108 protein-coding genes and 1 tRNA gene (2 of these 109 cut by a window edge) are annotated in these 110,744 nt (G+C 68.4%); 51 read left to right on the top strand and 58 right to left on the bottom strand.

Annotated features, from left to right (window positions below; translation table 11 throughout):
• The 3 genes in view from I0K15_RS20515 to I0K15_RS20505 are tightly spaced (at most 28 nt apart) and all read left to right on the top strand, a layout consistent with a single transcriptional unit that may run on beyond the window.
• On the top strand, positions 1-380 hold the 3' end of the coding sequence (locus I0K15_RS20515) for an MBL fold metallo-hydrolase (protein WP_230374204.1). The gene continues 517 nt to the left of window position 1, outside the view; the window shows 380 of its 897 coding nt (coding positions 518-897); the start codon falls outside the window, past its left edge; its stop codon occupies positions 378-380.
• A gap of 28 nt (positions 381-408) precedes the next feature.
• The gene (locus tag I0K15_RS20510; RefSeq protein ID WP_196103331.1) at positions 409-1,635 is read left to right on the top strand and encodes a two-component system sensor histidine kinase NtrB; all 1,227 of its coding nucleotides are present in this window, start codon (positions 409-411) and stop codon (positions 1,633-1,635) included.
• Entirely contained in the window at positions 1,635-2,243 is a 609-nt protein-coding gene (locus I0K15_RS20505; RefSeq protein ID WP_196103330.1) for a response regulator transcription factor, read from the top strand. The genes I0K15_RS20510 and I0K15_RS20505 overlap by 1 nt, the downstream gene beginning before the upstream one ends.
• Before the next feature lie 14 nt (positions 2,244-2,257).
• Here the strand turns inward: I0K15_RS20505 and I0K15_RS20500 are convergent, their stop codons facing one another.
• The 9 genes from I0K15_RS20500 to I0K15_RS20460 form a co-directional block, all read right to left on the bottom strand.
• The gene (locus I0K15_RS20500; RefSeq protein WP_196103329.1) at positions 2,258-2,455 is read right to left on the bottom strand and encodes a hypothetical protein; all 198 of its coding nucleotides are present in this window, start codon (positions 2,453-2,455) and stop codon (positions 2,258-2,260) included.
• On the bottom strand, positions 2,452-2,670 hold the full coding sequence (locus I0K15_RS20495; protein WP_196103328.1) for a hypothetical protein: 219 nt from the start codon (positions 2,668-2,670) through the stop codon (positions 2,452-2,454). The genes I0K15_RS20500 and I0K15_RS20495 overlap by 4 nt, the downstream gene beginning before the upstream one ends.
• A gap of 91 nt (positions 2,671-2,761) precedes the next feature.
• A complete protein-coding gene (locus I0K15_RS20490; RefSeq protein ID WP_196103327.1) occupies positions 2,762-3,700 on the bottom strand; it encodes an alcohol dehydrogenase catalytic domain-containing protein in 939 nt (312 codons plus the stop codon).
• Positions 3,697-4,431 carry an SDR family NAD(P)-dependent oxidoreductase gene (locus I0K15_RS20485; RefSeq protein ID WP_196103326.1) on the bottom strand — a complete coding sequence of 245 codons (735 nt, stop codon included), beginning with the start codon at positions 4,429-4,431 and terminating at the stop codon, positions 3,697-3,699. Before I0K15_RS20485 ends, I0K15_RS20490 begins: the two co-directional genes overlap by 4 nt.
• Positions 4,428-5,729 carry a histidinol dehydrogenase gene (hisD, locus tag I0K15_RS20480; RefSeq protein WP_196103325.1) on the bottom strand — a complete coding sequence of 434 codons (1,302 nt, stop codon included), beginning with the start codon at positions 5,727-5,729 and terminating at the stop codon, positions 4,428-4,430. The genes I0K15_RS20485 and hisD overlap by 4 nt, the downstream gene beginning before the upstream one ends.
• Positions 5,730-5,756: 27 nt before the next feature.
• Positions 5,757-6,791 (bottom strand): ABC transporter substrate-binding protein, encoded by a 1,035-nt coding sequence (locus I0K15_RS20475; RefSeq protein WP_196103324.1) that lies wholly within the window; start codon positions 6,789-6,791, stop codon positions 5,757-5,759.
• Between the two features lie 23 nt (positions 6,792-6,814).
• Positions 6,815-7,606: an ABC transporter ATP-binding protein gene (locus tag I0K15_RS20470; protein ID WP_196103323.1), complete on the bottom strand. Its 792-nt coding sequence runs from the start codon at positions 7,604-7,606 to the stop codon at positions 6,815-6,817.
• Positions 7,603-8,379 carry an ABC transporter permease gene (locus tag I0K15_RS20465; RefSeq protein ID WP_196103322.1) on the bottom strand — a complete coding sequence of 259 codons (777 nt, stop codon included), beginning with the start codon at positions 8,377-8,379 and terminating at the stop codon, positions 7,603-7,605. Before I0K15_RS20465 ends, I0K15_RS20470 begins: the two co-directional genes overlap by 4 nt.
• Positions 8,379-9,188 (bottom strand): ABC transporter permease, encoded by an 810-nt coding sequence (locus I0K15_RS20460; RefSeq protein WP_196103321.1) that lies wholly within the window; start codon positions 9,186-9,188, stop codon positions 8,379-8,381. Before I0K15_RS20460 ends, I0K15_RS20465 begins: the two co-directional genes overlap by 1 nt.
• A gap of 168 nt (positions 9,189-9,356) precedes the next feature.
• Here I0K15_RS20460 and I0K15_RS20455 point away from each other — a divergent pair, with 168 nt between their 5' ends.
• The 5 genes from I0K15_RS20455 to I0K15_RS20435 all read left to right on the top strand — a co-directional run bounded on the left by I0K15_RS20455 (position 9,357) and on the right by I0K15_RS20435 (position 14,878).
• On the top strand, positions 9,357-10,295 hold the full coding sequence (locus I0K15_RS20455; protein ID WP_230374203.1) for a LacI family DNA-binding transcriptional regulator: 939 nt from the start codon (positions 9,357-9,359) through the stop codon (positions 10,293-10,295).
• On the top strand, positions 10,292-11,461 hold the full coding sequence (locus I0K15_RS20450; RefSeq protein ID WP_196103319.1) for a DegT/DnrJ/EryC1/StrS family aminotransferase: 1,170 nt from the start codon (positions 10,292-10,294) through the stop codon (positions 11,459-11,461). Before I0K15_RS20455 ends, I0K15_RS20450 begins: the two co-directional genes overlap by 4 nt.
• 90 nt (positions 11,462-11,551) lie before the next feature.
• Positions 11,552-12,748 carry a hypothetical protein gene (locus tag I0K15_RS20445; RefSeq protein WP_196103318.1) on the top strand — a complete coding sequence of 399 codons (1,197 nt, stop codon included), beginning with the start codon at positions 11,552-11,554 and terminating at the stop codon, positions 12,746-12,748.
• Positions 12,745-13,101, top strand: a complete 357-nt coding sequence (locus I0K15_RS20440) for a DUF3775 domain-containing protein (protein ID WP_196103317.1) — start codon at positions 12,745-12,747, stop codon at positions 13,099-13,101. The genes I0K15_RS20445 and I0K15_RS20440 overlap by 4 nt, the downstream gene beginning before the upstream one ends.
• 112 nt (positions 13,102-13,213) lie before the next feature.
• Complete coding sequence (locus I0K15_RS20435) at positions 13,214-14,878, top strand: FAD-dependent oxidoreductase (RefSeq protein ID WP_196103316.1); 1,665 nt, start codon at positions 13,214-13,216, stop codon at positions 14,876-14,878.
• Between the two features lie 10 nt (positions 14,879-14,888).
• On the opposite strand, the gene I0K15_RS20430 is transcribed toward I0K15_RS20435, so the two are convergent.
• Together I0K15_RS20430 and I0K15_RS20425 are read right to left on the bottom strand one after the other, a co-directional pair.
• Entirely contained in the window at positions 14,889-17,051 is a 2,163-nt protein-coding gene (locus I0K15_RS20430) for an Ig-like domain-containing protein (protein ID WP_196103315.1), read from the bottom strand.
• 161 nt (positions 17,052-17,212) lie between these two features.
• The gene (locus I0K15_RS20425; protein ID WP_196103314.1) at positions 17,213-18,859 is read right to left on the bottom strand and encodes a bifunctional helix-turn-helix transcriptional regulator/alpha/beta hydrolase; all 1,647 of its coding nucleotides are present in this window, start codon (positions 18,857-18,859) and stop codon (positions 17,213-17,215) included.
• A gap of 391 nt (positions 18,860-19,250) precedes the next feature.
• Between I0K15_RS20425 and I0K15_RS20420 the strand changes: the two genes are divergently transcribed.
• Positions 19,251-20,066 (top strand): M15 family metallopeptidase, encoded by an 816-nt coding sequence (locus tag I0K15_RS20420; protein ID WP_196103313.1) that lies wholly within the window; start codon positions 19,251-19,253, stop codon positions 20,064-20,066.
• 21 nt (positions 20,067-20,087) lie between these two features.
• Here I0K15_RS20420 and I0K15_RS20415 read toward each other — a convergent pair whose 3' ends face one another.
• The 30 genes from I0K15_RS20415 to I0K15_RS20270 form a co-directional block, all read right to left on the bottom strand.
• Entirely contained in the window at positions 20,088-21,134 is a 1,047-nt protein-coding gene (locus tag I0K15_RS20415) for a hypothetical protein (protein WP_196103312.1), read from the bottom strand.
• A gap of 1 nt (position 21,135) precedes the next feature.
• Positions 21,136-21,864 (bottom strand): PP2C family protein-serine/threonine phosphatase, encoded by a 729-nt coding sequence (locus I0K15_RS20410; protein ID WP_196103311.1) that lies wholly within the window; start codon positions 21,862-21,864, stop codon positions 21,136-21,138.
• 17 nt (positions 21,865-21,881) lie between these two features.
• On the bottom strand, positions 21,882-22,538 hold the full coding sequence (gene tagF, locus I0K15_RS20405; RefSeq protein ID WP_230374202.1) for a type VI secretion system-associated protein TagF: 657 nt from the start codon (positions 22,536-22,538) through the stop codon (positions 21,882-21,884).
• Positions 22,538-26,107 carry a type VI secretion system membrane subunit TssM gene (tssM, locus tag I0K15_RS20400; RefSeq protein ID WP_196103309.1) on the bottom strand — a complete coding sequence of 1,190 codons (3,570 nt, stop codon included), beginning with the start codon at positions 26,105-26,107 and terminating at the stop codon, positions 22,538-22,540. The genes tagF and tssM overlap by 1 nt, the downstream gene beginning before the upstream one ends.
• Before the next feature lie 3 nt (positions 26,108-26,110).
• Entirely contained in the window at positions 26,111-27,478 is a 1,368-nt protein-coding gene (tssL, locus tag I0K15_RS20395; RefSeq protein WP_196103308.1) for a type VI secretion system protein TssL, long form, read from the bottom strand.
• Between the two features lie 30 nt (positions 27,479-27,508).
• Complete coding sequence (gene tssK / locus I0K15_RS20390; protein ID WP_196103307.1) at positions 27,509-28,843, bottom strand: type VI secretion system baseplate subunit TssK; 1,335 nt, start codon at positions 28,841-28,843, stop codon at positions 27,509-27,511.
• A 27-nt stretch (positions 28,844-28,870) separates the two neighbouring features.
• A complete protein-coding gene (gene tssJ, locus I0K15_RS20385; protein ID WP_196103306.1) occupies positions 28,871-29,308 on the bottom strand; it encodes a type VI secretion system lipoprotein TssJ in 438 nt (145 codons plus the stop codon).
• A gap of 11 nt (positions 29,309-29,319) precedes the next feature.
• Positions 29,320-30,618, bottom strand: coding sequence for a type VI secretion system-associated FHA domain protein TagH (gene tagH, locus I0K15_RS20380; protein WP_196103305.1), 1,299 nt, complete (start codon positions 30,616-30,618; stop codon positions 29,320-29,322).
• Between the two features lie 2 nt (positions 30,619-30,620).
• Complete coding sequence (locus I0K15_RS20375; RefSeq protein ID WP_196103304.1) at positions 30,621-30,911, bottom strand: PAAR domain-containing protein; 291 nt, start codon at positions 30,909-30,911, stop codon at positions 30,621-30,623.
• On the bottom strand, positions 30,908-31,501 hold the full coding sequence (locus tag I0K15_RS20370; RefSeq protein ID WP_196103303.1) for a DUF6931 family protein: 594 nt from the start codon (positions 31,499-31,501) through the stop codon (positions 30,908-30,910). Before I0K15_RS20370 ends, I0K15_RS20375 begins: the two co-directional genes overlap by 4 nt.
• A 10-nt stretch (positions 31,502-31,511) precedes the next feature.
• Entirely contained in the window at positions 31,512-33,638 is a 2,127-nt protein-coding gene (locus tag I0K15_RS20365; RefSeq protein WP_196103302.1) for a type VI secretion system Vgr family protein, read from the bottom strand.
• A 23-nt stretch (positions 33,639-33,661) separates the two neighbouring features.
• A complete protein-coding gene (locus tag I0K15_RS20360; RefSeq protein ID WP_196103301.1) occupies positions 33,662-33,946 on the bottom strand; it encodes a hypothetical protein in 285 nt (94 codons plus the stop codon).
• Positions 33,946-35,730, bottom strand: coding sequence for a type VI secretion system contractile sheath domain-containing protein (locus I0K15_RS20355; protein ID WP_196103300.1), 1,785 nt, complete (start codon positions 35,728-35,730; stop codon positions 33,946-33,948). The genes I0K15_RS20360 and I0K15_RS20355 overlap by 1 nt, the downstream gene beginning before the upstream one ends.
• Positions 35,731-35,859: 129 nt before the next feature.
• Positions 35,860-38,526 carry a type VI secretion system ATPase TssH gene (tssH, locus tag I0K15_RS20350; protein ID WP_196103299.1) on the bottom strand — a complete coding sequence of 889 codons (2,667 nt, stop codon included), beginning with the start codon at positions 38,524-38,526 and terminating at the stop codon, positions 35,860-35,862.
• Between the two features lie 13 nt (positions 38,527-38,539).
• On the bottom strand, positions 38,540-39,562 hold the full coding sequence (gene tssG / locus I0K15_RS20345) for a type VI secretion system baseplate subunit TssG (RefSeq protein ID WP_196103298.1): 1,023 nt from the start codon (positions 39,560-39,562) through the stop codon (positions 38,540-38,542).
• Positions 39,526-41,400 (bottom strand): type VI secretion system baseplate subunit TssF, encoded by a 1,875-nt coding sequence (gene tssF / locus I0K15_RS20340; RefSeq protein ID WP_196103297.1) that lies wholly within the window; start codon positions 41,398-41,400, stop codon positions 39,526-39,528. The genes tssG and tssF overlap by 37 nt, the downstream gene beginning before the upstream one ends.
• Before the next feature lie 4 nt (positions 41,401-41,404).
• Positions 41,405-41,902, bottom strand: coding sequence for a type VI secretion system baseplate subunit TssE (gene tssE / locus I0K15_RS20335; protein ID WP_196103296.1), 498 nt, complete (start codon positions 41,900-41,902; stop codon positions 41,405-41,407).
• Positions 41,895-42,725 carry a type VI secretion system accessory protein TagJ gene (locus tag I0K15_RS20330; RefSeq protein ID WP_230374201.1) on the bottom strand — a complete coding sequence of 277 codons (831 nt, stop codon included), beginning with the start codon at positions 42,723-42,725 and terminating at the stop codon, positions 41,895-41,897. The genes tssE and I0K15_RS20330 overlap by 8 nt, the downstream gene beginning before the upstream one ends.
• The gene (locus tag I0K15_RS20325; RefSeq protein ID WP_422393995.1) at positions 42,718-43,545 is read right to left on the bottom strand and encodes an ion transporter; all 828 of its coding nucleotides are present in this window, start codon (positions 43,543-43,545) and stop codon (positions 42,718-42,720) included. Before I0K15_RS20325 ends, I0K15_RS20330 begins: the two co-directional genes overlap by 8 nt.
• A gap of 116 nt (positions 43,546-43,661) precedes the next feature.
• Positions 43,662-44,207: an Hcp family type VI secretion system effector gene (locus I0K15_RS20320; protein WP_196103294.1), complete on the bottom strand. Its 546-nt coding sequence runs from the start codon at positions 44,205-44,207 to the stop codon at positions 43,662-43,664.
• 63 nt (positions 44,208-44,270) lie between these two features.
• Positions 44,271-45,767, bottom strand: a complete 1,497-nt coding sequence (gene tssC, locus I0K15_RS20315; RefSeq protein WP_196103293.1) for a type VI secretion system contractile sheath large subunit — start codon at positions 45,765-45,767, stop codon at positions 44,271-44,273.
• 3 nt (positions 45,768-45,770) lie between these two features.
• Entirely contained in the window at positions 45,771-46,280 is a 510-nt protein-coding gene (gene tssB, locus I0K15_RS20310) for a type VI secretion system contractile sheath small subunit (protein WP_196103292.1), read from the bottom strand.
• 69 nt (positions 46,281-46,349) lie between these two features.
• Positions 46,350-47,384: a type VI secretion system protein TssA gene (gene tssA / locus I0K15_RS20305; RefSeq protein WP_196103291.1), complete on the bottom strand. Its 1,035-nt coding sequence runs from the start codon at positions 47,382-47,384 to the stop codon at positions 46,350-46,352.
• A gap of 25 nt (positions 47,385-47,409) precedes the next feature.
• Entirely contained in the window at positions 47,410-48,765 is a 1,356-nt protein-coding gene (locus tag I0K15_RS20300) for a serine/threonine-protein kinase (RefSeq protein WP_196103290.1), read from the bottom strand.
• On the bottom strand, positions 48,758-49,630 hold the full coding sequence (locus I0K15_RS20295; protein WP_196103289.1) for a c-type heme family protein: 873 nt from the start codon (positions 49,628-49,630) through the stop codon (positions 48,758-48,760). Before I0K15_RS20295 ends, I0K15_RS20300 begins: the two co-directional genes overlap by 8 nt.
• A 33-nt stretch (positions 49,631-49,663) precedes the next feature.
• Entirely contained in the window at positions 49,664-50,641 is a 978-nt protein-coding gene (locus I0K15_RS20290; RefSeq protein ID WP_196103288.1) for a peptidoglycan-binding domain-containing protein, read from the bottom strand.
• Between the two features lie 152 nt (positions 50,642-50,793).
• The gene (locus tag I0K15_RS20285) at positions 50,794-51,990 is read right to left on the bottom strand and encodes a S8 family peptidase (RefSeq protein ID WP_196103287.1); all 1,197 of its coding nucleotides are present in this window, start codon (positions 51,988-51,990) and stop codon (positions 50,794-50,796) included.
• A complete protein-coding gene (locus tag I0K15_RS20280) occupies positions 51,987-52,625 on the bottom strand; it encodes a hypothetical protein (RefSeq protein ID WP_196103286.1) in 639 nt (212 codons plus the stop codon). The genes I0K15_RS20285 and I0K15_RS20280 overlap by 4 nt, the downstream gene beginning before the upstream one ends.
• Positions 52,618-53,217 (bottom strand): RNA polymerase sigma factor, encoded by a 600-nt coding sequence (locus I0K15_RS20275; protein WP_196103285.1) that lies wholly within the window; start codon positions 53,215-53,217, stop codon positions 52,618-52,620. Before I0K15_RS20275 ends, I0K15_RS20280 begins: the two co-directional genes overlap by 8 nt.
• Before the next feature lie 470 nt (positions 53,218-53,687).
• Positions 53,688-54,050 carry a COG4315 family predicted lipoprotein gene (locus I0K15_RS20270; protein WP_196103284.1) on the bottom strand — a complete coding sequence of 121 codons (363 nt, stop codon included), beginning with the start codon at positions 54,048-54,050 and terminating at the stop codon, positions 53,688-53,690.
• 281 nt (positions 54,051-54,331) lie between these two features.
• On the opposite strand from I0K15_RS20270, the gene I0K15_RS20265 reads away from it, so the two are divergent.
• The 3 genes from I0K15_RS20265 (at position 54,332) to I0K15_RS20255 (ending at position 59,407) form a co-directional block, all read left to right on the top strand.
• Positions 54,332-55,831, top strand: a complete 1,500-nt coding sequence (locus I0K15_RS20265) for a bifunctional AfsR/SARP family transcriptional regulator/alpha/beta hydrolase (RefSeq protein WP_196103283.1) — start codon at positions 54,332-54,334, stop codon at positions 55,829-55,831.
• A 94-nt stretch (positions 55,832-55,925) separates the two neighbouring features.
• On the top strand, positions 55,926-56,144 hold the full coding sequence (locus tag I0K15_RS20260) for a hypothetical protein (protein WP_196103282.1): 219 nt from the start codon (positions 55,926-55,928) through the stop codon (positions 56,142-56,144).
• Between the two features lie 149 nt (positions 56,145-56,293).
• On the top strand, positions 56,294-59,407 hold the full coding sequence (locus I0K15_RS20255) for a hypothetical protein (protein WP_196103281.1): 3,114 nt from the start codon (positions 56,294-56,296) through the stop codon (positions 59,405-59,407).
• Positions 59,408-59,682: 275 nt separating this feature from the next.
• On the opposite strand, the gene I0K15_RS20250 is transcribed toward I0K15_RS20255, so the two are convergent.
• Positions 59,683-59,756 (bottom strand) — tRNA-Cys (locus tag I0K15_RS20250).
• Positions 59,757-59,886: 130 nt separating this feature from the next.
• Here I0K15_RS20250 and I0K15_RS20245 point away from each other — a divergent pair.
• The 8 genes from I0K15_RS20245 to I0K15_RS20210 all read left to right on the top strand — a co-directional run bounded on the left by I0K15_RS20245 (position 59,887) and on the right by I0K15_RS20210 (position 69,194).
• Positions 59,887-60,540, top strand: coding sequence for a protein-L-isoaspartate O-methyltransferase family protein (locus I0K15_RS20245; RefSeq protein ID WP_196103280.1), 654 nt, complete (start codon positions 59,887-59,889; stop codon positions 60,538-60,540).
• An 88-nt stretch (positions 60,541-60,628) separates the two neighbouring features.
• Positions 60,629-62,029, top strand: a complete 1,401-nt coding sequence (locus I0K15_RS20240) for a TolC family outer membrane protein (RefSeq protein ID WP_196103279.1) — start codon at positions 60,629-60,631, stop codon at positions 62,027-62,029.
• Positions 62,030-62,039: 10 nt separating this feature from the next.
• Positions 62,040-62,993 (top strand): hypothetical protein, encoded by a 954-nt coding sequence (locus I0K15_RS20235; protein WP_196103278.1) that lies wholly within the window; start codon positions 62,040-62,042, stop codon positions 62,991-62,993.
• Between the two features lie 66 nt (positions 62,994-63,059).
• Positions 63,060-66,158, top strand: a complete 3,099-nt coding sequence (locus I0K15_RS20230; protein ID WP_196103277.1) for a valine--tRNA ligase — start codon at positions 63,060-63,062, stop codon at positions 66,156-66,158.
• Positions 66,155-66,367 (top strand): hypothetical protein, encoded by a 213-nt coding sequence (locus tag I0K15_RS20225; protein ID WP_196103276.1) that lies wholly within the window; start codon positions 66,155-66,157, stop codon positions 66,365-66,367. Before I0K15_RS20230 ends, I0K15_RS20225 begins: the two co-directional genes overlap by 4 nt.
• Before the next feature lie 9 nt (positions 66,368-66,376).
• Positions 66,377-67,483: a pyridoxal phosphate-dependent aminotransferase gene (locus tag I0K15_RS20220; protein WP_196103275.1), complete on the top strand. Its 1,107-nt coding sequence runs from the start codon at positions 66,377-66,379 to the stop codon at positions 67,481-67,483.
• A 273-nt stretch (positions 67,484-67,756) separates the two neighbouring features.
• A complete protein-coding gene (locus tag I0K15_RS21305; RefSeq protein WP_196103274.1) occupies positions 67,757-67,927 on the top strand; it encodes a DUF2256 domain-containing protein in 171 nt (56 codons plus the stop codon).
• Positions 67,928-67,976: 49 nt separating this feature from the next.
• A complete protein-coding gene (locus I0K15_RS20210; protein ID WP_196103273.1) occupies positions 67,977-69,194 on the top strand; it encodes an argininosuccinate synthase in 1,218 nt (405 codons plus the stop codon).
• Between the two features lie 6 nt (positions 69,195-69,200).
• Here the strand turns inward: I0K15_RS20210 and I0K15_RS20205 are convergent, their stop codons facing one another.
• Positions 69,201-71,012 carry a methyl-accepting chemotaxis protein gene (locus I0K15_RS20205; protein ID WP_196103272.1) on the bottom strand — a complete coding sequence of 604 codons (1,812 nt, stop codon included), beginning with the start codon at positions 71,010-71,012 and terminating at the stop codon, positions 69,201-69,203.
• Complete coding sequence (locus I0K15_RS20200; RefSeq protein ID WP_196103271.1) at positions 71,009-71,305, bottom strand: hypothetical protein; 297 nt, start codon at positions 71,303-71,305, stop codon at positions 71,009-71,011. Before I0K15_RS20200 ends, I0K15_RS20205 begins: the two co-directional genes overlap by 4 nt.
• A 123-nt stretch (positions 71,306-71,428) precedes the next feature.
• Between I0K15_RS20200 and msrA the strand changes: the two genes are divergently transcribed.
• Positions 71,429-72,013, top strand: coding sequence for a peptide-methionine (S)-S-oxide reductase MsrA (gene msrA, locus I0K15_RS20195; protein ID WP_196103270.1), 585 nt, complete (start codon positions 71,429-71,431; stop codon positions 72,011-72,013).
• On the opposite strand, the gene I0K15_RS20190 is transcribed toward msrA, so the two are convergent.
• The 3 genes from I0K15_RS20190 to I0K15_RS20180 all read right to left on the bottom strand — a co-directional run bounded on the left by I0K15_RS20190 (position 72,006) and on the right by I0K15_RS20180 (position 74,291).
• Positions 72,006-72,575, bottom strand: coding sequence for a nucleoside deaminase (locus I0K15_RS20190; protein ID WP_196103269.1), 570 nt, complete (start codon positions 72,573-72,575; stop codon positions 72,006-72,008). The two genes, msrA and I0K15_RS20190, sit on opposite strands and share 8 nt — an antisense overlap.
• Positions 72,576-72,682: 107 nt before the next feature.
• The gene (chrA, locus tag I0K15_RS20185; protein ID WP_196103268.1) at positions 72,683-73,888 is read right to left on the bottom strand and encodes a chromate efflux transporter; all 1,206 of its coding nucleotides are present in this window, start codon (positions 73,886-73,888) and stop codon (positions 72,683-72,685) included.
• An 88-nt stretch (positions 73,889-73,976) separates the two neighbouring features.
• On the bottom strand, positions 73,977-74,291 hold the full coding sequence (locus tag I0K15_RS20180) for a rhodanese-like domain-containing protein (protein WP_196103267.1): 315 nt from the start codon (positions 74,289-74,291) through the stop codon (positions 73,977-73,979).
• A gap of 141 nt (positions 74,292-74,432) precedes the next feature.
• Here I0K15_RS20180 and I0K15_RS20175 point away from each other — a divergent pair, with 141 nt between their 5' ends.
• On the top strand, positions 74,433-75,053 hold the full coding sequence (locus I0K15_RS20175) for a VOC family protein (RefSeq protein ID WP_196103266.1): 621 nt from the start codon (positions 74,433-74,435) through the stop codon (positions 75,051-75,053).
• Here I0K15_RS20175 and I0K15_RS20170 read toward each other — a convergent pair.
• Positions 75,050-75,337, bottom strand: a complete 288-nt coding sequence (locus tag I0K15_RS20170) for a YggT family protein (RefSeq protein WP_196103265.1) — start codon at positions 75,335-75,337, stop codon at positions 75,050-75,052. The two genes, I0K15_RS20175 and I0K15_RS20170, sit on opposite strands and share 4 nt — an antisense overlap.
• Before the next feature lie 92 nt (positions 75,338-75,429).
• Here I0K15_RS20170 and I0K15_RS20165 point away from each other — a divergent pair, with 92 nt between their 5' ends.
• The 14 genes from I0K15_RS20165 (at position 75,430) to I0K15_RS20100 (ending at position 87,178) form a co-directional block, all read left to right on the top strand.
• Positions 75,430-75,960, top strand: coding sequence for an acyl-CoA thioesterase (locus I0K15_RS20165; RefSeq protein ID WP_196103264.1), 531 nt, complete (start codon positions 75,430-75,432; stop codon positions 75,958-75,960).
• Between the two features lie 143 nt (positions 75,961-76,103).
• The gene (locus I0K15_RS20160) at positions 76,104-77,459 is read left to right on the top strand and encodes an MFS transporter (protein ID WP_196103263.1); all 1,356 of its coding nucleotides are present in this window, start codon (positions 76,104-76,106) and stop codon (positions 77,457-77,459) included.
• Positions 77,460-77,496: 37 nt separating this feature from the next.
• Entirely contained in the window at positions 77,497-78,306 is an 810-nt protein-coding gene (mepA, locus tag I0K15_RS20155) for a penicillin-insensitive murein endopeptidase (RefSeq protein WP_196105541.1), read from the top strand.
• Positions 78,303-79,175, top strand: coding sequence for an esterase-like activity of phytase family protein (locus I0K15_RS20150; RefSeq protein ID WP_196103262.1), 873 nt, complete (start codon positions 78,303-78,305; stop codon positions 79,173-79,175). Before mepA ends, I0K15_RS20150 begins: the two co-directional genes overlap by 4 nt.
• A gap of 92 nt (positions 79,176-79,267) precedes the next feature.
• Entirely contained in the window at positions 79,268-80,089 is an 822-nt protein-coding gene (gene dapD / locus I0K15_RS20145; RefSeq protein ID WP_196103261.1) for a 2,3,4,5-tetrahydropyridine-2,6-dicarboxylate N-succinyltransferase, read from the top strand.
• A 23-nt stretch (positions 80,090-80,112) separates the two neighbouring features.
• Positions 80,113-80,436 carry a hypothetical protein gene (locus tag I0K15_RS20140; RefSeq protein WP_196103260.1) on the top strand — a complete coding sequence of 108 codons (324 nt, stop codon included), beginning with the start codon at positions 80,113-80,115 and terminating at the stop codon, positions 80,434-80,436.
• A 37-nt stretch (positions 80,437-80,473) separates the two neighbouring features.
• A complete protein-coding gene (locus tag I0K15_RS20135; protein ID WP_196103259.1) occupies positions 80,474-81,376 on the top strand; it encodes an NAD-dependent epimerase/dehydratase family protein in 903 nt (300 codons plus the stop codon).
• A 4-nt stretch (positions 81,377-81,380) separates the two neighbouring features.
• Positions 81,381-82,427: an aldo/keto reductase gene (locus I0K15_RS20130; protein WP_196103258.1), complete on the top strand. Its 1,047-nt coding sequence runs from the start codon at positions 81,381-81,383 to the stop codon at positions 82,425-82,427.
• The gene (locus I0K15_RS20125) at positions 82,424-82,900 is read left to right on the top strand and encodes a GNAT family N-acetyltransferase (RefSeq protein WP_196103257.1); all 477 of its coding nucleotides are present in this window, start codon (positions 82,424-82,426) and stop codon (positions 82,898-82,900) included. Before I0K15_RS20130 ends, I0K15_RS20125 begins: the two co-directional genes overlap by 4 nt.
• A gap of 27 nt (positions 82,901-82,927) precedes the next feature.
• Entirely contained in the window at positions 82,928-83,893 is a 966-nt protein-coding gene (locus I0K15_RS20120) for a 1-phosphofructokinase family hexose kinase (protein WP_196103256.1), read from the top strand.
• 66 nt (positions 83,894-83,959) lie between these two features.
• Positions 83,960-84,616, top strand: a complete 657-nt coding sequence (locus I0K15_RS20115; protein WP_196103255.1) for an HAD hydrolase-like protein — start codon at positions 83,960-83,962, stop codon at positions 84,614-84,616.
• Positions 84,613-85,422 carry a GNAT family N-acetyltransferase gene (locus tag I0K15_RS20110; protein WP_196103254.1) on the top strand — a complete coding sequence of 270 codons (810 nt, stop codon included), beginning with the start codon at positions 84,613-84,615 and terminating at the stop codon, positions 85,420-85,422. The genes I0K15_RS20115 and I0K15_RS20110 overlap by 4 nt, the downstream gene beginning before the upstream one ends.
• The gene (gene dapE, locus I0K15_RS20105) at positions 85,419-86,573 is read left to right on the top strand and encodes a succinyl-diaminopimelate desuccinylase (protein WP_196103253.1); all 1,155 of its coding nucleotides are present in this window, start codon (positions 85,419-85,421) and stop codon (positions 86,571-86,573) included. Before I0K15_RS20110 ends, dapE begins: the two co-directional genes overlap by 4 nt.
• Entirely contained in the window at positions 86,570-87,178 is a 609-nt protein-coding gene (locus I0K15_RS20100) for a hypothetical protein (RefSeq protein ID WP_196103252.1), read from the top strand. Before dapE ends, I0K15_RS20100 begins: the two co-directional genes overlap by 4 nt.
• Here the strand turns inward: I0K15_RS20100 and I0K15_RS20095 are convergent.
• Complete coding sequence (locus I0K15_RS20095) at positions 87,147-88,487, bottom strand: AAA family ATPase (protein ID WP_196103251.1); 1,341 nt, start codon at positions 88,485-88,487, stop codon at positions 87,147-87,149. The genes I0K15_RS20100 and I0K15_RS20095 overlap by 32 nt on opposite strands.
• Before the next feature lie 247 nt (positions 88,488-88,734).
• On the opposite strand from I0K15_RS20095, the gene I0K15_RS20090 reads away from it, so the two are divergent.
• Entirely contained in the window at positions 88,735-89,955 is a 1,221-nt protein-coding gene (locus I0K15_RS20090; RefSeq protein ID WP_196103250.1) for a pyridoxal-phosphate-dependent aminotransferase family protein, read from the top strand.
• A gap of 103 nt (positions 89,956-90,058) precedes the next feature.
• Here I0K15_RS20090 and I0K15_RS20085 read toward each other — a convergent pair whose 3' ends face one another.
• Positions 90,059-91,870, bottom strand: coding sequence for a 5'-nucleotidase C-terminal domain-containing protein (locus tag I0K15_RS20085; protein WP_196103249.1), 1,812 nt, complete (start codon positions 91,868-91,870; stop codon positions 90,059-90,061).
• A 150-nt stretch (positions 91,871-92,020) separates the two neighbouring features.
• Between I0K15_RS20085 and I0K15_RS20080 the strand changes: the two genes are divergently transcribed.
• From I0K15_RS20080 to I0K15_RS20070, 3 genes are all read left to right on the top strand, one after another.
• The gene (locus I0K15_RS20080) at positions 92,021-92,791 is read left to right on the top strand and encodes an alpha/beta fold hydrolase (RefSeq protein WP_196103248.1); all 771 of its coding nucleotides are present in this window, start codon (positions 92,021-92,023) and stop codon (positions 92,789-92,791) included.
• A gap of 39 nt (positions 92,792-92,830) precedes the next feature.
• Entirely contained in the window at positions 92,831-94,030 is a 1,200-nt protein-coding gene (locus I0K15_RS20075) for a serine hydrolase domain-containing protein (RefSeq protein ID WP_196103247.1), read from the top strand.
• 91 nt (positions 94,031-94,121) lie between these two features.
• The gene (locus I0K15_RS20070) at positions 94,122-94,607 is read left to right on the top strand and encodes a VOC family protein (protein ID WP_196103246.1); all 486 of its coding nucleotides are present in this window, start codon (positions 94,122-94,124) and stop codon (positions 94,605-94,607) included.
• Here the strand turns inward: I0K15_RS20070 and I0K15_RS20065 are convergent.
• Entirely contained in the window at positions 94,604-95,191 is a 588-nt protein-coding gene (locus I0K15_RS20065) for a hypothetical protein (RefSeq protein ID WP_196103245.1), read from the bottom strand. The genes I0K15_RS20070 and I0K15_RS20065 overlap by 4 nt on opposite strands.
• A gap of 129 nt (positions 95,192-95,320) precedes the next feature.
• Here I0K15_RS20065 and I0K15_RS20060 point away from each other — a divergent pair, with 129 nt between their 5' ends.
• Positions 95,321-96,223, top strand: a complete 903-nt coding sequence (locus I0K15_RS20060; RefSeq protein WP_196103244.1) for a DMT family transporter — start codon at positions 95,321-95,323, stop codon at positions 96,221-96,223.
• Here the strand turns inward: I0K15_RS20060 and I0K15_RS20055 are convergent.
• Genes I0K15_RS20055 through I0K15_RS20045 form a run of 3 tightly spaced genes read right to left on the bottom strand, consistent with a single transcriptional unit; the run spans position 96,187 to position 99,808 of the window.
• The gene (locus tag I0K15_RS20055) at positions 96,187-97,497 is read right to left on the bottom strand and encodes an MATE family efflux transporter (protein ID WP_196103243.1); all 1,311 of its coding nucleotides are present in this window, start codon (positions 97,495-97,497) and stop codon (positions 96,187-96,189) included. The two genes, I0K15_RS20060 and I0K15_RS20055, sit on opposite strands and share 37 nt — an antisense overlap.
• Positions 97,494-98,405 carry a DMT family transporter gene (locus I0K15_RS20050; RefSeq protein WP_230374199.1) on the bottom strand — a complete coding sequence of 304 codons (912 nt, stop codon included), beginning with the start codon at positions 98,403-98,405 and terminating at the stop codon, positions 97,494-97,496. The genes I0K15_RS20055 and I0K15_RS20050 overlap by 4 nt, the downstream gene beginning before the upstream one ends.
• A complete protein-coding gene (locus tag I0K15_RS20045; protein ID WP_196103241.1) occupies positions 98,402-99,808 on the bottom strand; it encodes an aminotransferase-like domain-containing protein in 1,407 nt (468 codons plus the stop codon). Before I0K15_RS20045 ends, I0K15_RS20050 begins: the two co-directional genes overlap by 4 nt.
• 102 nt (positions 99,809-99,910) lie before the next feature.
• On the opposite strand from I0K15_RS20045, the gene I0K15_RS20040 reads away from it, so the two are divergent.
• Positions 99,911-100,099, top strand: coding sequence for a YjiS-like domain-containing protein (locus tag I0K15_RS20040; RefSeq protein WP_196103240.1), 189 nt, complete (start codon positions 99,911-99,913; stop codon positions 100,097-100,099).
• A 66-nt stretch (positions 100,100-100,165) separates the two neighbouring features.
• On the opposite strand, the gene soxR is transcribed toward I0K15_RS20040, so the two are convergent.
• Positions 100,166-100,606, bottom strand: coding sequence for a redox-sensitive transcriptional activator SoxR (gene soxR, locus I0K15_RS20035; RefSeq protein ID WP_196103239.1), 441 nt, complete (start codon positions 100,604-100,606; stop codon positions 100,166-100,168).
• A 70-nt stretch (positions 100,607-100,676) separates the two neighbouring features.
• Between soxR and I0K15_RS20030 the strand changes: the two genes are divergently transcribed.
• The 4 genes from I0K15_RS20030 to serA all read left to right on the top strand — a co-directional run bounded on the left by I0K15_RS20030 (position 100,677) and on the right by serA (position 104,084).
• Positions 100,677-100,823 (top strand): YjiS-like domain-containing protein, encoded by a 147-nt coding sequence (locus tag I0K15_RS20030; protein WP_196103238.1) that lies wholly within the window; start codon positions 100,677-100,679, stop codon positions 100,821-100,823.
• A gap of 71 nt (positions 100,824-100,894) precedes the next feature.
• Complete coding sequence (locus I0K15_RS20025; protein WP_196103237.1) at positions 100,895-101,104, top strand: hypothetical protein; 210 nt, start codon at positions 100,895-100,897, stop codon at positions 101,102-101,104.
• Between the two features lie 120 nt (positions 101,105-101,224).
• Positions 101,225-102,391: a phosphoserine transaminase gene (locus I0K15_RS20020; RefSeq protein ID WP_196103236.1), complete on the top strand. Its 1,167-nt coding sequence runs from the start codon at positions 101,225-101,227 to the stop codon at positions 102,389-102,391.
• Positions 102,392-102,491: 100 nt separating this feature from the next.
• Entirely contained in the window at positions 102,492-104,084 is a 1,593-nt protein-coding gene (gene serA, locus I0K15_RS20015) for a phosphoglycerate dehydrogenase (protein WP_196103235.1), read from the top strand.
• Between the two features lie 350 nt (positions 104,085-104,434).
• On the opposite strand, the gene I0K15_RS20010 is transcribed toward serA, so the two are convergent.
• Positions 104,435-104,872, bottom strand: coding sequence for an FKBP-type peptidyl-prolyl cis-trans isomerase (locus I0K15_RS20010; protein ID WP_196103234.1), 438 nt, complete (start codon positions 104,870-104,872; stop codon positions 104,435-104,437).
• A gap of 119 nt (positions 104,873-104,991) precedes the next feature.
• Positions 104,992-106,371 (bottom strand): M20/M25/M40 family metallo-hydrolase, encoded by a 1,380-nt coding sequence (locus tag I0K15_RS20005; protein ID WP_196103233.1) that lies wholly within the window; start codon positions 106,369-106,371, stop codon positions 104,992-104,994.
• 166 nt (positions 106,372-106,537) lie between these two features.
• On the opposite strand from I0K15_RS20005, the gene I0K15_RS20000 reads away from it, so the two are divergent.
• Complete coding sequence (locus I0K15_RS20000) at positions 106,538-107,167, top strand: OmpA family protein (protein ID WP_196103232.1); 630 nt, start codon at positions 106,538-106,540, stop codon at positions 107,165-107,167.
• 11 nt (positions 107,168-107,178) lie between these two features.
• Complete coding sequence (locus tag I0K15_RS19995) at positions 107,179-107,499, top strand: hypothetical protein (RefSeq protein WP_196103231.1); 321 nt, start codon at positions 107,179-107,181, stop codon at positions 107,497-107,499.
• A 91-nt stretch (positions 107,500-107,590) separates the two neighbouring features.
• On the opposite strand, the gene mnmA is transcribed toward I0K15_RS19995, so the two are convergent.
• Positions 107,591-108,724 carry a tRNA 2-thiouridine(34) synthase MnmA gene (gene mnmA / locus I0K15_RS19990; protein WP_196103230.1) on the bottom strand — a complete coding sequence of 378 codons (1,134 nt, stop codon included), beginning with the start codon at positions 108,722-108,724 and terminating at the stop codon, positions 107,591-107,593.
• A 130-nt stretch (positions 108,725-108,854) separates the two neighbouring features.
• Here mnmA and sciP point away from each other — a divergent pair, with 130 nt between their 5' ends.
• The 3 genes from sciP to ligA form a co-directional block, all read left to right on the top strand.
• Positions 108,855-109,136: a CtrA inhibitor SciP gene (gene sciP / locus I0K15_RS19985; RefSeq protein ID WP_422393994.1), complete on the top strand. Its 282-nt coding sequence runs from the start codon at positions 108,855-108,857 to the stop codon at positions 109,134-109,136.
• Between the two features lie 143 nt (positions 109,137-109,279).
• The gene (ctrA, locus tag I0K15_RS19980) at positions 109,280-109,990 is read left to right on the top strand and encodes a response regulator transcription factor CtrA (RefSeq protein WP_196103228.1); all 711 of its coding nucleotides are present in this window, start codon (positions 109,280-109,282) and stop codon (positions 109,988-109,990) included.
• 63 nt (positions 109,991-110,053) lie between these two features.
• Positions 110,054-110,744: the 5' portion of an NAD-dependent DNA ligase LigA gene (ligA, locus tag I0K15_RS19975; protein WP_196103227.1), read on the top strand. It continues 1,415 nt past the right edge of the window; 691 of the gene's 2,106 nt are visible here — the first part of the coding sequence; the start codon lies at positions 110,054-110,056; its stop codon lies off the right edge, out of view.

Raw genomic sequence — 110,744 nt, 5'->3', positions numbered from 1 at the left:
GCGACACGCTCTTCATGCCCGATGGCGGCACGGCGCGGGCGGATTTTCCGGGCGGCGATGCGGGCGAGCTCTACGACTCCATCCAGCGGATCCTGTCGCTGCCCGACGCCATGCGGCTCTTCATGTGCCACGATTACGGCCCCGGAGGACGCGACATCGCGTGGGAGACGACGGTGGCAGAGGAGCGCGCGTCGAACATCCACGTGGGCGAGGGCCGCAGCCGAGAGGCCTTCATCGAGATGCGGGAGGCGCGCGACGCGACACTGCCGGTCCCGAAGCTCATCATCCCGTCGCTCCAGGTGAACATGAAGGGCGGTCAGTTGCCGGAGCCCGAGGCCGATGGCGTGCGCTACATGAAGGTGCCGCTCGACCGGCTGTGATCACGCGGCGTGGTCCTGATCCGCAACCATGCTAGACCTAGAGGCAGGCCCGCCATCCCGGCGCCGCCTGCCGGAGCGGGAGGACGCGCTGCCGAAATCCGATCACATCCGAAGGCGAACGCCGACCGATGGCTCGCTGCTGGATCTCATCATCCAGACGGCGCCCGACGCGGTGGTCACGGTCGACGATGACGGGCACATCCTCAGCTTCAGCCCCGCGGCCGAGCGCATCTTCGGCTATGACGAGGACGAGGTACTGGGCCGCAACGTGAACTGCCTGATGCCCGAGCCCTATCGCAGCGAACACGACGACTACATGCGCCACTACCGCGAGACGCAGGAGAAGCGGATCATCGGCATCGGGCGGGAGGTGCGGGCCCAGCGCAAGAGCGGGGAGATCTTCGCGGCCGAGCTCGCAGTGGGCGAGCTGCAATTCGGACGCGAGCGGATCTTCACCGGCTTCATCCGCGACATCAGCGACCGGGTGGAGGCCGAACGGCGCGCGCGGGAGCTGCAGCGCACGCTCGACAAGGTCTCCCGCCTGCAGATGCTGGGCGAGATGTCGTCCGCCATCGCGCACGAGATCAACCAGCCGCTGACCGCGATCTCCAACTACGCGCGGGCGGCCCAGCGGACCGTCAAGGCGGAGGAGCCGGACCTTGCGGCCCTCACCCGGCAGGTTGAGGCGATCGCGGAGCAGGCCCTCCGCGCGGGCGAGATCGTGAAGCGGATGCGCATGATGGTCGAGCGGGGCCGCGCCGACATCCGGCCCGACGACATCAACGACATCATCGTGGAGGCAGTGCGCGCCGTGCGCGCGACCGAGGATCGCGACGGGCCTCAGGTCGCACTCGACCTGCGCCAGGACCTGCCGCCGGTGCTCGCCGACCGCATCCAGATCCAGCAGGTGCTCGTGAACCTGCTCACCAATGCCTACGAGGCGATGGAGGAGGCGCGGGAGACGCCGGTGCAGGTGAGCTCCGCCCCGCATCTCGACCCCGGGCGGATCGAGCTTCGCGCCGGTGCCAACCAGTCGGAGATCGTGGTCAGCGTGCGCGACACCGGGCCGGGCCTGACGGTGGAGATGATGGAGCGGATGTTCGACCCGCTCGTGACCACCAAGGAACGCGGCCTCGGCATCGGCCTCGCCGTCTGCCGCAGCATCGTGGAGGCGCATGACGGTCGGATCTGGGCCGCGAACGCGCCCGGCGGCGGGGCGGAGATCCGCTTCACCCTTCCCACGGCGGGCACGTGATGCAGGGCGCACCGGTCGGCATTGTCGAGGATGACGGGGCGGTTGCAGCCTCGCTCGCGGCCCTTTTGGGCGCCTGGGGTTTCGAGGCGGAGCTCTTCGAGGACGGGGAGACGTTCCTCGCTGCCGCCGCACCGGGCCGCTGGGCCTGCGTGCTCCTCGACGTGCGGTTGCCGGGCGATGACGGGCTGAGCGTGATGAAGGCGTTTCGCGGCGTGGAGCGGCACATCCCGGTCATCATCATGACCGGCCATGGCGACATCTCGATGGCGGTCCATGCCCTGAAGGAGGGCGCGCAGGACTTCATCGAAAAGCCGTTTGACGACGAGGATCTCGTCCGCCGCCTGCGCACCGCCATCGCCCGTACGCCCGAGGGCGCGGATTGCGCCGCGCGCCTCGCCCGCCTCACCCCGCGGGAGACCGACGTGATGCGCGAGGTCGTGGCGGGCCATCCCAACAAGATCATCGCCCACCGCCTCGGCGTCAGTCCCAAAACGGTCGAGCTGCACCGCGCGCGGGTGATGAGCAAGACGGGGGCGAAGAGCCTCTCCCACCTCGTGCGCATGGCGCTGAAGGCGGGGATCGATCCGGACGGTGACGCGCAGATCTGAGGGGCGCCGCCTGGTCACTCCGGGCGGGGCCAGGCGGCGTGGGAGACACTGGTCCAGTCCGGCGCGCGGCGGAAGCGTTGGCCACAGATCGGGCACGCCATCGTGCGGCCGGGCGGCAGGCGCAGGGCGATCACCGCATGGGTCCGAGTGAGCCGCCCGCGACAGCGGACGGTGCCGCTGCGCACGATCTTCACCCGCTCCTGCTTCTTCATGGCTCGCCCCGCCGCGCGCGGTCGGAGGCGGATTGCCAGGGCGGCGCCTCGCCTCCGCGCGGCACGGGCAGGGCCGTCCGGCGGGCGCGGCTCAGGCGACGGCGGCGCAGGCGGATGAGGCTGAGGAGCACGCGCAACACGCCGCGGCGCCTTGCTGCGGGCCGCCTGTCGCCCGTCTCGCGGCGGGCGCCGGTGCTGTGCTCCGGGTCGATCACGGGCTCTCTCCTGCACCCGTGTCGGACGGGTGTAGGCCCATAGTGGCGGGGCGGCGCGACCGAGGTCTTGAGGCAGGTCAAAGGCCGGATATCAAGGCCGAAGCAAGACCTTCGGCGTCGCGACCCGACGCTCGGCAAGGTCGGTGAAGGCCTGTGCGCCGTCGTCGAGCGCACGCACTTCGTAGAGCCCCTCGACCGGCAACCGCCCGTCGAAGATCGCGGCGGCGGTCGCGGCGAAATCGGCGGCGGTGTAGGTGTAGGTGCCGAAGAAGGTGATCTCCTGCAACGTGGCGCGGCGCGGGTCGAAGCCGCCGGTGCCGCCGCCGAGCCCGATATGGGCGATCACGCCGCCGGGGCGCACATGGGCGAAGGCGGCCGCGCGTGTGGCATCGATGCCGACGCCGTCGATGACGAGATCGGCTTCCACCGCCGCGTCCGACAGCTTCGCGGGCAGGTCGGCAAGGCGCGCGCGGCGCTCGGCATGGGGCTCCACCAGCATGATCCGTCCGGCGCCGTGGGCGTGCAGCGCGAGGGCGGCCCCGGCACCGATCGCGCCACCGCCGAGGACGAGGCATTCGGCGCGTCCCAGATCGAGGAGCCGCCCGGCCAGCCGCACCGCATGCCAGCCACAGGCGAGCGGTTCGGCCAGCGCCGCTGCCTCCAGCGACACATCGTCTGGCACGTCGATCAGGTTGCGCTCGGGTACCGCGACGGCCTCGGCGAACCCACCGGGCCGCGGCGGCATGGAGAGGATCTGGCGGTCGGGGCAGAGGTTATCGCGTCCGCTCCGGCAATAGGTGCACACACCGCAGGTCACCAGCGGGTTCACCGTCACGCGCCTGCCCTGATAGGTGCCTGCGATCTCGTGGCCCAGCACCAGCGGGGCGGGGCGGCGGTCGTCGTGCCCGGCCCAGGCGTGCATGTCCGAGCCGCAGATGCCGCAGAACGCGACCTCCACCGACGGGGCCTGCGGGGGCGGCACCTCGCGCAGTTGCAGGGTGTTGGGGCCGGTATAGACGAGCGCCTTCATTTCGCGGTGAAGCCTCCGTCCACATGCAGCACCTGGCCCGTGACGTAGCGCGATGCCTCGGACGCGAGGAAGAGCGCGGGGCCGGTCAGATCCTCCATCTCGCCGTTCCGCCCGATTGCGGTTTGTGCGGCGTTGCGCGCCGCCCGCTCGGGGTCTGAGAAGACGGGGCCGGTGAGCTCGGTCGGAAAGAATCCGGGGGCGATGGCGTTGGCGGTGATGCTCTGCGGCGACCATGCCTCGGCCATGGCGCGGGTGAGCTGCGCGATCCCGCCTTTCGACGCGCCATAGGCCATGGAGTTGGGGAACGCGCGGGAGGATTGCAGCGAGGCGAAATTCACGATGCGCCCCCAGCCGCCCATCCCCGGCACCAGCGCGCGGGCGAGGAAGAACGGCACGTCGAGGTTGATGGCGAGCGTCGCGCGCCAGCTCTCTGCACTGATGTCGTCCCAAGGCTGGCGGAAATTGACGCCAGCGGCGTTGAACAGGATCTGCGGGGGACCGTGATGCGCTGCCAGCGCCTCGGCGAAACCATCCCAGTCCGCGACCCCGGACAGGTCGGCCGGGTGGGCGGTTATCCCCGCGCCCAGCCCGGCCAGCGCGTCAGGCCGCCGTGCGACGGCGACGACCTTGGCTCCGGCCCGCACCAGAGCCTGCGCAAGATGTGCTCCGATCCCGGACGATGCGCCGGTGACCACCGCCACCCGGCCCGTGAGATCGAAGAGATCGCTCATCCCGTGGCGGAGAGGTCGAAGTTCTCGCCCGGGAAGTACTTGGCGAGGCGGATGTCTGCGGTGCGTGCGTGACCCTCCATCCCCTCCAGCCGGCTGATCCGGGCGCAGGCCTGCGCGATGTCGCGATTGGCCTCGCGCGTGGATTTCTGCCAGGTCACGGTCTTGATGAACTTGCCGACCGAGAGACCCCCAGTGTAATGCGCGGCCCCCTTTGTGGGCAGCACGTGGTTGGGGCCGGAGACCTTGTCGCCATAGGCCACCGTCGTCTCCTCACCCAGGAACAGCGAGCCGTAGTTGGAGAGGTTGGCGAGCCACCAGTCGAGGTCGTCCGCCTGGATCTGGAGGTGTTCGGAGGCGTATTCGTCGCTGACGCGCACCGCCTCGTCTCGGCCATCGCACAGGATGATCTCGCCATACTCGTCCCAGGCCTTCTCCGCGTTCTCGCGGTTGAGACCGGGCAGGTCGGCGATCTGCTTGGGGACGAGCCGCGCCACCTCCTCGGCCAGCGCGCGGTCGGTGGAGATCAGCCAGACCGGCGAGTTGTAGCCGTGCTCGGCCTGACCCACGAGGTCGGCGGCGACCACCTCCGGATCGGCGCTCGCATCGGCGATCACCATGCTTTCGGTGGGCCCCGCGAACATGTCGATGCCGACGCGGCCGAAGAGGATGCGCTTCGCTTCGGCCACGAACTGGTTGCCGGGGCCGGCCAGCACCCGCGCGGGTGGCGTGCCGAAGAGGCCGAAGGTCATGGCGGCGATGCCCTGCACCCCGCCGAGATTGAGGATCGTGTCCGCCCCGCAGGCGTCGAGCGCGTAGAGCACCGCCGGGTGCATCCCGTCGGCATCGCGCGGCGGCGAACAGGCGGAGACGTGGCCGACCCCGGCCACCTTCGCCGTGGTTACGGTCATGATTGCGCTCGCGACGTGGGAATAGCGGCCCCCGGGAGCGTAGCAGCCCGCGGCACTGACCGGGATCTGCTTCTGCCCGGCGATCAGGCCCGGCAGCACCTCGTACTCGGTGTCGACCAGCGCGTCGCGCTGCGCCTCGGCGAAGCGGCGGACGTTGTCGCGGGCGAAGCGGATGTCGTCCTTGAGCTTGTCGCTCACCTTGTCGGCCGCCGCGGCGCGGGCCTCGGCCCCCACCACGATCTCGCCTTCATACTTGTCGAATTTCGCGGCATAGGCGCGGGCGGCATCCTCGCCGCCCGCTTCGATCTCGTCGAGGATGGCCTGCACCGTGTCGCGCACGTCGCGCTCCCCGGTCGCTGCGGTCTTCGCGGCCTTCTTCAGATATTCCATCCTCTTGGATCTCCTACACTTCTGGCGTCACTCGCCGTTGGCAAAGGCAGCCAGTTCCGGCGTGTCCGCCACCAGCTGCATGTATTGCGGGTCGATGAAGGTCGCGGCGTCCAGCTCGCTCTCCAGCGTCCCGGTCGAGGTCATGTAGCCGCCCAGTCCGTTAAACCACTGCACCGCTTCCGGGTTGTCGCCCGTCAACAGGCCCAGCTGTTCGTCGAGGGTGAACATCGGCCGCGTGTCGATCTCGCGCTGCAGGTACTGCTCCGGCAGCTCCACGCCCGTGAGCGCGTAGAAATCGGCCATCATCGAGACCGCTTCGTCGTTGTTGTCGCGGATCCATTGTACTCCGCGCAGGAAGACGGCGAGGAAGCGGGCGACCATCTCCGGGTTTTCCTCGGCATAGTCGCGTCGGGCGATCAGCGCGCCGGGCACGATGGCGCCCGCGTCCTGACCGGAGCAGAGGAGCTCGGCCCCCGCACGCTCCTCCAGCGTGTAGATGTTGGGCGCCCAGAGGCCCGCCATGGCGCCGGTGCCGGTCGCGAAGGCGGAGATGATCTCCTGCTGGTTCAGGTTCACCACCTCGACGTCATCGGGATAGGTCAGCCCGAAGCTCTCGATACACGCCGCGGAGGCATACTCGCCGGTGGAGTTGGTGGTGACGAGGAGCTGCTGCCCGCGCAGGGCCTCCGCCGGATCGGCGCGGACGGCCTCGGCATCGTCGCCGCGGACCATCATGGCGTTGCCCGCACTCTCGTTGTTCGTGATGCCGATCGTCACGATGTCGAAGCGGGCAGCGCCCAAAACGGCCGGGGCCGAGCCGGTACCGCCTACGTCCCAGTCACCCGCCGCGGCGGCCGCGACCTGTGGGGCGCCGGAGGGGAAGGTGGAGTAGTTCGGGCCAAGGCCCACCTCGTCCCACCAGCCCATCTGGTCCGCCACGTAGAACGGCAGCGCCCAGTAGAGCGCGGGCTGGTAGCTCACGTTGATGTCGTCCTGCGCCGTCGCAGGCACGGCAAGGGCGGTGGCCGAGGCCAGGGCCGCCAGAGTCATGCGTAGTTTCATCGCGTAGTCTCCCTTGTTGGTCGTTAGCGGTCGTCGCCCATCTCTTCCCGCAGCAGACGCCAGACCTGCCCGCGCAGATGCGTGAAGCTCGGCATCTCCATCACGTCGTCGATGGGTTCTTCGGACCATCCCTCGCTCTCACGCGTCGAGGTGACCTCGATCACCTCCTTGATGCGGCCAGGGTTGCGGCCCATCACCACCACGCGGTCGGCCAGATACACGGCCTCTTCCACCGAGTGGGTGATGAACAAAACGGTGCGCGGGTTCACATGGGAGAGGCGCACCAGCTCTTCCTGCATGATCGTTCGGGTCTGCGCGTCGAGCGCGCCGAAGGGTTCGTCCATCAGGAGCACGCCCGGCTCGGTCGCGTAGCTGCGCGCGATGGCGACCCGCTGCTGCATCCCGCCCGAAAGCTGGTGAGGGTAGGACTGCTCCGTCCCCTCCATCTTCATCAGCGTGAGGTAATGGTCGACGGCGTCGTCCCGCTCCTTCTTCGACGCGCCGCGGGAGCGCATGCCGAAGGTGATGTTCTCGTAGACCGTCTTCCACGGGAAGAGCGCGAATTGCTGGAAGACAACGGCGCGGTCGGGGCCGGGACCTGTGACCTTCTTCGACGCCACGCGGACCTCGCCCTCGGTCGGCGTTTCCAGCCCCGCCACCATGCGCATCAGTGTGGTCTTGCCGCAGCCCGAGGGCCCGACGACGGAGATGAATTCTTTGTCCTTCACCTCGAAATCGATGCCGCCGATGGCGACGAAGGGCTTGCCGCCGCGGCCGAAGACCTTGGTCACTCCGTCGAAGATGATGTCGCTCATGCGCCCTCCCACTTGGCCCGGACGCGCGCCTCCACGAAGCGCAGCGCGTAGTCGATAGCGAGGCCCGTCAGGCCGATCACCAGCATTGCCGTCATCACGGTGGACGGGCTCAGGTTGGACTGGCCCTGCACCATCACGTAGCCGATGCCGGACGAGACCACGATCAGCTCCGCGCCGATCAGCGATTGCCAGCCGAGGCCCGCGGCGATGCGCAGGCCTGCGGTGATCGAGGGCAGGGCGCCGGGCAGCAGCACCTCCCGCGCGATGCGGAACTCGCTCGCACCATGGGTCTGCGCCGCCTCGATCAGATGCATGTCGACGAGCCGCGCGCCGCGATAGGCGTTGATTACGCAAGGCGCGAAGGCCCCGGTGAAGATCACCATGATCGGCCCGCCGATGCCCGTCCCGAACCAGAGTGCCGCGAACGGCACCCAGGCGAGCGGGGCGACGTAGCGATAGCCCTCGAAGAGCGGGGTGATGATGTCCTCCAGGAGCCGGAACCGCCCCATCATCAGGCCGAGCGGCACGCCGATGATCGCGGCGAGCGCGAAGCCGCCCATGAAGCGGCCAAAGCTCGACAGGAGGTGCTCCTGAAGCGTGAAGCCCGCGAAGGGGCGGCCCATCAGGGTGATCGTGCGGTCGATGACCTCGATGGGCGAGGGCAGGACGAAGTTGGAGACGAGACCGGCGGACACCACGCCCTGCCAGACCCCGAAGAACAGGACCAGACCCGCGACGGACCAGGGCCAGAGGGGGCCATGCTCCTGCCGCATCAGACGGTCCTCCAGCGGATCACGCGCTTTTCCACCTGCGCGAGCAGCCGGGTCGTGAGAGCGCCCGCCACCGCGATGCAGACCATCGCCACCAGGATCATCGCCGTGTTCACGTCGCGATAGGCGGTCTGCAGCACGCGGCCGAGGCCGAGGAACGCGCCGACGAGCTCGGCCGCGACCAGCGTCGTCCAGCTCGCCTGAAGGGACAGCCGCAGCCCGGTGAAGATCATCGGGGCGGCGTCGGGCAGGTAGACTTCCCGGATCAGCCGACCGGTGCCCGCGCCATGGACGCGCGCGGCCTCCACCAGCGTCTTCTTCACGTTGCGCGTGCCGGTATAGGTGTTGATGACGGAGGGCACGAAGGCGGAGACGAAGATCACCATGATCTTCGACGCGTCGCTCAGCCCCAGCCAGACGATGGCGAGCGGGATCCAGGCGAGCGGCGGGATGGGCCGCAAGAGCAGGAAGACGGGGTTGAAGAACGCCTCCGCTCGCTTGTCGTAGCCCATGATGAAGCCGAGCGGCACGCCCACGGCGATCGCGGTCAGAAAGCCGGTGACGACCAGCCACAGGCTTTGCAGCGTCTGCTCGACGAGGGTGCCGCCCGCATAGCCGTCGAAGGCCAGTCGGCCGAAGGCGGCCACGAAGCCCTCGGGCGTCGGAAAGCGGAACTCGTTCACGAAGCCCGTGACGCTGGTCAGCAGGTACCAGATCAGCAGGACGGCCACGATGGTCAGCATCCCCGTCAGGGAGGACCGCGTGACGAACCGCCCCCAGGGTGTCCGCTTCTCCGTGGCGCCTGTGAGCATGAAATCTCCGTTGTATGCGCTTACATCGTCACTGTAAGCGTGTACAATCGAGTCGGGCAAGGGTTATCTTCGGCGTCCACGTTGCAGGGGATTTGGCATTTGTCACGGCAGGTTACACAGCTCGACGTTGCGCGAAGGGCGGGGGTCTCAACCGCCACGGTGAGTCGGGTGCTCAACGGATCGGACCTGGTGCGCGACGATGTGCGCACCCGGGTCGAGGCCGCGATGACCGAGCTCGGCTACATTCCGGACGTCGCGGCGCAGAGCCTCGCGACCCGCCGGTCCCGCACGCTCGGCGCGATCATCCCGACGCTGAAGAACGCGATCTTCGCCGAAGGGGTGAACGCGCTGGAGGAGGCGGCGCGCGGGCGCGGCTACACGCTGCTCATCGCGATCTCCAACTACGATCCGGAGCTGGAGACGGAGCTCATCCGCCGCATGATCGAGCGGGGTGTCGACGGCCTGATGCTGGTGGGCAACCACCGCGCGCCCGCGGCGCAGGACCTGCTGAAGAAGACCGGCCTGCTGCATGTCTGCGGATGGAGCTTCGATCCGCAGCCGGGCACGGCCAATGTCGGCTTCGACAACGGCGCGGCCATGCATCCGCTGGTCGATCACCTCGTCGAGCGTGGCCACCGCGAGATCGCCATGCTGGCCGCGAACACGCAGGCCAATGACCGCGCGCGGGACCGGGTCGCGGGCGTCCGTGCGCGGCTCGTCCACCATGGACTGGAACTGCGCTCCGACCGCCTGGCCGAGGTCGCCTACTCGATCCGCGATGCGCGCGCGGCACTGCCCCGGCTGCTCGCGACGAAGCCCACGGCGGTGATCTGCGGCAACGACACCATCGCGCTCGGCGCTATTCTCGCAGCGCAGTCGGCCGGGGTGCGGATCCCGCAGGATCTCGCCGTGACCGGCTTCGACAACCTCACGCTCTCGGCCGAGATGTCGCCGGCGCTCACCACCATGCATGTCCCCGCCGTCGAGATGGGCGAGCTGATCGCCGCGGCCCTGATCGACGCGGTGGAGGGCGAGACGCCGCCCCCCTCCCACAAGCTCACCCCCCGCCTGATCGTGCGGGAGACCACGATGGAGCCCGCCCTATGAAGCGTTTCGCCGGCAGCTTCACCCAGCAGGAGGCCCTGCCCGAGGAGGCGATCGCCGCCGCCGTCGAGGTCATGCGCAGCGGCCGCCTGCACCGCTACAACGTCGCCCCGGGGGAAAGTGGCGCGGCCGCGCGACTGGAGCGGGCCTATGCGGAGTGGCAGGGCGTGCCCTATTGCCTCGCCGTGACCTCGGGCGGGCAAGCGATGCAGATCGCCCTGCGCGCGGTCGGGGTGCGGCCAGGCGATGCGGTGCTGACCAACGGCTTCACCCTCGCCCCCGTGCCCGGTGCGATCGCGGCGGTCGGCGGGCGGCCCGTGCTCGTCGAGATCACCGAGGATCTGGTGATCGACCTCGACGACCTCGCGGCGAAGGCGGGGCAGGCGCGGGTGCTGCTGCTCTCGCACATGCGCGGGCATCTCGCGGACATGGACGCGCTGATGAAGGTGGCGGAGGCCCACGATCTGACGGTGATCGAGGACTGTGCACACACCATGGGCGCGCGCTGGAACAACACGCTCAGCGGCAATTTCGGGCGCATCGCGTGCTTCTCGACCCAGACATACAAGCACATGAACTCCGGCGAGGGCGGGTTCCTCACCAGCCGCGATCCGGAGGTGATGGCGCGGGCGGTGATGCTCTCGGGCTCCTACATGCTCTACGGGCGGCACGGGGCGGCGCCGGGGCCGGAGGCCTTCGCCGACGTGGCACTCGACACGCCAAACATGTCGGCACGCATGGACAACCTGCGCGCGGCGATCCTGCTGCCGCAGCTCGCCCAGCTGGACGCCAATGTGAGCCGCTGGGTGGAGCGGGAGGCCGCGGTGCGCGAGGAGCTCGCCCGCAGCCCCGCGATCCGCCTGCCGGAGGCCCCGGCGGCCGCCTTGCGGGTCGGCAGCTCGATCCAGTTTCAGGTCGAGGGCGTGGCGCCCGAAGATCTGCTCGCCCGTGCCGCCGAGCGGGGGGTGGAGCTCAAGTGGTTCGGTGCCCAGCACCCGGCGGGCTTCACCTCCGCCCATCGAAGCTGGCGCTACATCGCCCCGCAGGACCTGCCGCGGACCGATGCGATCCTTGCGACGCTGATGGACATGCGGCTGCCGCTCACCTTCTCCGTCCCCGAATGCCGGGAGATCGGGGCCCTGATCGTGGACGCGGTCGAGGCCCGCTGACCTCACGTCCGTGACCGCGAGTTGATACGGGTCAAAGTCCGGTCCCCGCGAAAGGCGCATCCCTTGGTCGAAGCGATCAGGAGAGTTGCGATGAAACGCCTTGCCCTGCGGGCCCTTATGACCCTCGCCATCCTCTGCACGCCACCTGCAGCGGTGGCCGACCAGACGGAAACCCAGCTTGGCCAGGACCGGTTCGTTGCCGGGGGCCGGGTCGAGCAGACCGATACGATCTCCGGCGACCTGCTGATCGCGGGCGCGCGGACCCGCGTCTCGGGCACGGTGGCCGAGGATCTCTACGCCAGCGCGTTTTCCGTCGATATCCCTGCGCGGGTCGCGGGCGACATTGTCGCTGCCGGTGGACAGGTGGTGCTGAGCGGCGCGGCTGGGCGCGATGCGCTGCTCGCCGGCATGTCGATCACCGTCGACACGGATGCGAGCGTGAACGGCAGCCTGCGCGTCTTCGCCGGGTCCGCCACGCTGCGCGGCACCATCGGAGGGACGCTCTTCGTCTCCGCCGGAGAGGTCCATCTCGACGGGCCGGTCTCGGGCGATGTGCTGATCAACGCCGCCGACGTCACCTTCGGCTCCGATGCCCGGATCGACGGCACGCTGATGCTGTCGACGCCCCAGCAGGTCGCCGTCCCGACCGAGGTCGTGCCCGCGGGCCGCATCACCTATGTGGATTTCGATGCGGAGAACTGGCCCGATCTTGACGAGATGGGGTGGGAGGGGCTGCCCGAAGGGCCGTCCACCTTCGCGATCATCGGCGGCTATCTCGTGACGCTCGGCTTCCTGCTGGCGCTGGGGGCCACGTTCCTCGCCCTCGTGCCGCAGCGGGTGGCGGTGATGCGGCGCATGGCGCTGAACCGGCCGTGGCTGACGGTGCTGCTGGGGGCCATCGGCTTCTCGACGCTGGTGGGCCTGATCCCGATCTCGGCCATGAGCGTGATCGGCATTCCGCTGGTGCCCATCGCGCTGCTCGGCGTCGTGCTGGGCTGGGTGCTCGGCTACCTACTCGGCGCCTACGTGATCGCCATGGCGCTGGCGCGGGCCGGGGGCCTCGGCGACACGCCGTCGCTGCCCGCGCGCATCGCGGTGCTGGCGGGTGCCATCACGGGGGCCGCGCTGTTGAACTTCATCCCGGTGATCGGCTGGGTCGCGAACTTCGCCATCGTCTTCTTCGGCGTCGGCGCGCTGACCGAAGGGGTGCTGCGCGCGGCCATGCCCGGCGTCGATCCCGACGAACATGACGAGATGATGGAGCCGAAGGAGGGGCGCCCGGCATGAAGGACCTCACGATCCCGCCCGATGCCATGCGCACGATGATCCAGCAGCTTCGCGCGCTGGGTGCTGGCGAAGACCTGACGGTGGAGGAGGGCACCGACCTGCGCCGCAACGAGCTGCAGGCCGAAATCGCCTCCCTCGACCGGGACCAGCAGCACGAACTGGTGGCGCTCCTCTGGGTCGGCCGCGGTGATTTCAGCGAGGACGAGTGGGAGGAGGCGGTGGCCCTCGCCGAGGATCGCCACACCGGCCCCTGCTTCGACTACATCATCGCCCAGCCGCTCGCCGCGGACGAGATCGCGGCGGGGCTGGAGGAGATCGGGCACGACCACCTCCTGCTCGACGGCGACTACTGAGCGGAGCCGGAGAGCGGGCGCCCGTTGACTCCGCCCGCGCCCTGTCTAGCTCAGAGGAGCCGGGGCAGGCGGACCTGCCGCCTCGGCCCCATTGACCGAGCAGGAGCGCCGCATGACCAACGACACCACGGCGATCGAGGGCGCGCGCCAGTCGGTCAGTGCCACCGATCCCTACGCACGGGAGCAGCAGACCTTCCCGGTTCTGACCGACGACCAGATCGCGCGGCTCTCCGATTACGGCGTCGCCGAGGACATGGACGCGGGCACGATCCTGTTCGAGCGTGGACAGCGCGGCGTCGACTTCTTCGTCGTGCTCGAGGGCAGCGTCGAGATCTACGACCTCGACGACGAGGGCGATCCGGTCATCATCACCGTCCACGGGCGGCACCAGTTCACCGGCGAGCTCGACCTCTTTAATAAGCGCACGATCCTCGTGGGCGGGCGCACCGGCGGGCCGAGCCGCCTCTTGCGCCTCACCCGCGAGCAGTTCCGCCGGATGGCGAGCACCGAGCAGGACATCGGCGAGATCGTGATGCGCGCCTTCATCCTGCGCCGCACCGCCTTCATCGTGCATTCGGAGGCCGGTGTGACGTTGCTCGGCCGCGGCAATGACCGGGATCTGTTGCGCATCAACCGCTTCCTGATGCGCAACGGCTACCCGGTCGAGCGGCTGGAGCCCGACAGCGAGGCGGCGCGCCGGTTCGTCGGCGACAGCGGTTTCGATCCCGACGCGGGGCCGGTGGTGCGCACGCCCGACGGCGACGTCTTCTTCAACCCCACCACGTCGGAGCTCGCCGACCGGCTCGGCCTGACCGAGGAGCTCGACCCCGATCACGTCTACGACCTCGCGGTGGTGGGTGCGGGGCCTGCGGGACTCTCGGCCTGTGTCTATGGAGCGTCCGAGGCGCTCGACACCATCGTGATCGAGGCGGAGGCGCCGGGCGGGCAGGCGGGCACGAGCTCGCGGATCGAGAACTATCTGGGCTTTCCCACCGGCATCTCGGGCCAGGCGCTTGCGGGCCGGGCCTGGATCCAGGGTCAGAAATTCGGCGCGAAGTTCGCCATCGCGCACAACGCCTCCAGCATCCGGCGCGACGGCGATATCGTGACCGTCACGACAGAGACACGCTGCGATATCCGCGCCCGCGCCGTGATCCTCGCGTGCGGGGCGACGTACCGGAGCATCGCCCTCGACGATTACGAGAAATACGAGGGGCAGAGCATACACTACGCCGCCACGGCACTCGAGGCGCAGTTCTGCGCGGGCACCGACGTGGTCGTGGTGGGCGGCGGCAACTCGGCGGGGCAGGCGGCGGTCTTCCTGTCGGCCCACGCGAAGCACGTCCACATGCTGGTGCGCGGGCCGAGCCTTGCCGCGAGCATGTCCGACTACCTCGTCAGCCGCATTGAGGAGTCGCGCCGCATCACGCTCCACACCAATGCCGAGCTCACCGCCCTGCACGGCGACCGCATCCTGCAGCGGGCCACCTGGTCCACCAAGACGGGCGATACGGTGACGCGGGATGTCAGCAACATCTTCGTCATGATCGGCGCGGTGCCGAACACCGCCTGGATGGACGATTGCGTGGAGCTCGACGAGAAGGGCTTCGTCGTCACGGGCCGCGACGGCTCCTCCCCGTTCCAGACTTCGGTCCCGGGCATCTTCGCCGTGGGCGACGTGCGCTCGGGCTCGGTCAAGCGCGTGGCCTCCGGCGTCGGCGAGGGCTCGGTCTGCATCAGCGCCGTCCACGCCTTCCTCGCGGAGCTGAACGGGTAGACAGCTCCGCTCAGAACCGCCAGTCGTAGCTCAGGGAGGCGCCGTAGGCCTCATAGCCCGACTGCCCGATCCCGTCGAAGAAGCCCGAGACGCTCAGCCCGCCCGGCAGCAGCGTGTGCGTCTCGGCAGAGAGGTTGAGCCGTGCCCGCCCGCCGTCCTGTGGCGGCACCACGCCGCGCGCGGCTCCCGTCGCGTCCGTGCGCGCATGGATCGCCGCGATCCCGGTCCCGAAGGTCCACCGCTGGGTGTTGATGTCGACGGGCACCGAGATGTCGAGGCCCGCCGCGACCTCGCGGGTCGAGACCGACTGGCCCGGCACCCGCGTCCCTTGCGCGTTCTCGTAGGGCTGCTGCTCGTCCTCGGCATAGGCGGCGGAGAGGCTGGGGACCAGCGTGAACGCCTCGACGCCAAGCTCGCCTGCAACACGGACCATGGCGAGGAAACGGTCCGTGTCGAACGTGTCGGTGAAGGTGCCGAAGGGTGTCGTCTCGTTCCGGCTCTCCCCCCACAGAGTGCGCGCCTCGTAATAGAGCGGCTGGCCGGGAAGCTTGCCGATCAGGTAGGGGCCGGCGAGCCAGCCGGTGCCCTCCGTCTCCGCCTCGCCATCCTCGGTGCGCATGTGGTCGAGCTGAAGCATGAGGCCCGGCCGCAGGTTGGGGCCGAGGTCGAGATGCGCGCCGACGGCCGCCAGCACATGGTCGCCCTCCGTGTCGTCCGATGTCGTGCGCGAGCCGCTCACCCGGACCCACGTGTCGCCATCGCCGCGGGAGACGAAGCTGAAATAGGCCTCGCCCGGCACCGCACCGAAGTCGAATGAGCCCGCATTGCACGCCCCCGACATGAGGCAGATCGTGCCGGGTTGGTTGGCGATGAGCTGCGTCGTGCGGCCTGCGATGAAGTCCGCGATGACCTCCTGCGTCTCCACCACGATGCGGTCGTCGGTGGACAAGACGGCCGAGGCGAGGTTGCCGTTGCCCGCCGCGTCGACGGCGACGCCCGCGGGAACCTGAAGCGTCACGCTGCCTGTTCCGCCCGCTGTGACCTGCGCCGTGTAGGAGCTGCCCGAGCCTGTGAGGCCGGTCACGGTGGCGTTCACAGCGTTGATGTCGCCCAAGGTGAAGCCCGTGACGGCCTCCGAGAAGGTGATGTCCACCGCGAAGCTCACAGGTCCGCGGATCTCGGCCGGCGCGCCGCTGATCGCGACCGTGGGGCCAGTAGCGTCGAGCGTGAAGGAAACGCTGTTGTTCGCATCCGCCCCGTCCGCGTTGAAGTTGCCGACGGAGTCCGAGAACACTCCGCTGCCGACCGACACGCCCGGCGCTCCGCTGCCATCCGCGGTGAAGGTCGCCGAGTAGGAGGTACCGGAGCCGGAAAAGCCGTTCAGTGCGCCCCCGCTGACCTGCACGTCGCCTGCCGTGAAGTCGGTGGAGCTGACACTCAGCGTGAAGGTCACCGGCGCGGTCTGTCCCGGTCCAAGCGTGCCGCCGCTGGTGCTCAGCGCGATGGTCGGCGTCGCGGTGCTTGCCGTCGCGGTCAGCGCCGCGGGAGGAGAGGACGCCGCCACGCAGCCGCTATCGGCGTCTTCGACGGTGCCGCGTCTCAACCCGATGGACACCGCACCATCGGCCAGCGGACGCACCGCCACCGTATAGTTCGTACCCGACCCGCTGATGCCGTCGACGGCGAGGTTCGTCAGGTCGAAATCACCCGCTGTGAGCCCGGTGACGGCTTCCGAGAAGGAAAGCGTCAGGCTCGCGCCCGTGCCCGGCAATGGATCCGACAGCCCGGTGAAAGTCGTCACCTCCGCATGTGTGTTGTCCACCAGGATCGTGTCCGTTGCGGTGTCGGACAGCCCCGTCGTCCCGTCGGTCACCGTCAGGCGCGCCGTAAAGGAGCCCTCGAGTGTGTAGGTGTTAACGGGATTCCGGAGTGCCGACCCCTTCCCGTCTCCGAAATCCCAGGACCAGGACGGCGATGCGCCAAGGTTGCTGCTGTTATCCGTGAAGAACACGTTGTGCCCGATCTCGCAGCCGACCAGTGGATTGGCCGTGAAGTCGGCGATGGGCTGCGCTGCGCCCACGTGCGGCGACAGCCCTGCCAGCGCACAGATCCCAGCGACGGCGCAGCCGCGCAGGAGGCGTGCAGGTCGCCGCACGCGTATCATTCCGAACATGAGAAGATTCCGTTGTCCCCACCTATCCCACGGGACAGGCTGGCGCCATGCGCCCACGGCTGGTTTCGCTCGTTAGATCAAAGCGCTGTCCCACAGTCTTGCCTGCACGCCTGCGCGGCGGACGCCAAGTCCCCAATTGGGGACTGCCAGCGGATTTCCGCTCATTGTGCCTTTGTCAGGATCCCCCGGCGGTCCGGTGGCGGGATCCGGTAGGGCACGCCCGCGGCCGCGCAGAGCAGCCAGTCCCACTCCGCATAGATGAAGGCATGGCCGCGTCCTGGAAGCTCCGTGAGTTCGGCTCGCGCGGCCTTGCGGGCCAGCGCCCGGGCGCCCTCCAGCGGATTGACCCGGTCTTCGGCGCCGTGGAAGAGGTGGAGCGGCACGGTGAGCTCCGACAGGTCGAAGTCGAGCGGTTGGGCGACGATCCGGTATTCCTGCACGATCCCGTCCATCCCGCCCGCGATGCGCTCCTCCAGCATGGCGCGGGAGCGGGGACGGATGTCGGGCGACATCAGGATCGCCTCCTCGTGCGGGCACTTCGCGCGGGCCGCGGCCTGGTCGGCATAGTTGTCGATGTTCTGGAGGATGGACTTCGTGACGAAGGGGATCACCCGGCGCAGCAGGCCGGGCCAGCGCCGCCCGATCATCTGGGAGACCTGGTAGAAGAAATCGCGATCGCGCCAGTCTGGAGCCACGAAATCCGGATAGCAGACCGAAGCGAGCACGACGCGATCCACGCGCTTCTGCAGTCCCGCAGCCGCGCCAAGTGCTGCGACCGAGCCGTAGGAGTAGGAGAGGAGCGAAAACCGGTCGATCCCCATCGCGTCGCAGACCAGCTGCACCTCCTCCGCATGGTCGAGCGCGCCGGTCATGGGCCGGAAGCTCGACCCGAACATGCCGGGGCGACAGGGCAGCACCAGCCGTGCGCCGATCCGGTCGAGGAGTGGCAGATAGCGCTCAGGATAGGCCAGAAGATCGAGCGCGCCGCCCGACAGCGCATCGAGATGCACGATCGGATAGGCATCCTCCCGGCCGAGCACAAAGACCTCGATCTGGCCACCATCGGGCCGCTGGATCAGGCGGCGGATCTGGGATGCGGGTTCCGCGGCGCGGTCGCCGCGCAGCATCAGCGCCGGGTTGAGCACGAGCATCCGCAACAGCTCCGCCTGACCGCTGACGCCGGCCTCCAGGCAGATCGCCTTGAAATAAGTGCGCGCCGTCTCGTAACTGAGGTTCTGCTCGTCGGCCGCCCGGCGCAGGTTGGCGTGGCGCAAGAAGCTCTCCAGCAGGGCGCGCTGCGAGGGTCGGAGCGACAGGTCGTGGGCAACGGCCGCCGCCATGCCCTCGACACCCTGAGTGAAGCTGATCCGGGCGGAGGCGACCTCCGGCGGCAGGCCAAGTTCGCGCACTCGATCGGGCCCGAAGAAGAAGCCGTGCTCGGGCGCCGGATCGCGCGGGCCATCGAGCTTCGGCACCGCCTCGGCGTGGCCCAACGTGTCGATCCGGCGCCCGTCATGGCCGAAGAGCTCGACCCGCAGCGCCAGTGATCTCATCAGCCGATCCTGCAGATCGCCCCGCTCCTGCAGACGCACGATCCGTTCGGAGATCTGGAGACCTTTGGCAAAGTGGACCTGCAGATCGTGCAGCGCGTCCGGCGCGACCTCACCCTCTTCGAATGCCTCGTAAATCCGCAGCACCGTCTCCGGCCACAGCGAGTTGTCGATGGCGGTGTCGTAGATCAGGTGTATCAAGTCGGAGTTCAGCTCGGCTTTCGAGGCGCCGGACGACGGTAGGTCGGTGTCAGCCATCGGCGCACCGGGCCGGTCGGATGCGCAGTGCCAGTTGCCCCGATGTCATGTGAGTGTCGCTCCAGGCCAGTGTTTCTGCTGCCATTCCATCGGAAGTCGCATTTTGCATCAAGATCTTATCTGCTTTCGGCGGACGGGGCTGCATGCCGCCATCATCTTTATCGTGCTGCGGATTGCCGGGACACGTCAGAGGCCCTGGCTCGTGAACCTTTCCGCCTGTTCCGGCCACTCACGACCATGGCGACGCCTGTCGCGTGTTTTGAAGCGGGAGAGTGGGCATGGTTTCGGAAAGGGATTTGGGCAGTTTCGGTTGCGATACGAGGTGCGTCGCGGACGACCGGTGGTCGGGGAGCCGACACGGTGACTGTGGTGCCGCCCTGCGGGCCCCCTCATGAAGCTTCTGCCCGCCTCGATCCTCGCCACTTCCATCGCCATCGCGCCGGCCGTCTGGCATGTCTCGCAGACGCGCCTCGCGCCGCCACCCCCGCCTGAGATCGGGCTGAGGGATGTCGAGGCGGAGCTTGTGACCCTGCGCACCGAGGTCGCCCAGCTTCGCGCCCGGATCGACGGGCTCGACGCGCGCACGTCGCTCGGCCTGCTGAACCCCACCCGCGCGCCGGAGCCGGAGCCGCAGGCCCCCGCCGCCTCCGACACGTTGCAGGATGCCTTCGCTCAGGTCGTGCTGATCGCCGACCGCCGCTCGGCTAACGAGGGTCTGACGGTGGCGCGCCCTGCCTTTCTGGAGGAGCTCTTCGGCCTGCCGCGCGAGGATCTCAACGACGAGTGCCAGCCACTGACCAACCCCACGCTGACCGCCCTGATCGCGACCGAGGATGTGGGGCCGATCCGGGCGCGGCTGATCCGGCCCGCGCTGGTCTCGCTGCGCCAGGTCTTCGCCAACGTGCAGGTCTTCGAGCCGGAGCTTTACGAGCGGATCGAGAGTGCCGGCTCACTCTGCGTCCGCCGGATCCGGGGGGCGGAGCGGGCGGCCTCCGCCCATGCCTACGGGCTGGCGGTGGATATCAATATCGACGGCGTGCTCGACGAGCTGGCCGACGGCAAGACGCAGCTCGGCCTCATTCTGCTTGCCGACTTCTTCAAGCGCGAGGGCTGGGTCTGGGGGGCCGGGTTCGGGCGCGAGGACTCCATGCATTTCGAGGTGAGCCGCGAGAAGCTGGAGCAGTGGCGTCGTCTCGGCGAGATCTGACGCTGCCCTTCGCCCAGCCCCTCAGGCGCAGGGGCACAGGCTGCACATGTCGAACGGATCGACCTCCAGCGCCATCTGGAACGAACCCTGAAGCGCCATCACCACGTTCATGAACGGCGCGATGGCGAGCCGCGGCGGGGTGAAGCTCGCCCCGGCGAAGGCGGTGTTCATCGAGCCGGCCACGCTCTCCCCCAGCCGGATGTCCTCCATCGGCGGCAGCAGCTCCAGCTTCTCGTTGAGCGTGAGCGCCATCAGCGCGTCCGGCAGCGGGATCGGCAGCGCGAAATGACCCCAGCGCGACAGCATCATCCGGATGGGCCCGAGGGTCGACGGGTTGAGGTTCTCGCCGAACGCCTCCTCGATCGTGGCGAGGGATTGCAGCGCCAGCGCCAGTTTCTGCAGCATCGGCAGCGAGATCGCGAGGTGCGGCGGCGTGAGCTTTGCAAGGCCCTGCAACCGGTTCTGCAGGGCCGAGACTGCGCCCGGATCGCCCAGCGGTGGCAGGTTCAGCGTCTCGTTGAGCTGCATCAGCGGCGGCAGCCCGGCCATCAGCTTTGCCATGTGCAGCTTCGGCCGGGTCAGCGCGAAGTTGTAGCTGTTGACCCGCGGCCCCGCGATCTCCTCGGGAAACGCGCTCAGGGTGAAGGGGTCGAGGCCGAGGGCGCGCAGGTCCAGCACCAGCCGCGCAACGATGGCGAAGTTGATCAGCGGCTGGATCTTCAGCGTCGTCAGCCAGCCAAGGCGCGGCCAGACGTTGCGCGTGATGCTGGCGGCGGCCTGCTCCATCTGGAATTCCAGCATCGGCAGGTCGTCGAGCGTGAAGCTGCCCGACATCATCGAGAGCATCATGCTCATCTGCATCATCGGCCCGCCGAAGAGGCTCATATGCGGCAGCACCACCGGGTCGAAGCCAGTGGCGATCTGCATGTCGAGCCGGTCGTCGGGCGCGATGGCCGGCAGTGCCACGGCGAGCTTCATCGTCAGCGGCGCGGGCGGCAGGACCGGGACCGCGGCCATGTTGAAACGGTTGCGCGCCTCGTCGGCGGGGACGGTGCAGAAACAGGTCATCTCAGATGTCCACCACGATGATCGAGACGTTGTCAGCGCCGCCGCCCGCGAGCGCATGCTCGAGCAGAGCCTCGGCCACGCGGTCCGGCGGCCCGTCGCTCAGGTAGGTGCGCAGCGTCTCGAGATCGGCGTATTTCGACAGCCCGTCGGAGCAGAGGAGGAAGCGGTCGCCGGGCTGGACGTCGCCGCGGCGCTTGTCGATCTCCAGCACCTCGCCGACGCCCACCGCGCGGGTGATGCGGTTGGCCTGCGGATGGTTCTCGGCCTCGTCCCAGGTCAGGTAGCCCTGCTCGACCAGCTCGCCGACCACCGAGTGATCGGCGCTGATCATCTGGAGCGCGCCGCCACGCAGGCGGTAGAGGCGGCTGTCCCCGGCCCAGAGGCACATGAAGTGCTCCTCGGTGAGCACCAGCAGCACGACGGTCGCGCCGATGGTGACGTGGCCGCGGCGGGCGGCCTCCTCCCCGATCTCGCGATGGGCGGTCTGGATGGCGCTGCGGGCGGAATGCATGATCTCCGCCGGCTGAAGCATGGCGGACAGGCGGTCGAGTGCCGCGACCACGGTCTGGCTCGCGAAATCACCGCCCGCGTGGCCGCCCATGCCGTCGGCCACGGCCCAGAGGCCGATATCGGGGCGCGACAGGATCGCATCCTCGTTCACCTTGCGCACATGGCCGGTATGGGTCGTGGCGCTGTAGCGGCGCTGCGCGGTGGCGGTCGGTCGGGTCATCTCGGACACCCCCGTTGTCAGGATGCGATGCGCCAGGTCGGCGCGGCGAGGTCGAAGAGGGTGCGGGCCGCCTCGGGGCCTTCGGGCAGGGTCGAGGTGAGCATGACGCGGTTGGCTCCCTCCACCTGCGCGATCCAGAGGGCCGCGGGATCGCTGGTGCCGAGGGCCGCGAAGCCGTGCTCCGGGGCCGCCGTCGTCACGATGGTGGGGAGGGGCCCTTCGCTCGCGACCAGTTCGGTCGGGTTGGGGGCGGGCAGGGCGGCCAGCATCTCCTCCAGCCCCTCCAGCGTCGCGCCGTCCTCCAACATCGCGAGCGCCGTCTCCTCCAGCGCATCGAAGGTGAGGGCCGCGGCGCGGTAGGCGCCCCAGGCGGAGCTTTCCATCTCGGCGGCGAGGCAGAGGGGGAAGCGGCGGCCCACCCGGTCGACGCTCGGCATCACGACGCCCGCCACCGCGTGCGCGCCGCAAAGCCCCGGCGACAGGGCGAAACGCCAGATCGGCGCGCCCATGTAGCAGGCGTCCCACCGGTCGCCCAACGCCTTGCCCCCGGCGACGAGTAGCGCCTGCATCCAGCGATCCCAGCCGCGCACGAAGTCCGGGGAGAGCCCCGCCCGCACGAAATCGCCGACGCAGGGCACCTTGCCGTACCAGCCATATGCCGCCTGCATCTCCATCACAGCGACGCCGGGCAGGAGAAGCTGTCGAGCGCGGAGACGGTGAACGGGTTCAGCGCCGAGCCCGCGCGAAGCTGGAAGATCGCGATCCGCCCGCCGAGGTTGAAGATCATGCGGTTGCGGTCCGACACGTTGGTCCGCCGCAGCTCCGCCGCGTCGAGCAGCCGGAACCAGGCCCACGGGCCGTCGCGCTGGATCGTGTTCTCCAGATCCGTCCGCGCGGGGGAGAACGCGACCCGCGTGCGCCCGCCCGCCTGACCGGGCCACGTCACGGGTGTCACTTGCGGGGGCCCATGGGCGTAGATCACCTGCTGGCCCTCGATCTCCACCACCACCTGATCGACATTGGGGTCGAGGGCGACGGGCGTCACGTCGAAGGTGATCGAGGGCAGGCCGGGGCTCAGAAAGAAGCTGTCCCGGATCTCGGCCGCCTTCTGGAACTGCGCGATCACCGCCGGGGAGATCCCGATATCCACGCCGTTCACCCGGCGCAGCCGCCATGGATCGCTGGTTGTGTCGACGAAGGGCGCGAGGTTCTCGTTGAAGAACGTATCCATCAGCCCGCTCGGCCCGAAGAGACGCCCAAAGTCCTGAAGCGTCACGTCCGCCTGCGCCTGCCGGCTGAACGGATAGCGCCCGTCGATGGCCCGGCGGCAGAAGGGTAGCACCTGCGATTGCCACGCGCCGTTGAGCTCCGCCCTCGCACCGCCGACCGCGGCACCGGAGGAGCCCGCCACGATCTGCGCGGCCCAGCGGCCGAGCGGATCGGGCAGGCGCGCGATCTCCGCCTGCAGGTTCGCCGAGGCGTTCGGCCCCGTCAGCGCGCCGGAGCTCTGACCCAGCGAGATGCGGTTGAGCTCGTCGAAGACGTCGGTGATGTCACCGATCAGCCCGTCGAGTTCGGACGGCGCCCCGTCGGGCCGGGCGACGAGGGCGTGCAGCTCTGCGAACCGGTCCTCCACGAACTGGCCGGGCGACTGTTGCGGGGCGGCCGGATCCTCGCCGGGCAGGATCGAGCCGAACGCCTCGAAGATCGACTGACCCTGCGCGTCGAGGGCGGAGACGACCTCGTCCCGCGCCAGATCGAGGGCCGCATTGCTCGCATTCGCCGCCAGCAGCCGCGCCTCGGGCAGCTCGGTCAGCCGGGTCTCGTCCGACACCGCTTCGAGGATGTTGCGGATGGGCGAAGTCGGGCCGGAGAGCACGCTGGTGACCTGCGCGGCCTGTCCGACACTGTCCATCGGGATGATGTCGATATCGCCCAGAAGCTGCTCGTATTCCACGATATAATCGTTTTCGTAGAGGGCGAGCACATCGCGGGCGAGCCGGTCGAGATTGTCCGGGTTCACCTCCGCCGCGCGACCGCCGAGGACGAGGTTTTCGAACTCCACCCGCTCCTCGACCGTGGCGAGTTGCGGCAGGAAGTACTCGTGAAAGCCCGCATGGGTGTAGACCCCGTCGATGCCAGCACTCAGCGGCTGACCCGAGGGCCGCAGCAGCACGCGGGAGACGGCGGGACCGCCAACGTCCGTCAGGCGGAAAGGCGTGAGGCCACGGGCCGGCGGCGCGCTGACGATGCTCTGGTAGATCCGCTCGGCCAGCGGCGTCTCCGCCAGCAGGGCCTGGATCTGATCGACGAGCGGGCCGTTCAGCGCGATCTCCTGCATCGGCGCGTTCAGCAGCGCGTCGAGATGGCCGCGCAGGTCGGCCTGCAACTCCTCCTGCCCGGCGAAGGCGACGGTCCAGTCGAGCTCCATCCACTGCTCGACGGTCTCCCGATCCATCGGTCCCTGGAGGCCCAGCATCAGGTAGACCTTCAGCGCCTCGAACAGGAAGTCGGGGTTGTTCATGCTCGCCTGCATCTGCTCCTCCAGCCGGAAGAGGAGGCGCGGCAGCAGGAGCGTGTTGAGCGAGCCGCGATAGGCCTGCTCGGACTCGGAGCCGATCGCATCGCCCTGATAGAGGCCGAAGGTGAGTTCGCGCGGCGGCTCCGGATCGCTCGCCGCCGGGTTGCCGGGCAGGTCGCGCAGGACGTTGAGCGCGGGCACGATGGCGGGCAGGTCCGCGTCGGCGACCGGGTTGCGGGTCACGCCCGATGCGATCTCGCGGAACGTGTCGACCTCGCTCCGCGCCCCGTCGATCAGGGAGACGTTGCCGGCGAAGCTGTTGGTCCAGACGGCCGTGGCCGCGCCGAAGGTCAGCAGGCCGCAGGCCATCGCCCCGCGCTTGATCCAGCGGTGGCGTCGCTCCACCGCGTCGTCGGCGGAGACGAGCCCGGCCTCGCGGAAGATCACGCCGTTCAGAAGCCGAGTCAGGAAGTAGCTGCGCCCCTGACCCTTGCCGGTGCCGATCGCCTGCCGCCCGATACCGAAGGTGCTCGCCATGCCCATCATCAGCCGGTCGATGGGCGTGCCCTCCTGCGTGCCGGAGGTGAAGTAGACCCCGCGCAGGAACTGGCTCTGCTCGTAGCGGCTGTCCTGGAACATCTCGCCGAGGAAGTCGTGGGCGACCGAGCGGAGCGAGGCGATCTGCGCCGGGAAGCCCGCGACTAGGCTGCGGCGCTGGTAGTCGGTCTCCGCCTGCATCCGTTCGAGGCTGCGGTCCGACAGGCGGGTGAGCAGCGTGTCGAACTCCGCATCGAAGGCCGCCTTGGCGGTGGTGTCGGCGCCTTCCGCCAGCGTGAAGCCCCAGACCTGCTCCCGCTCCTCCGCGCCGAGATCGGCGAAGAACTCCTGGAAGCCCGCGATCAGGTCGGCCTTGGTGAAGAGGACGTAGACCGGGAAGCGGACGCCCAGCTTCTCCCGCAACTCGTGGAGGCGGGTGCGGATCGCGTGGGCATGGGCGCGGCGCGCCGCCTCGTCCTGCAAAGACAGGTCCGAGAGGCTGATCGCCACCATGGCGCCGTTGATCGGCTGGCGTTTGCGGTGCTGCTTGAGCATGTCGAGAAAGCCGGTCCACGCCTTCGCATCCGCATCGCGGTTGCTGTCCTGCGTGGTGTAGCGCCCCGCGGTGTCGAGCAGCACGGCCTCGTCGGTGAACCACCAGTCGCAGTTGCGCGTGCCGCCGACGCCGCCGATCGCCCCCTTGCCCATGCGCTCGGCCAGCGGGAACTTGAGGCCGGAATTGACGATGGCCGTGGTCTTCCCCGCGCCCGGCGGGCCGATGATGATGTACCAGGGAAGCTGGTAGAGCGAGCGGGTGCCGAAGCGTCCGCCGAGGCGCGACTTGCGCAGAAACTTCAGCGCGTCGGTCATGCGCTGCCGCATCTCGGAAAGCTCCGCCGTCACGGCCTCGTCGGTCTGCTCCACCGGCGCAGCATTGGCAGTGATCGCCTCCGTCATCTCCCGGTCGCGGTAGCGGCGGCGCAGGAGGATGACGAGGATCGTGATGACGGTGATGGCGGTGAGCAGCGCGATGGCGATCAGCCGGTCCGCCTGCCGGTCGAAGGGGCGGATGTCGCCGACCGCGATCAGCGGGCCGAGATACCAGATCGACACGGAGGTCACGAGGGTGAAGGCGATCAGAACGCCGATGGGGCCGAAGAAGTAGTAGATGTATCTGCGGAACATGGGTCAGCCTGCCTTCACGAGAATGACTTCGATGCGACGGTTCTGGGCACGCCCCTCGGGCGTGTCGTTGGAGGCGATGGGCTCCCGGTCGGCCCGGCCCTCCGCACTCAGCCGGTCGGTGTCGGCGAGGGTTCCGGCCATGCGGTCCATCACCGATTGTGCGCGGGCGAGCGACAGTTGCAGGTTCGACGGGAAGCGCGCGGTGTTGATCGGGATGTTGTCGGAGTGCCCCGCGACGATGATGCGGCCGGGCTCTTCCTCCAGTGCTGCGGCGACGCGGTCCACCACCGCCTCGTAGTCCGGCGACAGCGTGTCGGAGGCGGAGGCGAACATGGCCTGTCCCGCGATGCGCACGGTCAGCGTGTTGCCCCGGTCATCGACGGTGACGAGCCCTTGCGCGATCTCGGGCGCGAGGAAGGAGGAGACGGTCTGCACCCGCTCGATGACCTGCGGTGCGGGGGGCGGCGGCGGTGGCGGCGGGGCCGCGCGGGCGAGGGTCACGACCCCGTCCACGTCGAGCGCGCTGATCTGGCCGCGCAACCGCTCCGTATCGCCGGCAAGCGCGACCGAGAAGCCGAAGAAGACAGCGCAGAGCCCGCCCAGCGTCAGGCCCGCCGTCACCCAGATCGGGGTCCAGGAGGATAGCAGCCGGTGTGCGACCTCCATCCCCTTCCAGTTGGCGGACAGGTCCCGCTCGCCCTGCGGGCGGTGGGTGCGGATCAGCCGGGCGAGCCCGTCGCGGATGGCGAGGTGCTTTTCGCCACCGCCGGGGGCCACGCGCAGCCGTCCCTCGAACCCGAGGCTGAGGCAGACATAGAGGAACTCCAGCAGCATCAGGTTCTCGGACGGCGCCTTCTCCAGCCGCGTGAGCAGGTCGTAGAAGCGGTCGCCGCCATGGGTTTCGTTGTGAAAGGTGATGACCATTCCCTGCTGGGTCCACGCGCTCTGCCCGCCCCAGGGGGTGTTGAGCACCACGTCATCAAGGGTCGCGCAGATCGCGTAGCGCGCCACGCGGACGGTCTGGGCGTGGACCCCGGCCTGAAGGGCCGCGTTCTCGAACGCGCGGATCTCGGCGGCGACGCTGTTGCGAAGGGCGGCCGGATCGGGGTGCTGTGCCCGGTTGCGGATGCGCGCGACCAGCGAGAACAGGGTCGAGGCGGCGGCGTTGAGCGGGTTGAGGCCGGTGGCCGCCGTGCTGACCGGCACCGCAGGCGCACCCGCGGTCGGGGCTGGCGGAGGCGGTGCAGCGCGTGCGGCAGGCCCCGGCGGCGGCATCGGGGTCGGCGCCGCGGGACGGCGCCCGGCCGGGTTGGGCCGGATGATCGTCTTGTCCGTATCCGTCGGCTCGAAGAAGGGATCGTCGCGTGACATCATGCGCTCCTGTTCGGGCGGGCTCCGGCGCTACCGGATCGCCCACAGCTCCATCTCGAGATCGGGGAAGTCGCCGGAGACGTGCACCGCAAGCCCGCCGGAGGTCGTCATCTGCTTCCAGTAGGCGCTGTCGCGGTCGAGCTCGAAGTAGACGACACCGGAATAGTAGGGGACCTGCCGCGGGGCGACGGGCAGGGGCCGCAGCGCCACGCCGGGCAGGGCGGAGTTGACGAGCTCCCGGATCTTCTCCACGGGTCCGAGCTTGGCCTGCGTGGGGAAGTGGCGGCGCACGCTCTCGGGCGGGACGCTCGCCTTGGCAGCCAGCACGAAGGTGGCGGAGGTCACGAGGCTCCGATCCGGGATCATCGCGACCGACACGCCATATTTCCGCGGCTCGATGGGGATGGCGACGGCGTTCTGCTCCAGCACTGCGCTCAGATGCTGGCGCAGCGTGCGGAACACCGGCTGGAACACGTTGGTCAGGTCGTCGTGGCGGTAGGCCGGAAACTCCGGCGCGCGCTTGTCGGCGGCCATGAAGGTGGAGAGCTCGCCGGCGAGCGCCGTCAGGAAATGATAGATCGCCTGCGGATGCGCGTTCTCGATCGCCGCGAGATGGCGGACCTGCGGTAGCGCACGGTTGACCGCGATCAGCAGCAGGAAGTCGGAGATCTCGGCCACGCCCTTCGCCCCGCCGCTCTGGTTGAGACGCCCGGCGAGCGCCTCGGCCCGCTGGCTCAGCAGCCCCTCCAGTTCCCGCAGGAACCCCTGCAGCGGCGGCGCGGCCCGCGCGTCGGTGCAGGCGGGGATGAAGGCGCGGTCGAGCACGACCTCCCCGTCCTGGCGGACCTCGATGATCCGGGCGACGGGGATGACGAGCTGGTCGGCGAGATCATCGAGGTCGAGTGCCAGTTGCAGGTGCAGCTTGCCCACCGCCATGCGCACCGGGCGCCGGTCGCGGCCCGTGGTATCCGTCACGTCGATCTCGGCGGGCTGGAAGCGGGCGGCGGAACGCGCCTCGCCGCTCAGATCGACCTCCACCGCACCCTCGCGCCGGGTCGGGATCGCGAGGTAGACGACGGCGTTCGCAACCCCCTTCGGCACATCGAGTGCTGTCGGATGATCGTCGCCCTGCGGCACGCGGAAGGTCACGTGATCCGGCGTCAGCCCGGTGCAGGACGTGATGGCGATCTTGCCGAGCTTCAGCAGATCCTCGTCCAGCGTCAGCTCCCGTAGGCCCCAGGCATAGGGCGTGACGGCGGAGGCGACGCCCGCGATCTGGGCCGCGACGTGGCGGTCCTGCTGCTGGAAGTGATGGGGCTCCAGAAACAGCCCCTCCTGCCAGATGACCTTGTTTTCCCAAGACACGGTTCGACGCGCTCCTCTACTTGGCCGTCAGCGGATCACGACGGTGTTGCCCGAGACGCTGATCTCGACGACGTTCGAGGCGTTGGGCGCGAGTGGTTGGACGTCAAGGAACGCGCCGCCGATATCGCGGAAGGCGACGACGACGCCGATCGCGCCCGGCGGTGTGTCGAAGCTGCGCAGGTCGGTGAAGGTGCCGCCGGGCGCGAGTTGCACCTCGTCGACGTCCATCAGTTCCGCACCCAGCGTCGCCTCGGGCTCCTGAAACACCGCGAAGAAGTCGGAGGCGCCGAACGTGCCGGGTGCCGCGAGGTAGTAGACCTTCGCCTGTGCGGGCAGCCCGCCGTTCATGTCGGGGGCCGCGGCGATGGTGAGGGCGACCTGCGTGGTCGGCGCGGGTTCCGGGACAGGCGCGCAGGCTGCCAGCGTCAGGACGAGGGCCGCAGTGAATCTTCCAGTGTAAAACATGTTCAATCCTTTCAAAGCTTTTTGAGCTGTTCTTCATAGGCCCGCGCGAATTCGCGCCCGAAGGCCGACTGGAAATCGTCTTCCGTCTCGCGGGCGATCTCCGCGTACATCCGCTCGTAGGCCTCCCAGTAGCGGGCCTTCTTCCCGCCCAGGAGGCCGCCGAGGGAGGAGCCGGATTCGATGCGGGTGGCGAGCTGATCGGGGCCGAGGCGGGTCAACAGGTCCTTCAGTGCGGCCTCCATCCCCGACATCATCGCGACCTCGTGGGCGCGGATGTCGGCGAGTGCCTCGGTCGTCGCGGCTTCGGCGTCGAGATAGCCGGGCACGGTCGGGCGGATCATCGCCTCGACCGCCTGTTCAGGGCTGATCGAGAACTTCAGGGGGTTGTTGCCGCCCATGCTGATCATGGTGCGCTCCATCCGCATCTCGCTCTTGATCGAGGCGCGGGCCATCAGGATCTCCCGCATGCCCGCGACCATGGCGGCGTAGGTCCGGCCGAGGCGGGCCATCGTGGCGGCGAGCTCTTCGGTGGGGATGTCGAGATGGGCGGCGCCGGCGGCCTCGAGGAACGCGCGGGCGGCGTCGGTCGATGCGGGCGCAGGCTGTTGGGCCGCCGGGGGCGGCATGGCGCCGGGCGGGGGTGCGGCCTGTGCGCCGAACGGATCGGCGGGCGCGGTTGGCGCGGGTGCAGGCTCCGGCGCGAAGAGGTCGTCCCAGTCGTCGGGGATCGCGGCGGCGTTAGGCGCGGGCGGGGTGAAATGGTCCTGCGCCGCGGGCGAGTGGTCCGGCACGCTGGCCCCCTCGGCAAAGGGGTCCGGCGCGAGCGGAATGTCGGCGGACGCGGCAGGGCTGCCGAGGAGGTCGTCGAGGAAGTCGCCGCCACCGCCCTCCGCCAGCGGATCGTCCAGCGTGGCGAGGGGTTCGGGGGCGCTCGACGGAGCAGCCGGCAGGCTGTCCTCTGCCGGGGCCATGGGCAGGGCGGCCTCGGGCTGCGCTCCGCCGATTTCCACCACCAGCTCGAAGTCGCCGACCTGGATGACGTCGCCATGGCTGAGCGGCGTCGGGATCTCGCCCACCCGCTCGGCGCTGTAATTCAGAAACGTGCCGTTGGTGCTGATATCGGTCAGCAGGTAGTCGCCGCCCCGCTCCTCCACCACGCAGTGGCGCTTGGAGAGCATCCGGTCCGGGTCGGGCAGGGCGAGGGTGTTCTCGTCGCCGCGCCCGATGGTGAGCACGCCGTTTTCCATCGCGACGGAGGTGGCGTTGTTCGGCAGCGTGCCGGAGCTGGTGAGGCGGAGGGTCAGGCTCATCGTCAGCCTCCCACCAGCACGGTCGGGCAGCCCATCACGATGGCCCCGCCATGGGCGCAGGTGTCGCCGAGGCGGGCCTGCGGTTTCTTGCCTGTCAGCACGGTGGTGGAGCCCTTGGCGACCACGTCCGGCGGGCCGACGCAGACTGCCATCGCGGTGGCGGTCGCCGCAGGCATCTTGCCGATCAGAACGGTCGGGCAGGGCACGACGATCGGCCCGCCCACATGGGGAACGATGCCGGTGACCATCGGGCAGACATGGGGGTCGCCGACGCGGGCCGCGGGGAGGGTCATGGCGTGGCCTCCCCTTCGACGGCGATCTTGCCGTTGCCGCCCCGCGCGATGTCGAGCGCGCGGGCGAGGATCAGGGGGCCCTGCGCCTCCACCTGCTCCTCGTCGTGGAAGAGGGCGGTGAGCGCCATGCCGAAGGCGGCGGTGCCGACCGCACCCGGCGGGGCGGCGTAGTCCTCCAGCTCGCCGGGGCCGAGCGTGCCGTCGGCGAAGCTCGCGGCCATGGCGCAGAGCGCGGTGTCGTCCTCGTTGTCGGCTGTGTCTAGGGCCTGCCGCGCGCGGATGCGCGTCTCCGGCCCCGGTTTGAAGACCCAGGCTTCGGCGGCTTCTATCGGGGGCGTGCCCTCTGCTGCCACGTCCCGCCCCGAGAGGCAGGCCCACCAGATCGCCTCCCGCGGCGGGAGGGCGTGGGCAAGCACCTGCATCATGTCCATCAGCGCGCCCTTGCCGTCGAGCTCCGCCAGCACCTCCGCCGCCGATGCGCCCTTGGCCGCATCGAGCTTGGTCTGCAGCTTCGCATTGCCACGGGCGAGGATGCCTGCCACCGGCGTGTCGGGCAGTTTCCTGAGGTTGTCGAAGGGGCCAAGGGTCATCGGGCGCGCCTCAATTGATCATCGTGAGAGAGCCCTTGGCCATCAGCAGGCCAGAGGATTTGAGCTGGGTCATGCCGCCGCCTTCGAGCTTCAGCATGCCGGCACCTTTCAGCGAGGCCTGTCCCTTGCCCTCCATCGTGAGCTGGCCGTTGGCGGTGAGCTTCGCGGTGGCGTTGGCCTTCACCTCCACCTGCGTGGCGGTGATCGTGACCTTGGTGGGCGTCATCTCGATGGTGGAGCCGCCGCATTTGAAGGAGATCTTGGACTTGGCCGAGACCTCCAGCGCCGCGCCCACATCAACCGTGTAGCCCTTGCCGATCTTGTCTGTCTTGGCCCCCTTCACGGTGACGGACTGGTCGGCATCGACGCTCAGCGTGTCGTCCTCGCCCACCGTCGTCTCGCGCCCCTTGGCGATGGAGACGCGCTCGGCGCCCTTGCCGACGGTGAAGCTGTGGTCGCCCTCGCGGATCGTCTCGGTCTTGTCGCCGTGGATGGTCTGGGTGAAGGTGCCGCCCTTCCTGTGCTCCAGCCCCACGGTGATCTCGGCGTTGTTCTTGATGATCTGGCGGAAGTCGCGCTCGGACTGGAGGCGGACGAACTCCGCGTCCTTCTTGTCCTCAAAGATCAGCTCGCTGAAGCCGCCGCCGCCCTTGGAGCTGTTGGTTTTCCAGCCCATCTGCGTCTGGTTGGCGGGCAGGTCGTGGGGCACCGACGTGTCGCCGTTGTAGACCATGCCGGTGATGATCGGGCGGTCGGGGTCGCCGTCCTCGAACTGGACCACGACCTCCTGGCCCACGCGGGGCACGCCGATCATGCCCCAGCCCTTGCCGCTCCACGGCACGGCGGTGCGGATCCAGCAGGACGCGCTGTCGTCGCGGCGGCCCTTGCGGTCCCAGTGGAACTGGACCTTCACGCGGCCATACTTGTCCGTCCAGATCTCCTCGCCCGGCTTGCCCACGACAACTGCGGTCTGGATGCCCGGATGCTCCGGCCGCAGTGTGACCTGCGGGGCGCGATAGGTCAGCTCCGTCGGCTGCACCTCGAAGAGGCAGCGGTAGCTGTCGGCCATGTTGGTGCCGTCGAAATCGAGCGTGGGGCCGAGGATCGCCTCCACGATCTCCCGGTCCTGGGTATCGGCATCGATCTGCATCTGGTGGCGGGCGGAGATGACGAGATATTCGGCGTTTTCCGCCTTTCGCGGATGCTCCTTGAGCTTGAACTTCGTGCCCGCCGCCATCTGGCGCACGTTGCTGACGCCATGGGCGCGGTGGGTCTGGCCGGCGAAGCCCTCGACCTTCACCCGTGCCAGATGCTCGCCCGTGCGGGTGTCGCCGTGGCGTCCGGGATAGCTGTAGTGCTCGTAGGACTTGTAGGCGTGCTTGCCGCGGGGCAGGGCCTTGACCGAGGTCAGGTCCGACTTGGGCTTCTCGAAGTCGTAGTCGCGCAGCGCCACCTTGCCGGTCTGGATGCTCTCGCCCCCGCGCCATTCAAAGACGTGGTCGTCGCGGCGGCGGTACTGCTGCTCCCGGAAATGGAAGTCGATCTCGGCGTGATCCTCGATGGAGCGGTGCGCACTCGCCTCGTCGGCGAGGACCAGCGTCTCCTTCGTCTTGTCGTGGCTGTGGTAGTAGTAGATCCCCTCCTCCTCCATCAGGCGGGAAATGAAGGCGAAGTCGCTCTCGCCGTACTGCACGCAGTAGGTGCGCTTGGGGTAGGGGTGCCGCGTCGTGTCGCGGTAGTCGGAGAAGCCGTGCTGGCCGAAGATCTCCTTGATGACCTCGATCACCGACTTGTCCTGGAAGATCCGGCAGTCGGTGTTGCGGGTGAGAAACCAGAGCCACGGCCGGACAGCGGCGCGGAAGTAGCCGCGCCCGGCATGGGAGCCGAGGAACTCGGCGGCGACGCAGCGGCCCTGGAAGTGGCGGACCTTGTCCTTCGGCGCGTCGATCTCGAGGCTCAGGCGCTCTCCCACCAGCTTTTGCAGGTCGATGTCGAGGTCGGGGGACATGAACTCGATGGTCGTCTCGGTGATGCGGCTGAGGCCCTCGTTCACCTCGGCCCGCATCAGGAAGCCCTTCAGCTTGCCCGGAAGCTCCAGCCGGATCTGGCGTCCTTCGAGGATGATGTCGTCGGCCATGGCCTGTCCCTTCCTCCCGCGTCTCAGTCGGCGTCGTCGAGGGTGACGAAGGCGAGGTCGCCGGCCCGCTCGAGCCGGGCGACCACCGCGGGGTGAATGCTCCACAGCTCCGCCGGGCTGATGCCCTCGAGGGTCGCCGCGAACTCGAAGGAGGAGGCGAAGCGCAGGCAGCAGACCGGGGTCGGGAAGGGGGCCTGCCCCGTGAGCATCGCGCCGAGATGGCGGTCGCCCTGGAGCATCCAGTAGGCCCCTTCGACCTCGGCGATCAGGATGGCGGGGGCGGCGACGCGGTTGGACTGGTCCTGCATCACAGACCCTCCAGCAGGGCGGCGAGCTCGGGGTCGATCTCTTCCTCGTCGTCATCGCTGTCGGCGTCGTCACCGAAGCCCGCGAGCAGGTCGTCGAGATCGCCCAGATCGTCGTCGCCGTCGTCGGAGCCGTCGAGATCGGGCAGGTCGTCCTCCTCCGCCTCGGGCGCGGCCGCCGGTGCTTCATCAGCCGTCGGCACACCCGCACCGAGACCGACCTCGATACTGCTTTCGGCCGCGGCCTGAATGCCGCCGGACGCCCAGGGGCCGGCAAGCATGCCCGCGCCCAGCGCCTGGAACGAGCCCTGCCGCACCTCATTGCGCCCCTTGATCGACAGAACCGGCATGAAGCCGCGGGCGACCACATCGGCCATGGTGCGGGTGTTGAGCAGCCGTTCGGTGCAGGGCAGGGCGACCTGATCGCCATGGGGATCGGTCATGGTGTGGACGGGGATGTCGCCCATCGACATGATCTCGCCCAGCCGCATCTCCTTGCCCGATTTCGCGGCGGTCGCGGTCATCAGGGTGGCCGACAGGATCACCGGGTTGGCCCAGAGCATGCCCTTGAGCCCGTCACGCAGGGTGAACTCCTCGAAGTCGAAGGCGTCCACCGGCTCGGTGCGCTCGCCATAGGGCAGGCGGAGCAGGAAGCGGGGGCTCGCAAGGCCGGTATGCCCGGCCTCCGGAAGCGCGCGCAGGGCGTCCCAGGCTTCGGCGACCAGCGGGTGGCGATCCTCCTTCTTGATGTCGAGGAAGGCGGGGGAGATGGCGGCGACGAAAGGCGCGTTCATCCACGCCGCGATCTTCGCCATGCGGCCCATGAGCTGCGCGTGGGGCGGCGTCTCCTCCAGCGTGTAGAGGCCGAAGACGGCGGAGAACGGACCTTGCGCCGCGTCGAGCTGCGGCTCCTCGGCCAGCATGCGGAAGAGCCCGCTCTCGGCGAGGTCTTCAACGGCGGCAAGGTCGGCGGCCCATTCCTCGGCCGAGACATCGTAGAGCACGATCTCCAGCCGCGGCCCGGTCTCGATCCGCCGGGCGAGGAAGTCGAGGCTGCGCCAGGTCGCCTCCACCGTCTGGAAATCGGGGTGGTGCAGGATGGTGCGCATGGCGCCCGAGAGGGCGGCGTCGACCGCGGCCAGCATCTCGTCCTGATCGTCCGCGGGGGCCTTCTGGACATAGGGGCCGACGATGCGGGCGATCAGCGCGTCGGTGTCGCTCGCCTCCACCGTCTGGCCCTGCCGTTCGCCGATCAGGGCCTCGAAGTCGCTGAGCCGCCGGTCGGCGGGGACGTTGCTTCCCTTGGACCGCTTGGCTGGGGCTATCGCGTGGCTATGCTCCTCGGCCCACTCCTCCAGATCCGCGAGGGCGGAGCGGTCGCCGCGTGCCACCATGTTGCGGAGGTCCGACAGCTCCTCGAAGAGCTCGACGGTCTCGTAGATCTCGTCGGGATGCAGGTCGTCGAGGCCGGTGAGCCGTACCTCCACCCCCGCGCCATCCGCCCCGACGGGCAGGACCAGCGTGGTGGCAAAACGCGCGATGACATCGTCGATGTTGTCCACGTCGAGCTTGATGGGCTTGCGGGTCGCCAGCGCGTCCCCGATCTCGATCAGGCCCCGGTTGGCGCGGCCGGAAAAGTCGCCGAGCAGGGCGATGCGGAACTTCGCGTCGCTCTGCCCGGCGGCTTCCGTCCGGGGGGCGGACAGGGTGCCGAAGCCGGTGTTGGGAGCCGCCGGGGCGGCGCCCTCCAGAAGATCCGCGGCTTCGTGTTCGATATCCATGGGCATCCGACAACTCCCGAGACTGCTGCGGCCGGTTCGGGGGTGCCTCCGCCCCGGCAGGTGTTGTCGGTAAGTGCCGGAGGATGCGGATCGGGTTCGGTGCGGATGCGAAAATATCTGGAGGGGCAGGGCCGGTCAGTCGAAGGCGTAGGTGAACTGCCCGTCCGCCACGTCGAGCGCGACGCGCGCGACGCGCCCGCCCTCCATCGTGCGCCGCAGGAACTCGGTGGAGATGTCGGGGAGCATGGTGTTCGTGACGATCGCGTCGATCATGCGCCCGCCGCTCTCGACCTCCTGACAGCGGTCCACGATCGTCTGTACGACCGCGTCCGAATAGGTGAACGGCACGCCGTGGGTGCTGTTCACGCGCGCTTCGATGCGGTTGAGCTGAAGGCGCGTGATCTCCCCGATCATGTCCGGGCTCAGCGGGTAGTAGGGGATGGTGACGAGGCGGCCCAGCAGGGCCGCCGGGAACACCTTCAGCAGCGGGTCGCGCAGTGCCTTCGCGATCCCCTCCGGCTCCGGCATCAGGTCGGGGTCAGCGCAAAGGTCCATCACGAGGTCCGAGCCCACGTTCGAGGTCAGCAGGATCAGCGTGTTGCGAAAATCGATCAGACGCCCCTCGCCATCCTCCATCACGCCCTTGTCGAAGACCTGGAAGAAGATCTCGTGCACGTCCGGATGCGCCTTTTCCACCTCGTCGAGCAGGACGACGGAGTAGGGCTTGCGCCGTACCGCTTCCGTGAGCACCCCGCCCTCGCCATAGCCGACATATCCCGGAGGCGCGCCCTTGAGGGAGGAGACGGTGTGCGCCTCCTGGTACTCCGACATGTTGATGGTGATGACGTTCTGCTCGCCGCCATATAGCGCCTCGGCCAGCGCCAGCGCCGTCTCCGTCTTTCCCACGCCCGAGGTGCCGGCAAGGAGGAAGACGCCGATGGGCTTCGAGGGGTTGTCGAGCCCGGCGCGGGAGGTGCGGATGCGCTTGGCGATCATCTGCATCGCGTGGTCCTGCCCGATGACGCGGGCGGCGAGGCGCTGTTCGAGGTCGAGCACCGTCGCGATCTCGTCCCGGACCATGCGACCGACGGGGATGCCGGTCCAATCACCGACCACGCTGGCGACGGCCTGCGCGTCGACGATGGGCAGGATGAGCGGGGTCTCGCCTTGCAGCTCCTGAAGCCGGGCGTTCTCGGCCTGAAGGGCAGTCAGCAGTTCCGCGCGCGTGTCGTCGGAGGGTGCGCCATCGACCGCGCCGCTCTCCCGGAGCTTTGCCCGCAGGTCGAGGATCCGGGCCACGACGTCCTTCTCCGCCTCCCACCGCGCGTCGAGCTCGGTGAGGCGCGTCTCCTCCTCCGCTTTCAGCGCGGTGATGGTCGCACGCCGGTCGGCGACGTCGTAGCCCGCACTCTCGTCCCGGTCGATGATCTCCAGCTCGGTGGCCAGCGCGTCGATCCGCTTTCGCGCGTTGTCCACTTCCGCCGGGACCGCGTGCTGGCTGACGGCGACGCGGGCGCAGGCGGTGTCGAGGACGCTCACGGATTTGTCCGGGAGCTGCCGCGCGGGGATGTAGCGGGCCGACAGGCTGACGGCCGCCTCGATCGCCTCGTCGAGCACCTGCACCCGGTGGTGGCGCTCCAGCATCGTGGCGATGCCGCGCATCATCAGCACGGCCTTCGGCACGTCCGGCTCCTCGACCTTCACCACCTGGAAGCGGCGGGTCAGCGCCGGGTCCTTCTCGATATGCTTCTTGTACTCGGCCCAGGTCGTGGCGCCGATGGTGCGCAGCGTGCCGCGGGCGAGGGCGGGTTTCAGGAGGTTGGCCGCATCGCCCGTGCCTGCCGCCCCCCCCGCACCGACCAGCGTATGGGTCTCGTCCACGAAGAGGATGACGGGCGTCGCACTCGCCTGCACCTCGTCGATGACGGCGCGCAGACGGTTCTCGAACTCGCCCTTCATTGAGGCGCCGGCCTGCAGCAAGCCCACGTCGAGCGCCAGCAGCCGCGCGTCCTTCAGAGCCGGGGGGACGTCGCCGCGGGCGATGCGCAGCGCGAAGCCCTCGACCACCGCGGTCTTGCCCACGCCCGCCTCGCCCGTGAGGATCGGGTTGTTCTGGCGGCGGCGCATCAGCACGTCGACAATCTGGCGGATCTCCTCGTCGCGGCCGACGATGGGGTCGATCTTCCCCGTGCGCGCCTCCTCGGTGAGGTCGGTGCAGAACTGCTTCAGCGCCTCCTCCTTGCCCATCGCGGCGGGGGCGAGGGCGCCGGAGGCTTCGCCCGGCTCCGCCCCGGCGTTGGAGCCGTCCTGCGGGCGCATCGCGTCCTCAGGCGAGCCCGCGACGATGGCGGCGAAATCATCGGCCAACGCCTCGGCCTTCACCTTGCGCCATTCGGGAGATGTCGCCTCCAGAATGCGCCGCAGCGTATCCGTCTTCATCATGCCGAGGATCAGGTGCCCGGTCCGCACCTGGCTGGAGGAATGGAGGAGCGAGGCATAGACCCATGCCCGCTCCACCGCATCCGGCAGATGCTCCGAAAGATCCGAGATCGCCGTCGCCCCCCGCGGCAGCGTGTCGAGCGCGCGGGTCATGTCGGCGGACAGGCGGCCTGCGTCGAGCTCGAAATGCCGCACGATCCGGTGCACGTCGCTGTCCTGCAGGTTCAGGATCTGGTGCAGCCAGTGCACGACCTCGACATAAGGATTGCCGCGCATCTTGCAGAAGACGGTGGCGCTTTCGACGGCACGGTAGCCCAGCGGGTTGAGCTTGCCGAAAAGGGCGGAGCGGCTGATGTTCGACATGAGGTTTGCCTTTCTAAACGGCTGAAAACGCCGGTATCGCAGGCGCTGTGAGTGTGAGATCGTCCGCATCATCACCGGACCGCCGCCCGATCCAGCTCGTCCGGCCGAGCGCGCCTGATGAGCCGAGGACCGTCGCCGGTACCTCCTCGGCGCGCAGCACCAGCCGCGCCTCCCAGTCGAGGGTGTCGCCGGCATAGTTGCGGATGATGGCGGCGAGGCGCTTGAGGCTGTCGCCGCCGGGCAGCAGGCGGGTGTAGTCGCGCAGGCTTAGCGGCCCGATGCGCAGGCGGAACCGCGCCTCGCGCGACCAGACCTTCTGCCCGAGGCTCGCGTCGCGCCCCAGCGCCACGCCGCCGAGCGTGCCGCGGTCATGCGGCTCCAGATGCAGCCAGCCGCCGACGAAGCTCTCGATCTCGACCTGCGCGCCGAAGAAGTGGGAGAGCATCGCCTTCAGCCCCGCCTCGCTGCGCGGCGTGGCGGCGAGCAGGCCCGCGAAGTGGCGCTTCGCGAGGTCCGGCATCGCGTCGCGACACTCGAACGCCTCACCCAGCCGCCCGGTGATCGCGTCGAGCTTCGCCCCGAACGGGTCGTCGTCGGGCCGGTCGAAGGAGGGCGCGGGCTCGCCGCTCGCCCAGGCGCGGTAGAAGAGCGACATCATCCGGTGGTGGAACATGTCGGCAAAGGCCGCGAGCGTCGGGTCGTCGTGGTTGCGCACCCGGTCGCGCGCGTACTCGGTCAGGTGCAGCGGCAGCGCGCCGTTCGGGCCGAAAAGGCCGAAGACCCGCTGGGTGAGTCGCGCGCGCCCGTCCTCCTCCTCGAAAGCCGAAATGGTTGAGGTCGGAAAGGCGAGCTCCGGCTCCTGGCTGAGCCGCACCGGATCCTCCGCCGGGCGGCGGGAGCGGCCGAGCCGCGGGCGGTCGGCATGCGCTGCCTCGATCAGGCGCAGCGCCTGGAATATGTGATGGGATTGCGGGGTCTGACGGAGCGCCTCTAGGCGGCTCAGATCAGGACCCGCCGCCCGCTCTTCGCCGGCCATCGCGCGATGTCCCCCCGTTGCTGTGACTGGATGACGGTTTCGGTGAAGCTGTTGAGCGCGACATACTGGGCAAAGAACGCCTCCAGCACCGCACCCATCAGGTAGCAGCCGGTCCCCTCGAAAAAGCTCTCGTCGAAGCCGACCCGCACCTCCAGACCCCGGACAGCGGTGGAGAGCGCGCCATCCGCGATCCGCCGCACGATGGGGCGGGAGGAGACGGTGCTTAGCCCCTCGATCTGCTTGGTGAGGGCCGGATCGCCGAGCGGGGCGTAGAGGCCGATCAGCTCGCGCAGCGCCGCGGCGCCGGTGCCCCGGTCGGCATCGACGATGGACAGGTAGTTGAGGCTGAGATGGCTGACGAGCTGCCAGGCCCGCCCGCCTTCGGCCAGCCGCTGCTGCGGGCGGGTGGGCGGCACGATCGCCCGAATCTCCGCCACCGGACCGCCCTCGGGCAGGGTGAAGTCCGTATCGCCCGCGCCGATTGCCGTGAGCAGCGGCAGGTCGCGATTGGTGCACAGCGCCGTGACGGCGAGTTGCTTGATGTTGCCGGGATAGGGCGCCTGGTCCCGGTCGCTGAGCGACAGGTAGACCTCGGAGCCGAGATAAGACGTGCGCACCCCCTTCAGCCGCTGCTTCTCCGACCGCTGCCGCATTCGGCGCTTGAGCGCATAGTAAGCGCCGTGGGTCTGGCCGAAGGGGGTGACGTCCTCGGCGCTGTAGAACGGGCGGAACTCGACGTCGTCCTCATCCTCGCCCGCGATGCCGGTGACGCTGTCGAGCTGATAGATCTCGTAGTCGAGCGGCGCCGTCCGATCGACGGTCACGTGGTGGTCGATCCCGGTGTGGGAGACGGCGACCCGGTCGCAGCGTTTGCGGAAGAGGTTGATCGCGGGCACCGCGTGCAGCTCGAAATTGGCCGCATCGACGAATTTCAGGCCCGGATTCTCCTCCGCCAGCAGGATGTAGAGGTCGAGATCGTCGCCCGTGGCCCGACGCACCGCCGGTTGCAGGTTGCCGAGGTCGAGGAAGAAGAACCGCTGCGGAATCGCGAAGTATTCCTGGAGCAGCCGGTAGCAGTCGAGCGACTGGCGCGGCAGGGGCAGCAGCGCGTCCTCGGCGTCGAAGCCGCGGGGGGTGATGGCTTTGCCGAGATACTCCGACCAGTCCGCGCGCCGATCCGTCGAGCGCCCGGCGAGGCCCAGCCCCTGACCCAGGATCGCCTCGTAGAGCCGCCAGGGCTCCGCCGCCGCGCCCGACAGGAACACCGTGAGCCGGTCGAGCGTCAGGGCCGAGATCGGCGCGCCGCCCGTCCGCCGGATCCGCAGACGCAGAGCCGCCTTCGCCGGCCCGTGCTTCGACAGGCCCGCTGCGACCAGCGCGCTGCGCCCCTCGACGTATTCCGCCTCCGCCACCTCCAGCGGCCAGAGGGTCACGTCCTGCGAGGTGGTGAAGCGGCACGCCGTCTGCTCCCCCTCGAACACGCGCCCGCGCAGGGTGGTGCCGCGGGGCAGGGTGACGCCCTCCTCCATCTTGCCCTGCGCCGTGTCGGGCGTGAGCCGGGCGATCATCATCGATGGGGTGGGGGCGAGGAAGTGGGGGTAGACGATCTCCAAGAGGTTCTGCGTCAGCACCGGGTACTGGGACTCCAGTTCCAGCTGCACGCGGGCGGCCATGAAGGCGAAGCCCTCCAGCATCCGCTCCACGTAAGGATCGAGCACTTCGAGCTGATCCATGCCGAGCCGCCCGGCGATCTTGGGGTACGCCTCGGCGAACTCCGCCCCCATCTCGCGGATGTAGGAGAGCTCGCCTTCGTAGTGCTTCAGAAGCCGCGTATCCATCGCCCTATCCCTGCTGGCTGACCTTGACTTCGCCGGTCGTCACGTCGAGCGCCGTGCGCAGGTAGAGCGCGACCGGCACCGGCTCGGCCCAGAGCTCGCCCCGAATGTCGAAGGAGATGACGGCGCCGGTGCCGGACTTTTCCTGCCGCATGACCACTTCGAGGGTCTGGGGCAGGATGCGCGGCTCGAAGGTCTCGATCGCGTGGCGGATGGCGTTGCGAAGCTGGGTCGCGCGGTCGACCGTTCCGACGGTGCCCGCGATATCGGGAATGCCGTAGTTGAGGACCGAGCGGGCACTGTAAGGATGCCCCTCAAGATCCTGCGATGCCTCGAAATTCGAGGTGTTGAGCAGCCAGGAGAGATCTCGTTGCACGATCGCGCGCAGCCGGGCGATGTCGATGGTGCGGCTCGACGCGGTGTCGGTCTGCCGGTCCGGCGCCTCGTCGGTCAACCGGTCGAGGAGGGACGGCTGCAACCGCTCCGCAAGCAGGTGATTAGCCATCCTGCGCCTCCCCGCCGATCACCAGCTCGCGCAAGTCCATCAGCGCGCAATCGGTGGTGTCGGTCGCGAGCAGGCGCTGGCCGAGGCCCGCGGTGACGTGCTCGCCTTCGGTGAGCCAGTCGGTCGCGCGGGCGAGGCGGTGCTGGGCCTCGCCGCCCGCGCCGGGATAGCGGGTGGGGATCAGCACCACATCGCCGCCGCCGTCGGCCCAGATCACGGTCGCGGGCATCCAGACATGGTCGCGCAGGTCTGCGGGCGGCTCCAGCGTCAGGCGGCGGATGGCGGGGAACGGCGCCCAGAAGTAGCGGCCGTTCAGGATGATCTCCAGCACGGGGCCCATCCGCGGATCGGCATCGGCGATCCATTCGAACGGCGTGCCGTTGAGGATGCCGGGCATGGCGGGCGCCGCGTCGAAGGCGTGGGCGCGCAGCTCTTCGGCACTGGCGCGATTGCCCGCCGTCTCCATCGCGAGCGCCTCGACGAGCCAGGTCGTCCAGTCCTCCGGCTCACCAAGGATCGGCGGGGTGCCTGCGCCGGAAAACACCTTCTCCCGGTAGAGCTCACAGATGATCGCCTCGCGATAGGTCTGGGCCATCGGCGTAGCGGTGGGGTCGAGCTTGGCGCAGGTGCGCAACTGCGCGACGGCCCGGCCCCAGTCGCCGAGTATGCACAGAAGCTGGAAGAGGAACACACGCGCCTTCGGATCGTCGGGCGCCTTGCGCACATGGTCCTGCAGGGCGGCGAGCGCACCGTCGAGATCGCCGTCCTTCAGCAATTGCGCGGCGGTCATCGACCCGGTGCTGCGGGAGATCGGCTCACCCATGACGACCACCCCGCTCGGCCAGCCGCCGCACCTCTTCGGTGAGCGCCGTGATCTGCGCGGTCTGGGCGTCGAGCGTCTCGCGCAGGGCGTCGGCCTCCCGCTCCGCCTCGGCCTCCACCGCGGCCTGCATCGTGTTGACCAGCAAACCGATGAAGAGGTTGAGGACCGCGAAGGCCGTCATCACGATGAAGGGGACGAAGACGATCCAGGCGCGGGGGTGCTCCTCCATCACCGGGCGTACGATCCCCATCGACCAGCTTTCCAGCGTCATGATCTGGAAGAGGGTGTAGAGCGAGGCGCCGAGCGAGCCGAACCACTGCGGGAACGTATCGCCGTAGAGCACCGTCGTGATGACCGCGAAGACGTAGTAGACGATCGAAAGCAGCACCATCACCGCCGCCATGCCAGGCAGCGCGTCGAGCAGCGCGCGCACCACGGACTGCATCTGCGGCACGATGGACAGGAGCCGCAGCGCGCGGATGACGCGCAGGCCGCGCAGCGCCTTCACCCCGTCCGATTGCGGGAAGTGGGAGGCGATGACGATCACCAGGTCGAAGATGTTCCAGGGCGAGCGGAAGAACGACGGACCGTAGGCGATCAGCTTCGCCACGATCTCCACCGTGAAGGCGACGACGACGATCCAGTCGATGATGTCGAGCAGCGGGCCCACCCGCTCCGACACGATGCTGGAGGTGCCGAGGCCTAGAACGATAGCGTTCAGAACGATGATCCCCAGGATCGTGTTCTTGACCAGATCGCGTTCGAGAATCTCGCGGAGCCGGCGGCTGATCGGCCAGGACGGCATTATCTGCATCGACATCGACATGATCACAGCGCCTTCTCCGTAGATTGAACCTGAGGGGGCGCCGGCGGGCGCAGGGAACGCATCGCCGGCGGGAACCGGGCGCGCGGGAGGCCGCGCCCGGTAGGGGCGTGTTACTTGCGCACCTCGTAGACGTTCTTGTTGAGGACGCGGCTCCACTTGACTTCGCCCTGGCCCTGCTGGGCCTTGCTCATCTTGCCCTTGGAGTCCTGCTTGAAGTACTCGACCTTGATGGCGCCGTACTGGAAGATGATTTCCTCCTCGCAGATGTCGTCGCCTTCCTGGCCGGACCAGGTCATGTCCTGCACCATCACCATCTTGAAGTGGAACTTCATGAAGGTGGCGCCGGAGCGGTCCGTGGAGCCGCCCGAGCGGCGCAGCTCGATGATGGCTTCGTCGAAATGGGTGCCGGTGCACAGCGTGTGGAAGAGCCCGCAGGAGGCCGTGTCGGTGCGCTTGCTGACGGTGAACTCCTTGAACTCCGCCTTGCCGGCGCCACCGCCGCCGCTGTCCGAACCGATGTTGATCTTGTTCTCGGCCCCGAAGTTGAACGAGCGCAGCTCGAACGCCTTCTTGCTGGGTGAGCCCATCTCGTCGTCGAGGGTTTCACCGACGACCAGGCTCTGGCCGGGAAAGTAGAGGAATGCGTCGAAAGCCATCTTGGTGTCCTTTCACTGGCGTCAGGGGGAGGGGCCGGGGCGCAGCCGCCCCGGAACCGGGTGTCAGTCGCCCCGCTGGGAGGGCAGGCGCGAGACCAGGCGCAGAGAGACCGACAGGCCCTCGAGCTGGTAGTGCGGCCGCAGGAAGAACTTCGAGGTGTAGTAGCCGGGGTTGCCCTCGACCTCCTCGACCTGGACTTCTGCGGCGGCGAGCGGGTGCTGGGCCTTCACCTCGTCAGGCGAGGTCTCGGCATTGAAGTCCACGTACTTGTTGATCCAGGTCTGCAGCCATTCCTGCATGTCCTCCCGCTCACGGAAGGAGCCGACCTTGTCGCGGACGATGCACTTCAGGTAGTGGGCGAAGCGGCAGGTCGCGAAGAGGTAGGGCAGCCGTGCGGCGAGGTTGGCGTTCGCCGTGGCCTCCGGATCGTCGTACTCCGCGGGCTTCTGCAAGGACTGCGCGCCGATGAAGGCGGCCATGTTGGTGTTCTTGCGGTGGATCAGCGGCATCATCCCGTTCTGGGCCAGCTCCGCCTCGCGCCGGTCGGAGATCGCGATCTCCGTCGGGCACTTCATGTCCACGCCGCCATCGTCGGTGGGGAAGGTGTGGGTCGGCAGCTCGTCGATGGAGCCGCCTGACTCCACGCCCCGGATCCGGGTGCACCAGCCGTATTCCTTGAACGACCGGGTGACGTTCCGCGCCATGCCGTAGGCGGCGTTGACCCAGCAGTACTTCTCCGACGAGGCACCCTCGGTGTCCTCCTCGAAGGCGAAGGCCTCGACCGGATCGGTCTTGTCGCCATAGGGATGGCGCCCGAGGAAGCGCGGCATGGCAAGGCCCAGATAGCGGGAGTCCTCGCTCTCGCGCAGCGCGCGCCAGGCGGCGTATTCCGGCGTCTGGAAGATCTTGGTGAGGTCGCGCGGATTGGCGAGCTCGGACCAGCTGTCCATCTGGAAGAGCGACGGATCGGCCCCGGTGATGAAGGGGGCGTGTGCAGCGGCGGCGACCTTCGACATCTCGCCCAGCGTCTCCACATCGCGCGGGCTATGGTCGAAATGGTAGTCGCCGACGAGGCAGCCATAGGGCTCACCGCCGAACTGGCCGTACTCTTCCTCGTAAAGCTTCTTGAAGATCGGCGACTGGTCCCAGGCGGTGCCCTTGAACTTGCGCAGCGTCTTCGCGAGATCCTTCTTCGAGACGTTGAGGACGCGGATCTTCAGCATCTCGTCCGTCTCGGTGTTGTTGACGAGGAAATGCAGGCCGCGCCAGGCGCTTTCGAGCTGCTGGAAGTCCGGATGGTGCAGGATGAGGTTCACCTGCTCCGTCAGCTTCGCGTCGAGGCCCGCCACGATGCTCTCGATCGAGCGCAGCGCGTCGTCGGAGACCAGCGCCTCGTTCTGCAACACCTGCTCGGCCAGCGTGCGCACGGCCTCCTCGACGGCGGTCTTCGCCTGGTCGGATTTCGGGCGGAACTCCTTTTCCAGAAGGGCCGCGAACTCGTCGAAGCCGGACTGGGTTTCGGTCACGGCCGCTGCGGCCTGATGCTCCATCTCGCTCATCGATCAGTCCTCGGTCTCTTGGCTGGGGGCAGGGGCCGAGGCGAGGGCCTGAAGGAGCGCCGGGTCCTTGATGAGCTGCGCCATCAGGTCCTCCGCACCGGTCTTGCCGTCCATGTAGGTGGTCAGGTTGGCGAGCTGCGTGCGCGCCTCCAGCAGCTTGCGCAGCGGCTCGACCTTCTGCGCGATCGCGGCCGGGGAGAAGTCGTCGAGGCTCTCGAAGGTCATGTCGACCTTGAGGTTGCCTTCGCCGGTCAGCGTATTGGCGACGCTGAAGGCCGCGCGCGGCTTCATCGACTTCATGCGGCTGTCGAAATTGTCGACGTCGATTTCGAGAAACTTGCGGTCGGCGACGGCCGGAAGCGGCTCCTCCGACTTGCCGGAGAGGTCCGACATCACGCCCATGACGAAGGGCAGTTGAACGGACTTCTCCGCGCCGTAAAGCTCCACGTCATACTCGATCTGGACACGTGGCGCGCGGTTTCTCGCCAAGAACTTCTGACTGCTGCCGGCCATGCTCGGGCTCCCTTATCTGTCTGCCAGTAGGTGCCCGGGGCCCGCGTGAAGGTTCACGCGGGCCGACAATTAATCGTAGGAATTCTCGTCTTCGCTGAAGCCGCCGATGAGGGCGACGTTTTCGACGCCCGCAGGCGCCATGTCGCGCATGATCGTCACGAAATCGGCGGAGACGAGGCGCCGCGCGCGGGCGAGCAGCATGGGCACCGGGCTCGACGGCTCGACCTGCTCGTAATAGGCGACGATGCGGTCGATCGCGGCCTTCACATCCTCGGGCGAGGCGATGGCGCCGGTGCCGGAGACGGCCGTGGGCGTCGCTTGCGGCGCGGGGGCAGGCGTGTCGTCGGCCGTGGTCTCGGCCGTCTCCACATCCTGTGCGACGTAAGGCGAGATGCGCCGGGCGATCTCGCGCAGCATCCGGGTCAGCAGGTCGAGATCCGGCCCCGCCGTGCCGATCCGCGTGTCGATCGCGGTGGAGATCGCGGCGACATGCGCCTGGCTCGCCGCCACGGCACTCGCCAGGGCCGCCAGGTGATCGGGGTCCGTGTCGCGAAAGGCCGCCTCGATGGTCTGCGCGCCCGGCGCTTCCTCTTCCTCCGCCGGGGCCACCTCGCCCTCGGCGATCAGGAGGTCGCGCAGGCTGAACTGACCCATCGCGCGGCTCTGCGTGAGTTTCGCCTCGCGCAGCGCCTGCAGCACGGTCGTCCGGCTGGTGAGGCCGAGCACGGCGTTCACGCGCGCCGTCGGATCGTCGTCATCCTCGGCGTCGAGCTGCGGATGGACGCTCTCCCAATGATCCTCCAGCGCGCGGCGCATGTAGTCGAGCACCTGTTCGAAGGCCGGGAGCCCGCCGGTGCGCAGTGCGGCGGTGGCGAGGATCACGGCGACGCGCAGGTCGCGGGTGCGGCCGAGCAGGGCGGTCGCCCCCTCCACGACGGCCGGATAGTCCGGATCCTCCGCCGGGATGACCGCGTCGCCGACGACCCGCTCCTCACCGGGCTGGCTCGCGAGCTCCAGCGCCATGAAATCGGGATCGTATTCCAGATCCTCGCCGCTCGGCGCATCGTCCTGGAGGTCGTTGAGAAGGCTCTGAAGATCGAGCATGGCGGGTCCTTTCGATGAGGGGCGCTCAGCGGAGCACGGCGTCGACGGCGCGCAGGAAGGCCGCGCGCTCGGTCGTGTCGGTGATGCTCTCGGCCACGGTTTCGGCGAGGGCCGCGGGCGTCGCCGCGCTACTCGCCTGCTTGCGCACCAGGACGCTCGCGATCGGGCCGAGATGCGGTTTCAGAAGGTCGGTGATCCGCGCCACCGCGTCCGGCGGCAGTCCGTGGGCGCCGGGCAGCGATGTCTCGCCATTGCCCGCCAGCACCCGTTCCATTAGGCGGCGCATCTCCGCCCGCTCAGCCGGGTCGTCGAATTCCTCTAGGACGGCGGCCACCATTTCGTCGGCGTTCGATGCGCTCGCGGCGGCGCGGCGGGCGATGATGCTGCCCATCGGGCCGATGCTTTTTGTCAGGTGCTGTGCGACCTTGCCCAGTGTCTGTTCGTTGATCCGCTCCAGCATGGTGGCAGAGAAGCTGCCGGACCCGGCGGCTCGCCGAGGTCGCGCGGCCACCTCGATCAGGCCGGTGCGATCCGCGGTCGGAAGCACCGCCTCCAACGCCGCACGCATGGCATCCGCACTCTCGAACCGGTTGTCGGGGTCGACGCTCATCGCGGTCAGCACGACTCGGTCGATCTCGGCCGACAGCTCCGGCTTCACCTCGCTGGGCGGGGTAACCTTGCCGTTGCGCACCACCTCGAACAGCGCCTCGACGCCGCCGCCGCGATACGGTTTGCGACCCGTCAGAAGCTCGTAGAGCATCACCCCGCAGGCATAGATGTCCGCGCGCGCATCGACCTCGCGGCCCGTGAGCTGCTCCGGCGCCATGTAGGAGGGGGTGCCGACCATACCGGCGCCCGTGGCTTCCATCGCGGTCAGCCGCGCGATGCCGAAATCGGTCAGCTTCACCGTGCCGTCATCGGTCAGCATCACGTTGGCGGGCTTGAGGTCCCGGTGCACGATACCAGCTGCATGGATGCAGGCGAGCCCGGCGAGGATCTGGCCCATCAGCGCATGGATCTCCTCCAGCGGAAAGGGATCGGGCGAGGCGCGCCGATCCTCCAGCGTGACGGACCGGATGCGCTCCATCACGAGGTAAGGCCGCCCGTCCTGCTGCAGGAACTCGAAGATCGTCACCAGGTTCGGGTGCAGCACCCGGCCCGCCGCCCGTGCCTCCCGCGCGAAGCGATCGAGCCAGTCCTGGCTGTCGGCGGTCCCGATCAGATTCTGGTGGATCGTCTTGATCGCCACGGGTCGGTCGATGTCGGGGTCCTGGCCCGCATAGACCACGCCCATCGCCCCTTCGCCCAGCACGCCGTCGATGCGGTACTTCCCGATGAACCGGCGTCCGCCGCCAGGTGCGATGACCGTTTCGTCAGACATCGATCATGCTCATCGCGCGTTCGAGGCTGCGGCGCATCCGGTTGAAGGAGATCGACAGCGAGCTGATCTCGTCCTTGCCGGGCTTGCGATACTCGTCGATGGAAAAGTCGCCCATGCTCACCTTCTCGGCTACCGTCGACATGCGGCGGACGGGGCGCAGCACGATGCGGGCGAGCATCAGGTTGGTCAGCACGAAGACCAGCAGGAACACGAAGGCGAGACCGGAGACGAGGATGATCGCCGTCTCACGCGCCCGCTCCTCGACCAGCGCCATGGGGGCGGAGATGATCTGCGCGCCTACCGTCTCCCCCAACTGCCAGCCGAAGCCGTTCTCGGAGCCGTAGAGATCGACCATCGCGGGCGGCGCGATATCGGGATCGGAGTGGCAGCGCAGGCAGCCTTCCTGATAGATCGTCACCGGGAACGCGACGGTCAGGAAGCTGCCCTCATCGGTCTCGACCTCCGCCGCGATCCGCTCCAGCGACGGGTCGGCGCGGAACTGCTCGATCATGTCCGTTTCCAGCGCGTTCGGCAGGTCGGCGGGGTTGGTGGGGTTGAGGGCTGCCTCCTTGTAGCGGAACTCCGGAAACTCCTCGTTGAACGTGTCGAAGACGGAGCGGGCGGCGAAGGAAGTGATCTTCTCCGGCAAAAACAGGATGTCGCCATTGTCGGACAGCAGCGGGTCGATGTTGTTGAGCGTGTAGGACCGCACCGCCGTCGCGTTGGCGCGCAGGAGGTTGATCGACTGCTCGACCTCCTGCACCGCGGTCTTGCGCACGATAACGTAGGAGATGGCGGTCGCCACCGTGATCCCCACGGCGCAGGCGAGCAGCAGAACGATGTTGTACTTGAAACGCAGACCCATGGTCGTGATCCTCTCTTCCTTCGTCGGGAGCGGTCAGGAGCTCAGGTCGAGCAGTTGGCGGCGGCTGAGGACACCCGTCGGCTCCTCGGCGCGCTCCTCCTGGAATGTGCGGATCGCCTGGCGGGTCTGCGGGCCGAAGATGCCGTCGACCAGCCCCTTGTAGTGGCCGAGATCGCGCAGCACCCGCTGGAGGGAGCGTTTGGCCGAGCGGGAAAGGGAGGCTTCCAGCAGCGACAGCTCCTCCAGCGTCTCGGGCGGCGCGGTGGCGATCTCGACCGTCTCGGTGGTTTCGGCGACGGGCTCGGGCTCGATCACCGGCAGCACGATGACCTCGGTGGGACCCTCCGGCTCCGTCGGGGCGCGCAGGATCGTGGGGGTCTGCGGGAAGGCGGAGAGCGTGACGCCGGTCTGGGTGAACATCCGGCGCATCAGGGCGCCGAGCTCGACCTCCTCGTTCTGCAGCGCGTCCTGCAGGATGACGTCGAGGTTCGGGAAGGCATCGGGCTCGGCGACGACGATCGGGCTGGAGCCCGGCACGGCCTCGGGCGCCTCGATCAGGGGTGCGAGCTCCGCCGGCACATTGTCCGCTGCGCGGACCGTCGCCAGCACCGCGCCGCCCTGTTCGGCCTGTGCGGCGGAGCGGGCGAAGGCGAGCAGCGGGATGCCCTGGGTAAAAAGATCCGTCGGCCGCTCGATCCGTGCCCCGTCCGGCAGGACGAAGGCACGCCCCTCGAAGGTCACCGCGGGCAGGTCGAGGTAGACGAGGCTCACCCGCGCATCCGCGGCCTCCCGCGCGAAGCGGGTGAGGATCGAGCGGAGCTGTGCGTTGCTCGGATCGTCTGCGCGCAGCGTCTCAGTCCCCAACACTTCCAGATGGGACTGGACCTCGTCGGCGCGGGCCGTCCCGTCTCCGGTGGCGACGACGAGGGCGAGGATACGTTCGGACTGGGCCGAGGCCACAGGGGCCATCCCGATCAGGCAGAGGGCGAGGGCAAAGGCGCGCGTGATCATCCGGTTCGGTCCCCTTGTTCCGGTGCCCGGGCCCCGATGGGGCAGCACGGACAGCCGGTCGCTGCGGTCACTTCGTTAGTGACCCCAGCGACCGATCCGGTTCATGGCGGGGAGGAAGAATTTGCGGGCGCACCCGCAGTGTCGGCGGCGCGCTAGCCGCCGACCCTTGGACCGCAGGCGAGCGCCGGGTCGACGCTGGTCCGAAGCGCTTCACAAGCGTCCAGCATCGGACGACCGTTGTGGAGCGCCCGCGCGGTGCCGAACGTGCGCAGGATCTCGTCGCTTCCAAGCGTGTCGTCGGCGGCGAGCATCAGGGCCACGACCCCGCTCACATGCGCCGCCGCGACCGACGAGCCGGAGAAGTAGTCGTAGTCTCCGCCCGGGGCCGCGCTCAGCACGTCGACCGATGGGGCCGGAACGGGTCCGTCCGCCAGATCGCCCGCGGCGATGACGCCGGGGACGGAGGCGGGGAAGGCCGGGGCAGGCGCCTCGCCCCAGGCCGCGACCACCACGATCCCGGCCTCGCGCGCGGCGCGCAACAGCTCCGCGAGCAGTGGATCGGGCCGGCCGCCGAGGCTCATGTTGAGCACATCGACATCGTTGAGGATCGCGAAGTTCACCGCGCGGGCGAGGGAGAAGCTGTTGCACTCCCCCGCGCCGGTGCCGGGCTGCCAGCAGGCGCGCAGGCTCACCAGCTCCGCCTCGGGCGCGACGCCGACCATGCCGAACCGGTTGGTGGCGTCGGCGGCGATGATGCCCGCGATGGCGGTGCCGTGCGCTTCACCCAGGACCGCGCGGTCATCGCCCACGAAGTCGCGCAAGTCGCGGACATTCGCCGCGAGGTCCGGGTGCGTCCCGTCGATCGCGGAGTCCACCACGCCGACCGTGACGCCCGCACCGGTGGAGACGCTGTGCGCGGCCAGGATGTTGAGATAGCCCAGCGACGTCTGCGCCGGGAACAGCGGGTCGGGATAGGGCTCTGTCGAGGTGCTGAAGACCTGCATGCGCTGTACCGTGCGGATCTGGGCGTCGGCCTCCATCCGCTCGATCAGCGCCTCGACCTCCGCCGCGTCGTCCGCCTCGACCACGAGGCAGTAGACGTCGAGCGATTGCAGCGGCCACTCGGCCGCCAGCGTCACGCCGAAGCGCTCCACGATCTCGTCCACGGTCGCCGCGAGCGCCTCGGGCTCCTCGATCGGGAGGGTGATGACGAGGTGCTTGTCCGAGGAGAGCTGCTCCGCCGCCGGGGGCGTCGGGGGTGCCGGCAAAACGGTTTGGGCCTGCGGGGTGCAGGCCACGCAGGGAAACAGCGCCAGCGCGAGCGCGACGGTGCGGCTCGCCCGGTTCATGGCTGTTCGCTTGGAGTGGCGAACACGATTTCGGGCGCGGTCATCAGCGTCTCCGACAGGGTTTCGAGATCGGTGCCCTCGGCCCCGTCGGCCGGCACGGCGGTGTAGACGCCCGCCTCGGACGGCCCGGCGATCAGCTCAAGCCCGTAGGAGGCGAGGATCTGCGCGAGCCGGTCGGCGTCGAGGCCCGCAACCGGCTGGAAGCGGATCGCGGTTTCCGCTTCCGCACCGCCGCTGGTCAGCGTGCGAAAACCGTCCTCGACAGGGGCGACGAGGATGATGAGGGCAAGGAAGGCCGCCACGGCAAGGCCGGCCGGAAGGAGCCCCCCCCGAAATCCGCGAAGCCACCCGCCCGCATCCTTCTGCGGTGTCCGGGCCTTGTTGTCCGCTTCAATCTGCGCGCGCAGCTTCTCCCAGCTTTGCGACGAGGGGGCTTCAAAAGGGTCGACCGTGGCCATCTTCTCCGCCAGGCGGCGCTGCACGGCCACCTCCGCGGCAAACTCCTCGCTGGTCGCGAGGCGCTCTTCGACCGCCTCCATCTCTTCAGGCGGAAGGGAGCCGTTCACGTACCACGGGATGAGCTCCCAGAGCGCGTCGTGGCCCTCCTCGGGCCGCTTATCGTGTGTGTCACGCAACTTCATTCTCCGGAAATAGCTCCGTATTGTCCGACAGCATGTCCCGCAGGCGGCGACGTGCCGTCATCATACGCGTTTTGACGGTACCCACCGGACAGTCGAGGATTTCAGCGATCTCCGTATAGAGATAGCCGTTGTAGTAGGTGAGTTCGACCACCGCGCGCAATTCGGGTGTCAGCCGGTCGAGCGCGGCCTTGAGGTCCTTGGCCCGGATCACCGCCTCTGCGGTGTCTCCGTTGTCGCCGATCAGGTTCTCGTCCAATTCCACGTCTCCCTTCCGCTTCTGCATCTTCTCGCGCTGCTTGAGCGACTGGCGATAGGCGATGCCGAAGATCCAGGACGAGGGTTTGGATCGGCCCTGGAACCGGTCCGCCGTGCGCCAGACGACCATGAGCGTGTCGTTGGCGACCTCCTCCGCGATCTCGGCACTGCCGGTGATGCGCCGCGCGAAGTGCATGAGCTTTGGAAAGTAGCGCCGATGCATCTGCTCGAACGCGGCCATGTCACCTTCTGCGACGGCAGCCAGCAAGGCTTCGTCGGTGGTGTTCTTTGCCCCTGATGCGGGCTTCGGGATCAGTTTGAGTAGACGCATTTCGGTGGTGTCACTTTGCTGTCTGCAATCATAGGTTCCCCGGTTCGGGAGAAAGGTTCACGCCCCGCGAAAAAAATTTCGGCCCGAGCGGCGGGTGGCCGTCCGGGTTCTGCAGGGCAGCGGTGGGCGGGCCGCCGGTCATGGCGGACGAACCGCCGGTGCGGCGTTCCCGAACGGCCCGACGCGGTGCCGCCCGGCGGGCGTGAGATTGCGTTTCGACATGGCGCTTGTCCCCCTGCGCTCGCGCCGATCCGGCCTTCTGGGTCCGGATGGGCGCGGTCCTGCCGCCGAAAGATGTTAACGGCGAATCAACTCGCCTCAAACGTGCGGGGGACACGTTGTAGTCAGCGTTGTAGTGGCTCGCGGTGACCCGCCGAAGCTGTGGACCTCATGACGATTTCTTGAACTTTGAGTGACACGTCACCACCCAGCCCACGACAGACCGGGTGGACAGGGCGGTCGCCGTGTCTTCAGCGCAGGATGTGCCAGACGCCGCCGACCCCGTCGCCGGTCGCGTCACCCGGCTGCTGATCGCCGGCCCAGTAGTAGAGCGGCATGCCCTTGTAGCTCCACTGGGCGGTGCCGTCGCGCCGGGTGACCAGACCGAAATCGCCCTCGGCCGCCGCACTCTCCGCCGCGATGAAGGGCGGCCAGGCCTGTGCGCAACCGTCATAGCAGTTGCTCACGTTCGGCCGGTCGCGATCGAAGATGTAGAGGGTCATGCCGTCGCCATCGACGAGGATGCCGTCGCCCGACAGGCTGGCCGGGGCGGCGGTCGCACCGACGGAGACGAGGGACAGCGCCGCGACGGCGAGGAAGGTGACGGGTTTCATGGGGGATCTCCTGGGATGGGCCCGGGCCGGGATGGACCGGGACTTGGGACTTTCTTGGTGCCCGCCATCGCGCCCAGGGTTCACGGCGTGGGTCGGGAATGTCGCGCCGCTGCCGCTCTTTTCATCACGCTGCCCGGGATCGTGGCAGACACGCTCCGATTGCAGCCCGGGACGCGCCGGGTCGCACGCCTGTGCTTGCTCGCCACCCGCAGGAATGTCAGTTTCCAACTCTTGAAGGGCGCGCTTGCGTGGGGCTGGATGGCGCGCCGGGTCGGAGGGGAATGACGCACGGTCTGGAAGTCCGGATGCTGGGCGAGCTTCAGGTCCTGGTGGAGGGGCAGGAGGTGGCACTCCCGCCCTCCCGCAAGGCCCGCGCGCTGCTCGCCTTCCTGATCGCCACCCGGCGGCCGCATCGTCGCGAGCGGCTGTGCGAGCTCTTCTGGGATCTGCCCGATGACCCGAAGGCCACGCTGCGCTGGGCGCTCAGCAAGCTGCGGCGGGTCGTGGACGGACCGGAGCAGAGCCGGATCGTCGCCGATCGCGAGCGGGTCTGGTTCGACGCTGGCGGGGCCTGCATCGACATCCATGACATCGCCGCAGCGCTCCAGAGATCCGACACGCCGGTCGCCGCCCTCGAGGACATGGCGCAGCGCCTGCAGATGGACCTGCTCGACGGGCTCGACGATGCGGGGGACGAGCGTTTCCGGTCGTGGCTGACCGCCGAGCGGGAGGATGCGCGCGTGACGCTCTGCGCCGTGCTCCGCCAGCTCGTCGATCATCCTGACATCACTCCGAGAGCGGCCGAGAAGTGGGAGCGGCTGTGGCAGGAGGTCGATCCGGACGGTGCGCACGCCCATGTCCGGCCCGAACCGACCTCGAAGCCTGCCGGGGACATTCCGCAGGCCCGCAAGACCGCGGCCCTCAATCGTGCGCTCAAAAGCCAGAATATTGGGTTCTGCGAGGTGCCCGACGGCACCAAGGTGGCCTACGCCACCATCGGCTCCGGCCGGCCGATCCTGAAGGCCGCCAACTGGCTCAACCACCTCGAATTCGACTGGTCGAGCCCGATCTGGGGCCGCAGCTTCGCGGCACTCGCCCGCTACCGCACCTTCATCCGCTATGACGAGCGGGGCTGCGGCCTCTCGGACTGGGACGTGAAGGACCTCAGCTTCGACGCCTTCGTCGAGGATCTGGAGGCGGTGGCGGACCGGGTCGGGCTGGAGCGGTTCCCGCTGCTCGGCATCTCGCAAGGTTGTGCCGTGTCGATCGAATATGCCGCGCGACATCCCGAGCGCGTCTCGGGCCTGATCCTCGTCAGCGGCTATGCCGCGGGCTGGCGCGTGATGGCAACGACCGAGGAGCAGGCGCGGCGCGAGGCGGTGCTCACGCTGACCGAGCTCGGCTGGGGCACCGACAACCCCGCCTACCGCCACATCTTCTCCCAGACCTTCATGCCGAAGGCGCGTGCCGCCGATCTCGCCTGGTTCGACGAGTTCCAGCGCCAGACGACCTCGCCCCGCAATGCCGCCCGCTTTCAGGAGGCGTTCGGACATATCGACGTGCGCGACCGGCTGGCGGACGTTCGCGCGCCAACGCTGGTGCTCCACTGCAAGGACGACCAACGCATCCCGCTCGCCGATGGCAAGGCCGTCGCGGACGGCATTCCCGGTGCGGAGTTCGTGGTGCTGGATAGCTGCAACCACATCATCATGGACAGCGAACCTGCCTGGCGCACCTGTGCCGAGGCCATCCAGCGCTTCGTCGTCCAGCACGGCCTCTGACAGCCCCTTCAGGCGAACCTTTCCTCGGCATCCCGGCACCTACGCCGCCACGGGACGCTCATGGAACTGGTCCAAGGCGAGGAAAGGAGCCGAGATGATCGGGATCAACAACATCAAGTATCCCGACGACTACGCCGCGATGATGAAGCGGCTCGGCGTCTCCGATCAGAAGGGCGGGCAGAAGATGCTCCCCGCCCTCCAGACCGACAATGACAAGGATGCGGAGAGGATCGCCGATAGCGTCATCCGCAAGGAGCAGATCAAGCAGAAGCCGCGCGAACTGCTCGCGGCGATGCGCAAGCTCTTCAAGTAGTTAGGGCCCCATCGTGACCCGAAAGGCTCCGATCCGTCGGCGCCTTTTCCCGTTGGGCCTGCGGGCGATTTTTCCATGTCCCGCTGAACCAAACCCGCGCCCCGCCGCACTCACAACCGAGATTGTTTGGACAAGCAGGAGATTGCGTTATGGCGGATGGAAACGGCTACAGCGACGGGCACTGGCAGGTGACATTGAGGGTTCTGGCGCTCCCGAACGAGCCCCGGTTCCTCGCCGCTGCGCAGGACGCTTTTCTCGCGTGCGAGACCAAGGATGCCGGGGTGTTCCGGCGGGATGCCAGCACGCTCGCCACGCTGATCCGGGCGGAGCGGGAATACATCCTCGACTGGCGCAGCCGGAACGGATGGCAGCCCGACGACGGGGTCGATCTGACCGGCAACGCCAACCCCCTCAACGACGTGATGGGGCTCATGGCGACCCTGGTCGATCGTGTGGAGCGGCGCGGCGAGGTCGAGCTCGATCCGGAGTTCGACGAGGATGACGAGGATTTCCGGCCCGAGGATGGCGGTCTCGATTTCAACGGCATCGATCCGGATGCCGACGACGGCACGCCACCGCCGGGCGACGGTGGCAACCCGCCGGGCGATGGCGGCAATCCTCCGGGCCAGGGCGGTGCACCGGGCTCCGGCGGCGCACCCGGGGCAGGGGGCGCACCCGGGGCTGGCGGGACCGGCTCCGATGACGGCTCCCGCCGCGGCGGCGCCGGCGGGGCAGGCGGTGCAAACGGGCGCGCGGACGACGACAGCTCCGACAGCGGCAGCGATGACGACAGCGAGCCGGACTTCGACGAGAGCTCCTTCCAACGGCCGGATCTCGACACCTTCCTCGACGACGAAAGCGTCGCGGAAAGCGAATCCGATTTCGACGACAGCCCCTACGAGCAGGCCGATCTCGAGGAACTCTTCGGCTCCGACGCCACGCCCGAGCCGGATCCCAACGTCGGCCGCCCGATCCCACCCCTCCCCGACGACGGGGACGATCCCAATGCAGGCCGTCCCATCCCGCCGCTCCCAGACGACGGGGACGATCCCAATGCGGGCCGGCCCATCCCGCCGCTGCCGGACGATGAGGAGGCCGACCCGAACGCGGGCCGTCCCATTCCACCCCTCCCGGACGACGAGCCGGGCGGCGATGACGGCGCCAAGGGACCCTACGTGCTTCCGCCGAAATACGGCGCGTTCTTCGATGACCTGCGTAAGGCGAAGACCGAGAAGGAGCGCCGGCAGATCGCCGAGGAGATGCGGCACCACTTGCTCATCCGAAACGAGTGCCCGCCGGACATGACGCTGGACGAGATCCTCGCCGCCGCCGACCGCGCGATGGCCGCACCCCGCCGCGCGGCGGAGACGGAAGATGTCCAGGACGGCGACGCCCAGCCCGAGCGCTACGACATGGCAACCATGGAGCGTTTCGAGCGCCAGCGGGAGGAGATGGAGCGGGGCGAGGCGCGCTCCAACCCCTTCGCCACGGATACCATGGAGCGCTTCGATCGTGAGCGGGCCGAGATGGATGAGATCAGCGCCTTCGAGGTCGAGGACTCCGAAGACGGAGAGGCGCCTCACGAGTTCGAGGTGGCGCCCGCGAACGTCCCTGCGGCCTACAACCGCGAACTCGACGCGATGGCCCGCGCGCTCGCCAATTTCGACATGCGCCGGGTCCGCCAGATCGCGGAGGCCATCCTGCGCGCCATGAAGGCGAACGGCGAATGCCCCGAGGACACCACCGTCGAGCAGATCTACGCCGCGCTCGAAATGGCCATTCGGGCGGAGGAGGAGCGGCAGGGCGCGGCCGACGGCGACGGGCAACGCCTCTCTGCCGAGGAACGCGGCCGTCGCTGGGGCAGCATCGTCGTCTCCGAAATCGAAATGGAGGAGGTTGAGTCCGAGACGCCCCCTGCACCGCCGGAGCCGGACGTATCCGAACTCGTGCCGGGCTCGGAACCCGGCGCGACGCAGACGGAGGAGCAGGACGGCTCCGACACGGACTCGGATCCGTTCCCGACCGGCGGTGAGCCCCCGACCGGCGGCACCGACGATCCGTTCCCCGATGACAGCCCGACCGGCGTCGACCTGGACCCGGATGCGGATCTGGACGACATCTCGACCCTCGACGGCGCGGAGATGGAGACGGAGAGCGATCCGTTCCCGACCGCTGATCCGGATCCGTTCCCGACGCGCCCGGCTGATCCGTTCCCCGATGACGAGACGCAAGGCAGCGGCACCTCGGATCCCTTCCCGGATAACGGGCCGAGCGGTGTCGATCTGGACGACCTCGACACCGACGATGACGGATCGACCGACAGCGGCTCCGACGACGACTCGGAATCGGATGACGAGACCGATCCCTTCCCCGGCGACAGCCGCCGCGGCCCCGACCGTAAGGATCCCGACGGCGGCGCGGCAGGTGCTGCGGCCACGACGGGAGAGTCCGGAGGGGCTCCGGATGGAGGCGCGCCGACCGGTCCCGTCACCATCCCGTCCCGCTACCGCCCGCATCTGGAGGCGATGTCGAAGGCGAAGGCCGATGGCAAGAAACAGGCCATCATCGCCCTCGCCCAGGACCTGATGGACAAGATGCAGTCCCGCGGCGAGTGCCCGCCCTCGGCCACCATCCGAGACGTGCTCGCCGCCGCCACCGCCGCGATGCCCGATGCCAAGCCCGCACCGAAGGCGGAGGCGACCGGCGCCGGCGCGCTCGCCGGCATGGACAGCGCCCAGCTCCAGAAATACGTAAGCAAGGAGGTCAAAGCGATCACCGGACTGCTGGAGCAGGATGCGGAGGCCGAAGCGAAGTCGCGTGCGGTCATGCTGTCGGGCAATCTGAGGAAAGCGAGCCCCGACGCCTACATCCCGCCGGACAAGATCCTTGCCCTCGCGGCCAAGGGCGTGAAGGCGACCGCAGGCGCCTCTGCCGATGCCGAGGCAGGTGTCGAGATCAGCCTCAGCCACGTCCAGAAGACCAACTGGTCCAACTTCGCGAAGGTCTACAACGCCGACGCGGAGGAGCAGGAGAGCTTCAAGGAGGTGGCGACCCTGATCGCGAAGACCGGCCGGGACAGCGGCGCATCGCGTTCCGCCGCCAAGGCCTTCATCACGAGCCAGAAGAAGGAGAAGCGCAAGAGCTTCAAGTTCCGCAATTCCCAGCACCTCGTCGACGCGGTCGAACAGGCGATACGGATGCGGGCGACCGGCCAGAAGCTGAAGAAACCCCTCAAGCCCTCCGACATGGGCGGCGAGGGCTGACCGACCCGATGCGGGGCGGCTCCTGCGCGGGGCCGCCCCTCTTTTGCTGCGTGCATGTCTGTGTCATACTACGAGGCTGGCACAATAGCGCAGATTAAGTGCAATAGCTGGGAGGTGAATACTTCTATATTCTCAATCTGAGAGGCAGATTGAAACAACTATAACATTTAAAATCAAAATTTTTAATATCTTTGATTCGAATTTTAGTGGCGGAGCGGTCAGCGAATTTGAGTGACTATGCACGTTACAAGGCTTCAGACTTATACTGAAGTCTTTGGAGGCGAGTACCGGAATCGAACCGGTGTACACGGATTTGCAATCCGCTGCGTAACCACTCCGCCAACTCGCCGCCGGGTGTGGTTGGTCAGATAACGAATGCGGCCGGGGGCGTCCAGAGCCATCTTTGAGCCGTTGCCTGCGCCCCGGCGCTGTGGCAATCACGGCCAAACGATGCCCAGCCGGACCGCAAGGACGCGCCCATGACCGACTTCACCGCCGCCCGGATTGCCATGGTGGACTGCCAGATCCGTCCCTCCGACGTGACGCGCTACCCGATCATCAAGGCGATGCTGACGGTCCCGCGGGAGGAGTATCTGCCCTCCGCTGCGAAAGCCGTCGCCTATATGGGCGAGCATGTGGAGATCGGGACGGGCCGCGTCTGCCTCGATCCGCGGGTGCTGGCCAAGATCATCGATGCGCTCGCGATCCAGCCGGGCGATCTCGTCCTCGATATCGGGGCGGGCTACGGCTATTCCACCGCCGTCGTCGCCATGATCGCCGAAGCCGTCGTGGCCATCGAGAGCGACGAGAGCTTCGCCGAGACGGCGGTGGGCACGCTGCAGGCCCAGGGCGTCGACAATGCGATCGTCGAGACCGGTCCGCTGGAGGAGGGCGCGGCCGGCCACGGTCCCTATGACGTCGTCCTGATGCAGGGCGGGGCCGAACGGTTGCCGAATGCAATCGAGGAGCAGTTGCGGCCCGACGGGCGCATCGCGATGATCGAGATGTCGGGTGCCTTCGGCGCCGTCAAGCTGGGTGTCAAAGGGGCAAACGGCATCACATGGCGCCGTATCTTCGATGCCACTGCACCGGTTCTTCCCGGCTATGCTGCCGAGAAAGCGTTTGTATTCTAAGCGCAACTGCGTGACAGTCACGCAAGTGGCGGTTCCCCCCACCGTCAGGGATCAAGACGACAGACAGGAGCAGGGTATGGCACGCGGCATGAGACGAGTGGCAGGTCGAGTTGCGGGAGCCCTTTCGGTCTGGGCGATGCTGTCCAGCGGTGTGGCGGCCGAGACGCTGACCGATGCACTGGTGCGCGCCTACAACACCAACCCGACGCTGGAAATTTCGCGCGCCGCATTGCGCGCCGCGGACGAGGAGGTGCCCCAGGCCCGCGCCGGCCTGCGCCCGAACGTGGACGCGATCGGCACTGCGACGCTCAGCACCAACAATGACCGCTTCTTCGGCGGTCGGGACGACTTCACGGATCGGGAGACGATCCAGCTCGACGCCGACTGGACGATCTTCGACGGCGGTGCGACTTCTGCCGCGACCAACGCCGCCCTGGCGGATGTGAACGCGCAGCGTGCGGCGCTGGTGACGGCGGAGCAGAACCTGCTGCTCGATACCATCACCGCCTACATGGACGTGCGCCGCGACCTGCAGTTCGTGCGGCTTGCCGAGAACAACGTGGTCGTCATCGGCCGCCAGCTCCAGGCGGCCTCCGACCGGTTCGAGGTGGGCGAGGTGACCCGGACCGACGTGAGCCAGGCGCGGGCCCGTCTCGCATCCTCCCGCACCAACCTCGTGACCAACGAGGGTGCGGCCGAGCGCTCGGCGGAGACCTATGAGGCCATCGTCGGCGTGCGTCCCGGCGACCTCGCGCCGCCGCCGCCGACGCCCGAGCTGCCCGCGACCGAGGAAGACGCCATCGCCATCGCAATGGCGAACGAGCCGTCGCTTCAGAACCTGCGCGCGCAGGTCGAAGCCTCCGAATTCCGGGTGCGCCAGGCGCGCGCCGCGTTCCGTCCGAATGTCAGCCTGAACGGCAACCTGACGGCCGGGAACGGCTTCGAGGACGGAGCTTTTGACGGGGCGCGATCCTCGACCCGCGACACCACGGTCGGTGCGAACGTGACGCTGCCGCTCTATCGCGGCGGGGCGCTGTCCTCCGCCGTCCGGCAGGCCGTCGCGAACCTCGAGCAGGATCAGGCCGAGCTGCAGGATGCCGGCCGGACCGTCAGTCAGAACGTCTCCTTCGCCTGGACCAACCTGATGGTGGCCCGGTCCTCCATCGTGTCCGCCCGGCAGGAGATCACGGCCGCCCGCGTCGCCTTCGAAGGCATTGTGGAGGAAGCCCGCCTCGGCGCGCGGACCACGCTCGACGTGCTCGACACCGAGCAGGACCTTCTGAACGCGCAGTCCGATCTGGTCGCAGCACAGCGGGACGAGGTGGTGGCGGCCTACACGCTGCTCTCCGCCATGGGTCTCCTCACCGTGGAGCACCTGAACCTGCCGGTCGATGAGTACAACCCGGATGCCTACTTCCGCGCCGTGGAGAACGGGCCCTATGCCAGCAGCCGCGGCGAGGTGCTCGACCGTATCCTGGGCCGGAACTGAGGGAGAGCGCATGTCGGACGAGGGCAAGGAGCGCAGCGTCGAGGACGTCTTGGCCGCCATCCGGGCGCGGGTCGCTGCGGAGGGGGCGAGCCTTGAGCGCGAGGCGCCGGACGAAGAACCCCTCGTCCTGACGGCGACGATGCAGGTCGAGGATGCGGACGAGGTCGCTCCGCTCGTGCTCGACCGTCCGGTAGTCGACGAAGCGCCCGCCGAAGAGCCGCTGCGGCTCGACACGCCAGTCGCCGACGAAGCTCCTCTCCGGCTCGACACACCAGTTGAGGAGGAGTCCAAGCGCTCCTCGCCCGAAGGCTACGCGCTCTTCGCGTGGGAGCGGGGACCGGAAAGCGAGACCGCGTCGGAGGATGAGGCGCCTGAGCCGGAGGAGCCGTCCGAGCCCTCGCTGCCTGCGGGTTCCGAAAGCCCGATCGCCCTCGACAGCTCCGTCGCGGCGAATGTCGAGGAAGAGGCGGTCCCCGACGCCCCCTATGCCGAGGTGCCGGAGCCCGAGGCGGAGCCGGCCGAAGTCACCGCACTCCATCCCGCCGCGGATGACGAGACCACGACGGACGAGCCGGCATCCGAAGATGATGAGCCCGCCGCCTCAAACGACACGGCGGAAGAGGACACCACGCCCCCCGCCGAATACGACGTCTGGAGCGCCCGTCCCGCCGAGGGCGAGAGCGTCTTCACCCCGGCCACCGAGCCGTCCGCGGCCGTCGCCGCCGCTGCAACCGTCGCCTCCGCCGCGGCTCTCCCGGATCGGGAGACCATTCGCGGCATGGTGCGCGAGGCGATGGGCGAGCAGGGCCACGCCTCCTCGAACGAGCCCGACCTGCGCGCCCTCGTCCGCGAGATCCTGATCGAGGAGCTGCAGGGCGAGATGGGCGCCCAGTTCTCCCGCGGCGTTCGCAAGGCCGTCCGCAAGGACATCATCCGCGCCTTCAAGGAACGCGGGCTGAACTGACGCCTTCCCCTCCGGCCTGAGCCACGTTAGGAACCTCATCCGAAGACCGGATGAGGACGTAGACGCATGGCCATGGACAAGACCTTCGACGCAGCCGCCAGCGAGACCGCCATTGCCGCGGCCTGGGAGGCGACGGGCGCCTTCCGCGCAGGGGCCAACGCGAAGCCGGGGGCCGAGAGCTTCTGCGTCATGATCCCGCCGCCGAACGTCACCGGCTCGCTCCACATGGGCCATGCGTTCAACAACACGTTGCAGGACATCCTCGTCCGCTGGCACCGGATGCGCGGCTTCGACACGCTCTGGCAACCGGGCCAGGACCATGCGGGCATCGCGACGCAGATGGTCGTCGAGCGCGAGCTCGCGAAATCCAACCGCCGACGCACCGACATGCCGCGCGAGGAGTTTATCGACCTCGTCTGGAAGCAGAAGGAGAAATCCGGCGGCACCATCATCGAGCAGTTGAAGCGCCTCGGCGCCTCCTGCGACTGGGAGCGCAACGCCTTCACCATGGCCGGCGCGCCGGGCGATACGCGCGTGGGCCACGAGAACTCGCCCGATTTCCACCGCGCGGTCCTGAAAACCTTCGTCGAGATGTACGAGCGCGGGCTGATCTACCGCGGCAAGCGCCTCGTGAACTGGGACCCGCATTTCGAGACGGCGATCTCGGACCTCGAGGTGGAGAACCGCGAGGTCGACGGCCACATGTGGCACTTCAAGTACCCGCTCGCGAATGGTGCGACCTACGAGTACGTGGAGAAGGACGCGGACGGCAACGTCACCCTGCGCGAAACCCGCGACTACATCTCCATCGCGACGACCCGGCCCGAGACGATGCTGGGCGACGGCGCGGTCGCGGTGCACCCCTCGGATGAGCGCTACGCGCCCATCGTCGGCCAGCTCTGCGAGATCCCGGTGGGGCCGAAGGAGCATCGCCGCCTGATCCCGATCATCACCGACGAGTACCCGGACCGGGATTTCGGCTCCGGCGCGGTGAAGATCACCGGCGCCCACGATTTCAACGACTACGGCGTCGCCAAGCGCAACGGAATCCCCCTCTACCGCCTCATGGACACGAAAGGCGCCATGCGCTCCGACGGCCTCTCCTACGAGGAGGCGGCCGAGAAGGCGAAGGCGCTGCGCGAGGGTGCCGAGGCCAGCGAGGCCGAGGTCGACCAGGTGAACCTGGTGCCCGAGCAATACCGCGGCCTCGACCGGTTCGACGCGCGCAAGCGGATCGTGGCGGACATCACGAACGAGGGCCTCGCCGTGATGGTCGAGGTTCCGGCGGAACCGGCCAGCGGCGATCAGGAGGACACCGCGGGCGCACCCCCTCGGAAAGTGCCTTTCGTCGAGAACAAGAAGATCATGCAGCCCTTCGGCGACCGCTCCGGCGTGGTGATCGAACCGATGCTGACCGACCAGTGGTTCGTGGACGCGGCCAAGCTCGCCGGCCCGGCCATGGAGGCCGTTCGCTCCGGCGAGACGAAGATCCTGCCCGAGCGCGACGAGAAGGTCTATTTCCACTGGATGGAGAACATCGAGCCCTGGTGCATCTCCCGCCAGCTCTGGTGGGGGCACCGGATCCCGGTTTGGTATGGGCCGAAGCTTGCCCAAAAGGGGTCGACCGGCGGTATATCCCTGCAAGTGGAGACGACCCCACAGCATGACTGGGAAGGTCCAATCACGAAGGTCATACTCGACAGCGAGCCTCAGGCCTTCTGTGCCATTGAGGAGCAGCAGGCGCTCGAGGCTGCCAAGGCCTACTATGGCGACTTCCAGATCGCGGCGTTCGACGACAAGGATGCGTTCGATGCGGCTCTTGTCGCATTCTACGCGCACGAAGCGGGCGAGGAGCTTCCGCCACTTCCGATTTATCGCGACCCCGACGTCCTCGACACCTGGTTCTCCTCCGGCCTCTGGCCGATGGGCACCCTCGGCTGGCCGGAGCAGACGCCGGAACTGGAAAGATACTACCCGACCTCGGTGCTCGTCACCGGCTTCGACATCATCTTCTTCTGGGTCGCCCGGATGATGATGATGCAAAAGGAGATGGACGGCCGCGCGCCGTTCCACACCGTCTATGTCCACGCCCTCGTCCGCGACGAGAAGGGGCAGAAGATGTCGAAGTCGAAAGGCAACATCATCGACCCGCTCGACCTGATCGACCAGTACGGCGCGGACGCAGTGCGCTTCACGCTGAGCTCGATGGCGGCGATGGGGCGCGACCTGAAGCTCTCCTCCCAACGGGTTGAGGGATATCGGAATTTCGGCACCAAGCTCTGGAACGCCGTCCGCTTCGCCGAGATGAACGAGGCCGTCCACGGCGCTCGTCCGGACCCGCAGGCCAAGGTGAACCGCTGGATCATCGCGGAGACCGCGCGGGTGCGCGAGAGCGTCGATGCGAGCCTCGCCGCCTACCGCTTCAACGATGCCGCGAACGCGCTCTACGCCCATGTCTGGGGCACGGTCTGCGACTGGTACTTGGAGTTCGCGAAGCCGCTCCTCGCCGGGGATCAGGCCGAGGAGACGCGTGCGACCATGGGTTGGGCGCTCGACCAGTGCCTCAAGCTGCTCCACCCCTTCATGCCCTTCATCACCGAGGCGCTGTGGGAGCAGACGGCGCGGCGCGACGCCATGCTCGTCGTCACCGACTGGCCCGACTACGGCGCGGAACTGGTCGACGCCGACGCGGAGGCAGAGATCGGCTGGGTCCGTGCCCTGATCGAGGAGATCCGTTCCGTCCGTTCCGAGATGAACGTGGCGGGCGGAGCCAAGACCGGTCTCGTTCTAGTCAGCGCCGACGCCACCACGCGCCAGCGGTTCGAGGACAACCGCGCGCTGATCGAACGGCTCGCCCGGGTCGAGGGCGTGGACTACGCCGATGTCGTCCCGAACGGCGCGGTGACCCTCGGCGTGCCCGGCGCCACGATCTGCCTGCCGCTCGCGGGCCTCGTCGACGTGCAGGCCGAGGCCGTCCGCCTCGACAAGGCGCTCGGCAAGCTCGACAAGGAGATGAAGGGGCTCAGCGCCAAGCTCGCCAACGAGAAGTTCCTCGCCAAGGCCCCCGAAGAGGTCGTGGCCGAGCAGCGCGAGCGCCTGACCGCCGCCGAAGCGGAAGCCACGAAGCTCCGTGCCGCGCAGGAGCGGGTGAGGGCGCTGGCATGAAGCTGATCTTCCGGCTGATCTGGCTGGCGATCGCGGGCGGGCTGTTCTTCCTCGCCTTCAACCTCGTGCTGCCGCCGGCCGAGCTCGATCCCGGCGGCGCCGTCGGCGGCTTCGTCACCGGGCTCGTGGAATCCGGCCTCAACCTCGTGGCTGGGCTCATCATCACGGTCCTGGCGCTTGCCGCCTTCTTTTTCGCCATCCGAAGCTGAGGGAGCACCATGACCGGACCCCGTTACACCGAACTGGCGGCGGGGCTTCCCGCCACCGTTCCCTTCGTCGGCCCCGAAGCGCAGGAGCGCGCGCGCGGCCGCGCCTTCTCCGCCCGGCTCGGCGCCAATGAGAGCATCTTCGGCCCGTCGCCGCGCGCGGTCGAGGCCATGGCCCGCGCCGCTGCCGACGGCTGGATGTACGGCGATCCCGAGAACCACGACCTGCGCCACGCGCTCGCCGATCACCTCGGCGTGGCGCCGGGCAACGTGGTCGTGGGGGAGGGGATCGACGGCCTGCTCGGTTACCTGGTGCGCCTGCTTGTCGCACCCGGCGATGCCGTCGTCACTTCGCTCGGCGCCTATCCGACGTTCAACTACCATGTGACAGGCTTCGGCGGCGTGCTCCACACCGTGCCCTATCGTGACGATGCCGAGGATCCGGAGGCGCTGATCGCGAAGGCCGCCGAGGTCGACGCGAAGCTCATCTACTTCGCCAACCCCGACAATCCGATGGGCTCCTGGCACACGGCGGCCACGGTTCAGCGCATGATCGACGCGCTGCCGGATGGCTGCGTGCTCTGCCTCGATGAGGCCTATGGTGAGTTCGCGCCGTCCGGCACCCTGCCGCCGATCGACGTGATGCATCCCCGGGTCGTGCGCATGCGGACCTTCTCCAAGGCCTACGGGCTCGCCGGACTGCGCGTGGGCTATGCAGTGGCGGAGGAAGCGCTGGTCCGGTCCTTCGACAAGGTCCGCAACCATTTCGGGGTGAACCGGGTGGGGCAGGCGGCCGCTTTGGCGGCGCTGTTGGACCATGACTGGCTCGCCCATGTGGTGGCGGAGACGTCGGCGGCGCGCACCCGGATCGCCGGTATGGCGGAGGCGATGGGGCTGACGCCGCTGCCATCGGCCACGAACTTCGTGACCATCGACTGCGGGGCGGATGTGGAGCGCGCGCGCGGGTGCCTCGAATCGCTTGGAGCGGCCGGGATCTTCGTGCGGATGCCGTTCGTGGCGCCGCAAAACCGATGTATTCGCGTCTCGGTTGGACGAAAACAAGAACTTGATCTACTCGAAGTAGAACTTCCGAAAATAGCCACAACCATTAATAATTAGAGCCGAACTTCACTCGCTCCATCAATATCTCATTAACCAATGCCGCTCAATTTGAAGATATTAAAAGAAAGTGCAATTTGGCCTGATCTGGCCAAAGGCTATTTTTTGTTTATTTTCAGATTTTTAGGGGCGATCCTTGTGGTCGCCCCTTATTCTGTTCTGTGCCGTTTGTCTGTGGTTTTGCATAGGAGCAGACATGCATGCGGCCCGCTCCGGATGGGTCCAGGCCGTTGTTTCGCTACGTTTCGATTCTCAACGACAGGTTGATCTCCCATGGCGCGAATGCGGCGCAAGGCCGACCTCCCGACGAAGACCTGCCTCGCCTGCGGCCGCCCCTTCACGTGGCGCAAGAAGTGGGCCCGCGATTGGGAGAACGTCCGCTACTGCTCCGAGCGCTGTCGCCGGACCGGTCCGTCCGAGAAGCCGGACGCTCGCTTGAACTGATCCGGGCGATCGGCTAGGCGGGGCCGATATCTGACGCGGAGACTTCCCCATGGGCGCACCGAAGAAAGTCGTCCTCGCCTATTCGGGCGGGCTCGATACCTCGATCATTCTCAAGTGGCTGCAGACCGAGTACGGCTGCGAGGTCGTGACCTTCACTGCCGATCTGGGCCAGGGGGAGGAGCTTGAGCCCGCGCGCGCCAAGGCCGAACTGCTCGGGATCAAGCCGGAAAACATCTACATCGAGGATGTGCGCGAGGAGTTCGTGCGCGACTTCGTCTTCCCTATGTTCCGCGCTAACGCGGTGTATGAGGGGCTCTACCTGCTCGGGACGTCCATCGCGCGTCCGCTGATCTCCAAGCGGTTGGTGGAGATCGCGGCCGAGACCGGTGCTGATGCAGTGGCCCACGGCGCGACCGGCAAGGGCAACGATCAGGTGCGTTTCGAGCTGTCGGCCTATGCGCTGAATCCCGACATCAAGGTGATCGCGCCGTGGCGGGAGTGGGACCTGACCTCCCGGACCCGGCTGCTGGAGTTCGCGGAGGCGCACCAGATCCCGATCGCGAAGGACAAGCGGGGCGAGGCGCCGTTCTCGGTCGACGCGAACCTGCTGCACACCTCCTCGGAAGGCAAGGTGCTCGAGGATCCGGCCGAGCCCGCGCCGGACTACGTCTACCAGCGCACCGTCCATCCCGAGGATGCGCCGGACACGCCGGAGCATATCGAAATCACGTTCGAAAAGGGCGACGCCGTTGCCCTGAACGGTGAGCAGTTGTCGCCGGCGACGCTGCTCACCCGCCTCAACGAGCTTGGCGGGAAACATGGCTGCGGACGTCTCGATCTCGTCGAGGGGCGCTATGTCGGGATGAAGTCGCGCGGGATCTACGAGACGCCGGGCGGCACGCTGCTTCTCGAAGCGCATCGCGGCATCGAGTCGATCACGCTCGATAAGGGTGCGGCCCATCTCAAGGATGAGCTGATGCCGCGCTATGCGGAGCTCATCTACAACGGTTACTGGTTCAGCCCGGAGCGCGAGATGCTGCAGGCCGCGATCGACCACAGCCAGGCCCGCGTGAACGGAACCGCGCTGCTGAAGCTCTACAAGGGCAGCGCGCGCTGCGTGGGGCGCTGGTCGGACGATACGCTCTACTCCGAGCAGCATGTCACCTTCGAGGAGGATGCCGGCGCCTATGATCAGAAGGATGCCGAGGGCTTCATCCGGATCAACGCGCTGCGCCTCAAACTGCTCGCGGCGCGAAACCGTCGCTGAGCAGCGTTAGAACTCCGACCAGTCTTCTTCCATCGCGAGGTTGCCGGAGGTCCAGCGAATGCGGCGTGCTTCGGCTGCAGGCTCTTCGTCGGCAGCTTGGCGTGAGTTGCCCGCGTCCGTAATGTCTGGCGTCGAAGTCTCCTCCTCGGCACCGTCCGTTGGCGCTGGGGCCGTCGAGAAGCTCGCCATGCGGGCTTCCACCGTCTCGATTTCTTCGGCAAGCTCGCCCATGGCGCGGGCCGTGCGGTCGGCGACGCTGGCGGTGGACTGGACGCCTGCCTCCATCGCCGTGATCGCGGCGTCGATTTCACGCAGACCGGTCGCTTGCTCCTGACCGGTGCGGGCGACGTTCTGGACCTGACCGGCCACCAGTTCGATCTGGCGGGTAATCTCGGTCAACATGGAGCCGGCGCGCTCAACCATTTCGACGCCCCGGTCGATGTTGCTGTTGCTGTCCTCGATCAGCTTGGAGATGTCGCTGGCGGCGGAGGCGCTGCGCTGTGCGAGGCTGCGGACCTCGGCGGCCACGACGGCGAAGCCCTTTCCTGCCTCGCCGGCGCGCGCAGCCTCGACCGCTGCGTTCAGCGCCAACAGGTTGGTCTGGAAGGCGATGGCGTCGATGACGTCGAGGATCTCGCGCATCTCCACGGAGCCTTCGGCGATGCGGCCAACGGCGGCGACTGCTTCGGCCGTGATTTTTGCACCGCTCATGGCGTGTTCCGAGAGGGCGCCTGCGCGATCATGGACCTCGCCGAGGAGGGCCTGACCCGCTTCGAGCGACTGGGTGAACTGCTGCGCCGTCGTGGCCGTCTGCTCAATCGCGGCAGCCTGTTGCGCGGCGCGATCGGAGACCTCGCTGCTGTCAGCGACGACGCGTTTCACTGTCGCTCGGGTTGCGGTCACGGCGCGGCCCGCATCTGTCACGAGGGCGGCCAAGGAACTGGAGGCGAGGTTGGCGTTGTCGCGGATTTCCTCGAACCGACCCGCGGCAACGATCTCCATGCGGCGGTCGAGATGTCCTTCGGCGAGGGCCGCAAACTGGGCGTCGACGGCGGACAGGCTCTCCTCGAGCCGGGCGAAGAGGTGGTTGAGACGCTCCGCCAGACGGTTGAGCACCTCATCCTCGTAGCCGGTGGAGATCCGGCCCGAGAAGTCGCCCGACAGCCCGCTTTCGATCACGCCGGCAAAGGCCGCATCGACCTGGGCAAGCGCGTTCGTCCTGGCTGCACGCGCTTCCACGGCATGCTGCTCGACATCCTGGCGCGCCGCCTCTGCCGCCTGGGCCTGTTCCTCGGCTTCCTCCCGCGCCTGGGCCGTCGATCTCGACAGCAACTGGCGCCGTCGGATCCCGGCGATCAGCGCGGCACATTCCAGCGCGACGATACCGCCGTGCATCAACACGCGGCTCACATCCGTGCCGCCGGGATAGACCAGTTCTGGCAGGACGTAGTTCAGCCCGAGATGATGGAGGATCACTGCGAGCCCGGCGATGACGACGGTGCGGACGTCGTCGAGCATCCCGATGATCGCCAGCATGACGAAGTAGTACATGTGGGTGTCGAGCTGCCACGGATGCCCCATGAGCACCCCGTTCAGCAGCGCCGCCTGACCGATCAGCGCGAGGCCGACCGGCAGCGCCGCATGCTTCATCCCCAGTCGCGCCGCGATCAGCGCCGGCATGGCGAGACCGGCCGAGATCGCGAGCGTCACGAGCACGGATCGATCGAGCTGGTAGGCGATCAGAGCTATGATGGGGCCATGGGCGAGCGCGTATAAGGCGAAGATCTCGGCAGGGCGGGAGAGGTGGTCGAACTTCATGCGCTCCCTCCCGCGCCACAGAACGCGAGCAGTGCGCCCACGTCGAGAAGTGGCACGAGGCCCGCTGCCCGCATCGCATCCGGCACGCCGTGGACCACGCCGAGATGGGTCGTCCCCAGGCCGGACCATGTGACCTCCACCACGTCCAGCGAAGCCAGCGGAGCGGCGGACAATGCCACATAGCTACCGGCCGCGTCGCCGGACATCACCGCACCCGCGAGCGGGATTAGCGCAAGCATCACGACCTGCATCAGAATCAGGGGGCGCAGCATGGCGTTCTCCTCGGTTTGCACCGGGATACGCGCAGATGTCCTAAGACTTCGTTTCCACCTCACGCGACATCACGGTCGCGTCCGGCCTGTTGCGGTAGGCCCGACGGTGGCCGATCTTGGGGTCGAGCCTTTGAGGAGAGCGACATGAAATGGATGATGGGCCTCGCGCTGGCTTTCGGCGGCACCCCCGCAATGTCGGAGGAGCCGGCGCGCGCGGTGTTCGCGGGCGGCTGCTTCTGGTGCGTCGAGGCCGATTTCGACAAGCTCGATGGCGTGCTCGAGACGACCAGCGGCTTTGCCGGCGGCACGACCGAAGCGCCCAGCTACGCCGAAGTGGTCGGCGGCGGCACGGGGCATCGGGAGGTGGTGGAGATCGTCTACGACCCCGAGGTGGTGAGCTTCGACACGCTGGCCGAGCATCTCTTCCGCACCACCGATCCCCTCGACGGGGGCGGGCAGTTCTGCGATCGCGGCTTCGCCTACACCACCGCGATCTATGCGCAGACGCCGGAGCAGTTCCAGGTCGCGACCGAGATCAAGGCGCGGGTCGAGGGCCTGCTGGAGGCGGAGGTCGAGACCGAGATCGTCGAGGGCGGCACGTTCTGGCCCGCCGAGGCCTACCACCAGGACTACTACCTGGAAAATCCGCTGCGCTACAACTTCTACCGCCTGAGCTGCGGGCGCGACCGGCAGGTGGACCGCGTCTGGGCCGACGTGCCGCTCAGTTGAGCGGGATGGCGTTGGCGGCCTTGCCGCGCTGATAGGCTTTCGACAGGGCGGCGTATTCGGCGGTGATGGTCGCGCGTCGGTCGGCGAGCGCCGGGTCGCTGCCCGAAATCTCGGCGATGGAGCGGGCGGTGAAGAATGCGTTGCGCCGCCGGTATCCGCCGGGCGGCAGGCCGTAGAGCTCCTCCATGATCCTCAAATCGTGCGGGATCGAGAAGCCGTCGCGGCTGTCCTCGTGGCTGAAGAGATAGGCGTAGTTGTCGAACCCGGCCCAGGTGATCGCGCTCATGCACATGGTGCAGGGCTCGTGGGTGGAAAGGAAGATCAGGTCTTCGGTCGGCCCCGGCGTCTCAGCGTAGAAGGCGTTGAGGCAGGAGATCTCCCCATGCCAGAGCGGGTTCTCCATCTCCCGATTGGTGGCGGCGATGATGAGGGAGAGGTCCGCTTTGCGCAGGATCGCGGCGCCGAAGACCTTGTTGCCTGCGGCGACGCCTGCGCGAGTCAGCGGCAGGACATCATGCTCGATCACGTCGAGCAGGCGGCGGGCGAGGGCAGGGTTGGTCATGGTAGGAGGCTAGCGGCTGGGTGCGAATGGCGGAAGGCCCCGGATCGGGTCCGGGGCGGTCGCAAGGGGTGTAACCGTCCCGGCCGCAGAGCCGGGACCTTTCGCTCTCAGATCAATCCGACCAACCAGAGTGCGATGCCGATCCCAGCACCTGCACCGATCATGGCCACCACCGGTGGTTTCAGCTTCCAGGCGGCGAGGGCGAAGAGGACGAGGAGGGCGCTCTTCAGGATGTCGAGGCTACCGTCCCAAAGGGCCGCGAGGGCGAGGTAGAGGGCGAGGTTGGCGACCACCCCCACCACCGCCGCGGAGACGCCCGCGAGCGCCTGCCGGATCCAGTGCTGGCGCTGCATCGCCTCCACATGCGGGGCGGCGGCGAGGATCAGCATGAAGCTCGGCGCGAAGGTGTAGAAGCAGGCGAGGCTCGCGGTCAGCACGCCGGAGGCGCCACCCGTGTGGCCCGCGAAGTACCCCGCATAGACGTTGACGAGGATCAGGGGGCCGGGCGTCGCCTCGGCAATCGCGAGGCCGTTCAGCATCTGGGTCGCGTCGAGCCAGCCATAGGTTTCGACCGCACGGTCGGCAACGTAGGGGAGCAGCGCGTAGGCCCCGCCGAAGCTGACGAAGGCGGCGGACAGGAAGAGCTCCGCCACGCCGTTGAACGGATCCGCGCCGAAGCTCATGCGGATCAGCAGGTAGACGGCCAGCACAAGGGCGACGCTCACCCCGACGATGCGCGCGATCTGCCCGCGGGCGGGCGGTGCGTCGGGCACGTCCGGGTCGGGCGCGCGGGGCAGCAGGAAGCCTGCGGCGGCTGCCAGAGCCACGACGAGCGGGAAGGGTAGGCCGAGCAGGGCCAATGCCACGAAGGCCGCCACCGCCAGCGCCCAGGCCCTTGGACCCGTCAGCGAGCGGCCAGCGAGCGCCAGCACCGCCTTGCCGACGATCACCAGCACCGCTGGCTGGATGCCGTAGAAGATCGCGGCGACGATGCCGGTGTCCCCGCGTGTCGCCGCGATCCAGGCGAGGACGATCATCAGCGCCGCCCCGGGCAGGATGAAGGCGAGGCCCGCCGCGATCCCGCCCGCGATGCCATGCAGCCGCCAGCCGAGCCAGGTGGCGAGCTGCTGCGCCTCCGGCCCCGGCAACAGCATCGCGACGTTGAGCCCGCGCTGGAAGGCCGCAGGCTCTACCCAGCCGCGGCGGGTCACGATCTCCTCCTGCATCAGGGCGATCTGGCCGGCGGGGCCGCCGAAGGACAGGAGGCCGATCTTGAGGTAGAGCGGCAGGGCGTCGGACAGGCGGGGGGTCATGGGGCGGCCTCCACGAGCGGTCTTCGAGGGGAGATGGGGCGCCTAGCTGTGCGGTCACGCCGGGATATCTGGGCGACTCCGAAAGCTTTCATGGGGCGCGCCTCGCGCCCGCAGTGACAAGGGCTTCGTAGCCGCCCTCAACATAAGCCGCGTCGATGCGGTGCAGGCGGGCAAGGGCGCAGGCGTAGCGGCTGACCTCATGCCCGTGGACGCAGAAGAAGATCACGGGCACGGCCGCCTCGATCAGCGGGTGGTCGTGGTCGAGCCGAAACGGATCGATCCAGCGTGTGCCCGCGATGTCGGGCGCGCCATCGCGGGCGGTGGCCTTGCGCACGTCGATCAGCGGACGCGGGTCGCTCAGCGCCTCGGACGCTTCAATGGCAGGAAGATACGGGTCGGTCACAGGCAGGGCTCCCTCTCTCGTCAGGGTCGCGCGATGCTTGGGCCGATCGTGGCCTGACATCCGGGAGATCGCCTGGTCCCGTCACTTGCGTTATAGGCTGATGCGCGATTTCCGTGAAGCTCTCGTGACAGGAGGTGCCCCATGCGCATCGATCACCTCGTCTTCGCTGCCCGGTCCCTCGAGGAGGGACGGGCCTGGATGGAGGCGCGGCTGGGCGTCGCCGCGGGCGGCGGTGGGGCGCATCCGCTGATGGGCACGCACAACGCGCTCTGGTCGCTGGGCGACTGCTACATGGAGGTGATCGCGGTGGATCCGGACGCAGAGGCGCCGCGGCCGCGGTGGTTCGGGCTCGATGGGGCTGAGATGCGGGCGCGGCTTGCGGACGGGCCGAAGCTCGTCACCTGGCAGGTCCGCTCGCGCGACATCGATCGGCTGGTGGCGCGCAATCCGATGGACCTTGGCGAGGTGTTGAAGGTCACGCGCGATGCGCTGCACTGGCGGCTGACGGTGCGCCCGGACGGCTTGATGCCGGGGCGAGGCACGGTGCCCGTCGTGATCGACTGGCCCGACGGGGTGACGACGCCGGAGGAGAGCCTGCCGGACGTGGGCCTCCGCCTGTTGAAGCTCGACGTGACCACCGGGGCGGAAGAGCGCGCCGCGATCGCGGATCTGGGTGCGGACGGCCTGATCTACCTTCATGACGGCGCGCCTGCGCTCGCCGCGGAGATCGAGACGCCGGGCGGGATCGTTCGCTTTGGTTAGGCGAAGGCCAGGATGTTGTTGCGGATCACGATCTCCAGCGCGTAGAGGCCGAAGATGAAGATCAGCGGCGCGAGGTCGAGCCCGCCGGTGTTCGGCAGCACCCGCCGGATCGGGCCGTAGATCGGCTCCAGCAGGCGGTTCAGCCCCGACCAGATCTGGTAGACCAGCGGCTGGCTCATGTTGAGCACGTTGAAGGTGATCAGCCAGCTCATGATGATGTGGATCAGCACGATCCAGAACGCGATGTCGATGGCGAGCAGCAGAATATCGGCGATCGAGTTCATGAAGGCGGCCTCTCGGGGAAGGTGACACGGCGTCAGAGGTAGTCGGATGCCCCCAAAGCTGCAAGAGTGCGCGAAAAAACCGGGGATTTTCCATGTATCCGTTCCTCCGCCTCGCCTGGCAGACGGTTCGCGCCGCCCGCCAGCAGCCTCTGCCGCTCGACGGTGTCCATGTGTCGCAGCACATCTGCTGGCCCTGGGACACCGACATGTTCGGGGAGATGAACAACGGCCGCGTGCTGACGATCTTCGACCTGGGGCGGATCCCGACGGCCCAGCGCACCGGGTTGCTCGCGGCCCTGCGGCGAAGGGGCTGGGGACTGACCATGGCGGGCGCGAGCGTGCGCTACCGCCAGCGCATCCTGACCTTCAAGCGCTACGAGATGCATACCCGCTGCATCGGGCATGACGGGCGGTTCTTCTACTTACAGCAGTCGATGTGGCGCGAGGGCGACTGCCACGCCTCGATCCTCTACCGCGCCGCGGTGACCGGCGCGCGGCGGATGGTCCCGGTCGAGGAGGTGCTGGAGGAGATGGGCGCCACCGGCTGGGGCCCGGCGCTGCCCGGCTGGGTGGATGCCTGGTCGGCGGCGGAGGCGCAGCGGGTCTGGCCGCCGGAGGTCTGAGGGCAGCGGGGCAGACGCGGTTTCGCGCTGCCGCGCGAGGATATTTCGGCAAGCTGGAAGAGGGGGCGGTTTTCGCGACGGGAGCGGCTTGCCTTGGTGCGGCCCGGCATGCCTGATGGCTTCGATGGATCATGGAGGCGCGGATGACGGTGGCGACGGCAGGGCGCGGGCAGCGCAGGGGCGTGATCGCCTGGATGTTCGCCGACTGGGCCGGGCAGCCGTTCCACACGCTCTGCGTCACCTTCGTCTTCGCGCCCTGGTTCGTGGAGTACGGGCTGGGGGGCGGCGATGAAGGGCAGGCGGCCTGGGGCTACATGACCGCGCTGGCCGGGATCGCGATCGCGGTGCTCGCGCCTGTGCTCGGGGCGATGGCCGACGTGTCGGGGCCGCGCAAGCCGTGGATCGCGGGGCTCTCCCTGATCCATGTCGCGGCCGTCGCGGCGCTCTGGTTCGCGGTGCCGGACATGGAGGCGCCCTTCGTGATCTTCGTGGCCTTCGCCGTGGCGCTGGTGACGACGGAGCTCGCCTTCATCTTTCTCAACGCGATGCTCCCCGATCTCGGCCCGCCCGAGCGGATCGGGCGGATCTCCGGCGGTGGCTGGGCGATGGGCTATGTCGGCGGGCTGGTGAGCCTGGTGCTGGTCCTCGGTTTCATGGTCGCCGATCCGGAGACGGGGCTGACCCAGCTCGGCGCGGAGCCGATCCTGGGCCTCGACGCGACCGCGGGGGAGGGGAGCCGGGCCTCGGGTCCGGTCTCGGCCATCTGGTATGTCGTCTTCATCCTGCCTCTGTTCCTGCTGACGCCCGATATCGGGCGGCGCGCACCCGGTGCGTCGGCGCGCGAGGGGCTGGCGGCCCTCGCGCGGACGTTGCGGCGGTTGCCGTCGCGGCCGTCGCTGCTGCGGTTCCTGCTCTCCTCCATGCTCTACCGCGACGGGCTCGCCGCGCTCTATGCCTTTGCCGGGATCTATGCGGTGGGGGTACTGGGGGTAAGCATCGTGCAGCTCGGCATCTTCGGGATCCTCGGGGCCGTCACCGGTACGGCGGGGGCGCTGCTCGGCGGCTGGCTCGATGATCGGTTGGGGCCGAAGCCGGTGGTGATGTTCTGCGTGCTGTCGCTCGCCACTTTGTCGGCCTGCCTCCTACTGATGACCGAGCGCTCGGTGCTGGGCATTCCCTTGGAGGAGGGCTCGACGCTGCCCGTCACGCTCTTCTTCGCGCTGGGGGCGGCGATCGGTGCGGCTGGCGGTGCGCTTTCCGCCGCGTCCCGCTCGCTGATGGTGCGGCAGGCTGGGGCGGCGCGGGAGATGACGCGTGCCTTCGGCCTCTACGGTCTGGCGGGGAAGGCTACGGCGTTCGTCGGCTTCCTGCTGATCGGGCTGGTGACCGACCTCACGGGCTCCCAGCGTCTGGGCGTCACTCCCGTCGTGGCCCTGTTCCTCGGCGGGGCACTGCTGCTAGTCTTCGTCAAACCCCAGGGAGATTCTGACCGTGCGTAGAGTATTCGCGCTTGCCGTGTGCGCCATCCTCACCGCCATGCCGGCCTTGCCGCAGGCCGCCAAGCAGCTCTTCGGCGCGATGCCGGGGCCTTCGCCCCAGGCGCCGGAGCCTTTCGGCTCCTATTCGCGCGGTTGCGTGGCCGGGGCCGTCGAGCTGCCGGAGACCGGTCCGACCTGGCAGGCCATGCGCCTGAGCCGCAACCGCAACTGGGGCCATCCGGACACCATCGCCTTCCTTGAGCGGCTGAGCCGCGCTGCGGTGACCGAGGCCGGGTGGAACGGCCTCTATATCGGGGACATTTCTCAGCCGCGCGGCGGGCCGATGCTGACGGGCCATGCGAGCCACCAGTCGGGACTGGATGCGGATATCTGGATGCTGCCGCCCGGGCGGCTCGACCTCACGGTGCAGGAGCGGGAGGAACTGAGCTCGATCTCCGTCCGGACCGAGGACCAGCGCAACATCAATGGCAACTGGACGCCCGGCCACATGGCAGTGCTGCGCGCGGCGGCCGAGGATCCGGCGGTCGCCCGCATTTTCGTCGCGGCGGCGGTGAAGCAGGAGATGTGCCGGGCGGCCACCGGCGACCGGAGCTGGCTGCGCAAGGTTCGGCCCTGGTGGGGCCACAACTTCCACTTCCACGTGCGTCTCAACTGCCCGGAAGGCGCTACGTTCTGCGAGGATCAGGCGCCGATCCCGGCAGGCACGGGTTGTGACGAGACGCTGGCCTGGTGGACCTCGGACGAGGCCCTGATCCCCGATCCGAACGCCCCGCCGCCCGAGCCGCGTCCCGACCTGACGCTCGCCCAGCTTCCCGCGCAATGCAGCCAGGTGCTGACGGCGCAATGAAGCTGCGGACCTTGTGCCTGCTCGCGCTGGCGGGATGCGTGCCCGTCGGCGTGGCCGCCGATGCGCCGCGTCGGGTGGCGCAGCTCGACTGGACCGAGACCTTCGAACGTTTCGGCGGCCTGTCGGGGCTGATGCTGTCGCCGGACGGGACCGAGCTGATCGCGGTCGGCGACCGGGGCCGGGTGTTCCTCGGTCGCGTGACGCGGGACGCGGACGGCCATCCGACTGCGGTCGAGATGCTCGAGGAAAGCTGGCTGAAGGGTCCCGACGGTCGCCGCCTGCGGGGGCGGCACCGCGATGCGGAGGGGCTCGCCCCGGCGTCGGAGGGCGGGTTCTACGTCTCCTTCGAGCGTGAGCATCGCATCGACCTCTACGCGGAGCGCGCGGCGCTGCCCGACACCGTGGAGGCGCCCGATGATTTTGCCACCCTGCAGGAGAACTCGGGACTGGAGGCGCTGGCGAGCGGTCCCGACGGGACGCTCTACGCAATCCCCGAGCGATCGGGCGAGCTCGACCGGCCGTTCCCGGTCTACCGACGCACGGCCGAGGGCTGGGACACTGCGCTTGCGGTGCCGCGGCGCGGCGGTTTCCTGGTCACCGGCGCCGATCTCGGTCCCGACGGGCGGTTCTACGTGCTGGAGCGCAGCGTCGGCCTTCTTGGCCTCAGCGTCCGCGTGCGCAGCTTCGCGATAGGCGAGGGACTGGAGGATGAGCGCATCGCGCTGCCGCCCACCGGTACGGTCGACAATGCCGAGGGCATCGATGTCTGGCGTGATCCGGCCGGGCGGCTGCGGATGACGCTGATCTCGGATGACAACTTCTCCTTCATCCAGCAAACGCTCCTCACGGAGTACATCCTGCCCGAGTAGCGTCGCGTCGCGGGTCTTCGGGAGCCCGCGCGATTGCGCCGGGGGGCGGGGCCGTGTAGAGCCCCACGCAAACTCGCAACGGGAGACCCGCCATGACCGCCGATCTGGAACGCGCCATCGAAACCGCCTGGGAGAGCCGGGACACGATCTCCTCCACCACCGGCGGCGAGGTGCGCGAGGCGGTCGAGGCGACGCTCGCGGCGCTGGACGGCGGCGGGCTGCGGGTGGCGGAGCCGCAGGACGGCGGCTGGCACGTGAACCAGTGGGCGAAGAAGGCGGTACTGCTGAGCTTCCGCCTCAACGACATGGAGGTCGTGCCGGGTGGGCCGGGGGCGGCGACCTGGTGGGACAAGGTGCCCTCCAAGTTCGAGGGCTGGGGCGACAACCAGTGGCGCGAGGCGGGCTTTCGCGCCGTGCCGAACTGCGTCGTGCGCCGCTCCGCCTTCATCGGGAAGGGCGTGGTGCTGATGCCCTCCTTCGTCAATCTCGGCGCCTACGTGGACGAGGGCACCATGGTCGACACCTGGGCGACCGTGGGCTCCTGCGCGCAGATCGGCAAGAACGTACACCTCTCGGGCGGCGTCGGCATCGGTGGCGTGCTGGAGCCGATGCAGGCCGGCCCCACGATCATCGAGGACAACTGCTTCATCGGCGCCCGATCCGAAGTGGTCGAAGGCGTCGTGGTGCGTGAGGGCTCGGTCCTCGGCATGGGCGTCTATATCGGCCAGTCCACCAAGATCGTGGACCGCGAGAGCGGCGAAGTCATGTACGGCGAAGTGCCGCCCTATTCGGTGGTGGTCTCGGGCTCGATGCCTTCGAAGAACGGTGTGCATCTCTACTGTGCGGTGATCGTGAAGCGGGTGGATGAGAAGACCCGCTCCAAGACCGGCGTCAACGAGCTGTTGCGCGACTGAGACTTGCGTATTTGGAGAGAGTGATGGGCAAGAGCGCGCGCCAGCAGCAGGTCTACACGCTTCTCGTCGAGGTGGGGCGGTCGGAGGGGGATGACCTGCCCGACAGCGCGACCGGCGGGGCGTTGATGCTCTATTCCTCCGGCGTCGATGAGTCCGAGGCAGTGCGGGAGGCGGTGGCGATCCTCAAGCAGGCGGGGCTCGCACCGCTCGATGTGACGGGCTACGGCACCGCGGAGGACCGGGTGGCCGAGGGGCATGAGATCGGGGCGGAGGAGCGGGCGCTCATGCAGCGGGCGCTCGATGAGAATGCCGTCGTGATCGCGCAGATGACCCCTTACTTCGACTGAGCCGCGCCCTATCGTGCCTTCGAAACGGGAGGATGCGATGGGCAAGCGGGTTCTGTTCACCGGCGGATCGGGCAAGGCGGGGCGGCATGTGGTGCCGTGGCTGCGGGATGCGGGGCACCATGTGGTCAACGCCGATCTGGTGCCGCTGGGCGCCGAGGGGGTGGACGACCTCCACGCCGATATCACGGACAGCGGACAGGTCTTCGCGGCGCTGACCCAGCACGCCAATCTCGGCGAGCTGGAGGCAGGCGCGCCGCAGCCCTTCGACGCGGTCGTTCATTTCGCAGCCGTGCCGCGCATCCTGCTGCGCTCGGACGCGGAGACCTACCGCATCAACACCATCGGCACCTACAACGTCATCGAGGCGGCGACAAAGCTCGGCATCCGCAAGGTCGTCATCGCCTCGTCCGAGACCGTCTACGGAACCTGCTTCGCCATGGGCGACAAGCCGCCCGCGCGGCTGCCCGTCACCGAGGAGATGGAGGTCGTGCCCGAGGACAGCTACGCCATGTCCAAGGTCGTTAACGAGGTCACAGCGCGCAGTTTCCAGGCGCGCACGGGCGCCGACATCTACGCCCTGCGGATCGGCAACGTGATCGAGCCGCATGAATACGATCTCTTCCCCGGCTTCTTCGCCGATCCGCAGGTCCGCAAGCGCAACATCTTCAACTATGTCGATGCCCGCGATCTCGGCCAGATCGTGCATCGGTGTATCGAGACCGACGGCCTAGGTTTCCAGATCTTCAACGCCGCGAACGACACCAACTCCGTCGACCGTCCGGCGCGGGAACTGGCGGAGACGTACTTCCCCGGCGTGCCGCTCGACCCCGTGGACGAGCACGAGGCGCTCTATTCCAACCGCAAGGTGCGCGAGATGCTCGGCTTCGTTGAAGAGCATGACTGGCGCCGCTATGTCGATGCGGGCACCGCACGGGAATGACATCATGAAAAAGCGACTTCTGGGCACCTCGGACCTCGAGGTGAGCGAGATCTGCCTCGGCTCCATGACCTGGGGCACGCAGAACACCGAAGCGGAGGGCCACGCGCAGATCGACCGCGCGCTGGAGCGCGGCGTGAACTTCATCGACACGGCCGAGATGTATCCCACGACCCCGCTCAGCGCGGAGACCTGCGGGCGGACCGAGGAGATCATCGGGACCTGGGTGAAGAAGCGGGGCAACGCGGATGGCGTGATCCTCGCCACCAAGGTCGTCGGCAGCAATTTCGGCTTCATCCGCGACGGCGGCCCGATCACGCCGGAGATTATCGAAACCGCGCTCGACGGCTCGCTGAAGCGGCTGAACGTGGAGACCATCGACCTCTACCAGCTCCACTGGCCCAACCGCGGCCATTTCCACTTCCGCCGCCAGTGGGAGTACGATCCGTCGGGGCAGGAGCGGCAGGCGACGGTCGACGATCTGAAACGCACGCTGGAGGCGCTGTCGAAGGAGGTCGAGCGCGGGCGCATCCGGCATATCGGCGTCTCCAACGACACCTCCTGGGGCATTATGAAGATGCTGGAGATCGCCGAGGCTGAGGGCTTCCCGCGTGTCGCGTCGGCTCAGAACGAGTACTCGCTCATGTACCGGCACTACGATCTCGACCTTGCGGAGCTCGGCCATCACGAGCGGGTCGGGCTGCTCGCCTATTCGTCGCTGGCGGCGGGCCTGCTCACCGGCAAGTATTCGGGCGACGTGGTCGTGCCGGGCTCGCGCCGCGACGTGTCCTCGCCGGAGCTGGGCGGGCGGGTCAATCCGGTCTCGCTGGAGGCGGCCGACGCCTATGCGGCGCTTGCCCGTGACCATGGAATCGACCCCGCGACCATGGCGCTCGCCTTCTGTCTGACGCGACCCTTCATGGCGTCCGTCATCATTGGGGCGACCTCACTGGAACAGCTCGACGTGTGTCTCGATGCCGCCGAGACGGAGCTGAGCGCGGAGGTGATGGAGGGGATCGGCGCGCTCCACCGCCGCTATCCGATCCCCTATTGAGCCTCGCGATCCGGGTGGCGACGGCGGCGGACGCTCCGGCTCTCGCGACGCTGAACCGCGACGTGCAGGCGCTGCACGCCGCGGCGCATCCGCAGTGGTTCAGCCCGCTCGATGAGCCGGCGGTGATGGAGGCTTGGTTCGCTGAGGCGCTGGAGAAGCCCGATCAGGCCGCGCTGATCGCGGAGCGGGAGGGGCGGGCGATCGGCTACCTGCTCCACGAGCTCATCACGCGGGAGCCCGGGCCGATCCACGCCGCCTATCGCTATGCCATGATCCATCACGTTGCGGTGGCGGAGCAGGCGCGTCGGCAGGGCGTGGCGCTCGCGCTGATCGACGCGCTCAGAGCCCGGCTGCGCGAGGCCCAGGTCACCGAACTGCGCGTTGTCCACTTCACGTTCAACGACGCCTCGGCCAGGCTGATGCAGCGCGCCGGGCTGGAGCCGATCCATGTCACCGTGTCCGGTCCCGTCTGACCGCGGCCGGAGCGAGCGGAGGAGAAGATGCGCGAGATCCTGACCGTCACCCTCAACCCGACGCTGGACGTGTCCGCCTCCACGCCGCTGGTAGCACCCCATCTGAAGCTGCGCTGCGCCGATGAACGGCTCGATCCAGGTGGTGGCGGGATCAATGTGAGCCGCGCAGTGGCCCGGCTGGGCGGTGCCTCGACGGCCTTCGCGGCGCTCGCAGGCGTCACCGGCGATCTCGCCGCCGCGATGCTGGAGGGGGAGGGGATCGGCGTCGCGCGTTTCGCCGGGCCGGGCCTCACCCGCCAGTCCTTCGCGGTGACCGAGGCGCAGAGCGGGCAGCAATACCGCTTCGTCATGGCCGGGCCGCAATGGTCGGAGGGCGACGTCGCCGCGATGCTCGACGCGCTGGGGCAGGCGATCTCGGCCGACGCGATGGTCGTCCTCTCCGGCAGCCTGCCGCCCGGTGTGGCGCCCGAGGTGCAGGGTCGGATCGGCGCGCTGGCCCGCGCGCAGGGCGGCCGCTTCCTGCTCGATACCTCCGGCCCCGCGCTCAGCGCCGCGGCCGCGGGCATGCCCGGCGGCCCCGTCGATGTGCTCCGCATGGACCGGGCGGAGGCGGAGGAACTGGCGGGCCGCTCCTTCGACACGCCCGAGGCGCTGGCGCTCTTCGGCCGGGTTCTCCTGCGCGCCGGTGTCGCCGACCACCTCGTCATGGCGCTCGGCGCCGAGGGCAATGTCGGCGTCTGGGCCGAGGGCGCCGTCCATTGCCGACCGCCGGTGGTAAAGGTTGTCAGCGCCGTGGGTGCGGGCGACAGCCTGATGGGCGCGCTGACCCTCGCGCTCGCGCAGGGCGAGAGCCTCGCGGACGCCGTCCGCCTCGGTACCGCCGCCGCCGCGGCCGCCGTCACGACACCGGCGACGGAGCTCTTCGACGGCGCGACCGCCCGCCGCCTCGCAGCCGAAGTCACCGTGACGCCCCTCGATCTGCCACCGCTCTGAGACCATCGATGATGGACAACGGCGCGTCTCTGCGTCACATCAGGTCCACTCCGCGCGGGAACGAACATGCAGGCCATCTTCCTCGACCTCGACGGCACCCTCGTCGACCCTTCCGAAGGCTACTTCGCGGCCCTCGGCCACGCCTTGCGCCAGCAGGGCGGTGAGGTGCCGCCTGTGGCCGAGCTCGGCTGGACCGTCGGCCCCCCGATCTGGGAGGTGCTGGAGGTTCTGCTCGGCACCACCGCCGATATCGGCGAGGCGGTCACGGATTTCTTCGCCGCCTATATGGCCGGAGGGGTGGAGGAGGCCGAGGTGCAGGACGATGTCGGCGTGATGCTCGACGACCTGCGCGACCTCGAGGTGGCGATCTACCTCACTTCCGTCTTGCCGACACCCGTGGCCGAACGGCAGGCGGAGGTCCTGGGCCTCGACGCCCATGTCGACCGGATCTTCGGGGCGGAGATCTCGGGCAAGAACGCGGACAAGACCGCGCTTTACGCCCATGTGCTCGCCGAGACCGGGCACGACCCCGCGCTCTGCATCGTGCTCGGCGACCGGCGGCACGATATCGAGGGCGCGCGCAACAACGACATTCCCACGATCGGCGCGCTCTGGGGCTTCGCCGAGGAGGGGGAGCTGCACACGGCCGAGGCTGACGGCCTTGCCGGCGCGCCCGCCGAAGTGCCGGAGATCGCGGCCGACCTGATGGGAATAGAGCTATGACGATCCGCACCGCACGCGCCGACGAACTGCCGATGATCCTCGACTGGGCCGCGGCCGAGGGCTGGAACCCGGGGCGCGACGACGCGGCGGCGTTCATGGCCGCCGACCCCGAGGGCTTTTTCGTTAACGAGGTGGACGGGAAACCGGTCGCCGCGATCAGCGTGGTGAACCACTGCGACGCGCTCGCCTTTCTGGGCCTCTACCTCTGCCTGCCGGACTATCGCGGGCAGGGCCATGGCTGGGCAGTCTGGCAAGCGGCGCTGGAGCATGCCGCCGGGCGCACGGTCGGCCTCGACGGCGTCCCGGCGCAGCAGGAGAACTACGCCCGCTCCGGCTTCGTGAAGATGGGGCGGACGGTGCGCTTCGCCGCCGAGGCCATGCCGCGCACGCAGGAGGGCGTAGGGCCGGGTGATCCGGCTGCGCTGGAGGCTCTGGACGAAGCGGTGAATGGTGCCGCCCGCCCGCGCTTCGCGACTGCATGGTTCAGCGATACGGAGCACCGCCGGACGCTGACCGCCGGGCCCGACACCCTCGTCACGATCCGGCGCTGTGGGACCGGCGCGAAGATCGGGCCTCTCATCGCGCCCGACGCCGCAACCGCTCTGAGGTTGGTTGAAGCAGCGGCCGCAAGCCTCGGAGAAACAGAAATCTTCGTCGATATCCCCGACGCCAACCCGGCGGGTGCGGAGCTCGCGGCTCTCCTGAACGCCGCGCCCGTCTTCGAGACCGCCCGCATGTATCGTGGCACACCGCCCGCCACCGACCACGCCCGCCTGTTCGGGATCGCCACCATGGAGCTGGGATGACCACCGACCCCGTCGCGCTGACGCAGGACCTGATCCGCTGCCCCTCCGTCACGCCCCAGGAAGGCGGCGCGATCGTTCTCCTCGACCGGCTGCTGTCGGAGGCCGGGTTCAACACCACGCGCGTGGACCGCAATGGCATCGCCAACCTCTTCGCCCGCTGGGGTGAGGGGAAGAACGGCCGGACGTTCGGTTTCAACGGGCATACGGACGTGGTCCCCGTGGGCAACCCGGATGACTGGACCCACGACCCGTTCGGGGCCGAGATCGTGGACGGCACCCTCTACGGGCGCGGTGCCTGCGACATGAAATCCGGCGTCGCGGCCTTTGCCGCCGCCGCCATCGACTTCGTCCGCGATACCCCGCCCGACGGCTCCGTCGTGCTGGCGATCACCGGCGACGAGGAGGGCGACGGCGTGGACGGCACCGCCGCGATCCTAGACTGGATGGCCGAACAGGGCGAGCGCATGGACCACTGCCTCGTCGGTGAGCCCACCTGCCCGGAGCGGATGGGCGAGATGATGAAGATCGGGCGCCGCGGCTCCATGACTGCCTTCATCACGGCCACGGGGCGGCAGGGCCATTCGGCCTATCCGCACCGCGCGCTCAACCCGCTGCCCGGCCTCGTGCGCCTGCTCGACAAGCTCGCCCAAGCCGAGCTCGACACCGGCACCGAGCACTTCGACGCCTCCACCCTCGCGATCACCACGATCGATGTCGGCAATCCGGCGAACAACGTGATCCCCCGGCAGGGCCGCGCGACCGTCAACATCCGCTTCAACGACGCGCATACCGGCGCGGGCCTCTCCGACTGGCTGCAACGCGAGGCGCAGCAGATGAGCCGGGAGACCGGGATCGCCTTCGACCTGCGGATCCAGATCTCGGGCGAGAGCTTCATCACGCCGCCCGGCGAGCTCTCCGACCTCATCGGGCGCGCGGTGGAGGCTGAGACGGGCCTCGCCCCCGAGCTCTCAACGACGGGTGGCACCTCCGACGCCCGCTTCGTGAAGGACCACTGCCCGGTCGTCGAGTTCGGCCTCGTCGGCCAGTCCATGCACCAGGTGGACGAACATGTCCGCGTCGAGCACATCCACCAGCTCAAGGCGATCTACATGCGCATCCTGAGCGGCTATTTCGCGACGGGCGGCACGTGACCGGACCGCAAATCACGGTCACGTTCGATTACCGGGACGTATCGGACGAGGACAACGTCTTCGGCCTCCAGCAGCTCGACGCGGCCCTGACCGAGACGATGACGCGCCACGGCGGTCGGTCGCTGGTGTCCATCCTGTTAACCGCCGTCACCCTCGCGGCCGCGTTGGTTGCTCTCTATGCCGCAGCCGAGCTCTGGCTGTGGAGCAGCGAGATCCCGGCCGTGCATCAGCTCGTTGCACTCGTCGCAGCGGGGACGATCCTTGCCATGATCGTCCTAGTGCCGGTGCTGAGCGCCATGCGGATGTCGTGGATCGACATCTGGCATCGCCACGCGCTCGACCTGAGCGAAACGTATGGAGGCGCACGCACCGTGACCATCGGGCCGGAGGGCGCGACCCTGCGCGGCGCGATCGACGGTGTCACGCAAGGCTGGGTCCTCTTCAAGGGTCTGCACCGACGCGATGCGTCGGTGGTCCTCGTGTTCCAGGCGATCGCCATCGCGATCCCTCTGTCGAAGCTCCCGATTTCGGTCGACGAGCTGGAGGCGCGTGTCGCGCGATGGTCTGAAGCCCCTAGGACGCGGCACCCAGGGCCATGGAGTTGAAGTCCCCGGCGTTCAGCATCTCGTCGAGCGCGAGCTGCATGTCCTCGTCCCCGACCTCCTTGGTATCGCGAAGCAGGGCGAACTGAGCCATGCGCCGCGCAAGCTCCCGGATGAAGGCGGCGGAGACGCTGTCCGTTCGGCGGACGCAGGCCTCCACGATGCTCTCCGGCAGTGTCATGCGCTCGCTGTAGAGCCGCAGCAGGCGGGCCCGGCATTCCGCATCGGGCAGCGGGATCTCGATCGCCTGATCGATGCGACCGGGGCGGTCGCGCACCGCCGCCTCCAGCGTCTCGGGACGGTTGGTCGTCAGGATGAAGAGGATCTCCGCATCCTCCGTCAGGCCATCCATGTGGTTGAGCAGGCTGTTGAGCAGCACCTGCGAGCAGTCTCCGTCCCGCTCCTCGCGCGCGCGAGCCAGCAGATCGGCATCCTCAATGACCACGATGGCCGGTTGCAGGGCGCGGGCGACCATCATGACTTGGTTGAAGTACGCGACCTGCTCTGCCGTCACCAACAGTGCCGTATGTCCCGCCATCTGGAACAGCAGATAGCGGATGAAATGCGTCTTCCCGGTCCCCGGCGGACCGTAGAGCAGCAGCCCGCGTTTCGTGGAAAAACCGTGCTCCTTCAGCGCGGCCCGCGTCTCGACGAAACGGAAGACGGTGCGTTGCAACGCCTCCAGCGTCGGCCGTGGCAGGATCACATCCTCCAGCGAGACCGTGGGCAACTGGTGGACCTGCAGCGCGCCGAGACCGCCCATGTACGAGCGCTGCGTGGTGAAGGAGAGCGTGCGTCCCGCATAGACCGAGCGTTCGGTCAGCGACTTCGCCATTATGCCGAGCAGTCGCTGCGCCGCATCACGCCCGCCGCCGGCCTCGCTCATGACCACCTCGACCCGCACGCCGGGATCGTCGTAAGGCCGCTCCGCCTGGGAGACGAGAAGGGCCACAGGGGCGTCGCGATGGGTGAAGAACCAGATGCCGGAGACGATGCACCGGCCCGGCGTCTCGTCCCCGATATCGATGTCCTGGTACTCGGCAGGGACGACGATCGGCGGTTCGCGCCGCTCGCTGATCAGCGCGCTGAATTTCAGCGGGCGATAGTTCAGGGCGCTGACGCCGACGAAATCGACGTCGGTTGCTTCGGCCTCAAGCAGGTCGGCGATCGCCGTTTCGAGGTCCGGCCGCGCGGTCGTCGGAAACACTCGACCCATCGTGGTGAGGTCCCGGGTCCGGAGGCCCGCAAAGTGCTTGGTGATGCGGTCGACGACCCGCTCTTCGAAATCAACTGTCGGTCCGCCATCGGCCATGACCGTTCCTCCGCTTCAGATTGCCCCACGCAAGCGGCCTTCGCGCCCGCAGCATGGCCAGTCAGACGGTTCCGTGGGCGATCGTCAACACATTGATAGCATTTGAAATATCTTCCCGCCCGGTATGGCAGAATGCCGACCATCTGCTGTCCTCGCGTGATCTGACGGATCACATTTTTTGATTCACGTGCTGCTGGACAGGGCGGCGGATGCCGCGTCTCATTCCATGAGCAAAGGAGAACCGCCCATGTCGCTCGCCTTCGGACAGACCGTGCTAGCCATTCCCGGCCCCAGCCCCGCGCCGGAGCGGGTGCAGCGGGCGATGCACCGGGGCTCGCCCAACATCTACGAGGGCGAGTTGGTGGACATGATGCCCGGCCTCGTCGCGGACCTCAGGACGGTGGCGCGGACGGAGCACGACGTCTCCTTCTACATCGCCAACGGGCATGGCGCGTGGGAGGCGGCGCTCTGCAACGTGCTCTCCCGCGGCGACCACGTGCTGGTGCTCGCGACGGGCCGGTTCGCGCAAGGCTGGCGCGAGATGGCGGAGAAACTGGGCGTGACCACCGACATGATCGACTTCGGCCCCCGCGCGCCGATCGATGTGGAGCAGGTGGTCGAGGCCCTGAAGGCCGATGACGGTCGGATCAAGGCGGTGCTCTGCGTGCAAACCGACACCGCGTCCTCCGTGCGCAACGACATCGCAGCGCTCGGGCGGGCGATCCGCGCGACGGGGCACGAGGCGCTTTTCATGGTCGACTGCATCGCCTCGCTCGGCTGTGAGCCGTTCGAGATGGATGCCTGGAATGTCGACGTGATGGTCACCGGCTGCCAGAAGGGCCTGATGACGCCCGCCGGCGTAAGCTTCGTCTATCACGGGCCGCGGGCCTGGGCGGCGTGGGAGCACGCCGATCTGCGCTCCGGCTACTGGGACTGGGAGCGGCGGGCGCGGCCCGAACTCTTCTACCAGCGCTTCGCGGGAACTGCGCCGACCCATCACCTCTACGGCCTGCGCGAGGCGCTGGACATGCTGGTGCACGAGGAGGGTGTCGAGAATGCCTGGGCGCGCCACGCGACATTGGCCGAGGCGGTCTGGAACGCGGCGGAGGCCTGGGCGGAGGGCGGTGTCGTCGTGCCCAATGTCGTGGACCGCGCGCACCGCTCGATCGCCGTCACGACATTCCGGATCGAAGGCGGGCAGGCGCAGCCGTTGCGCCAGTGGTGCGAGCATCAGATGGGGGTCACGCTGGGCGTCGGCCTCGCGCTCGACATGAACTCCAACGTGGGGGCGGAGCTCTTCCGCATCGGCCATATGGGCCACCTGAGCCCGCATTCGCTGCTGGGCACGTTGGCGGTGGTGGATGCGGGGCTGAAGGCGCTCGGCCTGCCGCACGGGTCCGGAGCGCTGGACGCCGCGATTTCCGGGATCGTCGAGGCTAGCCGTCCGGCGCAGGCGCGGACGGCGTGAGGTCGAGCAACTCTGGGTGCGGTTGATTTGCTGAGAGCTGGGCGAGCTGAATAGCTGGCCCAATACTTTAGCTCTCCTCGCTAACCGTCTGAAATCGAATAGCCTATCGCCGTCCCAGCGTCACACGCCAGTCCCGCCAGCCCTCCACCGTTTCGCCGAGCGGGCGCAGCGGTGGGATGGTGCCGCCGATCTCCAGCGGTGCCCCGGTCCGCAGGTCCGCCTCGACGGGCTGCGAGGGGGCATGGCGCCAGACCGGCAGCGGCAGCGAGATGCCCTCGGGCTGCGCGCTCACCCAGTTCGCGACGATGTCGCTCATCAGGCCGAGGTCGTCATGGACCAGCGGCAGGTTCGGCAGGTGGCGGTAGTTGCCGCCGCCGCCCGCGCGGTAGCTGCTGACAACGACCACGAACCGCTCTTCGTCACGCACCGGGCGACCGTCACGCATCAGGTTGCGCACCCGCCGCGCCGTGGGATCCAGCAGCATCCCGCCCACGTCGAAGCGCGGCGGCTGCGTCGCGTCGATCTCGTAGCTGAGCCCCGAGAGCGAGTCGAAGTTGTAGCCCGGCACGTCCGGCTGCAGCAGGCGGCGGGTGGGGCCGGTGGCACTCAAGGTCTCGAAATGGATGGCCGCCATCTCCAGCCAGTCCACGACGTCTCGCCCGGTCGCCGAAATCGCGACCATCCGGTTGGGATAGGGGCAGAGGTCAGCCACATCGCCGCGCGTCAGCGTCCCCGCCCGGATGCGGGTGAAGGCCTGCGGTCCCGACCGGCCTCCGGTGCGGAAGGGGGAGGCGGCTGCGATCACCGGCGTGTCGGTGGCGAGCGCTGCCTTGCCCGCCGCCTCGAACGCCGCGCGCATCACGCGCACCGCGGCACTGTCGGCAAGGGCCGCCAGCGTGGTGTCGAGCGGGACCGAGGTCCGGCCGAGCGGTTCGGACAGCCGGTCGCGGGTGGCCTCCAGATACGGTGCGGCCAGATCCACCACCCGCCGGTCGGGCGCGCCCGCCACCCGGAAGCCCGTGTGGTGGCCCGCCACGCGCCAGGCTCCGTTCGCCTTCTCGAGTTCCAGATCGAGCACGCCGATCTTCTCCCCGTTCCAGCCGGCCATGATCGCCGGCTTCTCGTCCAGCGTCCCGCGGATCGGATCGATCCGGTCGCCGAGCGGCGGGATGTCCTGTCCCGGAAAGGTCCGGTGCTGATGACCGCAGAGCACCACGTCGACGCCCGGCAGGGCCGCGATGGCGAGGGCCGCCTGCTCGTCCTCGTCAGGATGACCCGGCGGCACGATCCCGCAATGGGCGAGCACGACGACGAGATCGGCACCCGCGGCGCGGATCTGCGGCAGCACGGCCTCCACCGCATCGGCGCAGGGTGCCACCTCGGCCCGGTCGTGCAGGTGGTGCCGGTTCCAGCGCATGACGCGCGGCGGCAGCACGCCCGTGACACCGATCCGGACGGTGGAGCCCGGGGCGATCTCCTTCTCGATGATCTCGAAGGCGCGCCAGCCCGGCCCCCCGTCCCGCCGGGTCATGTTGGCGTTGACCATCGGTGCGCTCAGCGCCCCCCGGAAGCCGTCGAAGATGTCGAGCCCGAAGTCCACGTCGTGATTGCCGAAGGTGACCGCGTCGTAGCCCAAGGCATTGAAAGCGCTGTAGATCGGATGCGGCTGATCGGAGCAGAGCTGCGCGATGTAGTCGGCCATCGCGTTGCCCTGCAGGGTGTCGCCGACATCGAAGAGCAGGGAGGCCGTCGACGCCTCACACCGCGCCGCCTCGATGGCGGTTGCGAGGCCCGCCAGACCCGCCGTGCCGTTCGCGGCGCCGGGCAGGGGTTCCGCGGTCATCGACATGTGCAGGTCGGTCGTCGCGATCAGCCGCAGCCTCGCCTTGACCGTCCGATCGTTCTCCGCCTCCACGGTGTCCGTCTCCCTTCCCCTGGATGGACATGTGATGACCTCGCGGTATAGGGGTCGGACCGCCGACACCGTTCACCCCGGCTTTGTTCACCGCTAACACGCGAGCATCCGCCGGAGCAATCGTCCGCAAGGCGCGCAGAGGGATATGACATGGCCGTAGAGCTGCAACGGGTAACGTCGGGCGACCCCCGTGATGACGCGACACCACTTCTGATTGCACATGGGCTCTTTGGTTCAGCTCGCAACTGGGGCGCCATCGCAAAACGTCTGTCGGCAGGGCGGCAGGTGATCGCGGTGGACATGCGCAACCACGGCGACAGCCCGCGGGCGCGGCCGCATGACTACGAGAGCATGGCCGACGATCTGGCTGCGGTCGTCGCGGATCTCGGCTGTCAGGTCGATCTTCTGGGCCACTCCATGGGTGGTAAGGCGGCGATGCAGCTGGCCCTGACCCGGCCTGAGCTCCTGCGCCGCCTCGTGGTCGCCGACATCGCGCCGGTCGCCTACGAGCACAGCCACATGCACCATATCGAGGCGATGCGCAGCCTCGACCTCGACGGCGTCACCCGGCGGTCGGAGGCGGATGCCCGGCTCGCCCAGACGATCTCCGACGCGGGCGTGCGCGCGTTCCTCTTGCAAAGCCTCGATGTCGCGGAGCTGCGCTGGAAGCTCGACCTCGACGCGCTCGCCGACGGGATGCCCGATACGATCGGCTGGACCGGGCAGGCAGGGCGGTTCGACGGCCCGGCGCTGTTTCTCGCCGGTGGCGCCTCCGACTACGTGACGGAGGCCCACCGCCCCGCCATCCGCGAGCAGTTCCCCGATGCCCGGTTCGAGGAGATCGAAGGCGCCGGTCACTGGCTGCACGCCGAACAACCCCGCGTCTTCGTTGACGTGGTGGAGCGCTTCCTGTCAGCCTGATCGCAAAGGCCCCAAGGGCCGAAAAGGGAAGGGATCGGAATGCGTTCCGTGTTGAAGTGGAGCCTGCGGCTCGGCGGGCTCCTCGTGCTGGTCGTCGCCGTGATGGCACTCCTGAACCGCGATCGGATCGAGCGTCTGGTCCGGGTCAACACGCTGTTCGAGGCGGACCGGATCGTGGCCAACTTCTCCGCTATGGACACGATGTTCGAGACGGCGGCGCTCCACCGCGGTGAGGGTCCCCTGACGCCGCTGGAGACCGCGGCCCGCGCGTTGCCGGAGACATTCGAGCACGACGGGGCAAAGATCCGTGTCGAGGACTGGCTCGCGCAACGCAGCACCACCGGCTTCGTCGTTCTGCACGACGGCGCGCTGGTGCATGAAGCCTATTTCCAGGGCACCACCGCCGACGATCCGCGCATCAGCTGGTCGGTCGCCAAATCCTTCCTGTCGGTCCTGCTCGGCACCGTGGTGGAGGAGGGCGCCATCGCCTCCCTCGACGACCCGGTGGAGCGCTACGCGCCCGAGCTCATCGGTTCGGCCTATGAGGGCGTGCGCATCCGCGACGTGCTGCACATGGCCTCCGGCGTCAGCTTTGATGAGGACTATTTCGACTATAACAGCGATATCAACCGGATGGGCCGCGTTCTTGCGCTCGGCCGGTCGATGGATGCGTTCGCCGCGGGGTTGACGGAGCGGGATCGGCCCGCCGGTGAGGCGTTCCAATACGTCTCCATCGACACCCACGTGATCGGGATGGTGATCCGTGGTGCGACCGGCCGCTCCATCCCCGACCTGATGGCGGAGCGCGTCATCGAGCCGCTGGGTGTTGAGCATAATCCCTATTACATCATAGATGGTTACGACACGGCCTTCGTCCTCGGCGGTCTCAACCTCACCACCCGCGACTACGCGCGCTTCGGCCTGATGGTGGCCAATGGTGGCGAGATCGACGGGCGGCGCATCGTGTCCGAGGACTGGATCGTCGAGAGCACCGCGCCGAGCGACCTGCGCCCGGCCACCGAGACCCAGATCGGCTACGGCTACCAGTGGTGGATGCCGCCGAACGCAACGCCGGGGGAGACCTATGCGACGGGCATCTACGGCCAGTATCTCTACATCGATCCCGCTGCGAACGTTGTCATCGTCATCAACTCCGCCGACCCCGGTTTTCAGGGGGCGCGGGTGGAGGAGGGCTACATCGCGCTGTTCCGGGCCATCGCCGACGACATCGCGGGCTGATCCGCCCGGACACAGATTGTTGCCGTTTTTCACGCTGTCCGCCGTGGCGGAAGTCATCATATCCATATCGGAAACACGAATGGAGGCGATGATGAGCCAGCCCGTCCTGCCGCCGGAGACCCGGATCGGCCATACCCATCTCAAGGTCGCCGATCTCGGCCGGGCGCTCGGCTTCTGGCGCGATGTCCTCGGCTTCGAGGTCCAGCTTCGCCACGGCGACAGCGCTGCATTCCTGTCCGCGGGCGGCTATCACCACCACATCGCGCTGAACACCTGGCAGAGCGCGGGCGGCACTCCTCCGCCGCCGGGCCACACGGGCCTGTTTCACGTCGCGATCCTGTTTCCCGACCGTCAAAGCCTCGCCGCCGCGGTGCATCGGGTCCGCACGGCCGGGATCGCTTTGGAGGGCGCTTCGGACCACGGCGTCAGCGAGGCGGTCTATCTGAGCGATCCCGACGGCAACGGGGTGGAACTCTACCGCGACCGCCCGCAGGCGGAGTGGCCGCGCGACGCCGCGGGCAACCTCGTCATGACGACCGAGCGGCTGGACCTGCGCGCACTGCTGGCCGAGGCCTAGCGCGGGCACTCCGAGAGCGTGATCACGTCCCCGGTCTCGGTCAGGCGGCCGTCGAGGGCGAGCCGCTCCATCCCTTCGGAGAGCACGTAGTTCAGCATCCGGACATTCTCCGCCCCGATCTCCTGCGGCAGACCCAGCTCCTCCCGCGCCCCGGCGGAGGCGGTGTCGACGAATTGCTCGCTTTGCGGGATCAGGATCTTGCAGCCCTCCCGCGCCATCGCGCTTTCGATCAGGGCGACGCCGTCTTCGGGGCTCAGCGCCTCGACCCGCAGGCGAGCGCGCACCTCCCCGGTCAGCGGCGCGTCGGAGGTGCAGAGCGGGGCGGACAGCGTCGCCACCCGTGTCGCCTCGTCCACCGTCGCGAGACCCAGATCCGTGAGCACGAAGGCGGTGATCTGGAACTCCCGCTCGCCCATCTGTCCGCTTGAGAGGAGCGCGCCGATCCCCGGCTCGTCGATCCGGCAGTCGTTCGCGCGCATGGCCTCGACCAGCACATCGACGCGCGGGGCAGGGCTCACCTGTGCCGCGAAGGGCAGCGGCGCGAGTAGAAAAACAGCGAGGACATGGGAAAACCGGGGGGACATATCTCACTCCTGAATATGCGGATCGCGCGATCCTACCGTCGCGGCTGCGACGGCCCGATGACGGTGGTGCGGCCCGCGCCGAAGCATTCCGCTTGATTTCCGCGGCACGAACGGCAGATGCACACCGCTATGCAAAGAGACTGGCCGAGCTACGCCGCTGTTGCGGCGCTGACGATCACATGGGGTTCGGCCTTCGCGCTGACCGAGGTCGCGCTGTCGGGCTTCGGCCCGATGGCGGTGGTGAGCGGCCGGGCCGCACTCGCAGCACTGGTGCTGGTGATCGCGGCGATGGCGAGCGGGCAGGGGTTGCCGCGCCGCCTCGACCACTGGGCGTGGTGCGCTGTGATCGGCATCACCTCGCTGGCGCTGCCGTTCTCGCTGCTCACCTGGTCGCAGCAGCACGTGGAGTCCTCGGTGGCCGCGATCTTCATCGCGACCTCGCCGCTCTTCATCCTGGTGCTGGCGCGGCTGATCCTCGGGACCCCGATCGGGCCGCGGCGCTGGGTCGGCTTCCTCGTGGGCTTCGCCGGGATCGCGGTGTTGATCGGGCCGTCGGTGCTGGCGGTGGGCACCGCACCCCTGCTGCCGCAACTGGCCCTGCTGGGGACGGCCGCGTGCTACGGCTTCTCCGCCGTGCTGGTGCGCCGGATGCCCGAACTGCCGCCGGTGCAGGCGACGGCGGCGAGCCAACTCTTCGCCGCGATCGTCGTCGCACCTCTTGGAGCCGGCGCGCTCGCGGAGCAGATCGCACCGGGTTCCGCGCTGATCGCCCTCGGCGTGCTGGGGCTGGTGCAGACCGGCGCCGCGCAACTCCTCCGCTACTGGGTCGTGCGGCGGGCCGGGCCGGTCTTTTCCTCCTCCGTCAGCTACCTGATCCCGGTCTGGGCGGGGTTCCTGGGCGTCGCGGTGCTGGGCGAGCCGGTGTCGGCGCAACTCCTCCTCGGCTTCGTCCTGATCCTCGGCGGGCTCCTTTTTGCGCGCAATCGGCCGGAGCCTCAGGTCCGCACCGCCGCTGCCTCAAGCGCCGGATAGCGCAGGCCCAGCGTGATGCCGCGGCTGATGAAGAACACCATCAGCGCCGCCCACAGCCCGTGATTGCCGAAGAGCGGCAACAGCACGACAAGCGATACGGCATAGAGCGCCGAGGACAGGATCATCATGTTACGCATGTCCTTGGTCCGCGTCGCCCCGATGAAGATCCCGTCGAGCATGAATGCCGGCAGCCCCACGATGGGGGCGAGCACCATCCAGCCGAGATAGTTCCGCGCCTCCTCCTGCACCGGCACGGCCGTCGTCATCTCGCCGATCATCGCGCTGCCGAACACGGCGAAGATAACCGCGACGACCACGACCGATCCGAGGCCCCAGAGGCTCGTCAGGCGCGCCCCGCGCCGCAGCCGCGCCCGATCTCCGGCGCCGAAGGCCGTGCCGACGATGGCCTCAGCCGCGAAGGCGAACCCGTCGAGCGCATAGGCCGTGAGATAGAAGAACTGCAGCAGGATCTGGTTCGCCGCCAGCGTCACGTCGCTGAGGCCCGAGGCGCTGAACGTCACCGAGATGAAGCAGAGCTGCAGCAGCACCGACCGGATCATGATGTCGCTGTTGACCGACAGCATGTCGCGCAGCACCGCGGCATTCTGCAGCCGCGCCCGGTCGCGCCAGTGCGGCGCGCGAAAGACCTCCCGACAGAACCAGAGGCCGAGCGCCGCGCCCAGCACCTCGCCGATCACGGTCGCCACGGCCACACCGGTCACGCCCATGTCGAGGCCCAGCACGAACCACAGCGACAGCACGATATTGGTGAGGTTCATGCCCATCTGCACGACCAGCACGCCGCCCGTCCGCTCCTGCGCGATCAGCCAGCCGGTCAGCGCATAGACCGCGATGGCGAAGGGCGCGCCCCAGATGCGGGTGAAGAGATAGGCGCGGGTCAGCTCCTCCACATCCGCGCTCGCGGGCGCGATGGTCAGGGCAAGCTGCGCGATGGGCCACTGCAGCGCGATTAGGCCGAGGCCGCCGGCCAGCGCGATCATGAGCGCGCGAGAGAGGTGCGCGTCGCGCTCCGGAACATCTCCCCGCCCGGTGGCCTGAGCCACCAGCCCCGTCGTGCCCATCCTGAGGAAGCCGAAGATCCAGTAGACGCCGCTGAGGATGATCGCGCCCAGCGCGACCGCCCCGATGGGTTCCGCCTCGCCGAGCTGGCCGACCGCATAGGTGTCGACGAGGCCCAGCAGCGGCACGGTCGCGTTCGACAGGACGATGGGTCCCGCGATGGTCAGGACGCGCCGGTTGGTGATCTCCTTCATGGGCCCAGACGTTGCGCGCGCGGGCGGCTCACCGCAAGGCCCGCCACGATGAGGAGGAGCGCGAGCGCGAAGGTCGGCGGCACCGCCTCGCCCAGCACCGTGACGCCGAGCAGCACCGCCCAGATCGGCACCTGGTAGTTCACCAGCGACAGGAACGATGGCCCGGCGCTGCGCGTCACGCTCACGAGCATCCATGTCGCAAGCGCGGTAGGCAGCAGGCCGAGATAGAGCAGGCCGCCAAATGCTGTGAGGCCGGGCAGGGCGGGGACGCCCTCGATGACGAGTGCCGTCGGCACCAGCACGAGGGCCGCCACCATCAGCCCCGCCGCCGAATAAGCGATCAGCCCGACGGGCGGGCAGAGCCGCGTGTTGATCGACCCGATGGCGTAGCAGGCCGACGCCGCGACGCAGGCGATCCGGTGGATCGCGTCCCCGCCGCCCGACGCACCGTCCGGCCCGATCAGCACTACAACGCCCGCAAACCCGGTCAGAAAGCCGACAGCCCGCCGCGTATCCATCCGCTCGCCCGGCACCATCAGATGCGCGAGCGGCAGCACCATCAGCGGCACCGCGGCCATGGTGATGCCTGCGAAACCGGAGCTCACCTCCCGCTGTGCCCAGCTCAACAGGCAGAACGGGATCGCGTTGGTGAAGAGCGCCATGACGAGGATGTGGCCCCAGATGCGCTTGCCCTGCGGCGCGCTCCAGCGGGGCAGGCCGCCCTGCATCGCCGCAATAGCGCCCAGCAAGAGAGCCGCCATCGCGATGCGCGCCGCCGCGATCGTGAGCGGGCCGAAGCCGGTCAGCGCCAGCTCCACGCCGAGGAACGAGCCGCCCCAGATCAGCCCGAGCAGGCCCAGGAACAGCCAGTCGCGCCCGCTCGCCCGCGGGGCGGCGACGACGCTCACGCCATCAGCTCCACCGGCGGGCTCGCGAGGATCCGGTCGATCTGCTCCAGGCATCTCTGGAAGACCGGCGCCTCGTAGCCCATGCCCAGCGAGATGCGGATCTTGTTGGGTACGTCGGAGCCCGGCAACACGTACGTCCCCGCCGTCGCGATCAGGATGCCCGCATCCACGCAGGCCCGGTCGAAGGCGGCGAGGTGCCAGCCATGGGGCAGGTCGAGCCAGGCGAAGTTCGCACCGGGTGCGGTCACGATCCCCCAGCGGCCGAGGATGCGCTGGGTCAGCGCCGCGCGCTCCGCCAGATGCCGCCGCGCCATGTCGCGGATCCGGTCGGCCTCACCGCTCTGGATCAGCTCGACCACGGTTTGCCCGATCAGCGAGCTCACGCGGTAGTTCATTGCCTGCACGATGCCTTGGCCGACCGCGCCGCGGCCCGGAGGCGTGACGAGACAGCCGAAGCGCAGGCCGGCGGCGACGCATTTCGACAGCGACGTCGCATACCACGTCCGCTCCGGCGCGAAGGTTGGGAAGGAGGGCAGGCGCTCCTCCAGCAGCCAGCCGTAGACGTCGTCCTCGATGATCTGAAGGTCATGGGCTCGCGCGACCTCGGCAATCGCGGCGCGGCGCTCCTCGGACATGGTGACGAGGGTCGGGTTGTGCAGGTTGGCCGAAACCAGCATCGCCTGGGGACGTGCGATCCGGCACGCCTCCTCCAGCGCCTGCGGGTTGAGTCCATTTGTATCGCTTCTGACGGGGTACAATGTGACCCGCGCCAGCTTCGCCGCCTGCTGGAATCCGGCATAGACGAGGTCCGAGACCAGCACGACCGGATCATGGCCGGAGGTCACGGCCATCATCGCGACCAGCACCGCCTGCTGCGTGCCGTAGGTCGGCACGATGGCGTCGACCTCGGTCTCCACCCCGCCGCTCGCGAGCCAGCCATGCAGCGCATCGCGGGCCGAAAGGTCGTTGGTGGCGCGCGTGTAGTCGTCGAGAACGTGGGAGCCGCGGGCAAGCACCCGCTCGATGGCGACGTTGATCAGCGCTTCCTGCCCGACAATGGGCGAGCGCGAATTGCGCAGGTCGATCTGCCCCTCCTGCGCGTGAGACGTCAACGGATGCAGGGGGATGAAGGTCCCGGTCTGCCGCCGCTCCCGCACGAAGGTCCCCTGGCCGACATTGGCCCTGAGCGCCCCCGCATCCGTCGCCTCGCGATAGGCGCGGGCGACGGTGCCGGGCGTCACGCCGATCTCCCATGCGAGCTCGCGCACCGGTGGCAGCTTGGCGCCGGGGGCGAGGGCGCCGGTGCGGATCGCGTCGTCGATGGCGCCAGCAAGCGCCCGGTACTTCGGCGCCGGCTGCGCTTCGAGGTCGGGAACCCAGGAGGTGTCGAATCTTGTACCCATGACAAAATACCGTTGGAAAGAAGAGCTTCCGATTTGTACCTACTAAGCCGTGGTTTGGATCGACACAAACCGCAATTTGTACTGGTACAATAGGAGGCGACCATGGCCCACCTGACGATCCCGACACTGCTGACCGGTCCCCGCCGCGGCTTCGCGGCGATCCTCAAGGTATGGGCCCGCCGCGCGCGCACACGCCGCCGCCTCGCCGGGCTCGACAGCCACCTGCTGCGCGATATCGGGGTGGATCCGATGCGCGCCCGGCACGAGGCGGAGCGCCCGTTCTGGGAGTGAATTCCGGCAAACCTCTTCCGCCGGAGCCTGGCCGTCGACCCCGCGTCGGCGGCCTTTTTCGTTATGTCAGAGCGGATCGAGCCGCCGCGGCCCCGGTCCTTCCTCGGAGAGGTGGTCGTCGTCGTTGTAGAGCGGGCAGTTCTCCATCGACAGGCACCCGCAGCCGATGCAGGCCGACAGGTGGTCGCGCAAGGTCTGCATCCGCGCGATGCGCTCGTCGAGCTCCGCCTGCCAACGCTCTGACATCGCTTCCCATTCCGCGGGCGTCGGTGCGCGGTCCGGTGGCAGCGCGGCCATCGCGTCGCGGATCACGGCAAGCGGCAGGCCCAGCCGCTGTGCGGCCTTGATCACCGCGATCCGCCGCAGCATCGCACGCGGATAACGCCGGTGGTTCGCCGCCGTCCGCTCGGCCCGGATCAGTCCCTCGGCCTCGTAGTAATGCAGGGTGGAGACGGGCAACCCCGACCGGGTGGAGAGCTGGCCGACGCTGAGTTCGCGGACGGGCATCGCTTGACCTCAAGTTCGCTTGAGGTCGCAGAGTGTTCTCGAATCAATCGCTCTGACAAGGAGAAACCCGATGGCCCTCGACATCCTCCGCCGCCGCTGGCGCGCCCGCCGGACTCGGGCACTGCTCCTGGAGCTCAACGCCCATATGCGCAGGGATATCGGCCTCAACTGCGGTTGTGCCCGGAGCCCGCGCGCCTGCGACGATTCCGGGCGCTGATCCTCTTTACCTCTCGTTCAGATCTTTCGTGGATCACTCGGACCTTCGTGGGAGTATGTGGGGTAAGAGACATGAGCACGAAGACGATCGGAAGACTGGTCCGCCGGATGCGCCGGGGGCTGCGCCAGGAACCGCGGGAGATCCCGCTGAATGCCGCCCTGCGCCGGGACATCGGCTTCTTTCCGGTGGGCCCCGGCCTGCCGTCGCACTCGCCGGTTCCGGTGCGGACGGTTTCCGATGAGAAACGTCACCTGCGCGCGTTCCGCCACAGGAAGCTCTAGAGCGACATATTCGCGATTGACGCCCATGGGCCCGCGCAATATCCGGTCCGTGGGCGCGTCGCCGGATTAAGGGCGAGCGGGGGCGGGCTCAGGAATTTCGCCCTGACGACGGAGCCGTCCATGAGCCTCCCTCCCGCGCCGCAGGTGAAGCCTGCGCGTCCCGAATTCTCATCAGGTCCCTGTCCCAAGCGCCCCGGCTGGTCCGCCGAAGCGGTCGCCGCGCGCGCGCATCTCGGCCGGTCGCACCGCGCGTCCGGGCCGAAGGGGCAGTTGAAGGCCGTGATCGACCAGACAGCCGAGCTGCTGGGCGTGCCTGCCGACTACAAGGTCGGGATCGTGCCCGCCTCCGACACCGGCGCCTACGAGATGGCGATGTGGTCCATGCTGGGCGCGCGTCCGGTGGACATGCTGGTGTGGGAGAGCTTCGGCAAGGGCTGGTCAACCGATGCCGTCAAGCAGCTCAAGCTCGACGATTGCCGCGTGATCGAGGCGGAGTACGGCGCGCTGCCCGATCTCTCACAGGTGCGGATGGATGCCGATATCTGCTTCACACAGAACGGCACGACCTCTGGCGCGCGGATCCCGAATTTCGACTGGATCGCCGATGATCGCGCGGGGCTGACCTTCGTCGATGCGACCTCCGCCGTCTTCGCCCAACCCGTGGATTGGGCGAAGGTCGATGTGCTGACCTTCTCCTGGCAGAAGGTGCTGGGCGGGGAGGGCGCGCATGGCGTCCTCATCCTCTCCCCCCGCGCCGTCGAGCGGCTGGAGAGCTACACGCCCGACCGCCCGCTACCCAAGATCTTCCGCCTGACCAAGGGCGGTGCGCTGATCGACGGGATCTTCACCGGTGCGACGATCAACACGCCGTCGATGTGGTGCGTGGCGGACTGTGCCGATGCGCTCGACTGGGTCGAGGAGCTTGGCGGGGTCACCGCCGCCCACGCTCGCGCGGATGCGAACTTCGCCGCCCTTCAGGCCTGGGTGGACCGCACCGACTGGGTGGAGAACCTGGTGCCGGAGGCTGCCAACCGCTCCAACACCTCCGTCTGCCTCAAGATCGTCGATCCGACGGTGGCGGGCCTCGATGACGCCGCGCAGAAGGCGTTCACCAAGGCGATGGTGAAGCGGTTGGAGGGGCAGGAGGCCGCCTTCGACATCAACGGCTATCGTGATGCCCCGGCGGGCCTGCGCATCTGGTGCGGCGCCACGGTGGACACCGCCGACATCGAGGCGCTGACCCCCTGGCTGGACTGGGCTTTCGCCACCGCCAAGGCCGATCTCTGACACCGACCGCCCCGGACCTGATCCGGGGCCTTTCTCGAACATGAAAAGGTCCCGGCGCAAGGCCGGGACGGTTCCGATAGAACATACAGGACAAAGACACATGCCTAAGGTTCTGATTTCCGACAAGCTTTCCGAAGCCGCCGTCCAGATCTTCCGTGACAACGGGGTGGAGGTCGACTTCCAGCCCGGCCTCGGCAAGGAGCCCGAGAAGCTGGCCGAGATCATCGGCAGTTATGACGGCCTCGCCATTCGCTCCGCGACGAAGGCCACCGCCGAACTGATCGCCAAGGCCGACAACCTCAAGGTCATCGGTCGCGCCGGGATCGGGGTGGACAATATCGACATCGCCGCCGCCTCCGCCAAGGGGATCGTGGTGATGAACACGCCCTTCGGTAACTCGATCACCACCGCAGAGCACGCCATCGCGATGATGTTCGCCTGTGCGCGCCAGATCCCGGAGGCCGACGCCTCCACCCGTGCCGGCAAGTGGGAGAAGTCGCGCTTCATGGGGGCGGAGATCACCCGCAAGACGCTGGGCCTGATCGGCTGCGGCAATATCGGCTCCATCGTCGCCGACCGTGCGCTGGGGCTGAAGATGCGGGTCGTGGCCTACGATCCGTTCCTCAGCCACGAGCGGGCCGAGAAGCTGGGCGTCACCAAGGTCGAAACGCTGGAGGAGCTGCTGCCCGTCGCCGACTTCGTGACGCTCCACCTGCCCAAGACCGACAAGACGGCCAACCTGCTCAACGCCGAGCGGGTGAAGCTGATGAAGAAGGGCGCGCGCCTGATCAACTGCGCCCGCGGCGGTCTGGTCGACGAGGTCGCCGTGGCCGAGGCGCTGCACTCCGGCGCGCTCGCCGGTGCCGCCTTCGACGTGTTCGCGGAGGAGCCGGCGAAGGAGAACGTCCTCTTCGACGCGCCCAACATCCTCTGCACTCCGCATCTGGGTGCCGCCACGACCGAAGCGCAGGAGAACGTCGCCCTGCAAGTCGCTGAACAGATGAGCGATTACCTGGTGAAGGGTGCGATCTCGAACGGCATCAACGCGCCCTCCGTCACGGCGGAGGAAGCGCCGATCCTCAAGCCCTGGATCGCGCTGGCCGAGACGCTGGGCGGCTTCGCCGGCCAGGTGACGGAGAACCCGATCACCGAGATCGAAATCGAGTATGTGGGCGAGGTCGGCAAGCTGAACCTCAACCCGCTCACCTCCGCGCTGACCGCGAGCCTGCTGAAGCCGCTGGTCGGCGAGGGCGGCGTCAACATGGTCTCGGCCCCCATCGTGGCACGGGAGCGGGGCGTGAAGATCGCGGAGACGCGGAAGGATGCGCAGGGCGCCTACGGCTCCTACATCCGCCTGATCGTCACGACCGAGGCGCAGGTGCGGTCCGTGGCGGGCACCGTCTTCTCCGACGGCAAGCCGCGCTTCATCCAGATCAAGGGGATCGGGCTGGAGGCGGAGCCGCAGCCCTTCATGCTCTACACCACCAACACTGACACGCCCGGTTACATTGGCGCGCTGGGGCAGAAGCTCGGCGATCTGAACGTCAACATCGCGACCTTCGCCCTCGGTCGGGCCGAGAAGGATGGTGAGGCGATCGCGCTGCTCGGTGTGGATGAGGAACTGTCGGAGGCGACGCTGAAGGAGATCGCCAACCTGCCGCAGATCATGCAGGCGAAAGCGCTCGCGTTCTGATCCTAACCGTCCCGGCCGCAGCGCCGGGACCGTTTGCCGCAGAGCACCGAAAGGCCCCGGATCACGTCCGGGGCGGTGGCAAATCCCGCCACCGTCCCGGCCGCCGCGCCGGGACCGTTTGCTGGCGATGCGCGCCGCCTCGAACGGCCCCGGATCAGGTCCGGGGTGGCCCCTCGAAGAGCCGCCAAGCTTCGGAAAACCCAAACAAACAAGACCCCCGGGCATCGCCCGAGGGCCTTGCATGTCAGCGTCGAGGGACGGGTTGCACCCGAACTCGCTGCTCACAGGGGTGTACCCTCTAAATGCGGATACCCCCCGTTCGGTTCAATCACCCGATCACGGGATTGCGCTCAGGCCGCCTTCTTCACGGAGATCAGCGTGAAGGCGAAGGTCAGGTCCTCGCCCGCCAGCGGGTGGTTCGCATCCAGCGTGACCATGCCGTCCTCGACCTTCGTCACCACCAGCGGGACCACCGAGCCGTCCTGGGTTTTCGCTTGGAGCTGCAGGCCCGGCTCCACCGGGATATCCTCCGGAATGTCGGTGCGCGGCACGGTCTGGACCTGCTGCGGATTGTGCGCGCCATAGGCCTCGTCCGAGGGGATGGTGACGGTCTTCTCCGCCCCTTCGTCCATGCCCTGGATCGCAGCGTCGAGCCCGGCGATGATCTGGCCGGAGCCGAGCTCGAAGCTCAGCGGCTCGCGCCCCTCGGAGCTGTCGAAGCGGGTGCCGTCATTGAGCGTGCCCGTGTAGTGGATGGCGACGGTGTCGCCCTTTTCGGCCTTCGTCATGTTGAGGCCCTCCGATATCGAAAGTGGGTGGCGGTGCGTGAGGCGGCACCGGGGCGCGCGCGAGGCGCACCACTATCGTGCGGCACGCCTATCAGGCGGGGCGGCCCCTGTCCAATCGCCTACCCGCGCGACAGGGCGTCGAGGATGCGCACCCAGCTCCGGATCCCCTTGTGGAAGCTCGTGAGGTCGTACTTCTCGTTCGGCGAGTGGATGCGGTCGTCCTCATGTGCGAAACCCACGAGCATGGAGTCCATGCCCAGGATCTCCTTGAAAAGCCCGCAGATCGGGATCGAGCCGCCGCCGCCGGTGAAGACCGCTTCGCCGGGCCACTCATCGCCGAGGGCCGCGCGCGCCTTCTCGAAGGCCGGATCGTCGGTAGTCATGACCGTCGCGGGGCCGGAGCCATGCTCGTGGAACTCCACCTCGCAATCGGGCGGCAGCATCTCGCGCACCCGCTCCCGCAGGGCCGCGCGGATGGCGTGCGGGTCCTGATCCCAGACGAGGCGGCAGGAGACCTTTGCCCGCGCCTCGGCCGGCAGCACCGTCTTGAACCCGTCGCCCGCATAGCCGCCGGCGATCCCGTTGAACTCGCAGGTCGGGCGCGCCCAGATCTGGTGGAGCGCGGGGATGCCGGCCTCACCGGCGGGATGCGACAGTCCCACGCCGCCGAGGAAGGCCGCGGGGTCGAAGCCCAGCGTCTCCCACTGCGCGGCCAGTGCCTCGGGCACATCACGCACGCCGTCGTAGAAGCCGGGCAGGGTGACCCGGCCCTGATCGTCGTGCAGGCTCGCGAGGATCTTCGCCAGCACGCGGATCGGGTTCGCCGCGGGGCCGCCATAGCCCCCCGAATGCAGGTCGCGGGAGGCGCCGCGGATCACGATCTCCTCCCCCATCAGCCCGCGCAGCATGGTGCAGATCGACGGCGTCTCCCGGTTCCACATGCCCGTGTCGCAGACGAGCGCGAGGGATTTCGTGAGCTCCGTCTTGTTAGCCTCGAGGAAGGGCACGAGGGAGGGGGAGCCGGATTCCTCCTCCCCCTCGAACAGGATCGTGATGCGGGCGGGCAGGGTGCCATGGACCTCCCGCCAAGCGCGGCACGCCTCGACGAAGGTCATGAGCTGCCCCTTGTCGTCGGAGGCGCCGCGCGCCCGGATCACCCGGCCCTCGGGGCGATCCTCCAGCACCGGCTCGAAGGGCGGCTGGTCCCACAGATCGAGCGGGTCGACCGGTTGCACGTCGTAATGACCGTAGAAGAGGAGCTCCGGCCCCGCCTCGCCGCCATGGGCGACCACCATCGGATGGCCGGGCGTGTCGCGTCGCTCCGCCTGAAAGCCGAGCGCGTCCAGCTCGCCCACCAACCAGTCCGCCGCACTCCGGCAATCACCCGCATAGGCCGGATCGGTGGAGATCGACGGGATACGCAAAAGACCGAAGAGTCGCTCCAGGCTCGCGTCGAGCCCCTGGTCCACGGTGCTCAGAACGGTGTCGAGATCGCCCATGCGGTGTATCCTTCTCTTTGCGCTCGGCTGGTGGATGCAAAATGCCCACGCGACGGCCACTGGGTCAAAAAATATTCACTTTTGACTGCGACTGGACTAGCGCTGCAGGCAAGACGGGGGCAACCCTGCCGGTCTGTCGAGATATCCAAGGGGGAGGAGACCTCAGATGCGGATCACTGTGATCGGAGCGGTTCTGGCCATGACCGCCCTGGCGGCCTGTTCGACCGACGATTTCTCGTCGGCGGCGGGTCGGACGGACGGGGGCGAGCTCGTGGTCGTGCGCTCCGCCACCTGGGTCGACCCGGATGGATGCGAGCACTGGGTCTTCGACACCGGGGCGGAGGGCTTCATGACGCCGAAGCTTCAGCCTAACGGCCGGCCGATCTGCAACCCGGCGCTGGCCCGCGCCGATGCGCCGGTGCTCTCGCGCAGCTTCGGCGTCGTGCGCCCCGGGGCGACGCCGCAGAACTTCGTGATGTCGACCGACACCACCTTCCCCTCGGGCAGTGCCACGGTGCAGCCGCAGGCGATCCGCGACCTCGACACCTTCTTCCGCTTCCTCCAGCAGGAGGGGCGCACCCAAATCGTCGTTGAGGGCCACACCGACAGCGAGGGGCCGGAGGAGGCGAACCTGCGCCTCTCCTTCGCGCGGGCCGAGGCTGTCGCCGACATCGCGGAGACCTATGGCCTCAGCGCCCAGACCCGCGGCGTGGGTGAGAGCGAGCCGCTGCAACCCAACCAGACCGATGCGGGGCGCGCCGCGAACCGCCGTGTCGAGATTACCGTTCTGCCGTGAGGAGTGTCGTCATGACGTTTGTTTCAAAGACCGCCGCCGGCCTCGCGCTCCTCGCCCTCGGCGCCTGCGCCGGCTCGCCGCAAGTCGCACGGCTCGACCGCAACGACCCGAACGTGGACCGCGGCCTCGATGCGCACCTGTTGTCGGAGATGGAAGCCTCGCTCTGGATCGACCCGCTGGGCTGCCAGCACTGGATCATCGACGACGGGCTCGAGGGCTACCTGACTAACCGTCTCAATCCCGATGGGACGCCCCGCTGCGACTCCCCGGACGTGGCCGCGGGCGCGCGCGTCGGCAACACGCTGAGCCTGGAGCGCACCACCACGCAGTGATCCCGGTTCGCCGCGCATCGCGCGGCGCCCGGCCCAACGGGAGGCCGCCCGCCCGGGTGACCGACGGGCGGGAGAGCTTTTCCAGGCGAGATCAGGCCGCCGCGCGGATCCAGCCGCCGCCCAGCACGCGGGAGCCCTCGGGCGCATAGAAGACACAGGCCTGACCCGGCGCGATGCCTTCCTCGGCCAGCGCCAGCTCCACCTCCGCCGTGCCATCCGCACCGCGGCGCAGCACCGCTTCCCGCGGCGGGCGGGTGGAGCGGACCTTCACCAGAACCTCGGCACCATCGTCGGGCAGCGCGTCCCACTCCCGATCGCCGATCCAGTTGATCTGGTGGATCGGCACGGTCCGCGTCGCCAGCGCCTCCTTCGGCCCGACGATCACCCGGCGCGCATCCGCATCGAGCTTCACCACGTAGAGCGGCTCGCCGCCCCCGATGCCGAGGCCCCGGCGCTGCCCGATCGTGTAGTGGATCACCCCGCGATGCGCGCCCAGCACGCGGCCGTCGAGATGCACGATCTCGCCCGGCTCCGCCGCGCCCGGCCGCAGCTTCTCGATCACCGCGGCGTAGGAGCCGTTGGGCACGAAGCAGATGTCCTGGCTGTCCGGCTTGTCCGCCACGCTCAGCCCGTATTGCGCCGCGAGTGTCCGCGTCTCCGCCTTCGACTTCAGATGGCCGAGGGGGAAGCGCAGGTAGTCGAGCTGCTCCTGCGTTGTGGAAAATAGGAAATAGCTCTGATCCCGCTCCGGATCCGCAGCGCGGTGCAGCTCCGCCTTCTGCGGCCCCGCCTTGCGCTGGATGTAATGGCCCGTCGCCATGCAATCGGCGTCGAGGTCCTTCGCCGTCTCCAGCAGATCCCGGAACTTCACCCGCTCGTTGCAGCGGATGCAGGGGATCGGCGTCGCGCCGGCCAGATAGGCGTCGGCGAACTCGTCGATCACGCTCTCGCGGAACTTGTTCTCGTAGTCGAGCACGTAGTGCGGGAAGGCCATCGTCTCCGCCACGCGCCGGGCGTCGTGGATGTCCCGGCCCGCGCAGCACGCCCCCTTCTTCGCGAGTGCGGCCCCGTGATCGTAAAGCTGCAGCGTGACGCCCACCACGTCGTAGCCTTCGGAGGCGAGTTGGGCGGCCACCACCGAGCTGTCCACGCCGCCGGACATGGCGACGACGACACGGGTGTCGGCGGGGGCTTTCGCGAAGCCCAGGGAGTTGAGCTCGGCCATGACGGCGCTCCGTTTCGGAAATGTCGCGGATTTCGCGCGCTATATAGTCAAATCGAGCGCAGACACAATCCCGCCTTTAACCGCCGGTTAGCCGAGCACCCGTATTCCTTCTCTCGTCTCTGAGGAGGGAATGCAGATGTATCTCAAGCGGTCCGACAGGCCGATCTTCGTGCGGGATCACGAAGGGCGCACGATCTCGCGCGCCGACCTTCCGCCGGCCGATACCAAAAGATGGGTCGCCGGACGCAAGGCAATCGTTGCAGCCGCGGTGCGGGGCGGTATGCTGACAGAGGATGAGGCGTGCGAAATGTACGATCTGTCGGAAGAGGAACTGGCAGGCTGGATGGAATCGCTCGCCCGTCACGGGACCAATGGGTTGCGGGTTACAACCATGCAGCGTTACCGGTCCTGACTGAAGACGAATACTGCGACGCTTTCGCCGATGTTCTGGAAGTTTTCGCAGAAATTTACTTTTCGTTAACCTCTTCCTTGCGAAAAGGGATAAACTACGAGGATCGGGGGCATAATGCCGCCGTCCGCCCCGGAGGATAGCTGATGCGCATCCTGCTCGTCGAAGACGATCCAGCAACCGCGCGGAACATTGAGCTGATGCTCGCGAACGCGAACTTCAACGTCTATGCCACCGACCTGGGGGAGGAGGGTATCGATCTCGCTCGGATCTACGACTACGATCTGATCGTGCTCGACCTCAACCTGCCGGACATGCATGGCCATGACGTGCTGCGCCAGTTGCGCATATCGAAGATCGACACCCCGATCCTGATCCTGTCCGGCATGGACGATGCCGAGACGAAGATCCGCGGCTTCGGTTTCGGTGCCGACGACTACATCACCAAACCCTTCCACCGCGAGGAACTGGTCGCCCGGATCCACGCGATCGTGCGCCGCTCCAAGGGGCACTCGCAGTCGGTGATCGAGACCGGCAAGGTGAAGGTGAACCTCGACGCGAAGACGGTGGAGGTCGACGGCCAGTCCGTGCACCTGACGGGCAAGGAGTACCAGATGCTGGAGCTCCTCTCCCTGCGCAAGGGCACGACGCTGACCAAGGAGATGTTCCTCAACCATCTCTACGGCGGCATGGACGAGCCGGAGCTGAAGATTATCGACGTCTTCATCTGCAAGCTGCGCAAGAAGCTCAGCCAGGCGACCGGCGGCGAGACCTATATTGAGACCGTATGGGGCCGCGGCTACGTGCTGCGCGATCCGGCCCCGGTCGAGGACGGGAAGACGGTCCGCCGCGCCTGACGGGGCTGGACCGTTCCTGCACCGCGCCCTATCCCTGAGGCCCAGCCAGCAGGGAGGCCGGCCGTGGCCGACACGCAGAACATCGACGACCTGACCCGGGCGGAGGCGGAGCAACGCCTTGCCGAGCTTGCCACGCGGATGAACGCCGCGGATGCCGCGTACCATCAGGCCGACGACCCCATCATCTCGGACGCCGAATACGACCGGCTGAAGGCCGAAGTTCTGGCCATCGAGGCCCGCTTTCCCGACCTCACGCGAGCCGACAGCCCGTCGAAGAAGGTGGGCGCCGCCCCCTCCGACGCCTTCGGCAAGGTCCGCCACCGCGTCGCGATGCTCTCGCTCTCCAACCTGTTCGAGGCCGAGGAGGTCGCGGAGTTCGACACCCGCATCCGCCGCTTCCTCGGCACCGAGGACCCCATCGCCTACACCGCAGAGCCCAAGATCGACGGCCTCTCGCTCAGCCTGCGTTACGAGAGCGGCCGCCTGGTGGAGGCCGCGACCCGCGGCGATGGCGAGACCGGGGAGAACGTCACCGCGAACGCCCGCACCATCGACGACATTCCCGAAACGCTCGACGGCGCGCCCGATACTCTCGAGGTCCGGGGCGAGGTATATATGAGCCATGCCGACTTCCAGGCGCTCAATGCCCGGCAGGAGGAGGCGGGAAACAAGGTCTTCGCCAACCCGCGCAACGCCGCCGCCGGATCGCTTCGCCAGCTCGACTCGAGCATCACTGCCGCACGCCCGCTGCGCT

This window comes from Pontivivens ytuae, assembly GCF_015679265.1.
Classification (GTDB): Bacteria; Pseudomonadota; Alphaproteobacteria; order Rhodobacterales; family Rhodobacteraceae; genus Pontivivens; species Pontivivens ytuae.
Note: the sequence above shows the minus strand (reverse complement) of the source record. Positions and strands in the feature narration are given on the sequence as shown.

What these genes read in the sequence shown, in the direction of transcription:
- I0K15_RS20510 (WP_196103331.1), top strand. Translation starts at nt 409, where the DNA reads ATGCTAGACCTAGAGGCAGGCCCGCCATCCCGGCGCCGCCTGCCGGAG.
- I0K15_RS20505 (WP_196103330.1), top strand. Translation starts at nt 1,635, where the DNA reads ATGCAGGGCGCACCGGTCGGCATTGTCGAGGATGACGGGGCGGTTGCA.
- I0K15_RS20500 (WP_196103329.1), bottom strand. Translation starts at nt 2,455, where the DNA reads ATGAAGAAGCAGGAGCGGGTGAAGATCGTGCGCAGCGGCACCGTCCGC.
- I0K15_RS20490 (WP_196103327.1), bottom strand. Translation starts at nt 3,700, where the DNA reads ATGAAGGCGCTCGTCTATACCGGCCCCAACACCCTGCAACTGCGCGAG.
- I0K15_RS20485 (WP_196103326.1), bottom strand. Translation starts at nt 4,431, where the DNA reads ATGAGCGATCTCTTCGATCTCACGGGCCGGGTGGCGGTGGTCACCGGC.
- hisD (WP_196103325.1), bottom strand. Translation starts at nt 5,729, where the DNA reads ATGGAATATCTGAAGAAGGCCGCGAAGACCGCAGCGACCGGGGAGCGC.
- I0K15_RS20475 (WP_196103324.1), bottom strand. Translation starts at nt 6,791, where the DNA reads ATGAAACTACGCATGACTCTGGCGGCCCTGGCCTCGGCCACCGCCCTT.
- I0K15_RS20470 (WP_196103323.1), bottom strand. Translation starts at nt 7,606, where the DNA reads ATGAGCGACATCATCTTCGACGGAGTGACCAAGGTCTTCGGCCGCGGC.
- I0K15_RS20465 (WP_196103322.1), bottom strand. Translation starts at nt 8,379, where the DNA reads ATGCGGCAGGAGCATGGCCCCCTCTGGCCCTGGTCCGTCGCGGGTCTG.
- I0K15_RS20460 (WP_196103321.1), bottom strand. Translation starts at nt 9,188, where the DNA reads ATGCTCACAGGCGCCACGGAGAAGCGGACACCCTGGGGGCGGTTCGTC.
- I0K15_RS20450 (WP_196103319.1), top strand. Translation starts at nt 10,292, where the DNA reads ATGAAGCGTTTCGCCGGCAGCTTCACCCAGCAGGAGGCCCTGCCCGAG.
- I0K15_RS20445 (WP_196103318.1), top strand. Translation starts at nt 11,552, where the DNA reads ATGAAACGCCTTGCCCTGCGGGCCCTTATGACCCTCGCCATCCTCTGC.
- I0K15_RS20440 (WP_196103317.1), top strand. Translation starts at nt 12,745, where the DNA reads ATGAAGGACCTCACGATCCCGCCCGATGCCATGCGCACGATGATCCAG.
- I0K15_RS20435 (WP_196103316.1), top strand. Translation starts at nt 13,214, where the DNA reads ATGACCAACGACACCACGGCGATCGAGGGCGCGCGCCAGTCGGTCAGT.
- I0K15_RS20430 (WP_196103315.1), bottom strand. Translation starts at nt 17,051, where the DNA reads ATGTTCGGAATGATACGCGTGCGGCGACCTGCACGCCTCCTGCGCGGC.
- I0K15_RS20425 (WP_196103314.1), bottom strand. Translation starts at nt 18,859, where the DNA reads ATGGCTGACACCGACCTACCGTCGTCCGGCGCCTCGAAAGCCGAGCTG.
- I0K15_RS20420 (WP_196103313.1), top strand. Translation starts at nt 19,251, where the DNA reads ATGAAGCTTCTGCCCGCCTCGATCCTCGCCACTTCCATCGCCATCGCG.
- I0K15_RS20415 (WP_196103312.1), bottom strand. Translation starts at nt 21,134, where the DNA reads ATGACCTGTTTCTGCACCGTCCCCGCCGACGAGGCGCGCAACCGTTTC.
- I0K15_RS20410 (WP_196103311.1), bottom strand. Translation starts at nt 21,864, where the DNA reads ATGACCCGACCGACCGCCACCGCGCAGCGCCGCTACAGCGCCACGACC.
- tagF (WP_230374202.1), bottom strand. Translation starts at nt 22,538, where the DNA reads ATGGAGATGCAGGCGGCATATGGCTGGTACGGCAAGGTGCCCTGCGTC.
- tssM (WP_196103309.1), bottom strand. Translation starts at nt 26,107, where the DNA reads ATGTTCCGCAGATACATCTACTACTTCTTCGGCCCCATCGGCGTTCTG.
- tssL (WP_196103308.1), bottom strand. Translation starts at nt 27,478, where the DNA reads ATGTCACGCGACGATCCCTTCTTCGAGCCGACGGATACGGACAAGACG.
- tssJ (WP_196103306.1), bottom strand. Translation starts at nt 29,308, where the DNA reads ATGTTTTACACTGGAAGATTCACTGCGGCCCTCGTCCTGACGCTGGCA.
- tagH (WP_196103305.1), bottom strand. Translation starts at nt 30,618, where the DNA reads ATGAGCCTGACCCTCCGCCTCACCAGCTCCGGCACGCTGCCGAACAAC.
- I0K15_RS20375 (WP_196103304.1), bottom strand. Translation starts at nt 30,911, where the DNA reads ATGACCCTCCCCGCGGCCCGCGTCGGCGACCCCCATGTCTGCCCGATG.
- I0K15_RS20370 (WP_196103303.1), bottom strand. Translation starts at nt 31,501, where the DNA reads ATGACCCTTGGCCCCTTCGACAACCTCAGGAAACTGCCCGACACGCCG.
- I0K15_RS20365 (WP_196103302.1), bottom strand. Translation starts at nt 33,638, where the DNA reads ATGGCCGACGACATCATCCTCGAAGGACGCCAGATCCGGCTGGAGCTT.
- I0K15_RS20360 (WP_196103301.1), bottom strand. Translation starts at nt 33,946, where the DNA reads ATGCAGGACCAGTCCAACCGCGTCGCCGCCCCCGCCATCCTGATCGCC.
- I0K15_RS20355 (WP_196103300.1), bottom strand. Translation starts at nt 35,730, where the DNA reads ATGCCCATGGATATCGAACACGAAGCCGCGGATCTTCTGGAGGGCGCC.
- tssH (WP_196103299.1), bottom strand. Translation starts at nt 38,526, where the DNA reads ATGTCGAACATCAGCCGCTCCGCCCTTTTCGGCAAGCTCAACCCGCTG.
- tssG (WP_196103298.1), bottom strand. Translation starts at nt 39,562, where the DNA reads ATGGCCGGCGAAGAGCGGGCGGCGGGTCCTGATCTGAGCCGCCTAGAG.
- tssF (WP_196103297.1), bottom strand. Translation starts at nt 41,400, where the DNA reads ATGGATACGCGGCTTCTGAAGCACTACGAAGGCGAGCTCTCCTACATC.
- tssE (WP_196103296.1), bottom strand. Translation starts at nt 41,902, where the DNA reads ATGGCTAATCACCTGCTTGCGGAGCGGTTGCAGCCGTCCCTCCTCGAC.
- I0K15_RS20330 (WP_230374201.1), bottom strand. Translation starts at nt 42,725, where the DNA reads ATGGGTGAGCCGATCTCCCGCAGCACCGGGTCGATGACCGCCGCGCAA.
- I0K15_RS20325 (WP_422393995.1), bottom strand. Translation starts at nt 43,545, where the DNA reads ATGTCGATGCAGATAATGCCGTCCTGGCCGATCAGCCGCCGGCTCCGC.
- I0K15_RS20320 (WP_196103294.1), bottom strand. Translation starts at nt 44,207, where the DNA reads ATGGCTTTCGACGCATTCCTCTACTTTCCCGGCCAGAGCCTGGTCGTC.
- tssC (WP_196103293.1), bottom strand. Translation starts at nt 45,767, where the DNA reads ATGAGCGAGATGGAGCATCAGGCCGCAGCGGCCGTGACCGAAACCCAG.
- tssB (WP_196103292.1), bottom strand. Translation starts at nt 46,280, where the DNA reads ATGGCCGGCAGCAGTCAGAAGTTCTTGGCGAGAAACCGCGCGCCACGT.
- tssA (WP_196103291.1), bottom strand. Translation starts at nt 47,384, where the DNA reads ATGCTCGATCTTCAGAGCCTTCTCAACGACCTCCAGGACGATGCGCCG.
- I0K15_RS20300 (WP_196103290.1), bottom strand. Translation starts at nt 48,765, where the DNA reads ATGTCTGACGAAACGGTCATCGCACCTGGCGGCGGACGCCGGTTCATC.
- I0K15_RS20295 (WP_196103289.1), bottom strand. Translation starts at nt 49,630, where the DNA reads ATGGGTCTGCGTTTCAAGTACAACATCGTTCTGCTGCTCGCCTGCGCC.
- I0K15_RS20290 (WP_196103288.1), bottom strand. Translation starts at nt 50,641, where the DNA reads ATGATCACGCGCGCCTTTGCCCTCGCCCTCTGCCTGATCGGGATGGCC.
- I0K15_RS20285 (WP_196103287.1), bottom strand. Translation starts at nt 51,990, where the DNA reads ATGAACCGGGCGAGCCGCACCGTCGCGCTCGCGCTGGCGCTGTTTCCC.
- I0K15_RS20275 (WP_196103285.1), bottom strand. Translation starts at nt 53,217, where the DNA reads ATGCGTCTACTCAAACTGATCCCGAAGCCCGCATCAGGGGCAAAGAAC.
- I0K15_RS20270 (WP_196103284.1), bottom strand. Translation starts at nt 54,050, where the DNA reads ATGAAACCCGTCACCTTCCTCGCCGTCGCGGCGCTGTCCCTCGTCTCC.
- I0K15_RS20265 (WP_196103283.1), top strand. Translation starts at nt 54,332, where the DNA reads ATGACGCACGGTCTGGAAGTCCGGATGCTGGGCGAGCTTCAGGTCCTG.
- I0K15_RS20260 (WP_196103282.1), top strand. Translation starts at nt 55,926, where the DNA reads ATGATCGGGATCAACAACATCAAGTATCCCGACGACTACGCCGCGATG.
- I0K15_RS20255 (WP_196103281.1), top strand. Translation starts at nt 56,294, where the DNA reads ATGGCGGATGGAAACGGCTACAGCGACGGGCACTGGCAGGTGACATTG.
- I0K15_RS20245 (WP_196103280.1), top strand. Translation starts at nt 59,887, where the DNA reads ATGACCGACTTCACCGCCGCCCGGATTGCCATGGTGGACTGCCAGATC.
- I0K15_RS20240 (WP_196103279.1), top strand. Translation starts at nt 60,629, where the DNA reads ATGAGACGAGTGGCAGGTCGAGTTGCGGGAGCCCTTTCGGTCTGGGCG.
- I0K15_RS20235 (WP_196103278.1), top strand. Translation starts at nt 62,040, where the DNA reads ATGTCGGACGAGGGCAAGGAGCGCAGCGTCGAGGACGTCTTGGCCGCC.
- I0K15_RS20230 (WP_196103277.1), top strand. Translation starts at nt 63,060, where the DNA reads ATGGCCATGGACAAGACCTTCGACGCAGCCGCCAGCGAGACCGCCATT.
- I0K15_RS20225 (WP_196103276.1), top strand. Translation starts at nt 66,155, where the DNA reads ATGAAGCTGATCTTCCGGCTGATCTGGCTGGCGATCGCGGGCGGGCTG.
- I0K15_RS20220 (WP_196103275.1), top strand. Translation starts at nt 66,377, where the DNA reads ATGACCGGACCCCGTTACACCGAACTGGCGGCGGGGCTTCCCGCCACC.
- I0K15_RS21305 (WP_196103274.1), top strand. Translation starts at nt 67,757, where the DNA reads ATGGCGCGAATGCGGCGCAAGGCCGACCTCCCGACGAAGACCTGCCTC.
- I0K15_RS20210 (WP_196103273.1), top strand. Translation starts at nt 67,977, where the DNA reads ATGGGCGCACCGAAGAAAGTCGTCCTCGCCTATTCGGGCGGGCTCGAT.
- I0K15_RS20205 (WP_196103272.1), bottom strand. Translation starts at nt 71,012, where the DNA reads ATGAAGTTCGACCACCTCTCCCGCCCTGCCGAGATCTTCGCCTTATAC.
- msrA (WP_196103270.1), top strand. Translation starts at nt 71,429, where the DNA reads ATGAAATGGATGATGGGCCTCGCGCTGGCTTTCGGCGGCACCCCCGCA.
- I0K15_RS20190 (WP_196103269.1), bottom strand. Translation starts at nt 72,575, where the DNA reads ATGACCAACCCTGCCCTCGCCCGCCGCCTGCTCGACGTGATCGAGCAT.
- chrA (WP_196103268.1), bottom strand. Translation starts at nt 73,888, where the DNA reads ATGACCCCCCGCCTGTCCGACGCCCTGCCGCTCTACCTCAAGATCGGC.
- I0K15_RS20175 (WP_196103266.1), top strand. Translation starts at nt 74,433, where the DNA reads ATGCGCATCGATCACCTCGTCTTCGCTGCCCGGTCCCTCGAGGAGGGA.
- I0K15_RS20170 (WP_196103265.1), bottom strand. Translation starts at nt 75,337, where the DNA reads ATGAACTCGATCGCCGATATTCTGCTGCTCGCCATCGACATCGCGTTC.
- I0K15_RS20165 (WP_196103264.1), top strand. Translation starts at nt 75,430, where the DNA reads ATGTATCCGTTCCTCCGCCTCGCCTGGCAGACGGTTCGCGCCGCCCGC.
- I0K15_RS20160 (WP_196103263.1), top strand. Translation starts at nt 76,104, where the DNA reads ATGACGGTGGCGACGGCAGGGCGCGGGCAGCGCAGGGGCGTGATCGCC.
- mepA (WP_196105541.1), top strand. Translation starts at nt 77,497, where the DNA reads ATGCCGGCCTTGCCGCAGGCCGCCAAGCAGCTCTTCGGCGCGATGCCG.
- I0K15_RS20150 (WP_196103262.1), top strand. Translation starts at nt 78,303, where the DNA reads ATGAAGCTGCGGACCTTGTGCCTGCTCGCGCTGGCGGGATGCGTGCCC.
- dapD (WP_196103261.1), top strand. Translation starts at nt 79,268, where the DNA reads ATGACCGCCGATCTGGAACGCGCCATCGAAACCGCCTGGGAGAGCCGG.
- I0K15_RS20140 (WP_196103260.1), top strand. Translation starts at nt 80,113, where the DNA reads ATGGGCAAGAGCGCGCGCCAGCAGCAGGTCTACACGCTTCTCGTCGAG.
- I0K15_RS20135 (WP_196103259.1), top strand. Translation starts at nt 80,474, where the DNA reads ATGGGCAAGCGGGTTCTGTTCACCGGCGGATCGGGCAAGGCGGGGCGG.
- I0K15_RS20130 (WP_196103258.1), top strand. Translation starts at nt 81,381, where the DNA reads ATGAAAAAGCGACTTCTGGGCACCTCGGACCTCGAGGTGAGCGAGATC.
- I0K15_RS20120 (WP_196103256.1), top strand. Translation starts at nt 82,928, where the DNA reads ATGCGCGAGATCCTGACCGTCACCCTCAACCCGACGCTGGACGTGTCC.
- I0K15_RS20115 (WP_196103255.1), top strand. Translation starts at nt 83,960, where the DNA reads ATGCAGGCCATCTTCCTCGACCTCGACGGCACCCTCGTCGACCCTTCC.
- I0K15_RS20110 (WP_196103254.1), top strand. Translation starts at nt 84,613, where the DNA reads ATGACGATCCGCACCGCACGCGCCGACGAACTGCCGATGATCCTCGAC.
- dapE (WP_196103253.1), top strand. Translation starts at nt 85,419, where the DNA reads ATGACCACCGACCCCGTCGCGCTGACGCAGGACCTGATCCGCTGCCCC.
- I0K15_RS20095 (WP_196103251.1), bottom strand. Translation starts at nt 88,487, where the DNA reads ATGGCCGATGGCGGACCGACAGTTGATTTCGAAGAGCGGGTCGTCGAC.
- I0K15_RS20090 (WP_196103250.1), top strand. Translation starts at nt 88,735, where the DNA reads ATGTCGCTCGCCTTCGGACAGACCGTGCTAGCCATTCCCGGCCCCAGC.
- I0K15_RS20080 (WP_196103248.1), top strand. Translation starts at nt 92,021, where the DNA reads ATGGCCGTAGAGCTGCAACGGGTAACGTCGGGCGACCCCCGTGATGAC.
- I0K15_RS20075 (WP_196103247.1), top strand. Translation starts at nt 92,831, where the DNA reads ATGCGTTCCGTGTTGAAGTGGAGCCTGCGGCTCGGCGGGCTCCTCGTG.
- I0K15_RS20070 (WP_196103246.1), top strand. Translation starts at nt 94,122, where the DNA reads ATGAGCCAGCCCGTCCTGCCGCCGGAGACCCGGATCGGCCATACCCAT.
- I0K15_RS20065 (WP_196103245.1), bottom strand. Translation starts at nt 95,191, where the DNA reads ATGTCCCCCCGGTTTTCCCATGTCCTCGCTGTTTTTCTACTCGCGCCG.
- I0K15_RS20060 (WP_196103244.1), top strand. Translation starts at nt 95,321, where the DNA reads ATGCAAAGAGACTGGCCGAGCTACGCCGCTGTTGCGGCGCTGACGATC.
- I0K15_RS20055 (WP_196103243.1), bottom strand. Translation starts at nt 97,497, where the DNA reads ATGAAGGAGATCACCAACCGGCGCGTCCTGACCATCGCGGGACCCATC.
- I0K15_RS20045 (WP_196103241.1), bottom strand. Translation starts at nt 99,808, where the DNA reads ATGGGTACAAGATTCGACACCTCCTGGGTTCCCGACCTCGAAGCGCAG.
- I0K15_RS20040 (WP_196103240.1), top strand. Translation starts at nt 99,911, where the DNA reads ATGGCCCACCTGACGATCCCGACACTGCTGACCGGTCCCCGCCGCGGC.
- soxR (WP_196103239.1), bottom strand. Translation starts at nt 100,606, where the DNA reads ATGCCCGTCCGCGAACTCAGCGTCGGCCAGCTCTCCACCCGGTCGGGG.
- I0K15_RS20030 (WP_196103238.1), top strand. Translation starts at nt 100,677, where the DNA reads ATGGCCCTCGACATCCTCCGCCGCCGCTGGCGCGCCCGCCGGACTCGG.
- I0K15_RS20025 (WP_196103237.1), top strand. Translation starts at nt 100,895, where the DNA reads ATGAGCACGAAGACGATCGGAAGACTGGTCCGCCGGATGCGCCGGGGG.
- I0K15_RS20020 (WP_196103236.1), top strand. Translation starts at nt 101,225, where the DNA reads ATGAGCCTCCCTCCCGCGCCGCAGGTGAAGCCTGCGCGTCCCGAATTC.
- serA (WP_196103235.1), top strand. Translation starts at nt 102,492, where the DNA reads ATGCCTAAGGTTCTGATTTCCGACAAGCTTTCCGAAGCCGCCGTCCAG.
- I0K15_RS20010 (WP_196103234.1), bottom strand. Translation starts at nt 104,872, where the DNA reads ATGACGAAGGCCGAAAAGGGCGACACCGTCGCCATCCACTACACGGGC.
- I0K15_RS20005 (WP_196103233.1), bottom strand. Translation starts at nt 106,371, where the DNA reads ATGGGCGATCTCGACACCGTTCTGAGCACCGTGGACCAGGGGCTCGAC.
- I0K15_RS20000 (WP_196103232.1), top strand. Translation starts at nt 106,538, where the DNA reads ATGCGGATCACTGTGATCGGAGCGGTTCTGGCCATGACCGCCCTGGCG.
- I0K15_RS19995 (WP_196103231.1), top strand. Translation starts at nt 107,179, where the DNA reads ATGACGTTTGTTTCAAAGACCGCCGCCGGCCTCGCGCTCCTCGCCCTC.
- mnmA (WP_196103230.1), bottom strand. Translation starts at nt 108,724, where the DNA reads ATGGCCGAGCTCAACTCCCTGGGCTTCGCGAAAGCCCCCGCCGACACC.
- sciP (WP_422393994.1), top strand. Translation starts at nt 108,855, where the DNA reads ATGCAGATGTATCTCAAGCGGTCCGACAGGCCGATCTTCGTGCGGGAT.
- ctrA (WP_196103228.1), top strand. Translation starts at nt 109,280, where the DNA reads ATGCGCATCCTGCTCGTCGAAGACGATCCAGCAACCGCGCGGAACATT.